This window comes from Mucilaginibacter mali (assembly GCF_013283875.1).
GTDB classification, from domain to species: Bacteria; Bacteroidota; Bacteroidia; order Sphingobacteriales; family Sphingobacteriaceae; genus Mucilaginibacter; species Mucilaginibacter mali.
Window position 1 is genome coordinate 5,298,036 of record NZ_CP054139.1, and the last position, 115,343, is coordinate 5,413,378.

Here is a 115,343-nt window from a genome sequence, read left to right on the forward strand (position 1 = left end):
GATCATTGTCGATCAATATATCGCCAGTTCTGAAACTAAGTGGCAACGCGGTAACGGCCTGGTGCTGTTATTACCGCACGGCTTTGAAGGACAGGGGCCCGAGCACTCATCGGCACGTATAGAACGCTTTATGGAGCTTTGCGCCGATAACAATATCCAGGTAGCTAACGTTACCACCCCGGCCAACTTTTTCCATATGATGCGCCGCCAATTGAAGCGCGATTTCCGTAAACCACTGGTGGTATTCTCGCCAAAGAGTTTGCTGCGCCACCCGGCCTGCGTATCGCCAATGAAAGATTTCACCGAAGGCAAGTTCCAGGAACTGATAGACGATAACTACGTTGATGCTAAAAAGGTAAAACGCGTACTGTTTGTATCGGGCAAGCTTTATTACGAATTATTGGACAAGCAACAACTGGATAAGCGCAAGGATGTAGCCATTGTTCGTGTAGAGCAACTATATCCTACACCTGTTGTACAGATGCAAAAGATCAAGGCCAAATACAGCAACGCTACCGAGTTTTTCTGGGTACAGGAAGAGCCGGAGAACATGGGCGCATGGCCATACATGCTGCGTAAATTCCGCAATAACGATCTGCAACTGGATGTGATATCACGTAAGGAAAGCGCCAGCACAGCTACCGGGTACGCTAAGCAGCATACATCGCAGCAACTGTATATTATCAGCAAAGCGTTTGACGCGCCTGTTGGTAAAACCACTAAAGAGAAAGTAAACGCTACCACGGCTAAAATGGCCCACGTAGCTGCCGACTAAATAATTTGTGAATAGTGAGTGGTTGACTAAGTTGAATACGTTGACTGCTCACTACTCACCACTTAACTTATCAACCCAAAAAATATGAGTTTAGAGATCAAAGTTCCTGCGGTAGGCGAATCTATTACCGAAGTAACACTTTCAAGCTGGAAGAAAAAGACCGGCGATGTGGTGGCGATGGACGAGGTGATAGCCGAGCTGGAATCAGACAAAGCTACTTTTGAATTAACCGCCGAAAAGGCCGGTACGTTAACCACCCTGGTAGCCGAAGGCGACACGATAGCCATTGGTACCCCGGTAGCTAAGATAGACGAAGGCGCTGCGACAACAGTGGCAGCAGAAAGTAGCAGTAGCACTCCTGCCACCGCCCCTGTGATGACCAATAGCGCTCCAGCACCAATTGCCGCTGCCCCTACCGCTGCAACTGCTACTACCATTGAAGTTAAAGTGCCAGCCGTTGGCGAATCGATAACGGAAGTTACCCTGTCGCGCTGGATCAAAAAGGACGGCGACCAGGTAGCGATGGACGAAGCCATTGCCGAATTAGAGTCGGACAAGGCTACTTTTGAATTGACCGCCGAACAAGCCGGTACCCTGAAAACCATTGCCAAAGAAGGTGATACCTTAGCTATTGGCGCTGTAGTTTGCAGCATTACCGGTGGGACTGCAGTAGCAGTAAATAACGGCAATAGCACTCCTGCTGCCACAAGTGCAGCTGCCACTGCAACTACAAATACTGCCACTCAAACAGCTACTACATCTTATGCATCGGGTACACCATCGCCTGCTGCCGGTAAAATATTGGCCGAAAAAGGCGTTGACCCCGCTACTGTAACAGGTACAGGTGTTGGCGGCCGAATCACCAAAGCCGACGCGATCACTGCCGATAAAGTGAACGAGAACCCGCAAACCGCGCCTTCTCCGTCGCCAACCAAGATCCCGGTTCCGCCTGCTACACCAGCTGTTACCGCTCCTGCATCAAAACCTGATGCCCGTGGCGAGAAACGCGAAAAAATGTCGAACCTGCGTAAAACCGTAGCCCGCCGTTTGGTAGCCGTTAAAAATGAGACCGCCATGCTGACCACCTTTAACGAGGTAGATATGCAGCCAATTATGGAACTGCGCGGTAAATACAAAGATAAATTTAAAGAGAAACACGGTGTTGGCTTAGGCTTTATGTCGTTCTTCACCAAGGCCGTTACCGAGGCTTTGAAGGAATGGCCAGCTGTTGGCGCGCGCATAGAGAACGAAGAGATCGTATACAGCAACTTTGCCGATATCTCTATCGCTGTATCGGCTCCTAAAGGCCTGGTGGTTCCGGTTATCCGCAATGCCGATAGCATGAGCCTGGCCGAGATTGAGAAAGCCATTGTTGTTTTGGCCGGCAAAGCCCGCGAGAACAAACTGACCCTTGAAGAAATGACCGGCGGTACGTTCACCATCACCAATGGTGGTGTGTTCGGTTCGATGATGTCGACACCAATCATTAACTCGCCGCAATCGGCCATTTTAGGCATGCACAACATTGTTGAGCGCCCTATAGCCGTAAACGGACAAGTGGTTATCCGCCCGATGATGTACCTGGCCCTGTCGTACGATCACCGCATCATCGACGGCCGCGAATCGGTAAGCTTCCTGGTACGTGTTAAACAATTGCTGGAAGACCCTGCAAGGTTGTTGTTGGGGGTGTAATTTAATGTGCAGATGTGCGCATATGCAGATGTGCAAATGATATAAACAAAAGCCGCTTAACGCGGCTTTTGTTGTTTTATACCTTATTCGTCATCCTGAGCATAGCGAAGGATCCCCGATAAGCAGAGGCGCTCTGTATAGTTTGGGATCCTTCGCTATGCTCAGGATGATGATTTGTGAGGGAAGGGGGGGACTACTCAGCCGGCCCCAACTCCAGCAATACCGGGCAATGGTCTGAATGTTTTGCCTCAGATAATATCGCTACCCGTTTAATGCGCGACTCCAGTGGCAAACTGGCCATGGTATAATCGATACGCCAGCCCAAATTCTTAGCGCGGGAATTGGCGCGGAAGCTCCACCAGGTATAGTTATGCGGTTCCTTATTCAGGTGGCGAAAGGTATCTATAAAGCCCGATTCTACAAATTGCTCCATCCATTCGCGTTCTTCGGGCAAAAAACCTGATGAGTTAGCGTTCGATTTTGGGTTATGGATATCAATAGGGCGGTGGCAAATATTGTAATCGCCACAAACCACCAAATTGGGATGTTCCACTTTTAGTAGCGTAAGGTATTTACCAAATTCATCCAGGAAGCGGTATTTAAACACCTGTCGCTCATCACCGCTTGATCCTGAAGGAAAATATACGCTCATGACAGATACATCATCAAAGTCTACCCGGATATTACGGCCTTCGCGGTCAAAATCGGCAATGCCGCAACCGTATTCCACATGTTTGGGTGTGCGTTTGGTAAGGATAGCCGTGCCGCTATAGCCTTTCTTTTCAGCCGGGAACCAATAGTGCTGGTAGCCCAATTGCTCAACCAGGTGCAGGTCGGTCAGTACATCGGGTGTGGCCTTAATTTCCTGCAGGCAAACCACATCGGCATCGGTAGCCTGTAGCCAGGCCAGCCAGTTTTTATTCATGGCAGAACGTATGCCGTTAACGTTATAGGTAATTATTTTCATATTTAAATAGAACCGTCATCCTGAGCGATAGTGAAGGATCCCCGACATGCAGAGCAGATCTGTATAGTTTGGGATCCTTCACTATCGCTCAGGATGACGAATTGGTTGAATGCTTGTTTATTTCCTTAATCCTGTCAACTTATCCATGCGCCTGCACTCACGTCTTTTCAGCACTTCCACCGTCATAGGCACATCTGCCAGCGGGCGGTCTTTGGCGTCTTTTTTAACAGCCGCAATACGGTCAACCATATCAAGGCCAAAAACTACTTCACCATAAACGGTATAGCCATGGTCTAGCTGGGCTGTGCCGCCAACGCTGCGGTACCATTCGCGCTGCCATTCGGGTACTTTAAAGCCTTTCAGGCGGCCTTGCTCCAGTTTGTCCAGGTCTTCATCGGTATAGCGCTTACCTTCCACAATGTAAAACTGCGATGCGCTTGATGCTTTTTCGGGGTTATTATCCCTCGCAGCAGCCAGCACGCCTTTTTTATGGAATAAGGTATCGTTAAACTCGGCAGGGACACGGTATTTCAAATCGCCCTCGCCCAAAGCCTGGCCGGGTTTAGCGTTTTTTGAATCCGGGTCGCCACCCTGGATCATAAAATTTTGAATGATGCGGTGGAATAGTGTACCGTTATAAAAGCCCTCTTTGGCCAGCTTAATAAAATTATCGCGGTGCTTTGGCGTTTCGTTATACAGGCGGATGATGCACTGCCCATAACTGGTTTTAATGCGCACATATTGATTTTTCGGCGGTTTGGCAAATGCCGTAGCTACGCCTAAAAACAGGACTAAGCAAAGGGTAATTACTTTTTTCATCAACGATCTTTTGGCTGGCTTAAATATGGCATGAATATACAAATGCGATACCCAAATTACAATTATTTGACCATGGGGAATTATTTAAAGCATGCTGTTTGGGGCTAAAGCCCATTAGCATTTTACACTATCCGTCCCATAAATGGTACGGCAATGAAATATAACAATTCATTGCCGTTGGCTTTAGCCAACAGATAAATAAGGAAAGGAGATGGCTTTAGCCTAAAGATATGCAGTTAAATTATAAAAATGGTACCACCTTAAGTTTGGATGCTACTGATCCATCTCCTCAAAATAATTGATGATGAGTGATTTCATATTCATCTCCTGCTCCAGCAAGGTATAGTTAGGGATGGGTTTCACCAGTTTCCAGTGCGGCCAGCCATCCTGGTCAAGGCCCTCCAGTTCGTAAAAGCCCATCAGGCTGAACAGTTTGCAGGTGGCAATATGCATCAGCTCTTCTTTTTGGCGCTTGCTGAATTTACGCGGCCCCTGGCCCAGTTCCTGTACGCCAATCAGGAACAGCATCACTTTTATATCGGGTATATCGGTGTCAAAATCGGCCGCAATGCGTTCCTGCAAGGCTTTCCATTTGGTATTGATCTCGGCTGGTTTCATGGGGGGTAAAGATAGAAGAATAGTCGGAAAGACCGGAAGTCGGAAAAGTCCGAAAGAATAAGTTTATTGACCCGTTTGCCCCTTGCGATTAAAATAAGAAAGCCGCTTAACGCGGCTTTCTTGCTTTATATGTCTTTCGGACTTTTCCGACTTCCGGTCTTTCCGACTATTCCTCCACCACCTCACTATTCAAACTCAGTTCTTCCACCTTCTCGTGTTTGAAGTAACGTTTTTGCCAGATCAGGATGGCGATAACGCCTACCGAGATCGAGGCATCGGCAAAGTTGAATACCGGCTGGAAAAACTCGAAATACTGCCCATGCCAGAACGGAAACCATGATGGATAGGTGCCCCTGATCAACGGGAAGTAAAACATATCAACCACGCGGCCCTGGAAAATGGGGGCATATTTGTATATCACGCCGTAAAATGTCGAATCGATAATGTTACCTACTGCGCCGGCAAATATCAGCGCCACGTTCATAATTAAACCGCGGTGATATTTGTGTTGCACCAGGTAATACACACCGTAACCGATAGCGGCCACAGCGGCTATACGGAAGATGGTGAGCGCAAGTTTACCGGCTATGCCGCCAATTTCCCAGCCAAAGGCCATGCCGTTATTTTCGGTATAGTGCAGCATACCGCGGCTACCCATAAACCGAATTTCTTCGCCAATGTACATATGTTGCCTCACCCAGATCTTGATAACCTGGTCGATAATAATAATGATCAGCGCAACTAAGAAAGGCTTTACGTAAGCTATCTTCATTTAGTACTGTTTCATTTTAGCTTCCATGCTCAGCGTAGTATGCGGCACGGCGCGCAGGCGTTCTTTCTGTATCAGCTTACCGGTTTCGCGGCAAATGCCGTAGGTTTTATTCTGGATACGAACCAAAGCGGCCTCTAACTGCTCGATAAACTTTTTTTGACGGGCAGCCAGCTGGTTGATAGATTCCTTCTCTAAGGTAGCCGAACCGTCTTCCAAAGTTTTATAAGTACCGGCAGTATCGTCGGTACCATTGGCGTTAGGATTGCTTAATGATGAAGCCAGGCTGTTCAGCTCCTCTTTGGCAATACGTAATTTCTCAAGGATGATATCTTTAAATTCCTGCAGTTCTGTGTCAGAATACCTGGTTTTTGCGGTTTCTTCTTTCATTATATTTTATTTATAACAATTACAATTTCAATTCCGTCTATCTCTGTTTTTTCGCCTTCGGTTAAAGTGTTGTTAAACAGGATAGTGTCCGCCAAAATTTCGGCGCAAATATAGGATAAATTATTAGTTACGGCTTCGCGGATATGTTCTGCATTGCCAAGTGTAACATTTATCCTGTCGGTAACTTCAAACCCGCTGTTTTTACGCAGGTTTTGTACCCGGTTAATTAGTTCTCTCGATGTTCCCTCCTGTTTTAATTCGTTGGTTAAGGTAACATCTAAAGCCACGGTTAGTTTGCCTAAATTTGCAACCTGCCAGCCCGGAACGTCCTCGGCAATGATTTCTACATCGGACCTCAAAAGCATAAAATCTGAAAAAAGAGGAATCGGCGATATTTCCTCATCCACTTTGAACTCAATTTTTAATTTCTTTTTATGTTCCAAGATTTCTATTTGTTGTTGACTTAGATTATTAATCACTTCAACAATAGGCTTCATGTTTTTCCCGACTTTAGGGCCCAAAATTTTAAAATTTGCTTTGACCTTCTTTTTAATTAAGCCGGATGTACTGTGTATAAACCAAATATCTTTTATGTTAGTCTCAGATAATATCAGTTCTTTAACCTCATGGATTTGAGCTTCTCTCTTTTTGCTAAGTACGGGAATTAATACTTTAGATAAAGGTTGACGAACGTTAATGCCAACTTTTTTTCTTATCGATAATATAAGGGAAGATATTTCTTGTGCTAATTGCATCTTCTCCTTTATAGCTCCATTTATTAATGGATTTCTTTTTCTATTAGGAATTTCATAAATTGGAAAAGAGGTTAAATGTACCGACTCAAATGCTTCTTTTTTAGTAACCGAATTAAGGTCTTTATATAATTGATCTGCAAAAAAAGGAGCAATCGGAGACATTAGTTTTGATACCGTAATGAGACAAGTATAAAGTGTCTGATATGCCGATAATTTATCACTCGGGATATCTGAGCGCCAGAATCTACGACGGCACAAACGTACATACCAATTACTTAAATGTTCATCTACAAATTCCTGTATTGCTCTTGCCGCTTTGGTGGGTTCAAAATCCTTATAATAGGCATCAACATCTTTACTCAAAGTATTTAGCATTGAAATAATCCATTGATCTATCTGCGGTCGCTTTAATATTTTAATCTCGGCCTCGCTGTAGTTGAACTTATCGATATTGGCATACAGCGCGAAGAACGAGTAAGTATTATACAGCGTACCGAAGAATTTACGGCGCACCTCGTCCAAACCCTCGATGTTGAATTTCAAGTTATCCCATGGCGAGGCGTTGCTGATCATGTACCAGCGGGCCGCATCGGCACCATATTTCTCGATGGTCTCGAAAGGTTCTACAGCATTGCCTAAACGTTTAGACATTTTGTTGCCGTTCTTGTCAAGCACCAAACCGTTTGATACCACGTTCTTAAAGGCCACGCCTTTGTTACCCACCAGGCTGTTAACAGCTTTTACCTCGTCGCTGGCTTCGCTAAGCATTACGGCTATAGCATGCAGGGTAAAGAACCAGCCACGGGTTTGATCCACACCTTCGGCAATAAAATCGGCCGGGTAGGCATCGGTAAATTGTTCCTTATTTTCGAATGGGAAATGCCATTGTGCGTAAGGCATAGCGCCGCTATCGAACCAAACGTCGATCAGGTCGGGTTCGCGGAACATCTTATTGCCATTGGCTGATGTTAACACCACATCATCCACATAAGGGCGGTGCATATCTTCCAGCTTAAAACCGGCAGGCATAAAGCCCGCGGCGATAGACTGTTCTATCTCCTTGTTCAGTTCCTCTATCGAACCGATACATTTTTCTTCCGAACCATTTTCCTCGCGCCAGATAGGCAGCGGGGTACCCCAGTAGCGCGAACGCGACAGGTTCCAGTCAACCAGGTTCTCCAGCCAGTTACCAAAACGGCCAGTACCGGTCGATTCCGGCTTCCAGTTGATGGTTTTGTTTAGTTCTACCAGCTTATCTTTAACGGCGGTTGTTTTGATGAACCAGCTATCCAGCGGATAGTAAAGTATCGGTTCATCCGTACGCCACGAGTGCGGGTAGCTGTGTTCATATTTCTTAACGTCGAACGCTTTGTTATCCGTTTTTAGCTTAATGGATATCAGTACGTCGGTAGCTTTAAAGCCCGGTGCTTCGCGTTCTTCTTTGGTATAGTATTCTTCTTTAACGTAATAACCGGCAAAGTCGGTTACTTCATCTACAAATTTGCCCTGCTTATTTACCAGCGGTACTTCCTTGCCTGTTTCATCCAGTACCATTACCGATGGCACATCGTTCTCTTTACAGGCCCTAAAGTCGTCCGCGCCAAAAACAGATGCGGTGTGCACAATGCCGGTACCATCTTCGGTAGTTACAAAGTCGGCAGGTATCACACGGAATGCTTTGGCTTCTAACTCTGCGTTAGTTACGTAAGGCATCAGTTGGTGATAACGCAGATCCACCAGGGCGCTGCCTTTAAACTCGGCTTTAACGGTCCATGGGATAACTTTGTCGCCTTCTTTATAATCGGCAAACGATGCGTTCTCGCCTTCGGCTTTAAAGTATTTTGGTACCAGTACTTTAGCCAGCACTACGCTAACAGGTTGGAAAGTATAAGGGTTAAAGGTGGCAATTTTAACATAGTCGATGTTCTCGCCAACGGCCAGGGCACAGTTTGATGGAAGCGTCCACGGGGTGGTGGTCCAGGCCAGGATAACGGTATCCTCATCAGCGCTTTCGAACAGGGTCGGCATCAGCGGGTGCTGCTGATCGTTCTTTAAATGGAATTGGGCCACAATGGTAGTATCCTTTACCATTTTATAAGTACCCGGCTGGTTCAGCTCGTGCGAGCTTAAGCCCGTGCCCGATTTAGGCGAGTATGGCTGTACGGTATAACCTTTGTACAGCCAGCCTTTTTTATACAGTTCCTTCAGTATCCACCAAAGGCTTTCGATGTATTCGTTCTTGTAGGTGATGTAGGGGTTTTGCAGGTCGACCCAGTAACCCATCTTTTCGGTGAGGTCGTTCCAAACGTCGGTATAGCGCATTACCTCTTTGCGGCAGGCATCGTTATAATCTTCTATCGAGATCTTTTTGCCGATATCATCCTTAGTGATGCCCAGCGATTTTTCAACCGCCAGCTCAATTGGCAAGCCGTGCGTATCCCAGCCGCCTTTGCGTTTTACCTGGTAACCTTTAAGGGTTTTGTAACGGCAAAAAATATCCTTTATGGCACGTGCCATCACGTGGTGAATGCCCGGCATGCCATTGGCAGAGGGCGGCCCTTCGTAAAAAGTATAAGGGTTGGTGGCCGGCCTGCTGCTGATGCTTTTTTCGAAGATGTTATTCTGCTGCCAGAATTCCAGTACGTCTTTACCTGTTTGCGATAAGTTTAATTGCTTATATTCCTTGTACATCAGTGTATTCGCCTCAATTTTTGAGGTGCAAAAATACGGAATTTTAACTTTAAAAAAGCATATATTGCCGCGATGGATAATAAAGTTAAGCGAACACTGGTATTATTGGCCATTTCGGCGGTGCTATTCGTCATATCCGAATTTTTCCATACTTCGTGGACACCCTGGATCCGTGGCGCATCCGCCGGCCTGGCGCTTGGTGGGGTATTTAGTGTGGTGTTGATATTTGCTGATGAGTTGAAGCGGAAGAAATAGCAATCGTTGCGATGAGTTTCAGCCCCCTGGAAAGAGCGTAGGGGATGTGCGATTCCCTCCCATAGGGAGGGTGGAGGGAGGGGTTTCATCAAGCGCAATAAACCCCTCCCTGCCACAACACAACCAACCGCACCCCTCCCGGGAGAGGGAACTGGAAAAGGTTTCGAACACTCAAGGTTTCACCCCCCATGGCATAGGTCAAAAGGCCTACTTCTCCTTTTTCAACTTCACCGGCTTCGGCGGCGCGCTCATCAGGTTAACAAATAGCCGGTATGCGCCCGGCACACCGGCCGGCAGTTCACGGAAGAAATCTAACGAAGTGTATACAAACCTGCCGCGGCCATATTCGGTAGTGATGAGCGAACCGTTTTTGGGCGCTTCGCCGGGGTCGTTCATTTCCAGCGGGGCCTCATATTTAGCGTCGATGCCGCTGACGAAGTAAAGGCCACGTTCCTGGATCCAGCCATCAAAATCGGCCGGGGTGATCTTGTTGGGGAAGTTCAGTACCGGGCTATTGGGTTTGGTGAAGGTAACTTTGGCGGTTTCGTCGGTTACGCGTTCATTCACCACGCGGAACGGATACGGGCCAATTTGGTTGGTTACCAAAGTATTGAAGGTGTTGTACTGCACTACCAGGTTGCCGCCTTTATTCACATATTCCAGCAGTTTGGGTTGCTCTACTACCAGGCGCGGGTTCACGTTATAAGCGCGTACGCCGGTAATGATGGCATCGTAGCCCGAAAGGTCGGTGTTCATGATCTCGTTCTCGGTGAGCATGTGCACATCGTAGCCTACCTGTTTAAGGGCTTCGGGTACCAGGTCGCCGGCACCGGCTATGTAACCGATCTTGTTGCTGCCGCCTTTTATCTTCAGGTCGATGCTTACCAGCTTAGCCTGCGCGGGCGGGAACAGGGTGATATTCGGTACATGGTCGTAATGGATACGCTGTATACCCAGCGACGATGTTTTGCCGTTGATCTCGGCCACAGCCACCAGTTCGGCGCTTTTTTGCTGGTTATCGGTCGGGCTAACTACAAATTCGGCGGTCCACTCGTCGTTTTTATTTTTATTGGTAAACGGCACCTGTAGCGGGCTGATATTCCAGCTGGGGATGGCCTGCATACGAATGCTGCCGCTGCCCGCCACAAAGCTTTTCAGTTTTACCTGCACCACCTTGGGCTGTTTGCCATTGAACACATAAACCGGGCTGGCCAGGTTGGCAATGATGGGTGGGGTGATCTCTACAGGCTGGTAGATCTCGCCTTTGGCGGGGTCTACGTATTTGTATTTAATAGGCCGATCAACCGTAATTTCTTTTTCGAATATTTTAAAGGAGATCCTGTTTAGATACGGGTTATTTTCTGGTCGTGTTTTTTGATCCGTATAACCGCTATCGTCTAATGAATCTATAAAATAGGTACCGATAGGATGCGACTTTTTTAACCAATAGGGTTGCGTTATTGCAGTTGTAGCTAATAAGGTTTGATCATATGACTTTACGCTATTTAATGGCAGATCGGCATTTTCGCCAACTGGCATCATTGTATTGACTGTGAAGTTATAATTCTTGTCATCTGTGGATGCCGGAAAATAATTAATAACATACACTTTTGCCGGGACATCGTTTCGCTTAATAATTTGTGTCCTTACAGACATTTTTTCTCCAAGAGCATAAGTAGGAGCCGCTGCATAACTCTCCACCCACAACCCAGAACAAGAAAGTATCAATTCACTCAACTCTGCAGTTTTCTGGTCTTGCCAATAGCGGTCTTTTATTTTTTTAACCTTTTCAAGAATTTGAACCAAGCCTTGCACCGACTTCTCCGGGTGCTCATCATCAAACCCTTTTTTTATATCTGCCATTTCGGCGGCTATCGCGTCGCCGCCATCAACCCTGCCCCAGGTGGTGTTCACGCCATCCATCAGATCAGTTTTGGGGGCATCGCCTAAAATGGTGCGGAAATATTCATACGATGTTCCCCTCTGCGCGGCCGAGCCGAAGCCCTGTGTTTTGTGGTTACTGCGGCTTTCGGCGGCTATCTCGCCGTAGCTTTTGCCCAGCAGCGGGTTGTAGCCACCAACGTCAAATTTAAACTGGTTCTCGGCTGTGGTAACCGCGCTGCCAAAATTAAAGGTGTTCCACATTAACCTTTTGGCCTGCCATACCTGTACGTATTTCAGTTGTTCGGGAAAACGTTTCGGATCGGCTGCCGCGGTGAAAGCTTCCTGCGCTAAAATGGCCGAACTGGTATGGTGCCCATGACCGCCTTCGCCGGTCGTCGGGAAACGGCAGATCATCACATCGGGACGGAACTTGCGGATCACCCAAACCACATCGCTCAATATCTTTTCGCGGTCCCAGATCTTCAGGGTCTCTTCCGGCCCTTTACTAAAGCCAAAATCGTTAGCGCGGGTAAAAAATTGCTCGGCGCCGTCTACACGGCGGGCGGCTAATAACTCCTGCGTGCGTATCAATCCCAGCAGTTCGCTTTGCTCGTTCCCGATCAGGTTTTGGCCGCCATCGCCACGGGTAAGGGCCAGGTAGCCGGTGCGGTAATGCTTCTCCTGCGCCAGGTAGCCCAACAGGCGGGTGTTCTCGTCGTCAGGGTGGGCGGCTATGTATAGTACGCTGCCCAGTACCTGCATCTTATTCAGATTTTGGCGAATGGTGCCGATATCGGACTTAGGCGCTGTTTGCGCGAAGCAAACGTTAGCAGACAGTATGGTTAAGCTAATTAAGGCTCTTATTTTCATAAAGCGCGGTTTTGTGATGGTGGTATTCAAGGAATCAGATCACGTAAAAATTTTTATAAAAATAGGGAATGCGGTTTACTGTGCAATAGCCCTTACCTGCCAAACAATGTAATAAATATGTTGAAATGCTGGCCGGATAAGACGCGCCATTGACGTTAACCCCCGGGTATTTAATAAATTTTAGCTAAAGCCCCTTTCGCTCCTGCCCAATCTGACCGTTGGCTAAAGCCAAACGGCAATGAAAATCGCCGCTGCTTTATCTTCATTGCCGTCCCCTTTAGGGGGCGGATAATGTAGCAATGCAAGTGGCTTCAGGCAAAATTATTGCACTTGGTAGTGGTCATTTAACCCCGGGTATTTAATAAATTTTGGCTAAAGCCCCCTTCATTCCTGCTCAATCTGACCGTTGGCTAAAGCCAAACGGCAATGAAAATCGCCGCTGTTTTATCTTCATTGCCGCCCCCTTTAGGGGGCGGATAATGTAGCAATGCAAGTGGCTTCAGCCAAAATTATTGCACTTGGTAGTGATCATTTAACTGGCGCTGCATTTCACGTATTCCAGGTATGTGGTTGATCCTGGGGTAACGGTAATTAATAAATTTTAAAAAAGTTTAAAATTAAAAACAAATATAAACGTCATACCATTATATCATTAATTAATCGTTTGATTAAAAATTTAACATTGATAATCAATTAGTTAATATAGAATGACAAAAGGATGATACGGTTAATCAATCGCTTGATTAATTTTGACCCATCAAAAGAAAATGGACAAGGATAAAATAGACAAAAAGGACCATATACTGGACGTAGCCGAGCGGGTATTTTCAGATCACGGGTTCGACGGCGCTTCCACCCGGATGATATCGGGCGAGGCCGGGGTTAATATGGCCATGCTGAATTACTACTTCGGTTCGAAGGAAGGTTTGTTTTTGGCAGTGATTGGCCGCAAGATCAGCAGTTTTAAAGACCTGCTGGTTACCATCAGCGGCGACAACACCATGACCCAGTGGCAAAAAGTGGTAAAGTATATCGATCTGTATAGCGAGAAGATCGTATCGAATAACTGCTTTCAAAAATTGATCTACCATGAAATGACGATGAACCGCCGGTCGGAGCTGGCCGATAGCGTTCGCGAGATCCTGATGCAGAACGTAAACGAGTTTCGCAAGATCATACAGGATGGTATTGATAACGGTGAGTTTAAAAAAGATATAGATACCCACATGGTTACCGCCACCATTTACGGTACCAAAAACTACGTGGTAAATATGCCGCTAATGACATCGGCCCTTTTTGGGTACGATATACAGGACGATAAGATACTGGAAGAACAGTTTAAGCCCAGGATGAAATCGTACATGACAAACTTATTAAAATGTTACCTACTCAATTGAAACATATGAATACACTAAATAATCACCCCGTTAAACGCTACCTGTTTAAAATACCGGGTAAGGCTTTGGCCGCCACCCTGTTGTTTGCAGCTACCGTTATTACAGCCGCTACGGCCCAGGAGCGCACCATTACTATTGATGAGGCGATAAAGCTGGGTATCGAAAACAGCAAAACGCTGAAAATGTCGCAATCGAAGATCGATCAGGCCGTTTCAGAATATAACCAGGCTAAAGATAAAGCCCTGCCCACCGGCAGCGCCAGCTTTGCCTATAACCGCGCGCAGATCCCGGCGCACACGCTTGACCTGGGCGGCGGCGACCCGATCCACCTGCCATCATCGGCCAATGCCTACTTAGGCATCGCGTCGGTAAGCGAAACTATTTTTGCCGGCAACCGCCTGCGCTACGCCCGCGAAAGCACCGACCTGCTGGTTAAAGTTGCCCGTTTGGATGTGGATAAGGATAAAGAAGAGATCAGCTACGATGTGATCAACGCTTACTATGGCCTTTACAAAGTGCTGCAAAGCAAAAAAGTTGTTGAGCAAAACCTGAAAACAATCGACGCGCAGATCAAACAATCGCAGCGCTTTTTTGAGCAGGGTTTAGTAACCAAGAACGATGTGTTGCGTTTCCAACTGCAACGCGCCAATATCGAACTGAACGGCATCGACCTGGAAAGCAACCGCAAGATCATTAACTATAACCTGGATATCCTTTTAGGCTTGCCTGAAAGCACCCAGCTGAACATAGCGCAGATCAACGAAGCAGACAGGAAGATGGGCATGCTATCAAACTACATTGATACCGCAATAGCTAACCGCCAGGAACTGAAACAATCTGACCTGCGCACACAGGCCGCCGAGGTTAATATCAAATCTATCATGGCTAACAAGGCACCTACTTTGGCTGCCAGTGTTGGTGGTTACTATGTTGATGTATCTGGCAACCCAATACCGCAAAGCGGCAAATTTATTACACCGATAACCGCTGGCCTGACCCTGTCGTGGAATTTCGGTACGCTATGGACCAACAAGAACAAGGAGGCCGAGGCCCGCATACAGCGCGACCAGACCGTGATTGGTAAAGACATACAACTGGATGCCATTAAACGCGAAGTGAACGGCAACTACCAGAATTATCAAACCGCTGTTAACAAAATTAAACTGCTGCAAACCAGTATTGAACAGGCAGGCGAGAACAACAAGATACTGGAAAACAAATATCAAAGCAATATCGCATCGGCAACAGACCGCGCGGATGCCGAGACCTTGCTTTACCAGGCGCAAATAAACCTTGAACTGGCTAAGGCCGATGCGGGTTTAGCGTATTATACCCTACTAAAATCAACCGGAAAACTTACAAAATAACGAAAACTCAAACACATTAATACAATGGCAAAGGAACAAACAACTCCGCAGGAACCTAAAAAGAAGAACAAAGTGATCCCGATCATTTTGGGCGTGTTACTGGTAGGAGGCATGATATTCGGGGCTAAGGAATATATCTATTATAGCAAACACGAGGATACTGACGATGCGCAGATCGATGGCGATATCAGCCCGGTAGTGGCCCGCGTTGGCGGCTATGTAGATAGCATTTTCTTTGAAGAGAACCAGCACGTAACTAAAGACCAGGTACTGGTTAAAATTGACGACCGCGATTACAAAGTAAAACTGGAGCAGGCCATCGCCGCCAAACAAGGCGCAGGATCGGGCACGGGTGTTAACGAAGCGCAGGTATTATCGCAAACTGCAAATTCGGCCAGCGCTAAAGCGCAGGCGGTATCGGCAGGCGCGCGTTTAGAGAAAGCAGAAAAGGATTACGCACGCTATGCTAACCTGGTGAAAGACGGTAGCGTTACCCAGCAACAATTTGACCAGGCCAAAGCCGACCGCGATGTAGCCGCCGCTACTTACAAAGCCGCGCAGGACCAGTACAAAGCATCGGTTGAACAAATTGGCGCTACCCGCAGCCAAATGACGGTAATTAACACCGGCGTTACCCAAAAGCAGGTAGATATTGATTACGCTAAACTGCAACTGAGCTATACTACGGTAAAATCGCCGGCAGGTGGTATCACTTCTAAAAAGAGCATACAAGTTGGTCAGCTGGTACAGGCAGGACAAACCCTGTTCTCGGTAGTGAACGATAATAGCATCTTCATCACCGCTAACTTTAAAGAAACCCAGCTTGATAAACTGCGTAACGGCCAAAAAGTAAACATAGAGGTTGATGCTTACCCTGAACTGAAGGTAGAAGGTACGGTGTACAACTTCTCGCCAGCTACAGGTGCTAAGTTCTCGTTACTGCCACCAGATAACGCTACAGGTAACTTTGTGAAAGTAGTACAGCGTGTACCTGTAAAAATTAAAATTAACGCTGCTAAAGATGTGATGGAGAAGTTGCGTCCGGGTATGAGCGTTAATGTTTCGGTAATAACTAAAGACTAATAACCATGGCTGAAACCGGCTTTAAAAAGTGGATCATCACCATTACGGTGATCGTGGCTTCGTTACTGGAGCTTATCGATACCACTATCGTTAACGTTTCGCTTCCGCAGATACAGGGTAACCTGGGCGCAACCTTAGAGGATGTGGCCTGGGTAGTAACCGGCTACGCGGTAGCAAACGTAATAGTGCTGCCCATGTCGGGCTGGCTGGGCAGCCGTTTCGGGCGGAAGAATTACTTTCTTGCATCCATTATTATATTTACCATCGTATCGTTTTTGTGCGGTAACGCGCATACCATGGGCGAGTTGGTTACCTTCCGTATCATCCAGGGGCTTGCCGGTGGTGGTTTAATATCTACAGCGCAGGCCATCCTGTTGGAGACCTGGCCACGCGAGCAGATCGGTACTGCTACGGCCCTGTTTGGTTTAGGCGCGGTAGTAGGCCCAACTGTGGGGCCTACCATTGGCGGCTGGATAACCGACCACTATGCCTGGCCATGGATATTTTACGTAAACATCCCGGTTGGCGCGCTGGCGGCTTTCTGTACGTACACTTTTATAAAGGAAACGCCCAAGGATGCCAAGGGTAAACCGGTTGACTGGTGGGGGATCCTGCTGCTGGCTATAGCCGTAGGCAGTTTGCAAACCGTGTTGGAAAAAGGCGAAAGCGAAGATTGGTTTGCCAAAACCTATATCCTGGTGCTGACTATCGCAGCCGTATTGGGCTTCATCCTGTTTATCTGGCGCGAGTTAAGTACCGACCACCCGATCGTGAACTTCAGCATCCTCCGGCACCGGAGTTTCGCAGTGGGGATGTTTACATCCTTTGTGCTGGGTTTCGGGTTGTACGGATCGGTGTTTGTGTTCCCGGTATTTTGCCAAAACCTGCTGGGCTTTTCGGCACAGCAAACAGGCGAACTATTGTTCCCCGGCGGTTTGTGTACCATTATGATGATGCCTTTCATCGGTAAAATGTTGAATAAAGGGATCCCGGCGCAGTTTATGGCTACCGCAGGCATGTTTCTGTTCTTTGTGTTTACCAATATGCTGAGCCACAGCACGCTGGCCACCGGCGAAAAGGATGTACTGGTACCGCTGCTGATCCGTGGTGTGGGTATGGCTTTATTATTCGTGCCATTAACCACCCTGGCCATGGCCGATCTGAAAGGCCCTGAACTGGGACAAGGATCTGGCCTGAACAACATGATGCGCCAGTTAGGCGGCTCGTTCGGTATCGCCATCCTGACTACGGTTATCCACAACCGCCAGGGCTTTCACCGCAGCAACCTGTTAAATAACATCAACCAGTACAACCCACTGTTCAACGATCGCTTTAACCAGTTGTTGCACGGCTTTATGGCAAAAGGCAAATCACTAACCGATGCCACTACCATGGCCTACAAAGCCATCGAGGGTATGGTTACCCGCCAGGCCATGCTGTTAACCTACGACGACGCGTACTGGATCTCGGGCATGGTAATGCTGTTCTCGATACCGTTGCTTTATTTGCAGCCATTTAAGAAGTTGAAGGCAGTGGCGGATTCGCATTAAAAGAATAGGCCCCACCCAAACCCTCCCCAGTAGGGAGGGCTTAAAAATACTAAGCCCCTCTCCTTTGGAGAGGGGGTGGGGTGAGGCTCCAAAAAAAGAAAGCCGTTCTGCTGTTAAGCGGAACGGCTTTTTCCCAAAAATCAACAATTAAATCTTCTCCTCCACGGGAAAAATACATTTTAACACTAACGTTTAAACATGTAGCCGCGAGTGTATTTAATCATACCACTAAAATAAAAAAATTTAATTAATAATCTAAAATTTATTTCAGGGATATTTTGGGGACAAATGCGTGGACAAACATAAAGGGCTTTGCGGTATCGCAAAGCCCTTTATGTTTGTTTCTAATTCCCTGCGCTGGGAGGGAATTGCGCAGAGTTCCAGCGCTATTTACTCACCCCGACTACGCTCCGCTGGTCGGCCCTCTCTTCGCTGCGCGGAAAGAGGGGATCGGGTTATCCGATATTGCTCCGGCCCTCTTTCCGCGCAGCGAAGAGAGGGTGGTCGGCGAAGCAACGACCGGGTGAGTCTCGCCGCCTTACTTCTTCAACCCTATTTCCCGCAACCTTTCATCCAAATATTCGCCCGCCGTCATATCGCTGAACTGTTTCGGGTGCTCGGCATCAATGGTTGATGGCAGGCTGGTCAGATCCATGTCCGACTTAGGGTGCAGGAAGAACGGCACCGAGAAGCGCGAGTTCTTCATCAATTCGCGCGGTGGGTTCACCACCCGGTGTGTGGTCGATTTTAATTTGCCGTTGGTGAGGCGCTGCAGCATATCGCCAACGTTCACCACCACATCCTCGCCATGGGCACTCACCGGGAACCAGGTGTTCTCGCGGGTAAGCAGTTCCAGGCCGTCGGCGCTGGCACCGATCAGCAGGGTGATCAGGTTAATATCTTCGTGGGCGCCGGCACGTACCGCGTCGGCAGGCAGCGAATCTGGATCTTCAATACCGAAGTAGTGCAGTGTGCGCAGTATCGAGTTGCCGTTGTGCACATGCTTGTCAAAATAGTTTTCGTCCAAACCCAAATAAATAGCGATGGCTTTCAGGATAGATTTACCGGCCGTTTCCAGCTTTTGGTAAACCTCTAAAGTTACCTGGTTAAACTCGGGCAGTTCCTCTACCATCACGTTGGCCGGGTACTCATCTTTCACAGGGTCGCCATCTGTAACGGTCTGGCCTATCTGCCAAAACTCCTTCAGGTCGGGTACCTTGAAGCCTTTGGCGGTCTCCTTACCCTTGCCGGTATAACCACGCTGACCGGCCAGTCCCGGGATCTCGTATTTAGACTTTACATCGTCGGGCAGGGCGAAAAGGGTTTTCACCTGCTTATATAAATTATCTATCAGTTCTTTACTTAAGCCATGGTTGGTGATGGTGACGAAACCGGTCTCGTTAAAAGCCTTGCCAATGTCGTCCGAAAACTGTTTCCGCTGGGCCGCGTCGCCGTTAACATAGGTGTCCAGGTCTAAGCGGGGAATGTTTACTGTACTCATATTTTAAAGTTTAAAAAGTAAAATTATCCAATTAATATTTGATAAAGCACAGGTGTGAAAAAATATTTAAGCGGTTGCAGGGCGTAAATGTTTTAAATAAAGCGGCGACCGGTACAGCGAATGCGTTGGGCCCCGTGCGATTCCCCTTTCGAAAGGGGCGGAGGGGTATGTCCTTTATTCGGTGTGCATGGCCATAACCTGCGGCGTGTGCTTTTCACTATTTCCCCGCGTTAGGGATTGCAGCGGATACCGGCCCTGTGGCTAAGGCCTTGTGTAGAATGAGCGGAAAGCCCGGGCCGGAGGCAACGCCATAATGTGCAGCCGAAGGAACAGAGAAGCAAACAATCGTATTACGCTATTGGAACGGTAAAGGTAAAGGTACTGCCTTTACCAACTGTGCTTTCTACCCCAATACTGCCACCGTTAAGGGTTGCAAAATACCGGCACAGGTTAAGGCCTAAGCCGGTGCCTTTCTCGTTGGCGGTACCAAACGAGGTATAATACTCGTCTGGTTTAAAAAGCTTTTGCTGTACTTCATCGCTCATACCTATGCCGGTATCAGTTACCGATAAATGCAATAGCTGATCTACCACCACAGCCGAAATGATGATGCTATCGCCTGCGCGGCTAAATTTTATGGCGTTTGCTATTAAATTCCGCAATACAATATCAATGGTTGATATATCGGCCATCACCAAAATAGCCTGATCGTATTGGTTTACCAGTTTAATATGCTTGTTGGCGGCCTGTTTGCTAAAACTGTGCAGGTTTGAGCTGATGAGGGCCTGGATATCGAAGGCCACCTTGTTAAGGCTAATGCCCTCCATCTGGCTTTTGGCCCAGTACAACACATTATCCAGCAGCGCCGACGTACCAGTTACGTTTGCCAGTAATTCTGCCGATATGGAGGTGATCTCCTCGCGCGTTAGCAGTTCGCTGTTAAACAGGGTGAGCGTATCCTGCAGGGTAAGCACCGGCGACCGCAGATCGTGCGAGATGATCGAGAACAGCTTGTCTTTAGTGGCGTTTATTTGTTCCAGCTGTTCGTTCTGGCTAATAATTTCCTCGTGTTGCTCGGTAATTTCCAGGTTTTGCTGCAAGACCTCCTGCCGGCTGGCAATAAGCAATTCGTTATCTTTCTTTTTTATCTGTAGGTTGCGATAATAAAACACCATTAAAATAACCGCCGACAGCAAGGCTACCCCAATTAAACAACCCATGGCATACTGCCGCTGGATGGTGGTTTTTTGAAGCAGGATCTGCACTTGGTTCAGCTTTTTATCTTTAAGCAGGGCAACGTTTACATCTTCTTTTTTCTGCAATTTGTAATTGTATTGCAGCTTTTCAACAGCCTTTACGTTATCGGCATTAACAATACTGTCCTTTAATTGGGTGTACAGGGTTTGGTAATTGTATGCGCTGCTGTAATTGCCAATTGCAGCATACACTTTTGCCATTTGCAAATAGTTATCGGGCAGTAAGGCTTTATAATTATACTTTTTGCCAATGCTAAGGCCCTTTTGCGCAGCAGTTAACGCGGCGTTGTATTGTTTTTGGGCGATGTTTAGTTTGCTAAGCAGCAGGTACATTTCTGAAAGGTGCGGGAACTCTGCTTCATCAGCATTCGATACGATGTTTATAGCCTGCGTTAACCATTTCCGGGTATCGGCATATTGTTTACGGTAAAAGTAAATGCCGCTAACGTGGTAAAGCGAGTTGGATTTAAACGTAAGCTGGTTTTGTTTAAGGGTTTCGCTAACCGCCAGCGATTGCATATAAAACTTTAAGGCCAGCGTATCCTGTTTTTGCTTTTCGTATATGCGCCCTATATTCATATTGCCCCGCCACACGTTTTCTTCGTGGTGCTTCATTTTGCCGTAAATATCAAGGGCCTTTTTAAAATAATCCAGCGCCTGGGCAGTTTGGTTTTCATCAAGGTAAACTACACCAATATTGTTATACGAGCCGGCAACGCCAGCCTCATCGCCCATCTTTTCAAATATTTTAAGAGACTTTAACGCGCTTTCAATACCATTTTGCATATCGCCGCTGGCTTCGTACGCCACGCCCATTAAACGCCAGGCTATGGCCTGGCCCTTATCGTAATGTAGTTTTTTTGCCAGCGCCAGTTGTTTTGCAGCAAGGGCAATTGCTTCATCGTTCCGTTTATCAATGTACTCAATAATCAGCTGCTTCATGGCGTTTACCTTAACCGTATCGTTGGGCATTTGGCCAATCACCTGTTTTAAGCTGTCGGCTTTTTTAAACTGCGCTTTTAAGGGAGAGCAATACAACAGGCAAAAGGCAAGCGCAGCTAACGGGATTGATTTTACAGTCATTAGATATCCGGTAAATTAGGGAGAAAATAAACGGGTGTATTCTCAACGTATAATTAGCAATATAAAGTTGAAGTTTAAAACAAATTTTGTTAATCTTTTTCCCGGAAACCTTGCACACCAGTTATCAGCATTTTTAGGTTAAAAGGCTTGCGGTAGCCATAAGCGGTTGTTACCCCGGGCTTGTTGAAGGGTGCATTGGCCGGATGGGGTTTCGCCATCATAAGCATTCGCGGTCAACAATTCATTAATATTAACCATTGTGGCGTTGCCTGCGGCCGGGCTTTCCGCTCATACGCCTGCAGGCCTTAAGCGCGGGGCCGGTATCCGCTGCAATCCCTACCACTACACAAGCCCGGCACACCCCTCCTCAAGGAGGGAACTGTCTAATCTGGGCTATTACTTTCGAAAGGAGCGGAGGGGTATGTCATTTATGCGGTGTGTATATCACAATCCTCCAATGACTAATGCCAGTGCAGCGAAATGACCAACGCCATAAATGGCCATCATTACAAATTACCGGTACCCTGCCGCATCCATGGCGGTATGGGCGGTTGGTAGCCGGGTTTTATCATATCGTTTATTCTTGGCTGTAGCATCCATACGCCAATAAAGTGGAACCATACCATAAAAAATTCCGCGGCAAATTCGCCAAAGCCTACCGGCCTTTGCAGCTCTACTGTTTTAATGGTTTTGGCAACCATATACATGCAGTAAAAAAGGGCAAACGTAGCCAGGAAATGAAAAGGCATCATCAGGAAAAACAATCCGCCTATGCCAAAGGGTACCTGTGCCGGGTGTGTAAAAAAATCGAGCATCATTATACATATAAACCCGCAGAACACGGGCATATACACTACGCCATACCAAAAGCAGATCCTGAACCATTTGAGGTTAAGTTTAGCGCCGTCGGGAATTTTGCTTTGCAAGCCTACACCAATGGCCCAAAACCAGCCAAACATAACGGCCATGATGAGCAGCCCGATAAGCGGGTAATACCTAAGATAGCTAAACATGCCGGTGGGGTTGCCCCCGGCTATCATACTGCCAAACACGCTGGCCATTAACATCATTTGAAACAAAAACGGGACAGCCGTTGTGAGCAGAAACAATTGCCAGTGTTTGGCCTTTAAAAATACTTGCATGGTTTACAGAATTGCGACAGGTGAAAATCATCACTAATATAAAAAATCATCACCGAAAATGAAATCGCCCGGGGCCACCGTTTTTTACGGTCGTTACGCTTGAGTGTTTGAAATAGTAGTTTGTCACCCTGAGCGATAGCAAATGGGTCTCTCGCGTGCAGATCCAATAACCAATCCGTAAGCACTGGCGGTAGATTTTTCGCTATCGCTCAAGAGATAGTTCTTCACTACGTTACCCATGACATGTTTGTTTTTCCGCTGAAGCCTCACCCTGCCCTCTCCAGCGGAGAGGGTTCCAAAGTCTCCCCCTTTGGGGGAGATTTAGAGGGGGCTTTCATCGGCATGTCATAAAAACCATTAGAGGCCACCGGGATTATATTACTCATAATGACAAGTACATTTTTTAACTATTCCGAACACTCAAGGTTTTTACCCAAACAAAAACGGGTACACATGGCCCTTATTAAGCCGGCGTACCCGCATAGGTTAAGCGCAAATACGATCTCTTAAATAGCAGCCGAAGAAATTACGCCCCTGATAATTTCAGTGATCTCGTTCTCGTCTACTTTTAAATAGGTATTGGTTTCTTCTATCAATATCTTGCCTCTTTTTCCCTTAGCACCCGGGGCACCGATATTGCCATGTTTACCCACATTGCCTGCCTGTCCCGGAGGGCCGCCATCGCCACGGCCGGCCACACCTGTAAAAGGTGCACCGCTGCCGCCACGTCCGCCCGCGCCTGGCTGGCCGCCTTTACCGGCTTGCCCGCCATCTGCGCCCAGGCCGGGTTCGCCTTCCTGGCCACCCAAATTGTTTACCACGTATAACAGTGGGGTAGCATTTGCCCTTAACGACCATAGCTTCACCAGTCCGCCGTTACCGCCGTCGCCGCCATTGCCACCATCGCCGCCGTTACCGCCATCACCACCGTTGCCGCCGCGCCCGCCATTACCGCCGTCTTTAGGGTTGCCGAGGCCGGTTTTGCCTTCTCCACCCCGTCCGCCGTTACCGCCAATACCGCCCTGCTGCCCGTTGCCGCCAACCTGCCCAAGCCCGCCATTGCCGCCTTTGCCGCCTATGGCGTTCAGGTAAACCTCGGTAGTTTCGCCAAATGCTTTGCAAATAAAGCTTACCGAGCCTGCATCCCTGCCGTTTTCGCCGTTCGCGCCTTTATTGCCATTATTGCCTTTGCTGCCATCGGCCCCGTTTCCCCCGTTACCGCCAGCATCGGCCGACCATTTCTTAACACCTTTTATTGAAACTTTCATACCGGCACTGCGCCCGTTACTGCCATTTTTGCCATTGCCGGCGGCCTGGGTTATGGCCTGCGCGGCTTCGTTCCAGTCGGTTGCCGCTTTGCCTTCCCGGCCGCCGGTGTTCTCGATATCGATAATGCCGGTACCCTTATTGGCAATAACCACTATATTACTTGCCGAGCGTATTTTTGATTTTTTAGCGGCGATGATCTCATCGCACACAATGATCACGGCAAAATCCTCGCCACGGGGGTTAACAATTTCGGTTTGATTTTTTACGATCAGCGTTTTGGTACGCAATACCGCGAAGGTGCGTTTCTCGTTACCGTGTTCGCCAAAAATGGTGGTTTCCGTATCGTATACGGTAGATGCCAGCGAATTAAGGATCTTTTGTTTTTCATCCTGTGCGAAGGCAGATACACACATTGTCAGCACGACTACTAATAATTTTAATTTTTTCATGATAATGATGGTGATTAAGTTTTACGATTTTTTTATGCTAAGCTACAGCCACCAAAGCGCGCGGATACAGGTGTTTTTACCCTTTTTACTTGCGTATCTGCCGAAGTTTTGCTTAGCTGCCGGAGAAGCGGCGGCGTATTTAATTACCTCAATGACGAGAAGCAAATAACAGCGCGGCAGATGACCTAATGACGCGCCCCCCTCTTGCATATCCCACCAAATTTTTGTATATTGTATCAGCCTGTCGCCACAATTTAGCTTTCTATTGTACTATCCTGCAAACGAAAATTTCGTACAGCGCTGGAAAATCGATGAAAAATCAAACGAAATCCAAAGGAAAAACAGCCTTTTATTATCGGTTTTTGATACCTTTTTTTATCTGCATGGAGCCGGTACCCTGTTCTTTTATGTATTAAACCTGCATATTCAAAGCAAAACTATCATGAAGCAGCCGGCTCTGTGCCCTCTGTGCAAACCTCTGTGTCCTCTGTGGTTAAAATCTAAAACCGGAAATTTTTTTATGATAAGATTTGCAAATCCGGACAAGTGCAGGGCATATCCGCCGGTCATAAAAACAATTTGATTAAACATTTTGTCGTATCATAAGTCAAACCTTTAACAATAGAGGAAACGACACAGAGAAACAAAATCATGAAAACACTAAATAAAATATGGGGAGCGGCCGTGTTGGCCTTATTCTTCATGCTGGCCTCGCCCCAAAAGTCGAGTGCGCAGTACGGGGGCGAGATCTCGTTCCAAACTTTTTACGATGAGCTTTCGCCCTACGGTATCTGGATAGACGACCCCGAATACGGAAACGTATGGGTGCCAGATGTTCAGGAGGATTTTCGCCCCTACGCCACCAATGGGCACTGGGCAATGACCACCTACGGCAACACCTGGGTATCCGACTACGAGTGGGGCTGGGCGCCGTTTCACTACGGCCGCTGGCGCTATGATGATTATTATGGCTGGGAATGGATCCCTGATTACGAGTGGGGACCGGCCTGGGTAAGCTGGCGCAGTGGTGGCGGTTATTACGGCTGGGCACCGCTAAGGCCGGGCATCAGTATCGACCTGTCCTTCGGTAGTGGCTATTACGTGCCCGATTTTTACTGGAGTTTTGCGCCATACGCTTATATCAATAGTCCGCGCATATATAATTACTATGTGCCCCGTACCCGCGTGGTGAACATTATACATAACACCACCATTATTAACAATACGTATGTTAACCGGGGCAACCGTTACGTATCGGGCCCGCGCCCTGCCGATATACAACGCTACACCCACAACAGGGTACCGGTTTATAATATCAATAACGACAGGCGCCCCGGCGTAACCCGTGTGCAAAATAATACGGTTAATATTTACCGCCCAGCCGTACAGCGTGTACCCGATGCCCGCCCGGCAAGGGTGGTGGATGCTAATGCCTATCGCCAGGCTAACCCTAACGATCGTATTGCCGGTCAGCGTGGTTCGGCACGTATTAACCACGAGAACGCTTCGCGCTTAGCTAACTTTGCCCGCACCGCCCCGGCCGATAACAGGATAGTACGCGAGAACAACAACCGCCCCGGCAACCCCGCCCGCGATAATCGCGGCAACAGGGGGGATAACCGTCCCGGCAATCCCGGCGTTGTGCCTCCGGGCCAGCCTAACGATAACCGCCAGGGCCGTCCCGATCAGCCACGTACCGACAGGCAGCCTACGCCGGTTAACCGCCCCGGCCAGCCGACCATGAACGATCAGCAACGTCAGCAGCAAAACGATCAGCAGCAGCGTCGCCATCAGGATGATCAGCAACGCCGTCGTCCACCGGTAACGCCCGACGATCAGCAGCGCCGGCAACAAATGATGGAGCAGCAACAACGTACACAGCAGGCCCAACAAGCCGAGCAGCAGCGCCAGCAACAGGCGCAGCAAAGGCAACAGCAGGATCAGCAGCAACGCCAGCAGCAAATGGAGCAACAACGCCAGCAGCAGGAGCAAAACCAACAGCGCCGTCAGCAGGATGACCAGCAACGCCGTCAACGCCCGCCTGTAGATCAGCAACAACAGCAAGCCGACCAGGCCCGTCAGCAACAGGCAGAGCAACAACGCCAGCAGCAAGCGCAACAGCAACAGGCCGATCAGCAGCGCCATCAGCAATATGAGCAGCAACGCCAGGCCCGTCAGCAACAGATGGAGCAGCAAAGGCAGCAGCAAGCGCAGCAACGCCAGCAGCAGGACGATCAGCAACGCCGTCAACAGCAAGACCAGGCGCGCCAACAGCAGATGGAGCAACAACGCCAACAGCAGCAGCAAGCCCGCCAGCAACAAATGGATCAGCAAAGGCAGCAACAAGCGCAACAGCAGGCACAACAACAGCAACAGCAAGCCCGTCAGCAACAGATGGAGCAGCAAAGGCAGCAGCAAGAACAGCAACGCCGTCAGCAGGACGATCAGCAGCGTCGCCAACAGCAAGATCAACAGCGTCAGCAACAAGAGCAGCAACGCCGCCAACAGGCCGAGCAGCAACGCCAGCAGGAGCAGCAAAAACAACAACAGGAACAACAACGCCAAACAAGGCCACCGAGAGATTAAGTATTATGGATAAACAGAAAGAGGCACCTATTGAGTGCCTCTTTTTGTTATTGTGTAAATATGGCTAAACCCCTCCCTACACCCTCCCCGTGGGAGGGAATCGCTCAAGGCCGGGCTTTTCATGTGCATATCTGCACATCCGCACACTTGCACACCTGCTCCCCCTTAGGGGGCTGGGGGGCTTCGGCTTAATGCGCTTCCAGCCAGTTTACGCCGGTACCTATTTCTACCATTATCGGTACTTCGGTTTTGATAGCGTTTTTCATGTGGTGTTCGATGATCGGCTTTATTTTTTCCACCTCGTGGTGCGGCACGTCGAACACCAACTCGTCATGCACCTGCATGGTCATGCGGGCATCCATGTTCTGGGCTTTCAGTTCGCGGTGAATATTGATCATGGCTATTTTGATCATATCTGCCGCCGAACCTTGTATGGGGGCATTGATGGCGTTTCGTTCGGCAAAGCCACGCACCGTCATATTAGCCGAATTGATATCGCGCAGGTAACGACGGCGGCCCATCAGGGTACATACGTAGCCGTTCTCGCGGGCAAAGTTCATGGTATCGGCCATGTAGTTCTTAATACCGGGGAATTGCACAAAATATTGTTCGATGATATCGGCAGCTTCCTTACGTGGGATACCCAGGCTTTGCGAAAGCCCAAAGGCCGATTGCCCGTAAATGATACCGAAGTTAACGGCCTTGGCGTTGCGGCGCATGGTGCTATCCACCTGGTCTAATGCTACGCCGTATACGTTGGCAGCGGTAGCGGTGTGGATATCCAGGTTATCGATAAAAGCCTTGCGCATATTCTCGTCCTTACTGATCTCGGCAATAATGCGCAGTTCTATCTGCGAGTAATCCGCCGATACCAGGATGTGGTTCTCGTCCCTTGGGATAAAAGCCTTGCGCACCTCGCGGCCGCGTTCGGTACGGATGGGGATATTTTGCAGGTTGGGATTGTTGGAGCTTAATCGCCCGGTGGCCGCCACGGCCTGATTGTAGCTGGTATGCACGCGGCCTGTCTTATGGTTTATCATCAGCGGCAGGGCATCAACATAAGTCGATTTTAGCTTTTGCAGCTGCCTGAAATCCAGGATATCGCGCACAATGTCGCTCTTATTGGCCAGGGCCAATAGTACGTCCTCGCCGGTTTGGTATTGGCCGGTCTTGGTTTTTTTGGCTTTTGGATCAAGCAGTAATTTCTCGAATAACACCTCGCCCAATTGCTTTGGCGATGCGATGTTGAAGCGGACCCCCGCTTTTTCGTAAACCGTTTTTTCCAGTTTAACAATATCGGTCTCCAGTTCTTTCGAGAAATCTTTCAGCGCTTCGCGGTCAATGCGCACGCCCTCGTATTCCATATCGGCCAAAACGTAGATCAGCGGATGCTCTACCTCGTTGATCAGTTTTTCCGATTCTACCTCTTTTATCTTCTTCTCAAATACATCCTTCAGTTGCAGGGTGATGTCGGCATCTTCGGCGGCGTACTCTTTTATCTTCTCCAGTTCCACATCGCGCATGGTGCCCTGGTTTTTGCCTTTGGGGCCAATGAGTTCGGTAATGGAAACCGGCGAATAACCCAGGTAATTTTCCGAAAGGATATCCATATTATGGCGGGTATCCGGGTCGATGATGTAGTGCGCCATCATGGTATCAAACAACTGCCCCAGCACATCTACATTATACCATTTCAGTATCATGATATCGTACTTGATGTTTTGCCCGGTTTTGGCGATAGCCGGGTTTTCCAGCAGGGCCTTAAACTCATCAACAATGCTTTGGGTAAGCACCTGATCTGCGGGAACAGGCACATACCAGCCTTCCCCTGGCTTAATGGCGAATGACAGGCCCACCAGTTCGCAATTGTTGGCATCGGTACCGGTGGTCTCGGTATCAAAACAGATATGTGTTTGCTTACTAAGCAAGGCCACCAGGTCGGCGCGTTTTTCGGCAGTATCTGCCAAATGATATTCGTGCGGGGTGTTGTTGATATTCTTAGCCGCTAAGGTTGGCACTTCGGCTATGTCGGTCAGTTCAACCGTCATGGTAGTGCGGCCTTCGGCAACCGGGGCGCCGAACAGGTCGGTTTGTATGCCTACCGATTTAATTTCGGTTACGCTGAAATCATCGCCAAACACGCGGCGACCCAGTGTACGGAATTCGAGTTCGGCAAAAAGCGGCTCCAGCAGGTCTTTGCTTGGGGCGCACATTTCAAGGCCGGCCTCGTCCAGTTCAACGGGGGCGTTCAGGTTAATGGTAGCCAGTTTTTTCGATAGCAAGCCCTGCTCGGCAAAGTTCTCCACGTTTTCGCGCTGTTTACCTTTCAGTTCATGACTGTTGGCAATGATGTTCTCCATCGAACCATATTGCTTAATGAGCGCCTTAGCTGTTTTCTCGCCGATGCCGGGGATGCCGGGGATATTGTCCACCGCGTCGCCCCAAAGGCCAAGGATATCTATCACTTGTTCAACCTTTTCAATCTCCCATTTCTCCAGCACTTCTTTCACGCCCAGTATCTCCATATCGTTACCCATACGGGCCGGTTTGTAAATGAAGATATTTTCGGACACCAACTGCGCGAAATCTTTATCGGGGGTCATGCAATAAACCTGGTAGCCTTGCTTTTCGGCTTTTTTGGCCAGGGTACCGATGATGTCGTCGGCCTCATAACCGTCGGAAGTGATCAGCGGGATATTGAAGCCCAGCACCACTTTAAAAATATAAGGCAGCGCTTTGGCCAGGTCTTCGGGCATCGATTCCCGTTGGGCTTTATAGTTTTCGAATTCTATATGGCGTTCGGTTGGCGCATCGGTATCAAAAACCACTGCCATATGGGTAGGGTTTTCCTTCTTCAACACATCAAGCAGCGTATTGGTAAAGCCCATTACGGCCGATGTATTTAAGCCGTTCGACGTAAAACGCGGGGTTTTACTTAAAGCGAAATGCGCCCGGTAGATCAGGGCCATACCATCCAACAGGAATAATTTTTTCATAACTGGTTACAGTATTTTCAAACTGTTTAATTTTTATGTGTACAGGCATAACGTGTATACTCACCCCCGACTACGCTTCGCTGGTCAGCCCGCTCTTCGCTTCGCGAAAAGAGGGCTGAAGCAATAATTCGTTAATCTGTTCCCTCTTTCGCCAAAGGCGAGAGAGGGTGGTCGGGCGGAGCCACGACCGGGTGAGTAAATACCCGTACCGGACCTGTTACAAGTATAAAGCAAAGATTTGTTAAAAATATTTAAATATGGCAGTACTATTTGCTTAGTTAAAGATTTATGCTAATCTTCATCGATTATTTTTTTATGAAGATTGTGAAACTATTGATCCCCATGCTATTGCTGGCCGCTGTGGCCGGCGCGCAAACTAAACCTGCACCCAAAGGAAAGCAACCGGCAGCTAAACCTGCTGTTGTACCGGCACAAACGGTGGCCCCTGCTGCCGGCACGCCTACCGATGATTTTTACGAATATATGATCCTAAAGCATACCGATACGCCTGCGCCTGAGGGCTACGGTTTAAAATCGGATATGCTGATACCTGTAGGCGCCTACGTAGGTAATATCGGCGACGAAAAAAAGATAGGGCAGCAGCTAAACCGTTTTTTTAAGTCGCTGCTGTGGGCCGATGGGAGCCAGATCACCTGGATATCGCGCAATACATCCATGATAAACGGTGTAAACGTAGAGCAATTTAGGGTGACTAAAACGGGCACAAAAGATACCGTTACGCTGTATGTTGACGAGTATAAAGCCGAACCTATACAACTACCCAAAGGCTTTAAATTTTACGAAAAGCAGCAAATGCTTACCGATTTTGCCCCTGTGCTTGATGATATACATAAATACAACGCCACTCCCGATAAATTTGGCGATGCCGCCGCCAAGGCACAAAGTTTTAAAATATTAGGATACCTGCAAGGCGATGTTGGCCTGGATTATTTGCTGGATAAGGATATGCTCGACCCGATGATCAACGAGGTATCTATCGATCTGGACCTGAAAGCATTCCTTATCAGGGCATACTTGTTCTATAAGTTTGAATATGAAATAACCGGGCAGCAGAACCCGAAAGTAGCCGCGTTTAACGCGATGGTTGATGATTACCAGGTAGTGATGAAAACCCACAATATCCTGTTGAAAGGTAACCTGGCTACCTATATGGTGAAGAAATAGGGCGGCAGTAGTTTGCTTAAGCCATAGCGATAGGATTCAAACGCATCGCTATGGCAATATACAGTGTTATGCCTCTGGCGTAAATTGGGGCGGCACAGGTTTGGGGAAAACGATCTTGCCCTTTAACTCGGGAAACTTTTTGTAGATCGCCTCTTCGTTAATACTGCCCGAGCCTACAAAATACCAGTTTTTGCCATTATCAGTACTTAAAGCCAGCAGTGTTGACTGAGCGGTATATACCCCCTTTGGCATCATGCTGCTTTGAGGTACTGCCATTCCTACAATTTCGGGCACTAAGCAAAATAGCTTGCCGTTTACGGTTACAATGGCGCCGGGTTCTCCGGCTGTGGCGCTTTTTACGTACGCCCCCTGCTTTTTCATTTGGGTGAAAACCCGTTCCATTACTTTAACCATCGCATCCCGGCCGCCGGCCGCTTTAACCGTTTCGGGGTCGGTATGGTCTATCACGGTTTTAAAATCGCCCTTTAGGGTGGCCGTGGCCACTAATTGGGCCAGCGCTTTAACTTTGGCCTGGTGCTGGGCAAGTGCGCAGATGTTTAACATCAGTAAAACCACAAGGGAAATGAATAGCTTTTTCATAGCGGTAATATCTATCTAAAATCGCAATCTTCCAAATGGTCGTTCACCATGCCGGTGGCCTGCATGTGGGCGTAGCAAATGGTGGTACCAAAAAACTTAAAACCCCGCCTTTTCATATCCTTGCTAATGGCGTCGGATATTGCGGTAGCGGCCGGTATGCCGCCGGGTTTGGGTTTGTTATCTATGGGTACGCCATCGGGCATAAAGCTGTACAGGTATTTATCAAACGAGCCAAATTCCTTTTGTACGCCGATAAATAGTTTGGCGTTGTTTATTGCGGCAAGCACTTTCAGGCGGTTGCGGATAATGCCCTCATCCTGCATCAGTCGTTCTACGTCGGCTTCGGTAAAGGCGGCTACCTTATGCACATCAAAACCAGCAAAAGCCTTGTGGTAACCATCGCGGCGGCGCAGGATGGTGATCCAGCTCAGGCCGGCTTGCGCCGATTCCAGGATCAAAAACTCGAACAGTATTTTATCATCATGCACGGGCTTACCCCACTCTTCATCATGGTATTTCATGTAAAGCGGATCGGTACCGCACCAGGCGCAGCGTTTTTTTGTATCTGTAGACATTAAATAGGTTTCATTTAGTAATAATTGTTGGCCGTTCGTGTATTATGCACCAACGAGAATTTATTTATACCGATGCTTCGCAAATCATCCATAATTAATTTAACAACCGGGTATGGCTCATCCTTATCGCAAACAATGGCAAACTTCAGTTCCCTTTCTTTATGTTTCATCTCAATGTTCCGGGCGGCAATTACCCATTGCATTAACTCGTTAGCTTTAGTACTGTCAACAGGGATGCCATCCTGTTCAAAAATATCATCGGGGGTATGGTAATTGTGTACAAATGATCTTAATTGTTCAATGGGCGTGCAAATGGCATCCATCCTGCTAAATTTATTACTTTCCTGTTCAGAAAACATCAGGCCATAATCCCTCCCTACTTTTGTCAATAACTCTTTTTTAAAAATGTCGCCCTCAACACTAAAATAGCATTTCCCTTTATTAATAATAATTTCGGCAATACCTCCATCCGGATCTGAGGTTTCTAAAGATGCTGCAGGTAAGTTTATACGGTCTGAAAAGATGGATCTTGGCTTAGCCGTTAATACCAGAAACACAACCAGGATAAAAGCGACATCGCACATGGCGGTCATATCAATACCCAGTTTCGTTTTTTTAAATTTGTGTATTGCCATGGCATAACTGATTAATAATGCAATGTACTAAAAATCTAGTTTCAAAACATGCGCTATCATTTATTCATGCTCAGCAAAGGTTAGCACATAGTTGTTATTGTCTAATATGGAAAACTCCGTCGCGCCATAAAAGGTTTTTTCCAGGCCTTTTAACACTGTTACCTTATCTTTTATCTTATCAAAAAAAACAGTGATGTCTTTCACATTAATATACAGCAACAGCGAACCACCATTATTGCGCGATATTTCCGGCAATTCTTCGGCCAGGCTTTCAAACGTTTGGAACATCATGGTTACGCTGCCGGTTACCATCATGGCCCAAACCAGTTCGTCGCCTTCTTCGGGTACCGACATTGTTTTTTTGAAGCCCAGTATTTCATAAAAGGCAATGGTGCCCTTCATATCGTTTGTAAAAATGTTTGGCGACAGCGTTTCCATAGTAATTTGATCTTGATTTGTTGACAGGTTAAATTGCTAATATTTTTCGCAATTTAATAACAGATAATGAATTTACATAATTTTTAACGAAAATTGTGCTTAAGATAAACAGACACCCATGGGAGAACTGATAGACAATTTTGAGAGCTACCGCACGCGGATGAACGACCGCATTATGGAGACGGCCAATACCAATATCAAGCGCTTCTTCGCGCTGGATACCACCACTTATGCCGATGGCGCGCTTGATGTAAAAACCAAAGAAATGCTGGGCCTGGTAGCATCAATGGTGCTGCGCTGCGACGATTGCATTAAATACCACCTGGGCAAATGCCACGAGGCCGGAGTTAACCACGATGAAATGAACGAGGTGTTTATGATAGCCAACCTGGTGGGCGGCTCCATCGTTATCCCACATTACCGCCGCGCGGTGGAGTATTGGGATGAGTTGAACTCCTAATGTGCAAATGTGCGTATATGCAGATGTGCAAATGGATTTGCGCGTCGGCTATATTCTCATCATTTGCACATGTGCACATTTGCATATCTGCACATTAAAAAACCATGATCGACTTTAAAAGAATAGACCACATACACGTTTGCGTACCCGAAGAGCGGCTGGATGAAGCGCGGGCTTTTTATGCTGATATCATCGGCTTGCCCGAAACTTACCGGCCGGATGTTTTTGGAAGGCCCGGGCATTGGTTTAATGTATGCGGGATTGAACTGCACATTGGCGTGGAGGAAGCCCGCCCACGCACCATTCGCCACAGCGCCTTTGAGGTTACCGATGTAAAGGCCGCCAAAGCTTATTTGGAAAGCAAAGGTGTAGAGCTAATTTGGGAGCCGGTGATTCCCGGTCGCCAACGTTTCGCCTTTATCGATCCTTTCGGCAACCGGATGGAGTTGCTGCAGTTTGAGGTTGAGGGGGAGATGTAGAAAACAGCCCCCGAACATAAAACACATTGTCATTGCGAGCGATAGCGTGGCAATCTCAGAGGACAAGCAACGTGGACCTGCCTATGAGATTGCCGCGTCGCTACGCTCCTCGCAATGACAAGCTGATCATCAATTCTTCGCCAGCGTTGTCCGGTTCATTGATCTGGCGCTTTGCATCAGCCGCACAAATTCAGACCGGTAGCCTTCTTCGTCATTTCCCTTAGCGGCTTTGGCAATTTTTATAGCCTGATCAAATGTAGCGTTGGCTTTATAGTCCGATTCGCGCAGCAGCATGCCGGCTTCGGCAACTGCGGCGGCAAAGCGGTAATCGGCGCTCAGGTTGTCAAATTCCTTCGGGGTATCCATAACGGTGGCCTGGCTCAGTTTACTTACCGATCCCTGCGGTTGTTTGTAGCGGAATTTAATGGTCGCCATCTCATCCGAAGCAGAAGCCACTGCTGGTTTTTCCACCTTTTGATACTTTAACGGATCGACACTGCCCGAATAATCGTCCTTAACCCCTGCCGGGATGATCTCGTAAAAAGCAGTAACAGCATGGCCCGATCCCATATCGCCGGCATCCTTTTTATCGTTGTTAAAATCCTCTTTAGCCAGCAGGCGGTTCTCGTAGCCAATCAGGCGGTAGGCCTGCACTTTGGCCGGGTTAAATTCAATCTGCAGCTTCACATCCTTGGCTACGGTAAACATGGTGCCGCCAAACTCGCTCACCAGGGCCTTGTGGGCCTCGGTCAGGTTATCAATATAGGCGTAGTTACCATTGCCCTTATCGGCCAGGGTTTCCATTTTGCTATCTTTATAATTGCCCATGCCAAAACCCATGATGGATAGGTCTACGCCGCTATCTCGCTCTTTGGTGATCAATTGCTCCATGCTTTCGTCGCTGCTGGCGCCAACGTTAAAATCGCCATCGGTGGCCATTACAATGCGGTTGTTGCCGCCCTTCCTGAAATTCTCCCGGGCAATTTTATAGGCCAGCTTAATGCCCTCGCCACCCGCGGTTGATCCGCCCGCGCTCAGGTTATCAATGGCATCGTTTATGGTTTCCTTTTCATCGCCGCTGGTAGCGGGCAGCACCAGCCCGGCATTACCGGCATATACCACAATAGCTACCTTATCCTGTCTGCGCAACTGATCTACCAGCATTTTCATCGACTGCTTTACCAGCGGCAGTTTGTTCGGTTCGTTCATCGATCCGGAAACATCTATCAAAAAAACCAGGTTAGATGCCGGCAGTTTATCGGCCTTTATGGTACGGGCCTGGAGACCGATGCGCAGCAGACGGTGCTTCGGGTTCCAGGGTGCGGCGGCAAGCTCGGTGGCTATGGCCACCGGCTCGTCGCCTTTCGGTTCAGGTAATTGATATTTAAAATAGTTGATCATTTCCTCGATGCGCACGGCATCCTTAGGCGGTAATTGCCCTCCGTTAATAAAGCGGCGGATATTACTGTACGATGCCGCATCCACATCAACAGAAAAGGTCGACAATGGGTTATCAAGTGGGTTTTGGTATTTATTTTCGATGAATTTCCCGTACGATTCGTTAGCTACATCGGCCCGGGTAGTAATGTTTAATACGCTGGTCTTTATGCCATTTTTAGCGGCCTGGTCGCCATAGTCATCTATCATCTGCACCTTTTCTATAATATCGGCAGGCAGGTTTTGGATAGCTTTAGCTACATCACCACCGGCGTAATCTTTTCCGTTCAGCTTTATTTTAGTTACCGCCTGGCCTTTTGATGAGAGGTTGCCTTTATCATCTACCGATAAGCCCTCCATTTTTTTCAGCAGGTCTTCAAGCGATGTTTTTGCGCCGTTATCCCGTTTGGGTTTTTCGATGGCAATAGCTGCATTTCTTTTTGCATAGGTGTTGTTAGCAGGTGCAGAATTTCCGTACAGCTGCGAAAATACGGATGAGCCATCTGATGTCGACGTGCCGTACCCTGTTACAACTACCTCGCTTAACTCCCGCGAACTCGGTTCCATCTTAACATCCAGCTTATCCTTTTTGCCAACCTTTATAGTTTGCGGTTCGAAGCCAACAAAGGCAAACGTCAGCTTATCCTTGCCCGCGGGTAATGTAATGCTGTATTTTCCGCTTTGGTTGGTTTGTGTGCCGGTGTTGGTACCGGTTACTTTAACCGTTACGCCGGGCAAAGGCAGGCCATCGTCCTTAGCATAAACTGTTCCGCTGATTGTGCGGCCGCTATCCTGGCTGTATCCTGTCAGCCCGGCTAATAGCATTATCATAAGTAGCGCTATCTTTTTCATGATCCTTGTGATTTTTTTAATCATGATGCTATCGAAACCATATTTCCATAAACCAGTTAAAAAATTTATTTTGACGACGATAAAATGAGCGTATTCGGCCCGGCAAAAAAGCATGATGAAGCAGATGAACTGAAACTGCTGGACAGCTACCGCAAAAGCGGTGACATAGCTGTGCTTGGCCGTTTATATAAGCCCTATATGGGTTTGGTTTATGGTGTTTGCCTTAAATATTTAAAAGATGAGGAAGCCTGCAAGGATGCCGTGATGCAAATATTTGAGGAACTGGTAGATAAGGCCGCCCGGCACGAAATAAAACAGTTTAGGGGTTGGCTCTATGTACTTGCCCGCAACTATTGCCTGATGCAATTACGGTCGGCAAAAAAGATGGATGTAATTAGTATGGATGATGTTATGGAAAACAGCATCATTATGCATCCTGAAGAAGAAAACAAGGAAGAAGCGATGAAAGCGCTGGAGCGATGCATGGAAAAGCTGCCCGCAGCGCAAAAACAAAGTGTAAATTTGTTTTATTACAATGATAAGTGTTACAAGGAGATAGCCGACGAAACCGGCTTCACCCTTAACGAAGTAAAAAGCTATATACAAAACGGAAAACGCAATTTGAAAATTTGCCTGGAGAAAAACGGTGGCCTATAAAAAGCACTACATATCGCAAATACGGAAGTACCTGAACGGGGAGCTTGATGCCCGTGCCATGCACCAACTGGAGCGCGAGGCACAGGACGATCCGTTTTTGATGGATGCGATGGAGGGCTATGAACAAACCACCGGCCCGCAGCAAGGCCAGCTGAACGATTTGGATGCCCTACTGGAAAAACGCATCGGCCCAAGCAAGGTGCGCCGCATTATTCCGTGGAAGTATTACGCCGCCGCGGCATCGGTATTGTTGTTTTTAACCATTGGATATTTGCGATACGGCAGGCAGGAAGCCCCTGTTGACAAAAAAACGGCCGCGCTGGAAAAAGCGCCGGCACCTGCCGATCATCCACTGGTAAACGCTGATACGGTTGCTAAAACGGTTGCCGATAATAAAATGCTTGCGGCTACAGTTCCGCCTGCCCCCGCCAATAAACCGCAGGCGCAATTAAGGCAGGCCACAGTAAAGGCTGATGCGGAAATTCGTATTGATGAGCCGGTTGGCAATAGTGATGTTAAAGCAGTTACAGCGTATGGCTACGCTAAGAATGATGTGAAAGTAAAGCCAAATGCTACGCTTGCAGAATTATTGAAAAAAATGGAAGGTATAGAGGTTGACAGTAACGGCAACCTGACAGCTAAAGGGCGGGCGGTAACTAAAGTAAGGCTAAATGGAAAGGATTATACAGGCGCCGATGTACAGCAGGCCGTTAAAAACCTCCCAGCCGATATTATAGAAAAGGCCCAGGTGATAGACGACTATGGCGACCAGGCGGCAAAGACAGGAATAAAAACAGGCGACCCGGCAAAAGTATTAAGTATAGCCACACGTAAGCAATCTAAAGACAGCGTGGCGCTTAAAGAAGTAGTTATCCCGGGGCTGGCCAAACTATCGCAAAAAGATATTGATAAAAAAGCTTCAGCTCCGCAAACTTTAAAAGCTAAGGTGGAAGGAGCGGAGGTTACCACACCTAAAAAAATAAGCGGTACCATACTTAGCGATCTGGGCCTTCCTTTGCCCGGCGCTACTGTATTTATAGATGGTACAAAAAAGGGCACCCAAACCGATGCGCAGGGGCATTTCTCTATCCCCGCCGAGGGGCAGGCTACGCTGAATGTGCGATCGTTAGGGTTCCAAAGCAAACAGGTTAAAGCCCGGGCCGATGATAGCGTAAAAGTAGCCCTGCAAAGCGAAGGCGCCTCGCTGGCCGAAGTGGTAATTGTAAACCCTAATAAGGCGGCCGTAAAGGAAGCCCACCCCCAAATGGGCTGGGATAATTATAATAAGTATTTACAGCGCCAGGCCATAGGCGATAAAACCGGAACGGTGCGCTTATCGTTCACGGTAAGCAGCAAAGGCGAACTGAGCGATTTCAAAGTGTTGAACAGCTTTGATACCGATGAAGATAAACGGGCGATAGATATTGTTAAAACCGGCCCCCGCTGGAACGGCGCTGCCGGTGGCAAAACAAAGACCGTGAAGCTGAATATCGAATTTAGTAAGCGGAATGAGGAGTAATGAAATTGAATATATAAAAAGCGTAAAGAGGCTGTATCATAAATCATGGTATGGCCTCTTTTTTATTTGTGCATAATTTATTGGAATAAAGAGGGGTATTTAGTTGATATAATAATCTGATTTTCATATATTTATGTATCGAAAGTAGCGTAGTATGTCCTCTAAAAGACCTGTATTCAAGCCCTACCAGCAACGGCAGTTGATGGCTATTCCTCCGACACTTGACGAATTAGTTCCGGCATCGCACCCGGTGCGTGTAGTTAACGATGTGATCGACAGGCTCTATCTGGAACCATTGCTGAAAGCTTATCATATCCGCGGGAGTTCAAGCTATCACCCGCAAATGTTGTTAAAGGTGCTGGTATATGGGTATGTAACCAACACCTACTCCAGCCGAAAGCTGGCAGCAGCCTGCCGGGAAAGCGTTTACCTGATGTGGCTGAGTTCGATGAACTATCCTGATCATAATACGATCAACCGTTTCCGGGGCGTACGTTTGAAGCATGCGCTGCGTGATGTGTTCGAAGATGTGGTGAAACTTTTGGCAGAGGAAGGCCTGCTCAGTATTGAAGAAGTGAATACGGACGGGACAAAGATAGAGGCGAATGCAAACCGGTATACCTTTGTCTGGAAGAAAGCGATTCAGACCAATAAGGAAAAGATGAAAAAGCAGCTGTCAGAGATATGGGACTATGCCCAAAGCGTAGCAAAAGAAGAAGACAGGCTGCCTGATCCGCCTGACTTTACTGTTATTGACAGTGAAAAGGTCAATGCCGCAGTAGATAAACTCAATGAGAAGCTTTCCTCGCGTGAGGATGTTTCCAAACAGGTCAAAAGCAAGCTGCGGTATATCAGCAAACATTACCCGCAGGCCATTGCCCGCTATGAGCAGCAGGAAGCTCTGCTGGGTGAACGCAACAGCTATTCCAAGACCGATACGGATGCCACATTCATGCGGATGAAGGAAGACCACATGAAAAACGGCCAGTTAAAACCGGGGTATAATGTTCAGATATCCACATCCAACCAGTTCATTGTCAATTACACCATTCACTCCAACACCACAGACACCAATACATTAAGTGCTCATTTAGCGCAGCATGAAGTCAGCTTTGGCAAAGCACCGCAAGTGCTTACAGCCGATGCCGGATATGGCTCCGAGGAGAACTACACGCGGTTGGAACAAAAAGGAACAATCGCCTTTGTAAAGTATGGGATGTTCGATAAGGAACAAAATGAGAATCACAACAACAAGCACCCTTTTGCAGCAAATAAGCTTTTTTACAACCAGGTTACAATACAAGTTTAAAATAGACTCGACTGAAAATTAGTGCAAATTTTTATTGAAAAATTTCGAACTCTTTTTGATGGGAAGTAACGACCTGTTTGTCATTTTGTTAAAGCCGATAAACAAGAAACGCGCCGTAAAGCGCGTTTCGTTAAGTAGGGGGAACGGGCGAAAAGTCGAACCTTTTGGATGATTTAAATTCGATTGCTAACGCCAATAACCTTTTAAAAAATGATAAATTATACTTTTAATTCTATCTGATCGAACTTTAACGCGCCGCTTTGGGGCTCCGCGTTATCGGCATAAAGTGTCCAGCTTAATACGTCTCCCTGCCAGATATTATCAATGTCAACAGGAAAAGATTGCAGGGTCACATGCATACCGGGCAATAGCGGCTCACGCCTTGCTGGCCCGTATTGTTTGGGCTTGTTCATGTCCCCTATGGAAAGCGTCCGGCGGTTATCGTCGGGCGGTTCAATCAAATCTCTAACCTTATTGTCAAGTGGAATTTTTACGGTTGTGTTATCGTGTTCATCACACATTGCATCAAGTAAACGCTGCGGCAGGGTTAGCACTATGTTGATATACCTGGCGTACATCTTGCCTACATTTTCAATATGCACATTTAAAAAATAAAGGTATGGCCTTTGCTTGTGGAGTATGGTTCTATCATTAGGCGCAATCCAAATATTGGCCTTTTTCCCAACGTCAAAATGAATTTTGATTTGAGGCGCTTTTTGCCTTGCCATGACATCGCGTATCTCGTAATCAAACATAGATTCAACGCTGAAATTGTGCCGCCTGTAATATAGTTTATCGTTAGCCTGATGGGCTGTTTCGCCTTTTGGTATCTCTAAAACGTACACTACTTTGTCATCAGCAATTGTTATTACATGAATTTTTAAGCCATGTATACGTGGCCTTATCCTGGCGTTTAAGATTTGTTCCAGCCATTCTTTAGTAATGGCTTTTCGGTCTACCGGGTCGATGTTACCGGGCAAATGCTTACTGGCTTGATTTTCACTGATGCCGTAGATTAATATGCCGCCATTAGAGTTGGCAAATGCGGAAACGTCCTTTGTGGCTTCGGTTATTTTCTTGTCCTCCCGCTGCAATGCCGCAGCGGCCTTGTATTCTAACTCTGTATTTTCTTCTATGCCATTGGCAATTAACTGGCTTAGGTAATCAATGTCAAACATGGTAGCCGCACGGTTTTATAATATTAAATCTACGAAAAGCCCGCTTTCGCGGACTTGCAGGTGTGTAATAAGCGTATTGCTGTGCAATGTCCAGTACCTAATAAATGGCGGAAGGGCAACTGTGTTGATTTTCGATTTTACCATTTAATATCGGGAAAGTCCTGAAATTCTAAATCAGTAATCTCACAATTCTGCTCTTTGGCAGACTGCTCAAACGACGCGATGAGAGATTTGTATTCAGGAGCCCATGTATTAAAGTAATTGTTCAGTAACTTAGGGATTTTCTTAAAACGCGCCTTGCCCGACTTGCCTGAAACATATTCTATATGAATGGCCTGATATATAATGAAAGAGTATTCATTACTTACAGGAATACCATAAGTAATAAAATTTTTAATCTCGGAAGCGGCTGCCCTATCATAATCATCCAGTGCTTTTTCTATAACGTATTCCAACAAATACAGGGTTGCCTGTTGCAACCTATCTGTTTGAATATAACCGGCATTATGACGAAGTGTAGAAATAAATATCAAAATATCCGTCCATACCAGTTGAAAACCATAATAATGAAGGGTATGCTGCTCTCCCGGAAAACGCATTTCCTCTGTCAGCCGAAGGCCGCTATATCCTTTTCTTATTTCATAAGCGAAGTTCATCAGCAACTGATGCTGACCCTTCTGAAATTTATTATCCCCATTAAGTGTATTTGCAATGTGGTCGACTGCTTCATAAAGACTTTTTAAATCCCCATAATCGCCATAAATTGATACTCCAGTGCCGTTTTTTGTTGGTATAGCTTGTAGCATTGTGTTATAAGGTTTATTAATTCTTCAAAATTACAAAATAACTAAATGTCTTCCTGTCATTCCTTTTTTAATATCTGGTATTTTGCTATCCGTATAAGCGCGGCTAAGAGCAGGTGCATTTTGTCAAGTGAGTAGTCGGTAACGTTATATAGGCAGTGAGCTATATTATTACGTAAATTGATCCCTCCTTCATTGGCAAACAAAAATTTAAAAAACTGCACATCTTCCTGATCAAAATAAGTCTGTATTCGTTCATCCTCCAATATATTATGTATATACGCCTCCTGAGTACCATTCTTTCCGAGAACAGTTGTAGAAATGTTTAGACGCTCTGCAAAGTTTCTAAGCAGGCCCTCCATTTTCAAAGTCAAACTTTCTATAGGAAGCATAAAACTTGGCGTGTAACCGGCGCTCCATACCCAGCTTTGCACCTGGACGAAATATTCAACAATGGCAGGAGCTAACATCGAAATCCAGTTAAATGACAAGACATTGCCCGATAAATCGGTTTCCAAATAAGGTTCGCCCAGCCAGGTGCGTTCTTTGAGAAAAGCCAGGAAATTACGATAAGTCAGATGTCCGGATTTGATGCCCGGAACAAATACATAGTGCAAATACTGCAAAGTATAATGTTCAAGATACCTGCTGTAAGCCTCATTGAACCGCTTATTTTTTCCGGCATCGGCCTGCTCAGTCCGAATGTTCTTGTTATTGTCAAACTGAACGACCGTGAATAGGTCAAAAGTTGATTTTATCGTCTTTACTTTTTCGCCTATCGCAGCGGCATTGGGAAAAAACCAACCCTCAATCAAGCTTGCATAAATTTGCTCCGGTGGTTCAAGCAACAGATTTTTACACTCGTTCTTAATATACTTTTGCAGTGTCTCATATTGCTTAATTTCATCGTCATTGGCCGGTATTCGAACACTTGTTAACTTGATATGCGGCTTTAACTCAAACAGCAACTGTTCTGCGTTTTTCTTTTTTTCCGCATGCCCAGCATTCCGGTAAGCCTCTATGGCAGAACTTATTGCCTTTCCTTTAAGCCAGTTGCGCTCAGGCTTATTTTCAAGTTCTGCAATGTGCGTGTGCATATCGCCCAAGCGCTCGTGCCATATTTTTACGTCTACCCCAAGCCTTGTCGCCAAATTTATTGCATTGTCGAAATACCCGTGTGTCCAAAGAAATCTATCTTTTTTATGAGTCTCTTTTAACAACTCAGCTTCATATATGTCCAGTGCTCCCTTGAAGTCGGCAGGCCTAAATAAAACCTTGGTTTCCAACATCAGCTCCAGTACGGAATCTTTAATAAAAAAGGGGACGGTGGGTGTGTTGTAAAAAATATCTGAAAGTAGCTTTTTAAGTTCGTCTACTTTAAATTTGGTTTCCGCACATAGTCGAATAAGCTTTTTGAGCAACTGGCTTATTTCAGAAAGGCTATGATCGTCGCCATCAATATCGAACTGTTTTAAATACAGTGGGACTTGAGCCATGTATCCATCAATTGCGCGGGTTGCAAAAGCTTTATTTTTTATTCCTTTCGGCCCCCGCCAAACAAGGTGGTGATAACGCGCTACCAAAACAGGATTATTTGCCTGTACACATCGTTGCCGCAGGTAATTAAAAGCCTTGGCTTGAAAATCATCCATGTCTGGGAACTCGTTGTAGGTGCCTGGTTCCGCGCCGGTTGAGGTGCTGTAGGCGAACGGATCAATACCGTGAAAGCCAAATAAGAACGCTTCTAATTCCCATTGGGCCAACTGTTTCTCATCGGTATTTTCCGTTTGATTTCTATAGTCAACTAAAACGTCAAGTAACCTGTGATCTCTGGTCAGCAGCAATGCATCCTTTTCGAGAAGTTCGTAAAGCTGCGACATCACTTTAATTTCTTTTAAATCGACTTTATCCTTTTTCATTCAAACCGCACTTCTATGGATGCGAAAGGTTTATCCAAATCTAACATTAGATTTCTAAATTTTATTATAACAGTTACAGACAAAGCCGTTTGGGAGAAAATTATGAACTGTCAAACGAAGGCAGCGTAACCGCGCTGAACCCCTTGCTCTCCGAACCATCTATCAGTAGTTTTATATAGATATGATATAGAGGAAGGTTAACAAAGTCTTCATAACCAAATGTAGGATAGAACTCCTTTTCCATTACTTTGGCGTCGGAAAACCCAATGCGAAAACAAATTATGCTACCAACTGAATTTAAAACAGATGTGCGAATGTCGGGAGCAAGCTGGTCGAGGTACTGGTGCGCCAGGAATATCCCCACGCCGAACTTACGCACCTCGGGCAGCATGCTGGCGAACGAGGCCGACAGGAAGTTGTGGCACTCGTCTATGAACAGATAAAAAGGTTTTAACTCCCCCGCGGGAACGTTCACCCGGCGCATGGCAGCATTCTGGATGCCGGAGATGAGGAAACTGCCCAGCACGCCTGCAACGTCCTGCCCGATGACGCCCTTGGGCAGGTTGCACAGCACTATCTTCCCCTCGTTCATGCACCGCTCCAGCGAGATGCCGCCCTGTCGGCCGAAGATGCCCCGCAGCGTCCTGTTCGACAGCAGCACGCCCACCTTGTTCAGTATGGGCAGAATGGCCGCCGCCTGCGCGCCGGCCGCAGGCAGCCCGAACTCCCTGTTCCAGAAGGCCAGGACGTGCGGGTCGGAAACGGCTTGCAGCACTTCCGCGCGGAACGCGCTGTCGGTCAGCAGCGGGTGTATGTCGAGCAGGGTCGAGTTGGGGTACTGGAGCAGCGTCAGGCAGGACATGCGCAGGGTCCGCTCCATCTTGCTCCCCCACGCGTCGTCGAACAGCTTTTTGAACGTCGCAACCATTTCCGAGGCCACCAGTTCGCGCTGGTGCTCCGGCACGCCGTGCAGGGGGTTGAACGCGGGAAGGGCGTCGGCGTTGGCCGCGTCAAAGTCGATTACGTCCTTGAGCCGCTCCCTGGGAATGCGGCGCTTTATCATCTCGCTTACCTGGCCGTGAGGGTCCAGCACGCAGATCCCGTTGCCCTTCACAATGTCGTCAAGCGCCATGTTGACCAATAATTGGGATTTTCCCATACCTGATTTTCCGATAACCAGCATGCCGTGCAGTCGGTCCTTCGGCTTAATTCCAAACAGCCTGTTGTCGTTGCGCCAGTTGGTGCGGGCGATGGGGGTGAAGGGTTTCAGTTCGTACATGCGGCTATCGTATGCGATAACCGATACCAGTGGTAGCGGGGGATTCTTAAACAGTCCTTTAATCTTCCCCCGCTGTTTCGCACGCCTAAAACGTGCGACTATAGGCCCATGCAAATAAACGACCAGCAGTTACAGGCATTCGTTCAGCTCTATTACGAGGAATGCGGCGTCATGCTGTCCGACAAGGACGCATACGAGAAGGCCTCGTTGCTGCTGCAATACGTCCTGATGTGCCTGAAGCCCTTTCCAAACGCTGATCGGGATGAGATAATGGATGTGCAGGATTAATGTAATACACGATCATTTTTTTATGCCCAGCGAGGGGCGGCTTAACATTAGTCCTGCAATGACAACGTGTGAGCCGTCCCTCTTTGCGTTTAACATGGATAAGGAACAGATTGCCTATTTTGAATACGCCCGCAAGTCGACCGAGGGAGAAGACCGGCAGGCTTTGTCGATTCCCGGCCAGCTGGAAGACACCGCGAAGCTCGTCGAGCGCGAGCGATTGCGCGTGCTGGCTACCTTTACCGACAGCGGCAGCGCGAAGGTCCCCTTCAACCGCCCCAACTATTCCGAAATGATCCGCCGCATCAAGAAGGGCGAGGCCGCGGGCGTTATCGTGTGGAAGGTCGACCGCCTGGTGCGCAACCACCTGGAAGGCGGCGAACTGGTGCACCTGCTGCAGACGGGCGTCATCAGGTCGATCTGGACGCCAAACCGGGAATACCTGAGCAAGGACAGCGCCATCCTGATATCGCTGGAAACGAGCATGGCCGCGCAGTACAGCGTCGACCTGTCCGAGCGCGTGGCGAAGGGGCTGGCAAAGAAGGCCGAGATGGGCCAGCCGCCCTGTATGGCCCGTCTAGGGTACCTGAACACGAAAAACACCCTGCACGGCTCCAACAAGATCATTGCCGATCCCAAGCGGTGGCACCTGGTGCGCAAGCTTCACGACCTGATACTGACCGGCCGGTACACGATGAGAGAGGCGGCGGCTGTCCTTAACGAGCAGTTTCACTTCCGCACCCGCGGCAGCAGGCACCGCAGCAGCCGCCCCCTGTCGCTGTCGATGGCACACAAGATACTCAGCGACCCGTTCTATACCGGCAACTTCTACTACAAGGGCAGGCTGTACAAGGGCGCCTACAAGCCGATGATCACCATGGAAGAGCACAAAAGGATAAAGGACATCCTCGCCCGACGGAACAAGCCCAAGGTGCACAAGCATGACTTCGCGTTTACCGGCTTCATAAAGTGCGGCAGCTGCGGCTGCTCCATCACGGCATCCAAAAAGCTGAAGAAGCTGAGCACGGGAGAGTACAGGGCCTACATCTTTTACCACTGCACCAAGCGCAAGAGCGGCACCCCCTGCGCCGAAAAGCACTACACCACGGAGCGGGACATCCTGGAGATGATCGGCACGGAAATCTCGAGGATAACGGTAACGCAAAGATGGAAGGAGTGGGCGCTAAACACCGTTCGCGGCAACTACCAGCCGAAACTGGACGAGCAATCGGCACTTCTGCAAACCGCAAGGTCGCATGAGCGTTCCCTTTTGGCCGAACTCGACACCCTGCTTGACCTCCGAATCGCCAATACCATCAATGAGGAAAAATACCATCAAAAGAAAGCCGAGCGCGAGATGCAGGTATTGGCCGCGCGGGAAAAGACCAGGCGGCTTGAAGAAAACGTAAACGATTGGGAAAACCGGTTGTCGCCAAGGCTTGACTTCGCCGTTTCCGCAGCCGACCTGCTCAAAAGCGACAATCCCAAGGCCCAAAAATCGGTGTGCGGCTACTTAGGTTGGAACTGGGTGCTATCGGGCAAAAAACTAACGTTTACAAGGTTTCCGTGGTTTGATTACCTGGAAAAAATCCATTTTACCCTCAGCCCCGAAATCACACGGTTGGAACCAGAAAAACCCTTACAGGGATTGACGGAATCACTTTTTTTGGAAACTGTTCCATACTTGTCCGCCCTCGTTGAGCACATTGGAACTTTGGACGAGTCGAAGGAGCCGGCAAACCCCTGCGGCGCGGCGCGCACCACCGGATAGTTAAGGGGCGCTTTAACTTTGCCCCACTACACGCCCGGCGGAAGCCGGCGTACACTCGCCGCATGAACAAGCCAAAGCACCCCAACAGCATACGCGAGCACCGCCTCGCCCGCGGCCTCACACAGCGGGAACTCTCCGACACGATCGGGCTGCGCTGCGAGTCGCGCCTGTCGCGCTGGGAGAACGGGCTGTCGCTACCCTCCGCTACGAACCTTCTCCTGATCGCCTCATCTCTTCGAGCAGCCCCGGAGGAAATTCTTGCGCCGTTCCCTCGGCGGCCTCGCGGCGGACGCACTCCGCAAGGCCCGCGAGCGCTTCCCTGATGCCCGGCGGGAGGACGTGGTCGACGAGGTAGTCCCTGTAGGCGAAGTCCGACACGTAATAGCCGCGCCCGATCCTGATTGCCGCGAGCTTTCCCGCCTTCACGTACCTGAAGGCGCTCACGCGGCTGACGCCGAGCGCGGCCGCAACCGCGCTGAGCGGGTAGTATTCGGTTTCGCTTTCCTGCGGCATAGACAGGAATCGTACCACAAAATCCCCTTATTTTTATGTTACAGGCGGGCGGTTTTCGCGCCGGCCCGAAGGCGGCACCTGCGGCGGAATAAGGATATTTTCGGGAGGAGGGGTGTAACGGAAACCGGCTTTCCGCACCCCTTCGTTGCAGTTTGGCGGCCGGGGCACGCGGCGCGGCTCCCGTTCGCCCTTTGTTCCCTTGATAAACGGGGTTGCTACAAGTAGCAAGTGGTCCGCCCTCGTTGAGCACATTGGAACTTTGGACGAGTCGAAGGAGCCGGCAAACCCCTGCGGCGCGGCGCGCACCACCGGATAGTTAAGGGGCGCTTTAACTTTGCCCCACTACACGCCCGGCGGAAGCCGGCGTACACTCGCCGCATGAACAAGCCAAAGCACCCCAACAGCATACGCGAGCGCCGCCTCGCCCGCGGCCTCACACAGCGGGAGCTTTCGGACTTGCTCGGCCTGCGCTGCGAGTCGCGGCTGTCGCGGTGGGAGAACGGCCTCTCGCTGCCCTCTACCACTAACCTGATTGAGATTGCCCGATCACTTCGGGCAAGACCGGAGGAACTTATCGAAGCAGATAAATCCTGCAAAGGAATAAATATTTCATAGCCTCCTAAAAGGCGTCGGCAGTTCTCAACTGAAGCGCAAAAACAACGTAGCCCTAAATTTCTTTAGGGACTACGCTGAAAAAAAATATATACAAATATGAAACAACAACAACGCTAATTCGGTGCCTCTGGATCCAACGGAGCATCCCTGCTGCGTTTTTTCTTGGGCTTACCCTCTGCGTCCTTGGACTGCCGGAGAGATTCCCGAGAAACCTTTTGGCGAAACCCATATACCTTTTTGAGGTATTTGAGTTCTTGGGTCTTCAAGTCAATCTCTTTTGATCGGAAATAATATACTGCATTTACTACGCCTATAGCGTAGACAACCCAGACCATACATCCCGACCCCTCCGAAAATGCTTTCAACCCATCCGAACCGAACTTCCAAAGAATGCCTACGAAAACTGGAGCTAAAGACAGAAGCTTCCTACCTCTTTTAATAGGCTCTGTGAGCCGCTTTTTTTCTGGGCTCATAGTTTTTCAATTTTTAGTTGGTTTGTTGAAGAACAAATTTTCTCGTTTCGGATCCGGAAGCAGCAAGTATCCCCCTTTGCTGGTCTATTGCCAAATTTTGGCTCTCATGTTAGGATATGTCAAGGAATTGAAGGTTCTTTTGCCGAAAACTAAGACGGGCGACATCCCTTTAACGTTCAGTAAATCACCCGACTAAAAGTAAGAAATTCCTGAAATCTTTCCAAGCCGCTTGGGGAGATTTTTTCATTTCACCGATTACCCCCGGCCTCTGCGCCACTATAAACGGGGTTGCTACAAGTAGCAAGTGGTCCGCCTTAGTGGAACACATTGGAACTTTGGATCCTTTAAATGAGCCTGTAAATCCGTTGACCATTGTAGAAACGATAAAAGATGAATTAAGTATTCATAAATTAAATATCAAGAAACCTTCCCGAGGCGAATTCGATGAGGAACCGTAAATTATGAAAGTACACTTAAAGTCCCTTTTTAGTTTACCCCTCTATAAATCAGACATCCCCGCTGCTACGCTCAAGCAATGGGAAAAACACAAGATGAAAAAAATAAATTAACATTATCAGACAGCGGGACCGGTACGGCCGCCGCGATCCCGGACAGCGAAAAGGTCATCCTCGACCTCTGCGGCGGCACCGGCGCGTGGAGCAAGCCGTACAGGGACGCGGGGTACGACGTGCGGGTAATCACCCTGCCCGGTTACGACGTCGAGCGGTGGCGGGATTATCCCGAGCTGGTCGAGCTGGTCCGGAACAACAGGGTATATGGCATCCTGGCCGCCCCGCCCTGCACCATGTTCTCCCTGCTGCGCTTCGACGGCAGGGCGGGCACGCCGCGAGACTTCCGCAAGGGCATGCGCACCGTCAACGCCTGCCTGGAGATCGTGCACGAGTGCCTGTACAACCCCGTGTACAAGTACCAAAACCGCCTGAAGTTCTGGGCGCTGGAAAACCCCCGCGGGCACCTCCTGCGCTTCCTCGGCAAGCCGGCCTTCGTCTTCGACCCGTACGAGTACGGCGACCCCTACACCAAGCGCACCTGCCTGTGGGGAACGTTCAACCCGCCGCGGGCCAAAAGCGTCGTGGCGCCGCTGCCGGGCAGCTTCGGCCGCAAGACGCCCAGGTTCCGGCACCTGAAGCTGCACCAGATACCGCAGGGGTACCGGGCGGCGACCAAAATACCGCTCGACACGATCATACGGAGCATCACGCCCGAGGGCTTCGCCAAAGCGTTCTTCAAGGCCAACCGATAGCCGGTTGGCCTTTCTAATGGAAAGCCGAAAAACATCTAAACGTTTGCTAAAGGTACTGTCCACATTCCCGCACTTAAAGTTTAGTTTAAGTTTACCCCCGTTACGATATACTCGCGCCGCCTATATCCTATGCACGTGGGTCATTCAAGCCGACAATATCCGAATAGTTTGCGAATGGCCCGCCAGGACGCGGGGTACGAACAGAAGCGCATCGCCGAGCTGCTCGGCCTGACCGCCATTTCCCTGTGCAACTGGGAAAACGAGAGGGCCATGCCCAGCGGCACCAACCTCATAAAGCTCTGCGTCCTCTACGGGCGCAGCCCGCGGGAACTGTATCCCGAATACTATCAGCAGATAGAAGGCGAGATCGCCTCCCTCTGGCAGCCCGACGGGGCCTGCCAATACAATCCAATACCTCCCCAATGCCTGTAGCAACAGGCACCAGGCTTTCTGCGCCCCGCATCCTGACCGCCGCAACGATCGTACGAACGTCTTTTAAAAAATAATCGTACGTACGAACGCTGCCGATTACCAGTTAAGGCATTCCCATCATGAACCCAATAAGAAGCAACATATACACCCCCAACGAGATCACCCTCGCGCAGTCGCTGGCCGAAAGCCTCGACGACCAGAAGTCGCTGGCGTTCTACCTCAGCTGCGCCAAGAAGTACCCAAGGGAGTACCTGCTGTCCACGCTCGCCCACGTGATGACGCTTCCCGACCATTCCGTGCGCACGACGCGCGCCCGCCTGTTCACCAACATCGTTACCAGGTCCGTCTTCAACACCAATGACCGTACTTGGGATTAGCGTCGGGACGAAGGAGTCCGGCGTCTGCGTGCTGCGGGACGGAAAGCTGCTGCGCCGCGAGGTGCACTTCTACAAGCGGGCCTGGTCGGACTACAAGATGCAGATCATTATCAACACGTACCGGCGCTACCTGAAGCGCTTTGACATCGACGCGGTCGTGGTGAAGGCGCCGCCGGCAAGGTCCCTCAGCGCCGCCCTGCGCCGGCTGCTCGACCGCACGGAACAGATGGCGCGAAAGCGCGGCTGCGCGTTCTACGTTATTACCAAGACGGAACTAAAGGGCCGCACGGGCACGCACTCCACGGCCGAACTGATCGCCTGCGCCTGCAGGCTGTACCCGCAGCTGTCCGAACAGCGCGGAAAAGGCTCGCTGCACGGCAACCTATATGACAAAAAAATGTACGAGGCCGTCCTCGCCGCGCACGTTGTACAGCAATGGCCGAACAAACCCGCCTATACGTAAAATTAAATATTGCAAGATCAAACGGGGCGAAAGGCCCTGTTTCTGTTGAGTGCACCGGATGAGCCCTGCCCGCCATGGGGCGAACATGACCAGCTGGACTATTGTCCCGCATCTTCCAAAAGCTGGCTGGCCGACACCCCCAAGGCCTCGGCAATGTCGAACACCATCGAGACGTGCGCGTTCACCACGCCCCGCTCCATGCGGCTGATCTGCGAGTAGTCGACCTCAAGCAGGTTGGCCAGCTGCTCTATGGTCAGCCCCCTCGCCCCGCGGTACTTCCGTATGTTGCCGCCGAGGACGGATATCCCCTTCTCGTTGCGCCGCTGCCTTTCCTTAGCCATACGCAATAATTGGCAAAGATTTCATTTTGAAATAGGGATTATAATCCCTATTATTGCTCTGATTTATAACCCTCTTGTCCTCTAACCCTTAAACCCAAGGCAACATGAAAAGAAACCCTACCTGTTCCGCGCGCCTGCTCGCAGCCCTGTGCGCGGCAATCCTGCTGTTATCTTCCTGCTCGGTCATGCTTCCCGTGAGCGCGACCAGCGCGAACATCGCCAAGGCCCCCAAGTCCGGAACCTCGATCGCCATAGGCGTGCTCGGCTTCTGGCCGAGTCCCGACGCCAGCATCGAGACCGCCGCGAAGAACGGCGGCATCACGGCCGTTTCCACCGTCAACGTCGAGGTGTCGAACTACCTGTGGCTGGTTAAGGTGTACAGGACCAAAGTAACCGGCAACTAAATTCAACTCACATGCATTACGAAAGAACATTACAAATCCCGCCGAAGCCGCGCCGCGGCCTTTGGAAAGTCGCGCTGCTGCTTGCAGCGCTTTCAATCGGCGCCTGCAAGAAGGACGGCGACGGCTCGAAGGCCAAGCTCCTGACTTCAGGCAAGTGGACGCTCCGGAAGACCGAGCAGCGGCAGAAGGACGGCACCTGGATAGAGGTCGCGCACTACGACCCCACCACCCTCGAGTTCCGCGACGACGGGACCGTTACGATGATCGTGGGAAGCGCGAGCGGCGTCAGGGGGTGGCGTCTCTCCGGCGACCAGTCGCAGCTTACCTTCGTGAGCGCGAGCGGCGGCGGCGACACCTACGACATCGCGCAGCTGACCTCCTCGGTGCTGCAGTACTCCCCGACCGGATACGCGCCCGACGACTACGCCCACAGGCGCGACACCTACACGCACTGACGGCCTCGGCGGGCTCAACGCACCCGCGCATGGTGGCACGATCGTGCCACCATTTTTGTTTCCGGTTGTCCGGATATTTGTAGCGTACCGTTACGAATCCCGTTTTTACACCGTCCGGAAGCCGTGTTTTGGCTATCATTATATCATTTTATAGGCAACACGCTGCACGAAGAATACATTATTGTTTTTAATAATATCCTAAAGTGTTTGCAATGTTAAAAACAACCACTACATTAGTGTCACTTAAATGTTACTTAGACAACCTATCACTATGAAAATATTTTTTCAGTTGCACTACCCGATATCACGTGCGCAAAAAGTATCCCGATCCGCAAAAACTGCATCAAGCTAGCGATTACTGAAACTTATTAAACACAAACCGCAAAAACCTTCACAATCTTATTACATGAAATCCAATCACCGCACCGCTCAACCACAGTCGCATACCGTTTTCTTTGTCCAAATCCCAGATTCACGGTAACAAACCTGAGCCGGAAATTCTTTTCTATAAGATTACGTCTGCGGAAATGGGCGGCGACCTGCTGTGTACCGGATTTGCAACCCACCAATAACACCTGCTTGAAAATTAAACAACTATTCACTTATCCTAATATGAAACACCTATCAGGGTTAAGAGCCCTCATGAGATCCCCGTTGCGAATGCTATTGCTGACGCTGCTGCTGGATATCGGCCTGGTCCGTGCGCAGAGCACGACCAGCCCATCGGTAACAAAAGTAATCCCGCCGTCTCCCGAAGCGCAGTCGTTCATGCGGTACGGCGAGATACCGGTCGACCCGAGCACCGGGGTGCCGGACATCCAGGTGCCCCTCTATCAGGTCAACAGTGGCAAACTGAGCCTGCCGGTATCCATTACTTACCACGCTTCTGGAATACGGGTAAGCGACGTCGCCAGTGTTGTTGGCCTTGGCTGGCGGCTCTCTGCTGGCGGCGTGCTGACCAAAACTGTTGTAGGCAAGCCGGACAACGATGCTTCTTATGGCATGTTCAATTACCCTTACCTCACAAAGGCGCAGATAGACGCCCTGCCGCAAAACGGCAGCGAATGGCAGCACCTGAAAATGATAGCGGAGGGAACTATGGACGGACAGTCGGACAAGTACTTTTATTCCGCCGGAGGAAAACTTTCCGGCGATTTCTTCTATGACAATGCCTTCAATATCGTAAAGACGACCTATTCCGACAGCAAGATTATCGCTGTAAGCGCAACTTCCTACAAAGTTATTGCCGACGACGGCACGCAGTACTTCTTCGAAAAACCGGAATACTCCCATACCGATATGGACCCTCCGTATGTCTCTTCCTGGTGGCTGACCAAGATCGCATCTGCGGACAATGTCGACGTGATAACGTTCGAATACCAAACCTTGAGTACGCCGAACGTGTCTTTCGTACAGTCGCAGTCGATAACCACGACTTCAAACCCTACGGTCAACTACAGCGGGAGCCAGACCAATACGAACCCGGTACTGCTAAAGAAGATCGTTTTCAACAACGGATACTTGAGCTTCGACTATGCGGCCGACCGCAAGGACATGCAGGACAACCGCCTGACGGCCGTCAGCGTGTACGCGACTGGCATGACCGCTCCGCTGAGAAAATTCCAGTTTACGCACTCATACTTCTACTCGGGAACCGCAGACGACAAGTACAACTATCGCATGAAGCTGGACCAACTGGCCGTGTACGACGCGGGGTCGAGCAACATACAAAACTATTCCTTCGAGTACGACCAGTCGCAGACAATGCCGCCGTACACGCAGGACCTTGGCCCCAATAACAACCCCTTCTGCTACGCGCAAGACTACTGGGGCTACAACAACGGCATAACGACCAACCAGCACCTGATCACGACCGTGCCCGGCTACCCTTTCAGCCCGGCAAACAGGACGCCCGACCTGACCTATGCGAAAACCTGCGCCCTCACCAAGATCACCTATCCGACCGGCGGCTCGACCTCGTTCGAGTACCAGCTCAACGACGGACCGGCGATCGCACCGTCTACCGGCTCGGGGCTGCGCATCCACCGCATCATTTCCAAAACGGACGCGACCACTACCGCAACGGTGAAGCGGTACGAGTACGCCAACAATCTGCTACAGATGGACTTTGACCTGTTTAGCATAAATTCCTACGACTGGGAACCCATCGTCTATAATCTAGCGTGCACATGGTCCATCGCCAATTGGAGCACGTGGGTGTCGAACACGCTGCTGCCATACGCTACCTTTAACGGCAGCCCGGCGCTCTACCAATACGTAGACGAGTACACCGACGGCATTGCCTCGGGGGTCAACCTGAAACGGAGCTACATGTACGCCGCAGACAACGACTTTATCATCAGCGTACCGTCTTCGCGCTACGGGAACCAATATTACAAGGAATGCCCCTGGAGAAAGGGACAGTTGCAAATCCTTACTGACTACAAATACGACCCAGTTGCCGGATACATCACTAAGCGGACGCAGAACTATTCTTACACCGATTTCAGGGTGAACACCGTAATCTCCGGCACGAAGCTAGAACGGATACATCCCCTTGTCAACCCATGCAGCTACGAGAACTACACGCCGGGCGCGACCTATCAGCAGTACTTCACCTACTTTGACGTACCGATAGAGGTCGGCTCAAGGAGCCTGACGGGCATATCAACCACCGAAACCGATGACGACAACAATTCCATAACCACTACGGAAAGCACTGCGTTCGCATCCTCCTCGCACCTTTTTCCCACGTCGAAATCTGTATCAGGCAGCGCCGGCGAAACGTGGCGGACGGATATCACGTATCCCCACGATTACGCTGGCACGTCTGTATACGACCAGCTGATCGCCAAAAACCAGATTAGCACCCCGATCGAGCAGAAAAAATATAAAATCAAAAGCAGCGCCACGACATACCTGGAAAGTTCAAAGACCTATTATAACTTTTGGGGCGGAAATTCATGGAGTAGCACCCCGACGAGCATCATAGTGCCGCAATACGTTGAAACACAAAGAGCAGGGTTCGGCGCCGAGCCGCGCATACAGTACCTCGCCTATGACGACCAGGCGAATATTGCGAGCGTCAGCAAAGCGAACGGTCCCAAAACGAGTTACTTCTACAGCTACGGCGGCGCGTACCCCATCGCGCAGGTAACCAACGCCGATTACAGCGCCATCGTAACGGCGGTAGGCGGGCAAACGGTCATCGATAATTTAAAAAACAACCCCACACCCACCGACGCGCAGGTCAATGGCTTTGTTGCCTTGTTACGCAACACCGCCAACCTGCCGAATGCGCAGGTGATGTCCTATACATACAAGCCTTTAGTGGGGATGACAAGCGCGACAGACGCCAAGGGGACCGCAACCTACTACGAATACGACGACTTCCAACGCCTGCGCTTCATCAGGGACAAGGACAACAACATCGTAAAAGCCTTTTGCTATAACTACAAGGGCCAGCAAACCAATTGCTACACGCCGGGATCATCGGGCTCGGGGCCGACACAGATTTATGCACGCATCGAGATCGCTAATACATACAGCACGTTTTCAGGCGATTACGAGTATTCTTATACTTCCGGCTACGGCGATGTGTACATCCGCTTTTACAGCGACGCGGCTTGTTTGAACCCGGTTAACCTCAGTTCAGCGATGACGGTATCGGTAACCATGACGACCCAATACAATGTCAATTACAGCAGCGGCAGCTATTCCAGCACCACGGACTACAATGCCCCGGACAGCAATTGGTCTTATTACCTGGGCACGCTTAGCCTGTATGACTATACGGATTTCGATAACGGGTCTTATTACAGCTACAGCTATTACGATTATTCATACGACGTCGTTGTGCATTCCGGCAGCAGCTACATTCCGGTAACCTTTGTTTACATTTAAACCTATACCCATGAGAACAAACCTATTCAATCCATATAAAATAACAGCGGCAATATGCCTTATGCTATCGTGCTTAACGGCGGCCGCGCAGCAGGGGCAGCAAAAAAACATTAAAGACACCTCTTCAGCGAAGCTGGCGGCAGCGATGTCGGTAAGCAAAGGCCGGGCGGAACAGATCAGGGCGGCTCTCAACTACAAGCACGACGAAGTGCGCCGGCTGATGCGGGACAGCAGCATGAGCGTTTCAGAGAAGCGCCTGCGCCTTCAACACCTGGTAATGGAGCGGCAGCGCAGAGTAGATTCCCTGATTACCCCGGCAGAGAAGACTAAGTTCAAGCAAGCCATCGGCGACCTGTCGCCGAAGCAAAAGGCGCATTTGGCGGAAGTGGCGAAGCGCCAGGAGACGCAGCTGAACCGCGTTCCTCACCGGCAGGCGATCAAAGCCTCGGCAAAAGATAGTGTTAAACGTATCCCAAAAGTCAACTAACCTGCCTTATGAAAACCAATAATCTTATCAAATACGGGATGTCTTTAGTTCTGTTGATCTTCAGCACCCGCCAGGCATCCGCGCAGGTACCCACTATTTCCTACGCAGGGTCGCAATCTTATACCATCGGAGCGGCGATCTCGCCGTTAAGCCCTACGGTTAGCGGTACGGTATTTACCATGGGCCAAACCAGCACTTTTGCAGGCAGCGGCTCTGTTGGCTCATCCAACGGCACGGGTACGGGCGCGACGTTTAATCACCCCATCGGGGTGGTGGCCGACGCCTCGGGTAACGTATACGTGGCCGACCGCCTGAACTATAACATCCGCAAGATCACGCCATCCGGCGTAGTAACATTGCTGGCGGGCAGCACCAGCTCAACCTTTGCCAATGGCACGGGAACAAGCGCCAGCTTCGCTTTGCCGAACGACATAGCGCTCGACGGATCGGGTAACCTGTACGTAGCCGATGAGTGGAACAATATGGTGCGCAAGGTTACCCCGTCCGGCGTGGTTACCACCTTCGCCGGCAGCACCACTTCGGGCTTTACGAATGCCAACGGCGCATCGGCGCGCTTCAGTTATCCCTTCGGAATATGCTCGGACGCGGCGGGCAACCTGTACGTGGCCGACCTGAACAACGGGGCGGTAAGGAAGATCACGCCATCGGGCGATGTAACTACCCTGGCTTCGGGCTTCGGTACGGTGCTGGACGTAGCCTGCGACGCGGCAGGATATGTTTACGTGGCCGACGCGAACTATCATACAATCTATAAGATCACGCCATCAGGCACCACCAGCATATTCGCGGGCGCGGGTTATGCCGGATCCTCGAACGGCACGGGTAACGGCGCCACCTTCAACCACCCCGCCGGCATCGCGGTGGATGGCAGCGGCAACGTATATGTGGGCGACGAGAACAATCAGCAAATCCGCAAGATCACGCCGGCCGGCGTGGTTACCACTGTGGCCGGTACAGGTTCCAGCGGCTCATCCAACGGCAGTGGCTCTTCATCCAGCTTTTACCTGCCCTGCGGCGTGGCTTACGACCAGACCACCGGCAGCCTGTTCGTGGCGGATTATAACAACAACATGATCCGGAAAGTGGTGGTAACACCCTATAGCATAAGTCCCGCTTTGCCGGCCGGCCTGGTCTTCGACAATGCCACGGGCATCATTAGCGGTACGCCGACGGCCATGACCACCCCGACCGTCTATACCGTTACCGCCTACAACAGTTCGGGCGGGGGTACTACCACTGTAACCATTAGCACTGGCACGGGCATTTCCAGCCCCAGCAACGAGAACTTCATCCTAACCTATACGCCCAGGACGGAGATCAGCGACAATACCCTGCTGGCCAGCAGCAGCGTGGGCAACGTGAACCAGTCCATCACTTACTTCGACGGCCTGGGCAGGCCGATGCAAAGTGTGGAGCTGAAAGGCAACGGCGATGGCACAAAGGATCTGATACAACCAATAGCCTACGACGAGTATGGCCGGGAGGTAAAGAAATACCTGCCCTATACGACAGCCGCGGGCGACGCGCTATCGTACCGCTCAAACGCATTGACAAGCGGATATGGCGTAGACCATTTTTACAACCCGACAGGTGCGACCAGCGGCACCCAGCAACTGGACGGGAGCGGCACCCCCATCGGCGTGGTGAATATCCCCTATCCTTATGCCCAAACAAGATTTGAGGCTTCGCCGCTAAGCAGGGCCGTGGAACAGGGGGCGCCGGGCGATGCGTGGCAGTTAAGCACCAGCGGCGTTACTGGCAGCGGACATACGGTTAGAATGCAATACGGTCTCAATACTGACGCCGACGAGTTGAACAAGGTCCTGCTATGGGCAATTAACACGAGTGGAGGCGCTACGACCAACAGTAGTTCAAGATACGTAGCAGGTCAACTACATAAAACGATCACCACAGATGAGAACGGTAACAATACGATTGCTTTTACAGACAAGATTGGGAATGTTGTCTGCAAAAAGGTGCAATTGGGTATCGGCGTTTATTTGAGCACCTACTATGTCTATGACGACTATAACAACCTGACTTATGTGATACCGCCAATCCCCGACCGAGAAACATATCCTACCAGCTTTACTGAAGCCTCTACCGACGCCATCTTTAACAATTATATCTACGCATACCATTATGACAATCGAAGCAGGCTAACTGAGAGGAAAATGCCCAACAAAGGATGGGAACATTTGGTCTATAACAATACAGATCAGGTGGTTGCGACACAGGATGCTGTGCAGCGGGGTAGTAATAAATATACTTTTACGAAGTATGACGCCCAAGGACGTGTAATCATGACCGGCGAATTGACGGACACCCGCGGTCATCAGCAAATTACCAACGATATTATTACGCAAGCAGTCAATTGGGAAACCCCGAATAGTGGTTATACAGATGGCTATACGACCGGAGGCAGCTGGCCAACCAGTTGGAACATGCTGTATACGGTCAATTACTATGACAACTACGATTTTCCGGGGAGTTCAACAACAGGGTATGGACCCACAGTCAGTCCTGGAGCCAAAGCAACAGGGCTTTTGACCGGGAAAAAAGTGCGGAACCTTGTTTCAGGCAGCATGCTTTTGACCGTTAACTATTACGACGATAAGGGGCGCCCACTAGAGGTAATTGCGCAAAACAACATTGGTGGAACCGACCGCATTGTGAGCGTATACAACTTTACCGGCCAACCAACTCAAATTGTGCGCACGCACAACAGCGTCAGGAGCGGCAGCAGTCTAACTAACTTTGCGATCACCAATCAATATCTTTATGACCATTTGGGCCGTAAGACCCAAACCAAGCAGCAAACAGGCAGCGGCGCAGACATGATCGTACTTAACCAACTGGACTATAACGAAACTGGCCAACTGTTTACCAAGCATCTATATAAACCATTTGGCGGGACCTCATTTTTTCAGGACGTGAAATACTCTTACAATGAGCGCGGCTGGTTACAGGGCAGCAACGCCGGGCTGTTTGCGATGCGGTTAAAGTATAACGACGCGGACGACGGTGCCGCAGCCCAATTTAACGGCAACATTGGCAATCAATACTGGGGTTTGCCGGGCAACCTCGACAAGCACTACTCTTACAATTACGATGCGCTGAATCGCATTATTTCGGGCATTACCAATACGGGGTTCAGCGAACAGGGCCCTACCACGCAGGGCATAGAATACGACTACCTTGGCAACATAATCAAGTTAAAGAGAGTAGACCCCGTCGCGTCTACCACGGGTAACTATGTTTACAGCTATCTCGGCAACCAGTTGCAAACCGTTACAGGCCTTACCGGAAGCGCGTACCATTATGACGAAAACGGCAACCCCGACCACGATGGACGTACCGGACGGAATATCACGTACAATTACCTCAACCTGCCGCAAACTGCCAATATGCCCTACAATACCCAAACCATAACTTACACCTATGACGCAACGGGCAAGAAACTAAAAAGGGAAAGTTCAACGCCTGGCGTGGGCACGACAGACTACGATAACGGTATTGTTTACGAGAATTCAACCATTTTTGCCCAGACCGAGGACGGCAGGGTCATTAACCTAGGCGGCTCCGTCAACTATGAGTACAATCTATCAGATAATTTACGGAACACCCGGGTAACATTCGATACGTCCTTGGGATACGCCCGGATAGTGCAACGAGACGATTATTTTCCTTTTGGTATGCAACATGCCAGCCCTACCGGCCCAGGTTCTCCGCCCAATAACTATCTTTACAACGAAAAGGAGCTACAGGTTGAATCTGGCCAATACGATTACGGGGCAAGGTTCTACGATCCGGTGATCGCGAGGTGGACCACCATCGATCCTTTAGCAGAACAGGGGAGAAGGTGGAGCCCATATAGTTATGTATCGGACAATCCAATACGATATATTGATCCCGATGGAATGTCACAACGGGACTATGCTTTAAATTCATTGGGCCCAACAGCTAGCGATGATAGTGAAGACCCTATTGCTGCGCATTATGAGGGAGCGGAAGCGCAGGAAATCGCAAGGCAGCTTCAAGTGGGACAGAGCCAAAATGACGGAGGAAAGGGAACGGGAAAAAGCAAACCTCCAGTTCCCTCAAAGATAAAGCCTGCGCCGCGAGACGGCACCAAGCCCGTAAATTTCAAAATAAAACCAATCGAAGATGAGCCTGACTTCACTGTTTTGGATGGAATTGGAACGGTGTATGGCTTAGGAAGCGAAATAAAGCCATCAATATTTAAGCATGGGGATGCAATGGATTGGTTAATTTTGGGGGCCAAGATTTCCAAAACGAGGAATAAGGCGCAAGCAATTTCCGTCATTCAAGAGTTTCTCATTGAAAAAGGGATTACAGCTGCTTTTGGAGGCGCGACCCCCTATGCCGTAGCGAGCATGGTCTACAGTTATTATGAAAACACGTCATCGGGAACGGCACAAATGGCCTTAAATTACTATGACGAAATAAATTACGACCTTGCCCAGTATGATGCTACCAAGGATTTCGGCTGGAAGCTGAAAGCAGAGCGGGACAATGAATTATACCATGAATATGTCGATAAGTTCCTTAAATCCTTAGAGAAGAAAAAATGAAAGTAAAACGCGTTTATTGGGCGCTTGCCGTGATATTGGGAGTCCAGGCGAATCTTGCGTACTCGCAAAAAAGCAAAGGCATAGAAGCTACCCCTCCGATGGAGTTAAGAATAAACAACCTTATCAAGGAGAGGCTGTATACCAGCGCTGAAGGAATATTAGATAGTCTAATTTCAAAAAATACGACCAGCGGCTTCGCATATTATGAAAAGGGTGTCATACGCACGTATAAGAAGAATTTCCCTATGGCCATTCTTTACTTTTCTAAGGCCTCAAAATTGAACTATAAAAAAGCCAATTGCGAAAAGTTAATTAGATTTAACAAATTAATGATGAATGGAAAAAGAAAATTTGTTTATCCGTGTTGTGCTGTTCTTTAACGTAGCCTCCTATGCCATGGTAAAGAACTCGCCGTTTAACTACTTGGTTAGCTACCAGCAGAAATCCGTCGGCATGGCCTTTGTGTTTTTGTTTGAGTTTGTCGTGGCGTATTTTTGTGTGATTGTAAGGCTTCAATCGACCTTTTTCATCTTTAAACTGCTTTTTTTGTCATTAATCGCCTATCACGCCTTGGCTTCTTTTATTTTTAGCAGACAAATAGAACGAATGGCTTCAAATTATCCGATGTATTACAATAAAGCAGCCAGCTTTATTTTTGCCATTCTTATGCTGTTCGGCTTGGTTGGATTTGTTTTTATTTGGTTTTGAGAAGTAGTAATAATCCACCACTTTATGTAGAGATCATTCAAGCAAGGGAGTAAACTAAAGCGAGCCTCCTATGCCGGCACGTACGTTCCGGAACTCATCAAACCGCAACGCCCGTAACTCAAATAGTTACGGGCTTTTTGCGTTTAAGGGGTCAGGGGCTCCCTGCAAGTCAGGCGTGTCGCCGGAGGGACACGCGATCTTGCACCTTTCTTTTCTCTGCTTTATACTGCGCCAAAAAACCATGCGCTACATCATCCCTGAACTCTACGGCGGCCCCGAGTACGCGGCCATCGTAACTGACACCGACGGTCGCATCCTCGTATTCGAAGACCGGCCATCCGCCGAAGTAGAGGCGGCCGATTGCCAAAGCCGTCTAATAATCGAGGTTGACTAATGCAATCAAATTAACGCCATCAACATAGTGATGGCGTTTTACTTTAAGAGTTACTGTTCCTGCAAACTCCGTGATGACCCGTCCGCCAGATATGCTTCCGGGGCTATCCGAGAACCCGAAAACATGGAGATGGAAATTGTTCATTGTCGTTTGCATTTTCCGCAGTATTACTTCCCTTCCCTAAAAAAGTAACCAATTTTGAACTCTGCTATATTTTCGCTATATTTCCGTTATGTGTGAGAAGTTTATACCTCTACTGGCTGAGCATTTTGAAGATGTTAAAGCCCTCAAAAAAGATGGCAAGGCTGTTGCTGGCGGCAATAGTAAAATTTATCTTACTACCATAGACGGAGCACCCGCTGTAATCAAGGTATTCAGCAAACTGAAAGAGGAGGGCCGATACAAACGGTTTGTTGAAGAATTGCGGATAATTCCAATGATTAAGCATATTAGTGGCGTTGTACCCGTTATTGCATATACTGAAAGTCCGCCTGAAAGAATGAAGGAGTGCGAGGGCATGACTTCCATTGATGACATTGCGTATATCGTGATGCCATTTTATCCCGCTACCCTCAGCCACAAGTTAAGTCAATTTGCAGGTGATGACGGCACCAAGGCAGTTGCCGCCATTCTGTCCATAGCGAGCATTATAAAAAGACTTCATGACGAGGGATTTATGCACAGGGATTTGAAACCCGACAACATTCTCATTGATGCCGAAAATAACTTTTTAGTTTCCGACTATGGATTATGTATAGATCTGGATCGAGAAATAAAACGCCACACGGCCAACTCGGAGTTAGTAGGCGCTGTTAATTATCGTGCCCCTGAATATCTGCGAGGCCGGTTGGACGAGGCCGACCATCGCCCTGGTGATATATTCTCATTAGGGAGAATGCTCGTTGCATTGCTCATGGGCAAAGAATTGTTCAATGTTACAGATTGGGAGTTTGAACAATCTCTTGCGGATATTACCGCGCCGCTTCGCAAGTCGATTATATTGCAAGATATTATTAGAGCATCAACCAACGTTGACCCTAAAAGAAGACCTTCAATTGACGAATTTATTACCTATTTAGAGAGTTGGCTCATGGAACACTCTCCGCAATCAGCAGACGCAGCCGTAGCGAAAATTTTGGGATCGGATACTATTAGGGCGCGCATTCGCGCAACTACAATGGTCAATGAAATAAAGCAACAACATAACGAAACGGTGAACTTTATTACTGCGCAGTTGTCGCAATTAACATTGCGTTGGCAAGCTATTTTGGAGCAACTGGCGGCACACGGTATCGGTAGTCGACTTAACGAGGTCTCTATTCGATCCGACTTCGATAGGTTTGGTATTCAAGCCTTAAACGATTTAGTTGTCCCGACAGGTGAAGTAAGTGGACTTTTTATTGGCCTCAATCCTGGCGATTTAGACAGTGCACCTTTCTTATATTGCGCGCTATATGTCTTTTATGATTTGAACAACATTGATAATCAGCATTACGCTGTTGTTGCAATTCATAAATTGCCCGGTCAAGAGCCGCAATTAACACTGTCTGTACAGATAAAACCGTTCTCCTACACCGATACTGGTATTCGGCAAAAAATACTCACAGATTTAACGGTAGCAACAACTGCGCTTGATGAAATATTAACGGATTGGACGGCTTAAATACTGCGTTTGTTGCTAAGAATACATGGGATATCGCCTTGTTGCTATTCCGTCCGTAGGCCCTTCCTTAAGACAGATCGCTATCTTACCTCTTCTTTTCAGACATTGTCCTTAATTGGTTAGTTCACTGTAAATTGGAAGGTACTGGATGTTGAAGTATTCCCTTTCGAATCCCGCGTTAGTACTTTCCAAAAATAGGTTGTGCCTGAGGACACATTTATTCCGCTTAATGTGTTAACGGATACATTGCTTTGGTATAGTGATGGCTGACTATTTATTCCAAAGTACACGTCATACGTCGAAATATCATTATCAACGTCTCCACCCGTCCAGCTAAGGCCTATTTTTCCTGATACAGCAGAAATGCTTTGTCCAAACGTGGGCGTTAGTAAATCCGCTGGAAATGGGGGATGTGAGATTACCCCTGCCCCCGAGTTGTAAAACTTCCAAACATCACTTTGAGTAGTTGCAGTTGTCTTGGAAGATTTCGAGATAACGTACCAGGAGTATGGCGTGTTTTTTGACAAGGTAACCTGCTTTTGCGTGCCCAAAACATCGATGGCGGCCGCTGTTATTCCCGTTTCAAGATTCTTAACATATAAAACATAGCTTTCTGCATTTATTGTGTTGTTCCAACTAAATACAACGCTGCTCTGCATGTCGGAGACCGATACGCCCGTAATACATGCTTCGTCCTTTGCGGGGAATACCAATACCGTTTTTGACGGAGTATAGTCGGGCTCCACAGCGGGGGCAGGCGGAGCCGGCTTGCTCTTTTTACATGCAGCAATTGCGATAGCAACCGCAAATATCACAACTACTCTTTTCATTGCCTTAGTATTTTGTACTCCGATTCGGATGTGTTTAATTTAAGTTTAAGTACGTATACGCCTAACGGAAGCTCAGGAAGATCGTTTATTAGGACAATCCCGGCATTGTTGGGTATATCTTTCTTGTACACCACACCCCCATTAATATTACGTATTTCCACTCCCGCAGTAGGTGATTTGTCTAAGCCTACATTTATGGCCAGATTGCGCTCAAATGGGTTAGGATAAATTCGTATGCCGTCCGATACCGTGAAGGTTTGCTGAAAGACTCCCTGACATGGCTTTTCGGTTGTAACTTTCAATTGGTTAACCCCTTTAACTACTGGCAAAGTAATCGTTTCTTTCGACGTTGCGTACTTTGTTCCATTCAATTCGATCTGATACAAATCTCCGCCGCCCAGGGTAACGGTAACGGTTTTAAGCGGACTATTAACCGCAGTATAGACCGCCAAGTCCTTTGGCTCGTCAACAGCAACGTCGAAGCACTGCTTGAATTCAGGATGCCCGGCGACTGTTATGCAGATAGCGTACAATCCTGCGGGGAGGTTCGCTATGGTCGTTGTGGAAGTGAAGGGATACTGCGTACTTTGGCCGCCTCTTGTAACGGTTGCGACGTAATTCTCGCTCCTTGTCGCCATAATGTTAACGGATCCGCTAGAGCTTCCTCTGCATGCTGCGCCTGTAGCCGTCAGTTTGAAATTAGTTGGTGGAAGCGTGTACACATACGTGAAACCGGGAAGGCTGACCGTCGCTAAGGGCGCGGATAAAGCGACATTACCGCTCGTGCCGGAGCCGACGGTCGCTGTTACGGTCGTCGGGGAAACGATAGAATAGGATGCCGCAGGGGTTCCGCCGAAAGTTACCGAGGAGGTGTTTGACAGGTTTGCGCCTGTTATCGTAACCACCGTCCCCTCTATCCCGCTCGTAGGAGTGAACGCGGTAATTCTCGGGTCGCTATTGAGCACGTTAACGGTTACCTGAGCGCACGTGGTTGTGTTGCAGGCTCCGACTGCCTGGACGAAATAGGTTGTAGTTGCGGTCGGCGTTACTGAAAAAGAGCCCCCTCGGCCGGAGCCGGCTGGCGTGCCGCCGCAAGTGCCCGAGCACAGGTACCATGACGCGTTTGTTCCCAGGGAGCCGCCGCTTACAGCCAGTGTGATCGGGGTACCAGGCGGTATGTTATTTGCTGAACTAGTAAGCGCCGTGGGCGCTACCGAGAGCACGCAACCGCCGGAGCAATCTGGTGCGACGGCCGATGTCGTATTTGATGCGGTGGAACCCGAGTTATTTACAGCTTTTACGTAGTAGGAATACGAGGTTCCGGCGGTTACCACCTCATTCGCGTACTGAGTTCCCGAAATGCCCGACGCGTACAGTATCCCATTGCGGTATATGTCGTAGGAGGCCGCATTGCTTGACTGCGTCCAGTTAAGCCGTATGCGGCTGGTCGTTCCGTTACACTCCGGGGTCGCCGTCAGAGTTGTTGCACCTGGCACGGCTGCTGAACAGTTCGAAGCTGTGGCAGAGGGCGAATTGGAAGCGGTACTGCCTGAACTGTTCTTTGCTAAGACGTAATACGTGTACGACTGTCCCGCCGCCACACTCGTATTGAGAAACTGGGTGCCGGTAATTCCAGACGTGTAGAGTGCGCCATCGCGGTAAATGTCATAGCTGGTAGCATTCGTTGAAGCTGTCCAGTTCAGCGCAATTTGGCTTGACGTCCCGTTGCATCCAGGGGTAATGGTAAGCACCGGCGCTGATGGATATCCCGAACTGCCACTAAAAGTAACCGGAACAAAAAGTTGGTTGTTCGATTCATCGCTTTCACTTACAGCCCCTCCGCCATCCGCGCCAAACATTATGTACCAAGTGCCGGCATAAGGACCGATGGGGATGGTGATTTGTTTCGAAACCGTACTGCTTGTTTGCCCAGAGTTTATGGCAGGCAAAGGAATCTCGCCCAAATACGTGTCTGTTGGAGCGCCGTCGTATTTTTGGTCTGCGGAAAGCCACACTGACGTTACAGAAGCTCCTGCATTAGCACTGCCTTGATTTTTGTTTACGCAGGACACGGTTATCTGTAGTCCAGGGGAAACTGGCGATGGAGTTACTTGCCCATTTTGTGGTATTAGATCTGGAAGTGCGGATTGGCCAGCAGTAATAGAAAGTGTTCGTGATGCGAAATTATTTCCTTCATTGCTTTCGGCAACAACTTGATTTCCATCCGCCCAAAAAAATACATAATAATTCCCAGATGCGATATTTGCAGGAATTTGTAGAGTACTTGTGTAATAAAGACTATTAGAATTTGCAGGTAAAGCAGGGAAAGGTATTTTCCCTAAATATATATCATTGTTGGTATTTAAGACTGCGTCATTAGATAGCCAAATAGTAACGTCGTTAGGTCCAATTGGAACTGTACCTGAATTATCTTCAGAGCAACCAACAGTAATGCTACTTCCAGAATTTACGCTTGCCGGGATTACTGTTTGGGTATTTGCAGTTATGGTTAAATCTGAAAGGATTTGACTGCCAATATTGTGCAATGCTGATAGATTGCCATTGAAAAAATCCATATCAACGGCACCGGACAAACCAGGCACTGTTCCACTGTCAGAATATTGCTGAAATATCCATGGCCAATTCGGAAAACTGGAGATATCTGGCTGACCTGCAGTTTTATAATCCGCAATCCATAATTTATTAGTTATCAGCCCGCTTTGATAATATGGATAAAGAGCCGCCGCATACGATTTATTACAATAAATTACAGGCATTACACTTTGGCCGGTCTGATTGAAAACTTGTGTACTCCAATCATGAATCCATTGTGCCAACTTAGCAGCAGTCATAAAAACAGGTACCTTTGTCAATGATATTTTTTGGTTGGTTTGAGTCGCCGAATCATATTTATAATAGTACCGTTCCCCAGTTAAAATATTCACGAGTATGTTGCCAGAATACCCATTTGATGGTGAGAAGCTGACGATCTGATCTTCAACATCCAGAGCTGGAGGAAGAAAGTCGTTTCCAACATATCGATATGACACGTACGCTGCGTTTACGAAGTTTGTTGCTTCCTGCTCAACTGTATTTTGGTGTTCATAACTCGACTGGTAATACTCGGGCGAAAAAAGAGGTGTAGCAAAATGATAAGCCCCTACAACAATTTTTTGATCAGTAGCAAGCTGTGCATTTTCATTAAAGTTATCGTATGGCATATAAGTACTTTCGGTAGCTTTAATATAAGCAAATCTTATTTGACCGGTATTTGCAGCGTTTGCCCAAGATGTAACTTTATTATTGTGAATGTCGATTCCATATACAGCGGAGGAACTACATTCGGTAGTTTTGAAAGAGGGTGAAGTCGTATAACCAGAACTCGTGTCATTGCAACTCGTTTTCGCATAGACTCTTAGATAATATGTAGTACCACAGGTCAATTTAGACGTCGAAAATGACAAAGACTGAGTAGTTCCCTGATCTACTCCATTACCATAAGTAACAGAAGGACTCGTTCCGACAACCCAGTAATATGTTACAATGGTACTGCCTGGAGGATTCCCGGCGCTCCAAGATAAGTTTGCTGACGTTTGCCCTGTTGATAAACCTAAAGCACTCGATGGCGCCGCCGGTGTAGTGCATGCCTCCGTTGTTTTTTGCCGATAAACCAATTTGTTGTATGATGCGGCACCGACATTACTCTTACATCCTGTTCCATCAGAATAAAGCGTGGTTAGCAACCGCACGGTTCCTGTAAATGAAGCCGTCCAACTAATATAAGGGGCATTTCCATTAGTACCGCAAGCATCGGTAGAGAAACATATCGGAGTAGTGAGATTCGTGTTGCTAAACAGCGTTAGCTGAGCGTCCCAGGATGTCGATACCCCGCCATATGCCTCGCAATATGTCCACTCATAGGTATTTCCGGCCACCACATTAAACAAAGTATAGTTGCCTGCGTTCATAAGTGCAGGACTGCCAGTGGACGGATTTACTAAGACTTGCCAAGTAGACGTTGCTGAATAAGGTGCCCCTTGAGATGGGTATTGACTGGTAAAATTGGTACAGCCACCTGTAGATAGACATTGTTGAGCATTTGAATTATCTAATGATAGTAATATAAACAATGCATTAGCAATTAAAGCAAAGAGCAAATTCCTTTTCATCAACTAATATTTTACATAATTTAGAATGTAGATAACTATTTTTTAATTGCCGAACCTAAAAGTTGATAATAAGTACGACAAATTTGTTACTTCTCTTTTATCATTAAACAGCGGAGTCTGAAATTGAAATTCAAATGATCCTGTCTGTGGTTTATCAGGAAAATCAATAAGTATTTCTCGCAATCGGGGAGTTATCAAATCACCTTTGCCGTTTTTATCTATTGCCGTAAAGGCTTCTATTGCTGTTACTCCCGCTATTTTGATTTGTTTAGCCCCACTTGCGTACCATCCTTGCGACGAATTGAATTGACTTAACGCATAGTCATACAAATCGCGTGTTAAGCGATACTGGACCAGAAACGTGGTGTGAGAGACTGTATCAATAAAACTGATATTCATACCCATTATATTTCCTGACGAATCTCCTACATTTATATCATTTTGTGATTTAGACCAGGTATTCGGGTAGCTAAAACTAAACCCATACTTCTTATTTGAATATGTATTCCAACCAATTGGACCAGTGTCCTTTTGATGAACAGCATTAAGATTACTGCTCAATACATTTTGACTATTAGCTTTGGACGATGCTGGATTTACAATCACAACATCATCACGCATCTGGGAATTGCTTATAGCATGTTCGTTCTTCCGGAACTGAGGGTTATTCTTCCATATTCCCTGCCAAATAAAATACCCAATAAACGCTACAAGAACAAATATTAAAAATCCGATAAGAATATTTTTATTCATATTTAAATGGTCGATAGTGTGCTTTGCCTGTTACTATGTGAGTGCGGATTGTTAATTAATCATATTTTATCATAAAAACATGTAAACAAGCCAATTGGAGTTTTAAAACGACGAGAAGAAAAAAGAGGGTCGTTTGCAATTATTTTAGATATGAAGAACGCATTGTAATAAGATAGGCACGTTTATAATATTTAAATTTAGCAAAATATTTGGATTATCAATAGATTAATTTATTATTTATATTATTATTTGCATTTTGATATTAAGAAAAGTATTCAAAATCTGCTACTTTTTTAAAACATCAAAAAAGATATGCGCCTATGTACTTGATATGACTATACCCATAGAGATAGTTAATTCGCCTTAGTATGCGAAGCAGGGATTTAAATATCCTGCACCTTCCTAACCGCGCCTGTATACTGCGCCAAAAACCATACACTATCTCATACTTGAACTCCACGGCGGCCCCGAGTGCGCGACCGTCGTAACCGACGCCGACGGCAGCAACCTCGTCTTCGACGACCGCACAGCGGCGGAAGCCGAGGCGGCCGACTGCCAGGAACCGCTGATCGTCGAGGTCGACTAAGAAATAACGCCATCACATGCTGATGGCGTTTTGATTCAAGTGCCTTTCTCTCCCGCTTCGCCGTCCCCGCCTATCGCCCGCCACACGCGACTTTCGGACCTGTCGGAGAACTCGGAGACCCGGGGGTGGTGGAACCCGCCGCGCAGGACGGTGCCGACCCTGTAGCCGCAGAAGAACTCCCCGTTCAGCGGGTCCATGTGCGCGATCTCGCCCGTGAGGGACTGCAGCAGGAGGTTCGCGACGGCCATCTTGCAGCAGGTAAGGTCCGGGTCGGCGCCGTACAGCGTAAGTGTGCGGTCGGCCTTGGCCGCCGCCAGCAGCAGCCGTCCTGAGCCGCAGGCGGGGTCGAAGACCTTCCGCCGGACCGGGTCGCCTGCAAGGGCTATCCCGACCATCAGGTCGGCGACCGGCTCGGGCGCAAGGTGCCGGCCGTCTTTTTCCCCGGAAACCAGCGTCGTGTAGATTTCGCCGAACGGGTCCCCGAAGCCCATCGCGTAACTGCCGACGGCGCCGAGCAGCGCGATCAGGCGGGCCGGGTTTTCGCCCGCCATGTCAGGCAGACCGTTTGCACTGAAGGCGGCGATGAAGTGGTCGAGCAGCGCCGTAAGCGCCTCGTGGTGGCTCCTTCCGCGCGCGTACGCCTCGAATGAGCGGATCAGGATGTTTGGTCGTGTCATAATGTGCAATGAGTTTCGCGCAGTATGACACGGATACCTGGTTATGTAAACCGGCAAGCTTGGAAATGCTTTCATTTGTAACGGGATCACCGTTCCCTGTCCTCCGTGTCGCGGTCCCGCCCGTCCCGTTCAATTTGCCGCTCGCGCACCGCCCGTATCGCCTCCAGCGCCCGGTCCTCCTCGCTTCGCTCGATGGGCAGGTCGGCTAGCTGCATTCCGTCTTCCAGCAGCCGAGAAAAGCGGAACTTCTGCCCCTGGTACTCAACACCGGTCGCTACACCGTCCCCGTTGCGCTCGTAATGATGAAGCCCCGCATCCCGCAGCAGTGCCAAAAAGTCCTGCTGGGAGGCTGCCCGCGCGTAGCACTGCCGCACCTGCTCAACAACCTGCTCCCTCCGCAGCGCGTGCCACCGTTCCGGCCTCGCGTAACTTTCGCCCCTGCCATGCTCCGGCAGGCTGCTGGCAAGCTCGGGGTATTTTAAGCGATGGTATTCCTGGAACCTTTCCTTCAGTTCCCTCATCTGCGCGTTTGACATGCCGAACGACCAGCCCGTCCTGTAGTGCAGCGCCGACACGCAGAAGTGCAGGTGCACGTGGTCCTGGTCGTAGTGCGCCATGCCCAGCATGACGCCAGTCTCCCCGCGCAGGCGCATGTACTCGCGGGCCAGGTCGTCCACTACCTCCTCGGTCAAATATTTCCGGTCTTCGTCCCCGAACCCTACGATCTCGTGATAGATCCGCACGGCATCGGAGCGGTCGACCCTCCTGAACGACTCGTTTTCGACAAATTCAGACACGTACCCGGCAATGCTGTCGGAGCGCAGGTTGCTGGTATAAACCCGCACCTGCCCCGTCTTCTGATCGTTGGCTATATACCGCAGGATGTAGCCGGCAAGCGAGGCGTAGCTGGGCGAGTGGCGGGAAAGTACCTTTACGATGGCCATGATTAAAGTTACGCATTGGGCTGGCAATAAAAAAGCACCGTGCGTTTGCGCGGTGCTTGAGTGCTTTTACTTTTTTAAGAGTGGTAGTAATTCTTCCGGGAACTCCTCCATCGGCCAGCCCTTTTTAAGCGTCTCGATAAGGAGTAGGTACGCCTCCTTCCACGAACCCTTGAAGTTGTAAAGTTCAGGCCAACTTTTAGCATCCTCCAATGTACAAAGGTAGAACTCAGCTGTGCCATCGTCTTTTAGCCAAACCTCATACCCCTCTTTAGTGGTATCAAGGTTGTAGGATATTGACGGAGCAAACTGAGCTATCGCTATGACATTCCTGCCGAGCATGCCCTTGTCCTCTTGGTCAACAAAATAGCAATGCGCCGCATAATCCCACCCTGGCAAGCTCTCAAAGAGGTTCCGCCACTTTTCAAGCTCCATCTCAATGTGCCCAGTTGCCAATAATCCCACCGATATAGTTTCATCGAAAGGGGCTTTCTCCAAAAGCAGTTGATTAACGGCAGGAAGTTGAGCAAGAAAATCGGCAAGGTATTCTTTATCTAATTTAGAAATGGGCTTATTATCGACTAAGCGATGTTGAATAGCTTCTAAGCGAGAAATGTCTGAAATTGTTAATGTTGCTGTTTTCATAATCATTTGGTGATTAAAAACAATGACCATTACAATTTCGGATCACGGTCTTTTAACACCAAATGTTTTTATAATGATAGCACAAACGGTTATTTTTGTCAATATCTATTTAGTTCGATCATTCATCATCTCCATACTTATGGGCTTGTACCGGAACGGAATGGTCATGTTCACCAGATTATCCACTTATGGGCAACCAATGGGGATATTCTTCTATACTCTTTCCACAAATAGTCAACGAAGGCATCTATTGTGTGTTTTTTCTTCATTTGAAAAAGCTTTTTGACAAAAGGTGATCTACAGCCCTCGTCAACAAGTCGCTCTGCTATTCTGCTTACCACTTCGTATACGAATTTGTCGTCATCAGCAGGCGGTACAGAAAGAAACAAAGGAATGTAGGTAATCTCATCGATCAATTCAGTCTCTGTCAGGTTTTTCCAACTACTATAAATGTTGTAAATAACGTAATTCAATTTGCAATACCACTCGAAGTTATGGTTTTCGCGGACCAATTGCATCGGATGATCGCTCTTAGAGGAGCCGATGTCTATATCTTGGCTTTTCATGAGCAAATCCAACGCAAACGACTGATCGCCTGCAGCTATCAGTTGTTCAATTATTTTTCCCTTTACTTTTTCGTTGTAATACCACCCATTTACAACTGGTATGGTCAATGCATCCAGCAATATATCGTGATGGCAAAAAAACCTATGCTGATTTTCATAATGGGGCAAGTACAGAACTTCAAAATATATGTAGTTCAGCAATGTCTTAAAAATAGGGTGGTCATCGTCGTGATGAGCCAAATCGTAACTAACCTCATCGCCGCCGTTGTACTTATCTGCCATCCGTAAAAGCGCCGACCATGTTAAGGTAAGTCCATATTCTTTATAAATACAGCTCCAATAATAAATAGCTTTTGCTAAACCCTTATATGTCGAGTAAATTAACTTCAGATCATTTCTGACAATCTTATTAAATTGAGAAACAAAATCATCATCATCTAACTTTTCTTTCCCGCATTCTTGAGAATATGTGCGGGCAAGTATAAATAGAGTTATAAACAAAGGAGCGTGTGCAATCGCGTTGGAGTGAAGTATCGCGCTGTCTTTTAAGTTTTGCCATTCAGGTGTGTTTTCAATGATTTTGGGAATTATATTCACATTTTCTTCCGCCTTTAAGTAAAACGCGTTTTTACCATATAGCAGATCTTCATAGTCATTCCTCAATTCATAGTCCGCTATTACAACCCGAACATTTCCGAAGTCTTTTAGGCAATCTAAAAAATAGGATTTTTCTTTTCCATTTCTTTCGACCGTATTCCAGTCTTCAATTATAATAAGATATCTCTTGTCATAATTCCTTCCAATCCCATTAAATTGTTCATTGAAATCGGTAATGTTGGTGATCCAAAGAGTAATAAAATTGGTATTGGATATACAGTGGAGAGACAATTGCCTAAGAAAAGTACTCTTTCCGCTTCCACTTTTTCCGATGATTACGGCACAAATCTTGCTATTTTTCTTTTTAAAGGACTGAAAAACCTCGTTCTTAACCTCGTCGAATATTGCACGCTTAACATCAAGCTTACTTATTACACCTCGCCACTGTGTGTCGTTATCAAGTTTTGAAGTATAAAATCTCAACGGATCAATTCGAACGCTTTTTCTTATCTTGCTAAGTTTGAAATTTTCGTCAATTATGTAGCAGCCTTTTATTTCCGTACTCAACTGCACAATACTATTGCTATTTAATTCCCTTTTCGCGCTTTTCTTATTGGCCAAACGAATATAATCTTCTATTTTTTTGATGTTAGTTGCCGACAGTTTTGCACCGTCTTTGCCGAACAACAACTTAAACAAACTGCCATTACCGATGACTTCACCTTCAGGAGTTAAGTAGCCCTTTCTTTTAAACGCTGACGTAACCTTAAGAATTTCCCTCATATGAGCGAGAAAACTCATTATATAAGGGTTTTTAGGATACTGACCTATGTGTTCAAGGTTTGGTAATTTCTCACCTGTGGCGTTTTCATAAGCGATCAGGAACCTCCCTCTTAGCTCCACTAATGACACATTGCTTTTTACAGTCATAAAATATTTTTAAAATATGCTTTCTGAAGCTATTCTTGATCCATTCTTGATCTATTGTTGATTCGTTCTTGATCGGATAAGTCGTTGATTGGCTGCACCTTCGAACTACCAAAATACAAAGAATATGAAAAAAGACATCAACAACTGTACAAAAACAAGAGCAATCAAAAGCCTTCTATATTTCTTAGAAAATCCAAGAACAGTACAAGCACGAAACTCTTAAAACTTAGCCACGATGAAAAGCTGATAAAATAAACACACACCGATAATTGATGCAACTAAGATTATGAAAGCAATTAAGAAACCTAACATTTCCCCTTTAGAAACAGAAATAGACAGCAAGGTGTCATTAGCATGCCTGTTCATGGCCGCAGCAAAGTGCGGCCAGCTTAAAGCGGGCCACCCTAACCAGTTGACGCCCTCATCCCGCGAGGGTGATCCATTCACCATAAAAAACAAGTAACATGCAAAAGAAGCCACAGGCGAGAACGCGCGGCAGGCGGCCGCGCTACCTCACCCCCGAGCAGGCCAAGGCGATCCTCGACTTTTTGGAACGCCCGGAACTGCCCGAGCACGATTCCCCATTCAAGCTTTATTTCAACGGCAGGCTCATCGCCTCCGCTGGAACGACCAACCCCAAACCCGACCGCAATGAAAACGATTGAAACCACAGCCGGAAGACCGTCCGGCAGCGCCCAGCACGAGGCGCTGCTGCGATCCCAATGCGCGGCCATCCTCCTGAACGTCAGGATCAGCGCGAAGCAGCTCGGCAAGAGGGGCCTGCCGATGGCCCGGGGCGACAGCATGAAGCCGTACTTCGAGCCGTTCTTCTTCGAATACCAGCGGCTGCTGGATCTCAACAATGCGGAGCTTGCCTGCGAGGTGGCGCGGTTCGAGGTCATGGAGCACGATGCCCAGGCCGACCGGGACATCGCTGGCCTGGAACAGGACCTTGCCGACGCCGAGCGCGAGTTCGGGCAGGCCGAGCATGAGGTACAGAACACCCCCGCGCCCGCCGGGCGGCATGCCGCGCTCAGGAGGCGGCTGTGCCTGTTCGTTGTGGCGGTGTTCGACACGCTGCTGAACGCCCAGTACTTCCAGATGCTGGGCTACAGCTACCTCGAAGCCGCCGGCCTCGGGTCCTGCTTCGCGGGCGTGCTGCTGATATTCTCGGGCTTCGTTCCCCGCCTCGTCCGCCTGGGCGGGACGGCCCGGCAGCGGCGCCTGATCGCCGCCGGCATCCTTGTTTTCATGGCGGCGATATTCTCGTACCTGGCTCAACTCCGTGCAGACTTTGCCAACGCCGCACATGGCACTCATTTCAGCCCGTGGTTCTTCACCCTGCTTTCCCTGTTCCTGTTCGCCACCGCGGTATGCGCCCACTGCTTCCTAACCCCCTCGCGGGCGGACCGCGAGGCCGCGGAGCGCTATGACGCCCTGCTTGGCCGCGAGCGCAAGGCGAAGGCGGCCAAGGAGGACATAGCCCGGCAGCTTGCCGCCACGCGCCTGGCGAAAAGCGGGCTGCGGGTGGCCAACAGCGCTGTCATACACGGCGGCGCCATGCTCGAGGCGCAGCTCATCTCGGCCGCCAGGCACGCCTTCGCCGTCCTCAGGGAGGAGGCGCTGCGGTACCGGACCGGTCCCGGCAGGCCCGACTGCTGCGACGCTGACTTTGATTCCTGCTTTGCCTTCCACCGCTATTTCCCAAAAATCGACTGACATGAAAAGAACCACGCAACTTATCGCCCTGCTGCCGGCCGTCTGCCTGTTGCAGGCATGCGGGATAGTCCCGCAAACGCCAGCCTCTTCGGATATGACCGTCGTATTCGACCGCACCGACAGCATCCGCAACTGCCCAGACGCTCAGACGCTGCTCTCGCCCTTTGACCTTGAACGCGACAGGTTTCAGGGCCTGCATATCGTGCTTACCACCGCCTCGGACGTCGACGTGAACGGGCGCACGGTGATTGACCTGAAGCCGCAGAACGAACTGACCAGCAATATCGTCGACCGGGAGAAAGACATCAGCCGATTTGCCACGCAAATACAACAGGCGCTTGACAGCATCCGCAGGGAGCCACCCTGCGGCCACTCGATCGTCTACCGCGCCGTTGCCCGCGAGGCGAACGCGCTGGCTTCATCAAGCTCAACCAATAAGTATTTATTGGTGTATTCAGACCTCCTTGAAGCCAACGGAGAAGTCAGCTTCTACCGTGCCGGGCAGCTGAGGGAGATACGGCGGCACCCCGACACGGTCAGCCAGCTCCTGGAAAGCGGCCTGCCGCTGCAACCGTTGGCGGGAATGCAGGTATTCCTGCTGTACGAACCAAGATCGTTTGCCGACAACGGCGCCTTCATGCCGGTGGCGGCCATGTACAGGCGGATGCTTGAGAGGCACGGCGCGACCGTTCACGTTGCCGCCCAGTTTTCAAGGCCATGAGGATCGCCGTGCAATTCCTCAAGTTCGTATTCTACTGCCTGATAGTGGCGGTGGAGTACGCGCTCAAGCTCGCGCTGGAGATCACCCTTCAGGCCAAGAAACCCTTTCAGTAACCATGAAATATGAAAGCAATACAGTTTATCATCGGCCTGATCGCCGACTTCTTCGGCGCGCTGGCAGACGCATTCCATCAGCAGGACGGGTTCAATGCCGCGTTCGGAAGCGAGCGCCTTATCGGCAGCCGTCTTAACAAGGGCTTTGTGTATTCGAAGTCGCGCAAGCTGAGCAGGAAGGCAAGCCATTCCAACTTTCTGATAACGGGCATCACTGGAAAGGGCAAGTCGACCAGGCTGATCGCCAAGTCCATTTTCACGCTCCGCAACTGCTCCATGATCATCCATGATCCGAGCATGGAGCTTTACAGCCTGGCATCGGGATTCCTCTCAAAGTTTTTTGTGGTGAAGACGCTGAACTTTTCTAACGACGCGGTCAGTTCCGGCTACAACCCGCTGTCCCGCATCAGGAAGCCCGGCGACGTAAGCAAGCTTGCGCACATGCTGGTGGCGATCCTTGAAAAGGGCAGCGGCGACCCGTACTGGAGCCTGGCGAGCAAGAAGCTGTGCCAGATCATTATCAGGATAGTGCTGCTTCAGCCGGAGGAACACCACCACATTTGCAACTGCGTCCGCGTGCTCAAGTACTTCCAGACCGAGCCGTCGAAGACCGATACCTGGGTGGCACGATCGGGGGACGAAAAGCTCATCCTGGACTACAAGGCCCTGATAGCGACGCCCGAGCGCACCCTTCAAAACGTGGTCGCTTCCCTTTCCGCCGCCTTGGAGATATACGACACCCCTTCCATAGCGAAGGTCTGCTCAAGCGACACGATCGACTTTGAAGCCATTAGGAAGACTCCCCATGTTATTTTTCTGCACAACAGCATCGCCGACCAGGCCTTTCTCTCGACGCTGACCAGCGTTTATTTCGAGCAGTTCTTCAACTTCATCCTGGAGCGGCTGCCGGGCAGGGGCGACCTGGACGTGTTCTGCATACTGGACGAGGCCAGCAGCCTGAAAATCCCCCTCCTGCCGCTTTTCCTGGCCAATTGCAGGAAGTTTCGCTGCGGCAACCTTCTGGCGATACAGGGAAAAAGCCAGCTCCAGTCGTTCTACGGGCAGGACGCCACAAGCATCGTCAGCAACTGCTCGACCCGCCTGTACCTGCCCGGAATCTCGGACGTGGACGAGCTGCGTGAGATCGAAACGCTGTCCGGGAAATGCACCTACAGGGGCAGGGACGGCAAACAAGTTACCAGGCAGCTCGTTACCGCGGACGAGATACGGCAGCTGCATGACGACCGGACGCTGATTTTGTCCGGAAACCACCCGATCATACGCGGCAGGTCATCATTTTACTTCCGCTCTCCGCTGTACAGGCGGTATGCGGCCATTCCGCCGCTGCCGATGGGGAGCGACATACCCGGCGGGCCGATAGCGTTCTTATAGCCATGAGGGTCAGGAGCAAGCCACTATATGAGTACCTGCTCCGGGAGGGCGTCCTCGGCGGAACGCCCGAGGCCATCGCCGCGGCAAGGCTGCGCTACCGGCAGGAATACAAGCGGGACTGGAAGCGGCGAAGGGGGCGGAAAAAGGAGATCAGGTTCGCGGTTACGGCCAGCCAGTTCGAGGCCGTCAGGCTTCGCGCCGAAACACGGGGGCTGAAGCTCGCCGCGTACGTCAGGTCGCTGGCTCTTGAAGGCACCGGCGAGCGCGTGCCGGACGACCGCCTGCTTCGGGCGCTGCAGTTGGTCGGCATGGCCCTTACCGCCGCTACCCGCGGCACCGACACGGCGCGCATGCGCGCATGGCTGGCGGAAGCCGAGGCCCTGCTGCTGGGCATGGTGCGGCCGGCCACACAAAATTGAAACACTAAAAGAATAGAAATGAAAACAAATGACGAAAGAAGCAAGGAAGACAACAAGGCGCTGGACGGGATAGAAGGCGCCAGGAACGGCCGCCAAGCGGAAAGGGACAGGCTGATGGGATTCGACTTCCTCATGGCGGAAATGCATCGCGACCTGTCGCTGCTGGCGGACGAGATGTCCGGCCTCATCGCCCAGCAGGACCGGGAAACGCTTGCCCGCTACGTGGAGCGGCACCCCGAGGAGCGTGAGCTGATATTCGGCGACGAGCCCGCCGCCGGGCCCGCAACGCCGGACCGCGGGGAAGGCGGCAGGCAGGCGGAGGAACGCGAGCCGGAACGCTGAACACACCAAAAGCACACGCACGGATGGACATAGGCGGAAATGGCAAGTGCAGGCGCGGCGACAAATCGCCCGAGCCGACGCCCGAGCAGCTTCGGGAGCACCGGCGGCTGGCCGAGCAGGTCAACTACAGGATAGCCCTCAACGAGCTGGCCTTCTACGCGAGGGGCTCCACGCGGCAGGAGGGCGTCCTCACGGATGCCCAGAAGGGGCGGGCGTGGACCGACCACCTGGGGCAGGGATGGGTTGCCAGGACGCCCATCAGTTCCCCCGCCCGGAACGAGCTGGCGGCGATACTGGAGGTGATACGGGAATACGAGGCCACGCACGGCAATGGCGACAAGGAGCAGCAGGCCCTGGACGGCATCGCGGAGGTCAGGGCCGCAAGGGGCGAACCAAGTCCCGACAGGCTGGCGAACTTTGAAAGGAATACGGCCGGCACCGATGCGGCAATGTCCCCTGCGGATATTGAACCGCCATCCCCCCAGGAACATGTGATTGAAATCGAACGATAATTTACACGTTATGGCAGACAATACGCACACCGACTGGCAGCGGAGCAACGACATTACCGCAGAGGAAGTGAAGGCCTGTCCCGCCTTCGCGCACTTCACGGACGAGGAGGCGCAGCAGGTGATTGAAACACTCATTACATTTGCCAAAATCGTCTACGATTGTTGCAAAAATCAGCGAAAAACACTTTGATATTGAGCATTTTATTCGTATCTTATAGGATATTAACGCTTCAAAAAAACTGTCAGCCATGAATGATTTCGCCGCATTTACCCCCTTCGCGAAGGGTCAAAAGGCCAAGACCGCAAAAGGCTCCAATTGCGTCATCTACAGCAGGGTATCCACCCCCGACCAAATGAACAACCTGAGCCTTGAAACGCAGCAGAAGGCGTGCAGGGAGTACGCCGTCAAAAACAATTACTCGGTGCTTCAGGAGTTCGGCTCGACCCATGAGTCCGCCAAGACCGACGAGCGCAAGGAGTTCAAGCGGATGCTGGCCTTCGTGAAAAAGTCGCAGCCCAAGGTGTCGTTCGTGATCGTCTACAGTCTGGACAGGTTCTCCCGCAACGAGCACGCCATCCTCCTGACCTCCGAGTTAAGGGGCAAGTACAACGTGGAGGTCGTGTCGGTTACGCAACCAATGGATACGTCCAATGCCGCTGGACAGATGCAGCAGCGGCTGGTATGCGTCTTTAACCAGTTCGAAAACGAGCTTCGGCGCGGTAAGGTCGTTGCCGGCATGACGGAAATGCTCCTTCGCGGCGACTGGCCCATGCGGCCGCCGCTGGGCTACGACAGCGTCAACCTCAACGGCAGGCGCGCCATCGTCGTCAACGAGAAAGGCAGGATACTGCGCAACGCCTTTTTCTGGAAACTGGAAGGGTGGTCGTACGAGAGCATCAAGCACAGGCTGGCGGCAAGCGGCATCAGTCTCTGCCACCAGCGGGTGGCGGCCATACTACGAAACCCCTTCTACGCGGGAGTGCTTTCGCACGGCTTGCTGGAGGGACAGTTAATAAAGGGCAACCACGAGCCGCTTGTGCCGAAGGAAATCTTCCTGCGGGTGAACGGCCTGCTTCAGCAGAATACCCACGGCTTTTCCGTGCAGGAGGAAAACGACCACATTCCCCTCAAGCGCTTCCTGATCTGCGGAAAGTGCGGCAAGCCCCTGCGCGGCTACATCGTCCAAAAGAAGCAAATCCACTACTACAAGTGCTGCACCCGCGGCTGCGGCACCAACAGGAGCGCAAGGCATCTCAACCAGTGGTTTGCAGAACTGCTGGAGTCTTTTACTCTAAATCACGGCAGGGAGTTGATACAGCTTATCAGGCAGCAGGCAATCGCCACCTTCAACCAGTTCACCAAGACCTACGATGACGCCTATCAGCTGCTATGCGACCGGTACACCGACATCAAGAAAAAGATAGCCCGCCTGGAGGAGCGTTTTATAGAGGAAGAAATCAACGCGGACCTGTACAACCGCTACAGCCAAAAATTCGCGGACGAACGAACCGAAATCGAGCGGCAGCTTAGCGCGTCCGGCAGGGTGTCGAACCTTGAGGAATGCGTGCAACTCGCCGTCGATTTCGCTGTAAATCTGCCCAAAAGATGGCTTTTGGCAGATTACGCGACTCGCCAGCGGCTGCAATTTCTCATCTTCCCGGAGGGCATTCACTATGACCGGGAAACGGACAAGTGTCGAACCGGCAGGATAAACTTCGTGTTCTTGTATCTCGCTTATTTACAGCAGATTGCGATCAAAAAAGAAAGCGGCGTACCAGCCTTACAGCTTGATTACGCCGCTTTCGCGCTTTCGGTAGCCCGTAGGGGAATCGAACCCCTGTTACCAGAATGAAAATCTGGTGTCCTAACCCCTAGACGAACGGGCCAAATTTTTGGAGCAGAACTCCTTTGTTTTGGGACTGCAAAGATAAACGTTAAAACATATTTTTAAAACATTTTTTGAAAATTTTTTTACACTGGTTTTTATCGCCCTGATAATCTGACAAATCAAAAACAAATCCACTGCTTCATTTCTTTAAAATCCAGTTAACTTTAACACATCAATCTACCCATAAGCTATGAAACAGTACGACGCGATCATTATCGGTGCCGGGCAGGCAGGCGTGCCTTTAGCCAAAAAGCTGGCCCTCTCCGGTAAAAAAACCGCTATTATAGAGAAGCGTTACATTGGCGGCACCTGCGTTAACGATGGCTGTACGCCTACCAAAACCATGGTCGCTTCGGCCAAGATGGCTTATATGGCCCGAGTTAGCGCGCCGCTGGGAGTCACCATTAAAAAGTTCTCGGTGGATATGCCTACCATTAAAAAGCGGAAGGACGATGTGGTGAACATGTTTCGCAATGGCAGCCAAAAGGGACTGGAAAAAACCAAAGGACTGGATATCCTGATGGGCGAGGCCACCTTTACCGGTCCAAAAGCGCTTTCGGTAAAAATGAATGACGGCGGCGTACAGGAACTACAGGCCGATCTGATCTTCATAAACACCGGCACTAAAACAACCATCCCAGCTATTGATGGGTTAAGCGATATCGGTTATTTAACATCCACTACCATACTTGATCTGGACGAAGTGCCCGAACACCTGCTGATCATCGGCGGTAATTATATCGGGCTGGAGTTTGGGCAGATGTTCCGCCGCTTTGGGAGTAAGGTGTCTGTGATTGAGCGCTCGGCCCGCATCATTTCGCGCGAGGAAGCTGATGTATCTGCCGAGATGACCAAACATCTGGAGGCCGAGAAGATCAGTATCCTAACCAATTCAGCAGTCACTGCGTTTAAGCAAAAGAAGAACGGTAAAATAACAGCCATTATTAAAACAAGGGATACGGAGCAAAAAGTAAAATGTACGCATGTGCTGATCGCCGCGGGCCGTAGTCCACAAACGGAGACACTTGGTTTAGATAAGGCGGGTGTTAAAATAGACGAGCATGGTTATATTATCGTCAACAAAAAGCTGGAGACCAATGTGGCCGGTATTTACGCGTTGGGCGATGTAAAGGGAGGGCCTGCGTTTACCCACATTGCTTATAACGATTATACCATCGTTTACCGTAATTTAATAGAGGGCACTAAATATACTATAGATGACCGCCCGGTGCCTTACTGTATGTTCACCGATCCGCAGTTGGGACGCGTTGGTATAGATGAGGCCGAGGCTAAAAAGTTAAAGCTAAAGGTAAAAGTGGCCAAACTACCCATGGCACATGTAGCGAGGGCCATCGAGACGGGCGACACACGCGGCTTTATGAAGGCCGTGGTTGATGCTAAAACCAAAAAGATACTGGGCGCAACTGTAATTGGCGAGCAGGGCGGCGAAATTATGACCGTGCTGCAAATGGCCATGGAGGGCGGTATCACGTACGACCGGATCCGCTATTGCGTGTTCGCGCACCCGCTGTTTTCCGAGTCGTTGAACAACCTGTTTATGGGTATTGCAGATTGATAGGATGATCAGCGTAAAACAATTAAGCAAGGACTTTTGCGGATTTAAGGCGGTTGATCACATCAGCTTTGAGGTAGCCGAAGGCGAGAACCTGGTACTGTTGGGCACCAGCGGCTGCGGCAAAACAACCACGCTTAAAATGCTGAACCGGCTAATAGAACCCACCAGTGGCGAAATTGCTATCGACGGCAAAAACATTATGCAACAACAACCCGAAACGCTGCGCCGCGGCATTGGCTATGTGTTGCAAAACACCGGATTGTTCCCGCATTACACCATTTACGATAACATTGCCGTTGTACCCAAACTGTTGGGATGGGATGATGCCAAAATAAAAGCACGCGTTAATGAGCTGATGGATAAGCTGCACCTGGATGCATCGGTGCTGCAAAGCTATCCCGGTCAGTTAAGCGGCGGGCAGCAGCAACGTGTGGGGCTTGCCCGTGCATTAATGGCCGACCCTCCGGTATTATTAATGGACGAACCCTTCGGCGCGCTGGATAATGTTACCCGCACCAAAATACAGGCCGAGTTTAAGCAATTGGACGAATTGACCCGCAAAACCATCATCATGGTAACCCACGATGTGCAGGAAGCTTTTGAACTGGGCGACCGCATTTGCCTGATGGATAAAGGAAATATTATGCAGATAGGCACCCCGGCCGAATTATTGTTTAGTCCGGCTAATGATTTTGTGCGCGATTTTTTACAAGGCCAGCGCCTGCAACTGGAACTGAAAGCCATCACCCTGAACGATATTTGGGAGCAACTGCCCGATACCTATGCCGAACAGGCTACCACCCAACCGCCGGATATGAGCGTATGGTCGGCTATGGAAGCGCTGAAAATTAAAGGTTCGGTCATTACCATTCAGCAATCAAATAGCAATGCGTTCAAGTCGGTGAATTTTGCGCAGTTGATGGAAGCTTTTAACCAGTATCAAAATGTGCAGAAATGAATAAGATGATCTATATTTTACTGAGTGCTGTTGGTGCGTTATTGGTTAGTATCAATAGTTACGGTCAATCGGATAGTCTGGTTAGCGTGAAAGTGGTAATTGCTGGTTTTGACACCGAGACATTTGCAGATGTCAGCTGCGATATGTTTGATCATACTTTTAAAAATGAAAAAAAGTACAATGCATTTTCTAAAAAAAGTGAATTACAACATTTTATATCATTGCTCAAAGAATTTAAATCCGTTAAAGCACTTCGGTCATTTGATGTGCGGGGATCTGTCAGTTACAATTATAGCAAAGTCAGTAACAAATATTGCTTTGACACTTTTGGATATTTTTTTAAAGACGGAAAGTACTATTTCAACAGGAACCTTGTGATCTATATACAAGATAAAGTGTATGGCAACCATCCTAAATATTTAGACACATTGACACATCATGAATAACCAGCAACAGTCACTTTGGGCGTTCATGGCCATCGAATCGGATAAGTTGCTTACGCAAACGCTGCAGCATATCGGGCTAACGTTTATCTCGTTGATAATCGCGGTGCTGATCGGTTTGCCGCTGGGTATTTTTATCGCCCGTAAAAAACAATTCTCGGGCGCGGTGCTGGGTGTGGCGGGCGTTATGCAAACCATTCCAAGTATCGCCCTGCTGGGTTTTATGATACCATTATTGGGTATCGGCGCAAAGCCGGCTATTGTGGCTTTGTTCATCTACGCGTTGCTACCCATCATCCGTAATACCTATACCGGCATTTTAGGGGTTGATGCTTATGTTACCGAAGCCGCTACGGCTATGGGCATGAGTAAACGGCAAATCCTGCTTAAAGTGGAGCTACCGCTGGCTATGCCGGTGATATTGGCCGGTATCCGTACCGCTACGGTCATCAACGTGGGCGTGGCTACGCTGGCATCATTTATTGCCGCAGGTGGCCTGGGCGAGTTTATTTTCGGCGGGATATCGCTTAACAATACCAATATGATACTGGCCGGGGCCATCCCTGCTGCCTTGCTGGCCATTATTTTCGATTTCCTGCTATCGCGATTGCAAAACATCAAACTGAAAAAGCTGAGGCCTGCTACTGCCGCTATCCCCGTGCTACTGCTACTCCTTGCTTCTTTATACTTCATCCCATCAGCCTATGGTGGCAAACTGACCGCCGGTTTCACACCCGAGTTTATGGGCCGGCAGGATGGCGATCTGGGCCTGCGCCAAAAGTATGGGTTAAAGATCCACACCATCGTCATCAGTGATGCGGTGATGTATAAGGCAGCCTTCGAAAAGGAATTGGATGTCATCAGCGGCTACTCTACCGATGGGCGTTTAAAGGCGTTCGGTTTGATGGTGCTGCGCGATGATAAAGGCATTTTCCCGCCTTATTATGCCGCACCGATAGTTAGGGATGAGTCGCTGAAGAAATTTCCTGACCTGGAGAAGACACTGAATTTATTATCGGGCCGTATAAATGATTCTATCATGACCGAATTAAATTATCGCACCGACTATCTTCACCAAAGCCCCGAAAAAGTGGCTAAGGATTTTTTGGTAGCGCAGCGCCTGTACAAGCCATCGCGCAACGGCACCGATGGTATGGTGCGCATCGGTTCCAAAATATTTGGCGAGCAATACATCCTGGCGCAAATGTATACCATGCTGATAAAAGGTTATACCGATTACGATGTGGCTACCAAAACCGGCCTGGGCGGTACCAAGATCTGCTTCGATGCATTGACCAATAACCAGATTGATCTATATCCCGAATACACCGGCACCGGCCTGCTGGTGTTGCTGCAACCCGATCAAAAAACTATCGATAATTTAACACACGATAAAGATAAGACCTACACTTTTGTGAAACAGGAGTTTGAAAAGCGCTACCATATCAGTTGGCTACAACCTATTGGGTTTAACAATGCCTACGCTTTAATGATGCGCCAAAAACAGTCGGACGATTTAGGTGTTAAAACTATATCCGATCTTAAACTTTATCTCGACAAGAAATAAAACATGGGGCAGGTATATTATATCATTGCCCCGTCCTTTAGGGCGGGGTAAATAGCGAAAAAGGGGCTGGCTTTAGCCGAACCTTATTTCGTTTGGCTAAAGCCAGTGCTATTAACTATTATACCCCCGGGCTAAAGCCCAGGCAATTAACGGAAAACTAATACCTATCCTGACAAACGATAAACATGGAACTAAAAGACCGCTACTACAACATCCGCCAGCATACCGAAGCCATCTGTAGCCCCCTGCAAACGGAAGATTATGTGGTGCAGCCTGTTGTAGATGTTAGTCCGCCCAAGTGGCATTTGGGGCATACCACCTGGTTTTTCGAAACTTTTATACTGAAGCCTTACTTTATGGGCTACCAGGAGTTTGATCCTGATTATAACTTTGTTTTTAACAGCTATTATGAAACCGTTGGCGCGCGCGTTATCCGCACCGACCGCGGCAACCTGAGCCGGCCATCGGTGATAGATATTTACCGCTACCGGGCTTATGTTGATAAAGCCATGTACGATTTCCTTTGCACCGAACCATCTGCCGAGGTAAAGGAACTGCTGATCTTAGGCTTCAACCACGAGCAGCAACACCAGGAACTGCTGTATTACGATATCAAGTACATTTTGGGAAATAACCCGTTGATGCCGGTTTATTCGAAAGACTACGTATCGCTGAAAGTAGAACACATAGATGCGCCATGGATCAGCATCCCCGAGGGCGTTTATGAGGTTGGCCATACCGGCGATGGCTTTTGTTTTGATAACGAACTGAACCGCCACAAGGTATACCTGAATGCTTATGAGATAAGCCCGAACCAGGTTACCAACGGCGAGTATTTGGAATTTATTGAGGCTAATGGTTACCACGATTTTCGCCACTGGCATATGGAAGGCTGGGGCTGGGTGAACGAGAACAAAATAGAAGCGCCTATGTACTGGCACCTGGTTGATGGCGAGTGGCATAACTATACCTTCCACGGTCTGCAAAAGTTGAACCTGCACGATCCGGTTACGCATATCAGCTATTTCGAGGCTTATGCTTACGCATCGTGGCGGGGCATGCGCCTGCCTACCGAATTTGAGTGGGAGATAGCCGCGCCGCAGTTTAAATGGGGCAAAAGCTGGGAGTGGACAGAAAGCGCCTACCTGCCCTATCCCGGTTTCAATAAAGCACCTGGCGCCATTGGCGAATACAATGGCAAATTTATGGTGAACCAAAAGGTGCTGCGCGGCGCATCGGAAGCTACGCCGCCGGGGCACGAGCGTATTACGTACCGCAACTTTTTCCCAACTAATTTACGCTGGCTTTTCAACGGTATCCGTTTAGCCAGATAATATACATCTACCTATATATGAGAAACATGATGGAAGCATTAATGAGGATGAAACCCGCGCTGCGCCCCGGCTTTAACAACCGTTTTTACGATGACGTGGTGAACGGCCTGCAGGCTACCCCTAAGCACCTGGACGCTAAATATTTTTATGATGCCGAGGGCGACAAGCTGTTCCAGCAAATTATGGCTTGCGGCGAATATTATCTCACCAATTGCGAGATGGAGATTTTTACTAAGCAAACCGCGGATATAGCCAAAGCGGCCATGCAGGGTGGCCAACCGTTAGATCTGATAGAACTGGGGGCCGGGGATGCTACCAAATCAAGCCACCTGCTAAGAGAATTATTGGCGCAAAAGGCCGATTTCACCTATTTGCCTATCGATATTTCGGGCCATGTAATATCGTCCCTTAATGCAACGCTGCCATTATCCCTACCGGGATTAAAAATAAAAGGCCTGCAGGGCGAATACTTCGAGATGTTGAACAAGGCTGCTGCCATATCGCCCAATCGTAAGGTGGTGTTGTTTATGGGAGCTAATATTGGCAATATGCCGCTGCCCGATGCGGAAGCTTTTTGTGCTGAACTGCGTGATAACCTGAACCCCGGCGATATGGTGATCATCGGCTTCGACCTGAAGAAGAATCCTGAAACTATTCTTGCTGCTTACAATGATAGGGAAGGCATCACCAAGCAGTTTAACCTTAACCTGCTTAAACGCATTAACCGTGAGTTAGGTGCCGATTTTGATGTCGATCAGTTTCATCATTATGCGATGTACGATCCCGAGACCGGATCCTGCAAAAGTTATTTGGTAAGCCTGAAGGAACAGCAGGTGCACATTCCCGATACCGAAGTGATCCACTTTGCCAAGGATGAGTATATCTACATGGAGATCTCCCAAAAATACACGTTAAATCAAACCGAGCAGTTCGCCATCAGATCGGGCTTTAAACCGGTAATTAGTTTTTTTGATAGTAAGGAGTGGTTTGTTGATACGGTTTGGGTGGCGGAGTAATTTAGGGCATTGAATCTTCGCTGCGCTGTCATTATGCTTCGCTGTAATTGGTTAGGTCGATGAATAAAGCGGAGGCGTGTGCAATTCCCTCCCTTAAAGTCTCCGCTTATAACCAACTTGTCATACGAAAGAGCAGGGCTGGAAAAGGTGCGGCGGAGCGAAAGAGAAATCTCATACGCGCCACAACCATTTCGTATAAGATTTCTCACTCTCATCCAGCTTTTCTCCACCCTCCAAGGGTTCGAAATGTCAAATTTATACTTAAAAAAGATGTGTCCACACGGTAGCCCATAGGAAGGGTGTAGGGAGAGGTTTAGTCAGTACCACATAGTGGCTAAACCCCTCCCTGCCTGCACACACCCGTCGGACCCCATCCCAAGGGAGTGAACTTTATTTATACACCTGCAAAATGCTAAAAATAATAGCTTTTACTTATATTTGTTCCTGATATGACAACTACAACCGGCGGGATGGACATAGAGTTATTGGGGCAAAACCTTTTATTATTACCACAAAAAGCGATTTACTGGCAGCAGGAAAAAGCCCTGGTAGCCGCTGACGTTCATTTGGGTAAGGTTGGGCACTTCCGCAAGGCCGGTATTGCCGTTCCACGGGATATGGAGCAGGACGATCTGGCTGTACTATCGGACCTGATACACGAGCACAGGCCCGAAAAGATCTATTTTTTAGGCGACTTGTTTCATAGCGATATGAATAACGACTGGGACTGGTTCGCGCTTTGGCGCAGGAATTTTCCGAAGATCAAGGTCATCCTGATCAAGGGCAACCACGATATTATTCACGATAAGCATTACCTTGATTTGGATGTGGAGTTGCACCAGCAACTGCTCGTCGGGCCTTTCCTGATGCTGCACCATCCGTTAAGCGATACCAAATTGGAGCAGGCCGCCGGCTATGTGTTTTGCGGGCACATACACCCGGGAGTAAGTTTGGTTGGTAAGGCCCGTCAGCATATCACATTGCCCTGCTTCGCTTTTGGCGAGCGGCAGGTTATCCTCCCGTCGTTCGGTAAGTTCACCGGTAAAGTGGCGCTGCGCCACGGTACTGACGACAAGATATACGGTGTGCTGAAGGATAAAGTGATCTGTATATAAACTACAGTTATCTTAATGATGCTGCAGGTATTGGTTAACCGCCACCGGGATCTCCTGCCATATTAAATCCTTATCCACAATATTCCAGTTACTATCTACCAGGTAATAAGTTGGCAAATGCGTAATGCCCCAATTGGTAACATTTATAGATTCATTGCCCTTCATATCGCTGTATTGGGACCATGTCATATGATCGTCGGTTATGGCGCTTAGCCACCAATCCATTTTATGATCGAGCGATATACTGATCATCCCGAACTGGTTTTTATCGTTTATGGCATGCATCAGATTTTCGATACTGGCAGGGGCATGCTGCTCGCGGCTTTGCTGGTTGGCCGATTTCCATAACTCTACAAGGAATATCTTTTTACCTTTTAATGTTTTAGGATCGAAAGATTTGCCATCAGGGTCAACGCCAGAAATATCAGGCGCCTTATGCCCCGGCGCTAATTTAACCAGCGCGCTGAGTTTATCGCCAACAACCTGGCCATCGTAGGTTTTTTGAACAGAAACAGGCAACTGCTGAAAAATGCCGTAATAAAACGCCGGATCACCCTCGTAAGGCATACCGACCATGATATGCGCACCGGTTATATTTTTCGGATATTGCTTCACAAATTGAGCTAAGGCCTCCTTTTCGACATTGCTTAGTTTTTCGCGGGTATCATTCTCGGTTTGCAGCAGCTTGTTAAATGCATCCTTGGGCAACAATGCCGATTCTTTGCTGTTCATTCGCGCGTTGGCCTGGCGGTATTGCTTCTGCCTGTCGCCCTTCAGCTTTGCGGCCATGGTATAATAGGCCGATAACTCTTGTTGCGTAGCCGATGGGGATTTAATATTGGGATACATCGCCGGATCTGCACTGTTCAGTTCGATATCATATTGACCGGGTTCCAAATAAACATCAAACTTCAGGTCCATCATTGTTTTATCGCTGTTGCTGATGTTAAGCGCATAATAGCCACTCTGCTCAATCACCCTGTGCGTAAGCTTAACCGAATGATTTTTGATATTCTCGCTGTAGGCTGTCCCGCCGGTATCGTTACGAATGATCAGTACACCGCTGGCAATGCCGGGCGATTTTAAGTTAATGTCGATATATTGAAGTTGTGTACAGCCGCTAAAAAGGGCCATAAACAAGATAAAACAGTAGATTTTAGGCATGAGTGATTGTAGTATATCCCCAAATTAACACATCTTTTATCTCATATCTCAAATCTATCATCCCAAATCTATCTTAGAATGTTTCTAAATAGACAATAATCTGACAATCGGAACAAACCCTTTCTATCTTTCGGTATATTATAAATAATTTTGCGCCAATAAATCTGATTATTCAATGAGTGAATTTAAACAAACCTTTAACTCATCGCTGGGCAAAAAGCTGATCATGGCTTTAACAGGCTTGTTTCTGTGTACATTTTTAATTGTGCACCTGGCAGGTAACCTGCAACTGTTCCAAAACGATGAAGGGTACGCGTTTAATGTGTATGCCAACTTCCTTACGCATTTCCCGCCAATCGAGGTGATCGCCTATCTGTTGTACGCGTCTATCCTTGTGCATGCGCTGTACGCGTTAATACTAACGCTTAAAAACCAGAAGGCACGCCCGGTAAAGTACGCTACGGTAAACAAGTCGCCAACATCATGGTCATCAAAAAACATGGGGCTGCTGGGTTCTATCCTGTTCCTGTTCATCGTTATCCACATGGGCGATTTCTGGCGTAAATACAAATACACCGATACCGTAGGCTTTAAAGAATACCGCACCAATGTAATAACCGGGCAGCGTACCGTAACCGATTTTGTGCCACCGGCCGATGCGAAATTCGAGCACTCGTTCACTACCGAAAACGATGTGGAGATCGTTCGTGTGAAAGACCTGCACAAAACTGTATCCGACAGCTTTAGCCAGATCTGGTATGTGGTATTGTACGTGATCGCGATGGGCGCACTGTCGTTCCACCTGCTGCACGGTTTCCAGAGCGCGTTCCGCAGCCTGGGTTGGGTGCATCGCAAATACACCCCAGTAGTAGAATTTATCGGTACATGGTTCTTCGCGGTAATTATACCATTACTTTTTGCCTTGATGCCGGTTTATTATTGCTATTTGATGCATAAATAGTTTTTAGTTGATTATGTTGGATTAAGTTGATTAAGTTGAATTGAGCGGGAACTACTCACCCAATCAACCTAATCAACCACTCACTAAATAAAGAAAGAAAATGAGTTTAGATGGTAAAGTGCCCCAGGGCCCGTTAGCCGACAAATGGAGCAAGTATAAGTTCGATCTTAAACTGGTTAACCCCGCCAATAAGCGTAAGTACGATATTATTGTGGTAGGTACAGGTTTAGCGGGCGCTTCGGCAGCCGCTTCGCTGGCCGAACTGGGTTATAATGTTAAGGCTTTCTGTTTCCAGGATAGCCCGCGCCGCGCACACTCAATAGCGGCACAGGGTGGTATCAACGCTGCCAAGAACTATCAGAATGATGGCGACAGCGTGTTCCGCTTATTTTACGATACAATTAAAGGTGGCGACTACCGTGCCCGCGAAGGTAACGTGCACCGCCTGGCCGAGGTTTCGGTAAATATCATTGATCAGTGCGTAGCACAAGGCGTACCTTTTGCCCGCGAATACGGCGGCTTGCTGGATAACCGCTCGTTCGGTGGTTCGCAGGTATCGCGTACGTTCTACGCCCGCGGCCAAACGGGACAGCAGTTACTGTTAGGCGCTTATTCGGCTCTTAACCGCCAGATCAACGCCGGCAAGGTAAAAATGTACACCCGCCACGAAATGCTTGACGTGGTTGTGGTTGACGGCCATGCCAAAGGTATTGTTACCCGTAACATGATCACCGGCGAAATTGATACCCATGCAGGCCATGCGGTATTGCTGTGCACCGGCGGATACGGTAACGTGTTCTACCTGTCAACCAACGCTATCGGTTCTAACGTAACGGCGGCATGGCGCGCGCACAAACGCGGCGCTTATTTTGCCAACCCTTGCTATACCCAAATTCACCCTACCTGTATCCCGGTAACCGGCGACCATCAGAGTAAGCTTACCCTGATGTCGGAATCGTTACGTAACGATGGCCGTGTTTGGGCGCCAAAAACGGTAGAGATAGCCGAGAAATTACAGAAAAAACAAATAACTGCCGCGCAGGTAGCTGAAGAAGACCGAGATTACTTCCTTGAACGCAAATACCCGGCATTCGGTAACCTTGTTCCGCGCGACGTGGCTTCACGTAACGCTAAAGAAATGGCCGACGAAGGCCGTGGCGTAGGTGCATCGGGCTTAGCCGTATACCTTGACTTCGCCGACGCTATTAAACGTTTGGGCGAAGATACCGTAAGGGCAAAATATGGTAACCTGTTTGATATGTATATCCAGATTACCGACGAAAACCCATACAAAGAACCAATGCGTATTTACCCGGCGGTACACTATACCATGGGCGGCCTTTGGGTTGATTATAACCTGATGACCAGCATACCGGGCTTATACGCTTTGGGCGAATGTAACTTTAGCGATCACGGTGCTAACCGCTTAGGTGCTTCGGCGCTGATGCAAGGTTTATCGGATGGTTATTTTGTGATCCCTTATACCCTGGGCGATTACCTGGCCAAGATCGGTCCGAAAAAAGTAGATACATCGCACCCTGCTTTTGCTAAAACCAAACAGGATGTGCTTGATCATGTGAACAAGCTGATATCGCTTAAAGGCACCAAGACCACTAACGAATACCACCGCGAGTTAGGCCACATTATGTGGGAATACTGCGGCATGGCCCGTACCGAAGAAGGCCTGAAAAAAGCCAAAGGGATGATCCAAGCCCTGAAAGCCGACTTCTGGAAGAATGCCATTATACTGGGCAAGAACGAAGAAGTGAACGCATCGTTAGAGCGTGGCGGCCGTGTAGCCGACTTTATTGAACTTGGCGAACTGATGGTAGACGATGCGCTGATGCGCCGTGAATCATGTGGTGGCCACTTCAGGTTAGAATCGCAAACACCTGATGGCGAAGCACTGCGCGATGACGAAAACTTCGCGTTCGTGGCCGCCTGGGAGTTTATGGGCGAGAACCAGCCGGAAAAATTAAATAAAGAAGAATTAGTGTTCGAGGCAGTACACCTGTCGCAACGTAATTATGCGTAGTGAATAGTTTATTAGGTTGATTAAGTGAGTAGTTCAAACCTTAATCAACTTAATAAACCTAATCAACTTAATCAACATAAAACATAACTCAAATAACATGAGTGGAAATATGAACCTGACGCTTAAAGTATGGCGTCAAAAAGATGCTAACAGTCAAGGTAAAATGGTGACCTATCCGGCTAAGGATATATCGCCTGATATGTCGTTCCTGGAAATGCTTGACGTGGTTAACGAAGGCCTGATCCATAAAGGGGAAGATCCGATCCATTTTGATCACGATTGCCGCGAAGGTATCTGCGGTATGTGCTCGTTATATATCAATGGCCACCCGCACGGCCCGAAACGCGCTATCACCACCTGTCAGCTGCACATGCGCAGTTTTAAAGATGGCGAGACCATTACTATCGAACCATGGCGCGCGGCCGCTTTCCCGGTTATTAAGGACTTAGCGGTTGATCGCTCAGCATTCGACCGTATCCAGCAGGCCGGTGGCTACATCTCGGTTAATACCGGCGGTGTGCCCGATGCCAACGCTACCCTGATACCAAAAGTAGTTGCCGACGAGGCTTTCAACTCGGCTACCTGTATTGGTTGCGGTGCCTGCGTGGCCGCTTGTAAAAATGCATCGGCTATGCTGTTCGTTTCGGCTAAGATCACCCAGTTGGGCTTATTACCGCAAGGCCAGCCAGAGCGCTACCGCCGTGCCCAAAGCATGGTAGCCCAAATGGATGCCGAAGGTTTTGGCAGTTGTACAAATACCGGTGCCTGCGAAGCAGAATGCCCTAAAGAGATCAGCCTGACCAACATCAGCCGCATGAACAACGATTACCTGAGCGCTAAACTGTTCAGGGAAGAAGAACTTCACCACAGCAGCGGCGAATAATTATTTGTCGCGCTTATAATAAAACAGTAACGGCCCCCGGTAACTATCGGGGGCCGTTACTGTTTAGTGCCCATATCGTCAATGCGAGGAGCGATAGCGACGTGGCAATCCCCGGCTTTACAGAGACGCCCTGCTTATCGGGGATTGCCACGCTACGCTCGCAATGACGATGTAGTGTAAATGACGCGATGATTATCAAAAAAATAGCCGCCCTACCATCCCGGTAAAGCGGCCTCTACACCCTACCTGTTTTCCCTTTCGGGAGAGGCGGGAGGCAGATTGATATAAAATTTAGGTTGGGAAGTGTTTATTTATGCTTATACTTTAGCTAACTGGAAGCTGATGGGAACGGTGTATTCCGAGCGTACGATTTTGCCGTTCTGCTTGCCGGGTATCCATTTCGGGCCGTTTTTTAAGGCGCGTATAGCCTCTTCGTCACAGCCCGATCCAATGCCTCTAAGCACCTTCATATTAGCCAATGAACCGTCTTTTTCCACCACAAACTGAACAAATACTTTACCCTGAACATTGTTTTTTCGGGCCTTAGCCGGATATTTAATAGTTTTGGCCAGGTAGGGGCCAAATTTTTCAAGCCCACCCGGGAAAGAAGCCGCTTGTTCTACAGCAGTGAACACAGCATTGCTATTGGCACTTTTAGGAGGGGTTGGTTTAGCTGGTTTGTTTTGTGCATTTACTGTTAAAGTAGTGGTTGCTAATAAAAAAGCAACTACAACAAACGTGGTTTTTAATAATACTTTCATTTTTGATTGGTTTCTAATAGTTAAACAACTAATTGATTAGTTAAACCAAAACTAAAGTATTAGTTTTTAAAAAGCAAAAGAAAAACAAATTTATTTTATCAGAATGTTGGAAGGATAAAGCAGAAGGCCGGGAGAGCGGATACAAAAAAGGCCCCGAAAATATCGGAGCCTTTTAAAAATGCAGATCAAAGCTTTCTGCTTTGGTCTTTTAGCTATTATCTGCCACCACGTGCACCACCCTGAGCGCCAGCTGGCGGAGGCGTTGGCAATGGTTTGCGTGGGATCATATCCTTACGCTCTGCGGTATGATATACAAACGAAGCAACGATAGTTGCTGCTTGTTTCAGGTCGTTTTCAACCAGGCGATCATAAGTATCCTCGTTACTGTGGTGGGTACGGGTGTTATAGTCCATACCATCCTGTATGTACTGGAAGCCCGGGATGCCTACCGCGTCGAACGATTGGTGGTCGGTACCGCCGGTGTTGCTGATGGTTACGTAACCAGCGCCCAGGTCTTTAAACGGATCTAACCAGGCCTGGAAGATAGGACGTGCTTCCTCATTACCCTGCAGGTATATACCACGGATCTTACCGGTACCATTGTCTAAGTTATAGTAAGCAGATATTTTAGCCTGATCTGGTAATAACTTCATGGTAGTACGGTCGCCAAAATGCTTGTCAACATAATAGTGCGAACCAAATAAGCCCTGCTCCTCGCCGCTCCATAAGGCAATGCGGATGGTGCGTTTCGGTTTGTAACCAACAGCTTTCAGGATGCGCATCGCTTCCATCATTACCGCGCTGCCAGCAGCGTTATCGGTAGCGCCGGTACCACCATGCCACGAATCGAAGTGACCGCCGATCATTACCAACTGGTCTTTCAGGTTTTTATCAGTACCCGGTATTTCGGCTACTACGTTATAACCTTCCATGTCATCGGTATCAAATTTGGTCTTGATCTCAGCTTCCATTTCAACCTTGTGGCCTGCACGTACCAAACGCAGGATACGCTGATAGTCTTCGGCGCTGGTTTCCAGCTCGGGGCCTGCAATAGCGGCCGTATCACGGTATGATGCGCCGTTGGTAGTAAATACCGTACCATCGGTACCGCGGGCCTGGCTTAATACTAAACCGGCATGCTCATTCTTAATAAAGTTGGTGATAGCGCCACGCATAGCCATCTGGCGGCGCAGCGCAGCAAATTGCGGGTTACCGGCACCAAACGCGCCCGCACCACCGCGACGGCCCTGGCCAGCGCCACCGGCAGGGGCCATAACGGCTTTCGCCATTTCGGCTAATTGCTCGTCGGTATAGCGGGCCATATCGGCACGGATAGCGCGCTCCGGCAGCGAAGCCGCGTCGAAGATCACGATCTTGCCGGCCAGTTTGCCTTTGTATTTATCCAGATCGGTAGTGGTATCGGCTTTAACCAGTACTACATCGCCTTTAATAAGGCCGTTTGTGCTGGCTGTCCATGCTTTAGGCACGGCAATAATAGCGTGGTAGTAAGGTGTTGTAATGGCAGCATAGTTCTTCTGAACTTCCCAGCCTTTACCAAACTTTACACCCCATGGCTCGCGCTTGGCGTTAGACATGCCGTAGGCGGTTAATTGTTTAACTGCCCATTCCTGTGCGCGTTTTAAACCTGGCGAACCGGTTAAGCGTGGCCCGGCCACATCCGTCATGTTAAAGGCTATTTCCATTACCTTCGAATGGTTTAAGCCCTCTTCGCGTAGTTTTGCGTTCATGGCAGCATCAACAGGCTCCTGCGCAAAGGCAGAACCGGTGATACCAGCCGCAAGCAAAAGCGAAGAAAAAAGTAAAGATTTTTTCATTTTGTTTGTCAGTTTTTAGTTAGCGATACAACAAACTTAAAAAATTGGCCCGCATTATCAGGGGAATTGCATTAACAAAGTTGTTACAGGCCTGCCTAAAAATGCATTTATTTGTTGTATCAACCTTTTTTAACTTTTGTTAAAAATAATTGCCGATATTTAGTCAAACAACCCCCATCTCATGCTCAAATACGCCGTGCCCATTTTAGCTTCGCTGAACACAGACGAGACCATTAAATTCTACACAGAAAAACTGGGTTTTACCTTTCACAGTAACTGGGATGGCTATTTAATTTTCAGTCGCGATGGATTAAATATTCACCTCGCGCCTTGCGATGATGCTAAGATTGCCCAAAACAGTGGCTGCTACGTAAATATGACGCAGGTGGACGATCTTTATGCCGAATATCAGCCGCATGGCATCATCCACCCCGATGGCGCTTTGGAAGATAAGCCCTGGGGTATGCGCCAGTTTAGCATTGTTGACAATAACGGCAACCTCATTCACTTCGGGCAGGACCTGGAAGAAGAGGACTAAACACAATAAAAAGGCATTCTCCGAGTTTTAAATGGCACCGAAACCCCAATTATGCCTTTTGATACCGACCAGCAAACCTTACTTGATCTTTCCCTTACGGGGATAAACGGACAACCGGCTATTTACCAGGTTTTTAAACCGGTAACCCTGGGTGGCGTAGCCTTATTGAAAGATCTGTTCGACAGGCCGCTGAATGATATCGCCGCTATAAAGCAACGGCTGGATGCCATTCGTTTTTTAGAGACCAGGCAAACACAGATCCATCTTGATAAAGAGGAGACCGACTTTATTGAGTACTATCTGAAAACCTATAACCGGCCCGAAATAACATCAAAGTTCAGCGCTATTCGCAATGCGCTTAAAAACCGCCTGCGCCCGGATAATCCGTATTATATTACTACCCGCGGTGTGCGCCTGCTCACCAAACTGGTCATTAATATCACGGAAGCGTTTGAGCCGTTTGCCGATGAATTGCCTCTATTATTACAGGAATATCGAGAACAGATATTGGCCCTCGCGGGTTATATCCGGCTGCATCTTATCCAAAAATCAAAAACAGGGAAGGCTTTTTCAGCTATTGAACAGGAGGAACTGGATTTTATTTATCGCTATAAAAGGGCTGATGTAGTAATGCATTTCATGAATGGACTTTACCAGTTAGATGTTTTTATGGCGGCGGGTAAAACCGTACATGAGTTAAATTTCGCTTACCCTGAATTGATATCGCAAGGGACCGAATTAAGCATCCTGGGCTTTTTTCATCCATTTATACCTAATCCAGTTCCTAACGATATCGCTTTCGATGCGCAACAAAACCTGTGCTTTGTTACCGGGGCTAACATGGCGGGTAAATCTACCGTGTTAAAAGCTATCGGCATTTGTGTTTACCTGGCGCACATTGGTTTCCCGGTGCCGGCCGCGCAAATGCGCACAACTGTTTTTAACGGCATGTTCACTACCATCAACTTGTCGGATAATATCATGGCCGGGCACAGCCATTTTTACCGCGAGGTGCTGCGCATAAAAGAAGTAGCCCACAAAACCGGCTCGGTACAAAATATCCTGGTGATATTTGACGAATTGTTTCGCGGCACTAACGTAAAAGACGCGCACGATGCATCGCTGGCTATTATTAAAGCTTTTTCGGGCGTGCGTAATTCTGTGTTCATCGTATCAACCCATATTGTAGAAGTGGCCGATGAACTGCAGGGTGTAGAGAACATCTTTTTCCGCTGCCTTACCACGGGCATAAAAGATCAGAAAGCAGTGTACAATTATAAACTGCAACCCGGCATATCGCACGAGAAATTGGGCATGCGCATTATTGAGGACGAGGGTTTGGTAGCGATGATACGGGCGCAGCAATAGTGTGTATGATACGTCAGTATAAACCCACCCGATACGCTAAGCTGGTCAACCCTCTCTCCGCAGCGCGGGGCAGCGGGCATAAGCAGTAACTGTATCCATGTAGCGATGGGTTTGAAACCCATCGCTACTGTAATATCCCTCTTTCCACGCAGCGGAGAGAGGGTGGTCGAGCGAAGCAAAGACCGGGTGAGTTGATCGCCACAATGCGAAGCCACTACACCGGCCGTTTATCAATAAATTTCACCGCCTTACGCCCAGCCTCAGGAAACTGGAGCTTCACCATCTCCTCAGCAGCTACATATTTAATATGCGGACTAACCCTTAACCGGGCTTGTAAATAGGCCCGGATGCGATGGTCGCACTCTTCACTGGTATCGGCAGGCACCAGGTAAAGCTGCACCTGGTCAAGCCCTATTTCGTTGGCATATATTTCTACCACAAAATCCAGTATCTCTTCGCGTTCGTTCAGTAAGTCGAATAAGGCCGGCGGGTATAACGTGGTACCCTTAAACTTGATCATCTGCTTTTTGCGGCCAATCAGCGGCGACAGGCGCAGGCTGGTGCGGCCACAGCTGCATGGTTCATCAGTATAGGTACAAATATCGCCGGTTTTATAACGCAGCAGGGGCATAGCCTCTACGCCTAAAGTGGTGATGGTTACTTCGCCGGGAGTGTTTGGCGGCACGGGCTGATCCTCCTCATCCAGCAGTTCAACTATCACCAGTTGAGGCTGATGGTGCCCGCCCTGCCCGGCCGAACATTCGGTAAAAGCCGTTTGCATTTCGGTAGAGGCGTAGGTACTGTAAAGCTGGATGTGCCACTCTTCGGTTATTTTTTTGCCCAGCATATTGAGCGAGAAATCGGTATTGCGGATATTCTCGCCAATGCATATCGCTTTTTTAACCGATGTGCTGTTCATGTCTATCCCGTTGGCTTTGGCAAAGCCTATCAGCTTTAAAATGAACGATGGTACCGCCACAATGGCTGTAGGTTTCAGCCGCTGTATGGTTTCCCACTGCAGCGATGGAACGCCCGGCCCCAGGCGAATGATACCCGCGCCCATTTTACGGATGCCCGAATAGTAAGCTATCCCCGCCATAAACTGGCGGTCAAGGGTCAGCATCAACTGGTAAATATCGCTTGCCGAACCATCGGCGCAGGTGAACGAGTTATACTCGTTCTCGGCCAGCCGCAGCAGATCTTTCTCGGTAAGTGGTATGGTAACCGGGCTGCCCAAAGTACCCGATGTAGAGGTGTACTCGATGATCTGGCTGGCCGGGACGCATAAAAAATCGTTATTGCGTTGTTGCAGGTCGTCTTTTTGGGTGGTGGGTAAACGGGTAAGGTCCTGCAGGGTTTGTACCTTGTTAATATCAACCCTGTGTTTGGCAAAAAGCTCCCGGTAAAAGGGCGAACGTGCAGATAAGTATTGCAGCAGCTCCTGTAATTTTTGCTCCTGCATGGCAGTATTTTGTGCTTTAGATACGCTTTGCGATATGGCCATTTATTTTTCTATAACAACCATTGCCGAAGCCATGGCTTTAATATGTGTAAGCGAGACCTGGATGTTTTTTAGCTTCAGCTTTTTAATGGTCTCGGCAGTTAAACCTAAAAAGTTGATCTGCGGTTTGCCGTTGGGTAAATTAATTATCTCTACCTCGTTAAAGGCCGTGCCATCCAGCCAGCCTGTGCCCAGCGCTTTAAAAAAAGCTTCTTTAGCGGCATAGCGCGCGGCATAATGCTCAAAGCGGTTAGCCTTTGGCTGGCAATAAGCTATCTCGGCTTCCGAAAAAACCAACTCGCGAAAACCGCTTTCTTTTTTCATGCTATCGCGCACACGGTCTGTTTCAATAAGATCAATTCCTACACCTGTTACCATATTGTATGTTTTGTCTGGAAGTTCAAATGTAGTAATTGGTTATTGTCTTTCTCCGTTTTGGTAATGAAAGTGCTGGTTATTGGCATTAGCAAATCGCTGTATAAACTCAGGCGTCGATTGATTTTCTTTTTTTACTTCAAAATATTCATGGGCTATTGCCCAGTCATAAGCGCTGGTATCTAAAATATAATTTGTTAATAAACCTGTCAATTTATGCTTGCTTATCCATTCTTCAGCTTTCTCTACGGTAGTAAACACGCCGCTTGCAAATTGAGCACCTGCTCCATGAAAAACCCAAACGTTATTCATTTTAATGTTGTCGTTTTTCAAATCTACAAAAACAAACATTAAATTATGGCGTTGCCTACGGCCAGGGCTGTACGCTCATACTACACAAGGCCTTAGCCACAGGCCGGTATCCGCTCCCATCCATTAACGCGGTTTTGTGCCTATGCCCATTTTAAATTCAAACAACCCATCCGGCCAATTGTAACGTATATCAGTTATGTGGAAACAAAAATTGATATGGATTTGCGCGGCGCTTACGCTACAAATAGCTGTAGCACAAAACAAAGCGCCGCGACGCTATAAGGACGAGGTGTTTAAAGAGGTTACAGTAGAAAGCAATCAAAGCTATAAACCCGATGCCGGCAAAGACGAGCAGAAATCGTACCTGTTTGACCTGTACCAACCAAAAGCAGACGATGCAACAGGCCGCCCGCTGATTATCTGGATGCATGGCGGAGGTTTTAAATTGGGAACCAAAAGAGCTAAAGCAGTTAGGTTTTTGAGCGAAAACTTCGCGCAGCGAGGGTACGTTTGCGCATCCATCAATTATCGCTTAAGTAAAGAGAACCCGTTGCTGCATTTCGACGCCTTGCTACGTGCATCGTACTACGCTACGCAGGATGCTAAACGCGCAGTGGCTTACTTTCGCAAAAATGCCGCGAAATATCATATCGATCCTGATAAAATTATCCTGGCGGGAAATTCGGCCGGGGGCTTTATGGCGCTGGATGCGGTTTACGCTAAAAACGAAGACTTTGGCCGTATGGCTAGCATCCCCGATGCCGAGATTAGCAAAAATGGCTTGCCTAACCAGCCGGTGTTTGCGGTTATTAACTACTGGGGTGGCATCTATAATTTAGAATGGCTGAAGAATGCGCGTACCCCCATCATCAGCGTACACGGCAGCGAGGATGGCCTGGTGCCTATCACCCATAAAGATGCCCCGCTGCATGGTAGCCTGGATATACAACAGAAGGCCGATGAACTGCATATCCCCAACACTCTGAAGATATTTGAAGGTTACTCGCACGAGTTACAGCGGCACTTTAACCCGTTTTATGAAGGTGCCGCCGCTAAAAGCCGCTGGCGGGAAGCGGCCCGGTTTACGGCTGATTATTTGTATGGGTTAATGAATGGGCGACGGTAAAGGCGACTTTACTATAACCCCCTGTTAAAAAGTGATTGTCATATCCTTTGGTCTAAAAGAAGTCTTCGAACGAACAGCCCGGGGGGCTATGGGAAGCGAGAGAAGAAATCTTATACGCGAAACCGGTCGCACGTATAAGGAGATTTCTCTTTCGCTCCTATCCTCTACTCACATCCTCTATCGAAATAACAAATGGTGAAGATGGTGCTACATGGTAGCTCATTTAAGGGGGGGGTACCTTTCTGCGCGTTTTTAATGCGGCAATGACACACCCCAGCCACAGCACATTCCAACGCCCCTCTCAAGAAGAGAGGTAGAATTTCTCCTCAAAAAAAACAATTAATTAAAACTTTTTTCCTCAATCGGCGATTGATATAAATAGAAAAACATTTTATTAATTAAAACTATCTGCCATGAGATCACTATTGTATATCATCGCCGTAATCCTGATCATCGGTTGGTTATTAGGCGTATTCATGTATTCGGCCGGGGGCTTAATTCATGTTTTATTAGTTATTGCTGTTATAGCATTATTGCTCGGCCTGATCAGGGGCTCGACAGCCATATAAGCTAATCTTATAAAAAGCGTAAAGAGGCCGTATCATAAATCAAATGATGCGGTCTTTATTTTTTTAGCCTAATAGCTGAATTTGGTATTGAGTTTCTATGGAATTTTTTGAGGGGGAGGGGGTAGCTTTCTTGGGCGAACCTGAGTGGTAAAACGACTCATTTAAGCCGCTTTTTTCCTTAGATTTTGTGCGATTGCAACTAAACCCCATTCTATTTCTACTTTTTCCTTGCCGCGGAGCATAAACCGTTTAAAGCCATGGTTCTGCTTAATATTACCAAATACAGGTTCTACATCAAAGCAGCGTTTCTTTCGCCGTTGTATGCCTTCTTCACTGTTTAACAGCTCGTGCGCCTTTTGTTTCAGGCGGTTCAGGTTTTCATTGATTTCAATGATCCGATTCCCTTTTGATTTATGGCAAATACCGTTCAGCGGACAGTTAGCGCAGTTAACTGCCTGGTATCTTTTTACCGTTTGTTCAAACTCCGTGCTTGTTTTTCTTTTACTTGTTCCGATGAAATTCATTTGCTGGCCCATCGGGCAGATGTAACAATCTTTCTCCTGGTTGTAAAAAAGCTTATTTGCTGCAAAAGGGTGCTTGTTGTTGTGATTCTCATTTTGTTCCTTATCGAACATCCCATACTTTACAAAGGCGATTGTTCCTTTTTGTTCCAACCGCGTGTAGTTCTCCTCGGAGCCATATCCGGCATCGGCTGTAAGCACTTGCGGTGCTTTGCCAAAGCTGACTTCATGCTGCGCTAAATGAGCACTTAATGTATTGGTGTCTGTGGTGTTGGAGTGAATGGTGTAATTGACAATGAACTGGTTGGATGTGGATATCTGAACATTATACCCCGGTTTTAACTGGCCGTTTTTCATGTGGTCTTCCTTCATCCGCATGAATGTGGCATCCGTATCGGTCTTGGAATAGCTGTTGCGTTCACCCAGCAGAGCTTCCTGCTGCTCATAGCGGGCAATGGCCTGCGGGTAATGTTTGCTGATATACCGCAGCTTGCTTTTGACCTGTTTGGAAACATCCTCACGCGAGGAAAGCTTCTCATTGAGTTTATCTACTGCGGCATTGACCTTTTCACTGTCAATAACAGTAAAGTCAGGCGGATCAGGCAGCCTGTCTTCTTCTTTTGCTACGCTTTGGGCATAGTCCCATATCTCTGACAGCTGCTTTTTCATCTTTTCCTTATTGGTCTGAATCGCTTTCTTCCAGACAAAGGTATACCGATTTGCATTCGCCTCTATCTTTGTCCCGTCCGTATTCACTTCTTCAATACTGAGCAGGCCTTCCTCTGCCAAAAGTTTCACCACATCTTCGAACACATCACGCAGCGCATGCTTCAAACGTACGCCCCGGAAACGGTTGATCGTATTATGATCAGGATAGTTCATCGAACTCAGCCACATCAGGTAAACGCTTTCCCGGCAGGCTGCTGCCAGCTTTCGGCTGGAGTAGGTGTTGGTTACATACCCATATACCAGCACCTTTAACAACATTTGCGGGTGATAGCTTGAACTCCCGCGGATATGATAAGCTTTCAGCAATGGTTCCAGATAGAGCCTGTCGATCACATCGTTAACTACACGCACCGGGTGCGATGCCGGAACTAATTCGTCAAGTGTCGGAGGAATAGCCATCAACTGCCGTTGCTGGTAGGGCTTGAATACAGGTCTTTTAGAGGACATACTACGCTACTTTCGATACATAAATATATGAAAATCAGATTATTATATCAACTAAATACCCCTCTTTATTCCAATAAATTATGCACAAATAAAAAAGAGGCCATACCATGATTTATGATACAGCCTCTTTTTGTTTCCAACCACACAAAACCCGCTAAATAATCTTACATAAGTCCTACTTTTATTTTACGATGCATACCCGGTTTTTAACTAATTTTACACTAAACGTAAAACCAAAATCGAACATGAAAAAATTAACTCTTTTATTCGGATTACTGGCACTGGCCTGTACTACAGCCTTTGCACAGATCACTAAAGAACAAAACATTGCCGAGTGGACCCGCGCCAAGGCTTACACCAAAGCTTATCTGGATGCCATGCCGGCAGATGGCTACACCTTTAAGGTTACGCCCGAGGTGCGCACATTCGCGCAGCAGATGCTGCACCTGGCCAGCGCGAATTACATGTTTACGGCAAGCGTTGCCGGCAAAACTCCGCCAGCCGAAGCCAATGCCGAAAAAAGCGTAGCGCCTACTAAGGAAGCTGTAACCAAAGCGGTTATGGATAGCTACGATTACGCCATCAATATTATCCAAAGCATCCCTGCCGACCAGATGACCCAGGAAATAACGTTCTTTAACATGAAGATGACCAAAGGACTTGTACTGGCAAAAGCTTTTGAACACCAAACGCATCACCGCGGGCAAACTACGCCTTACCTGCGTATAAAAGGCATTACGCCGCCTAATGAAATGTTATTTTAACAAATATTTGGATATCAAAAAGCCGCTCTCTTTTAAAGGGGAGCGGCTTTTTGCTTTTGTTGATATCAGCCCAAGTGCGCGGCCATTGCCGGGTCGCTTACGGTAGGTTTGCCGGTTTCCACCCGGCCTGCAAATCGGTGCGAAAAGCCTTGCGCGGTGCTAACCGTTAGATCGTACCAGTTGGCGCTTTTCTTCAGATCGATATGGATGGTTTGTTTTTTACCGGGGGCGAGATGCACCGGGGCAAGCTTGGGATGGTTGTATGCGTTGGCCTTTATCTCGGCCGTTAATGCGGTTTTGGTATCATTAGTCAGGAGGATGGAAATGCCGCCGTTAACATGGTCGTATTGCGGTTGCACCCCCGGCTCGGCATGCCCGGTATTACCGGCAAACTTATGGAAGTAACCGTTGGGGCCGTAAACTTCCAAATCGTATGCGCCATTGTTGGCAACGGTATCCCATTCATCCTTTAGCGATTTGCCGCCCTCCACCGTATACCTGCGCGGGATCTTATCCAGGTGCTTCATATCGTACACATGGTATACGGCGCCCTTTTTACCCTGGTTATCAAAAACCAACTGAACCTGGTCTTTATTGCGATGCAATGTGCAGTGCAGGTGATAAGGCAAGGCCTTTGATGGGCGACTGCCCTTCTCCTGGTAGAGTTTGGATGGCTGCGCCGGGGCTACGGCCTTGGGCAGTTTTTTAGATGCCGCGTCTTTTTGTTCATAGCCCGAGGTATCGGGCATTGACGGCATTTTGGGATCGTTGGGGTTAACAAAGTCGAAAGCCGAGGTAAGGTCGCTGCTTACAGCGCGGTGCCATGGCGAAATGGCCGGGATAGTTACCTTAAACCGCTTCTCGATAAATTGCCCAACGGATGTATGGTCGGCCACTTCCGAATGTACCCAGCCGCCCTTGCTCCAGGGCGACATGATATACATAGGCACCCGCGGCCCCATACCCCAGGGTCGCAATTTGCCCGAAATGGTATCCCGTCTGTCGGTGTATTTGCGCGGACTTGTGCTGCTGCCCAAATCGTCCTTATCATTGTCAAAATACATCCCGGCAACGTTTATGGTCGATTTCCCGGCCAGCGTACCATCATTGTTATACGATGGAACGGCAGGGGCAGGCAGGTGATCAAAAAAGCCGTCGTTCTCATCAAAGGTGAGGAAGAAGACGGTCTTGCTCCACACCTCCGGATTGGCCGTAATAGCCGTCAGCACCTCGTGCGTAAAGTTTGATGCGCGGTATGGACTGGATGGCGCGCCCGGATGTTCCGAATTGCTTTGCGAGGGTAGCACCCAACTCACCTGCGGCAGCCGTTTGTTTTTTACATCGTTAGCCAGATCCTCCAGCGACCAATGCTTCATCCCGTTCTCATAAATCGGTGAACCGGGCTTGGCGGTACGGAAGCTTTCAAAGGCCAGGCAGCCGTTCATGGCGCCGGTCCAGTTGTCGTTCGGGTCCTGATATATGCGCCAGCTGATGCCAGCCTTTTGCAACACGTCGGGGATGGTAGGCCATTTAAAGGCATTGCCTGCGTAGGTATAACCCGGTTCGGGAAAATGGCCCTTTATCCAGCAACGCAGGTTTACCGGTTCCGAATCGGCATCGGTGCAGTTGATGCCCGCCGCGCGCTTTTCAGGGTCGTGTACCGAACCCGACCAAAACACAACCCGGTTAGGGTCGGTACCGGTAGCTACCGAACAATGGTAGGCATCGCAAATGGTAAAAGCTTCGGCCATGGCGTATTGAAAAGGGGCCTCCTCCCGTGTATAGTAAGCCATGGAATAAGGCGTTTTAAACAACGGCCAAAACCCATACTTGCCCTGGTTCCAGGCGGCCTGCATATCGGGGAAGTTATGTGGTGTACCGTTAACAAAGGCAGCGTTGCTTACCTTGCCGTCTGCACGGTAGGGTGGGATGATGTTCTTACCGTCCGACTGGTGAAACGCACGCTCGCCACTCTCCAGCGGTATCGGGAAGCGGTCGCCGAAGCCGCGTACGCCCCGCATGGCGCCAAAGTAATGATCGAACGAGCGGTTCTCCTGCATCAGGATCACAATATGCTCCACATCATTTATAGATCGGGTAACGTTATGGGCATCCACCGCCAGTGCCTTTTGTAACAGCGGTTCCCAAAAGGCAGCCACAAGGCCGGCCTTTGCCGAGAGTTTAATAAAATCCCTTCTTTTCAGATCAGACATGCTTGATTAGATTTCGTAATACAATATTTAGCACATCTGCCCGGATAATCAAGTAAAAGTGATTAACAAATTGTTAAACCACATTTTCTTTACATGCAATATTGTTTGCGGGGGTTTTTAATAAGTGCATGATAAAAATTTCCCGAACTTGCATTTGAAAATATTTTAAATGGACGAGATTCTGTTAACGAACCCCATCAATCCAACCGAACTGCTGTGGTTCCTGTCCCGCGGGTTTGATGATCCTGTTTATCGCGTCGGCACCGATTGTGTATACCGTGCTTTTAAGGTTGATGATGAAAAACTACTGGTGAAGATCATCCCCAATACATCATCGGTAAAAATAGAATGGCTTTACGGCAACCGTACCGAAGAGACAGCCGCATTTGTTAAAAATTTCATTAGCGAATGGTTCGACCTAAATACAGACGTCACCCCGTTTTATGACCTGTTGAAGGCTGACGACAAATTATCGTACATGGCCGATGATTTCACTAACCTGAAATTGGTAGGCATGCCCGATCTGTTTGAAGCGCTGGCCTGGGCAATTATGAGCCAGCAGATCAACCTTACCTTCGCATACAAGCTTAAGCGCCGGCTGATTGAAAAGTATGGCGATTTTATCGAGCATGAAGATACCAGGCATTATATATTCCCATCGCCCGCCGCAATTGCAAACGCTAACGATGAAGAATTAAGAGCAATGCAGCTATCGGGCAGTAAAATAAACTATCTTAAAAGTATTGCCGCCGCATTTGCTGGTAGGAAAATTGATAAGACGATATTAATGGCTTTGCCCGATACCAGTACCCGCCGCGAACTGCTTACCGCACAAAAGGGAATAGGGATCTGGACAGCTAATTATGTGCTGATGAAATACCTGCGCGATCAATCGGCTATACCGTACGGCGATGCAGGTTTGCTTAACGCATTGTTAAAGCATGAGATTATAGCTGATAAAAAGGACCTGTCCGGCATGCCTGCCTTGTTCAAGAAATTTAAAGGATGGGAGGCCTACCTCGTATTTTATCTTTGGCGAAGCCTTGCACTAATGCCGGGGGTATCATAAAAACCATGGCAACGGCTTTTACTCAAGTCGGCAGCCCCAATTTTTGTCAAAAAAAAGAGAGCTCTTGCGAAGCTCCCTTTCCCCTAATTAATTTAAACTATTGATTAAACCCAAAACAAAGAACAAAAAAACCTCAGCTTGGGCGTCTGAGAATTCAAAATAAAGTTTTTCACTGGTAGATGTATTCCTTTATTATCTTTTACCTTTCACAGATATGGTAGTGCCGTGTAATTAATAACAAATGTAAAGCCATAAAATTCAGTAAACAACTACTTATACGTCAGAATTTGGAAATATGTTCCATATTTGGGGCAGGATATATAACGAGTATTTAATTTTTTTAATTTTATACAATTCAATACTCATTAAAATAGATTGATATATATGTTACTCACTGATTTTGAATATCTTAATAATTCTGAAGATGCTTTTAAAAAGAAGGTATCGCTGCAAATAAAACGCTTGCGACGCCAAAATCAGGTTACCCAGGAGAAGTTTTACAGCGAAACCAACATCAATATCGCCCGCCTCGAGTCGGGTAAGATTGATGTGCGATTAGACACTTTACGTAAGGTTTGCTATTATTTTGATGTTTCGCTCTCGGGCTTTTTCCAGGGGATATATTAAAATGTATTTAACCGGCTCCGGTGGGGCTGTATATATAAAAGTCCGTTTTTCTGTCATACTATACACTGTTGTATTTTTATACAGACAAAAATGTGCGAAAATGGTGAATTGAGCACATCGGTATATATTGTTACATGCGCGGCAAAGCAAGTACAGGCATTTTATTTAGGTTTGATCATTAACCGATCTCATTTTTATTATAGATATGAATTTCAATAAACATTATTTGGCCGGCCTTGCTATGGTATCGGCTGTAGCACTTTGTGCCTTTACCGGGCCAAAACCCAAAACCGACCCGGTTTATGATAACCTGGATAAATCGGTAAAACCCGGCGACAACTTTTTCCTGTATGCCAATGGCGGCTGGATCAAGCGCAATCCTATCCCCAATGCTTATTCAAGCTGGGGCATTGGCAACGTGGTGGGCGAGGATATCCGCGAGCGCCTGCGCAATATTAACGAAGCCGCGCTGAAAGCCAATGCGCCCAAAGGCAGCACCACACAAAAAATCGGCGATTTCTACTTCAGCGGGCTGGATACCATAGGTATCGAGCGTGCGGGGCTGAACCCCATCAAAGCACAGCTGGACATGATAGACCGCGCGCAGGATGTAAAAGGCATTTTAGCCGCGACAGCCTATGTTGGCGCTTATGGCGTGCGCACCATGCTGGGCGCGCGTGTTGGGCAGGACGATAAGAACAGCGTAAAAATGTTGGTGCAGATGAGCCAGGGCGGCCTGGGCCTACCCAACCGCGATTATTATTTTAAAACCGATGCCCGCACCACTAAGATCCGTACGGATTATACCACCAATCACTTGCCCACCATGTTGAAGCTATCGGGCTGGGACGAGGCGAAAGCCACTAAGGGTGCGGAAAGCATTTATAAAATAGAGAAGTTTTTGGCCGACAGTAACCGCAAGCTGGAGGATATGCGCGACCCGTATCGCAACTATAATAAAATGCCGCTGGCCAAATTGAACGCCCTTACCCCGGCCATCAACTGGAGCGAGCAATTCAGGCTGATGGAATATAAACCGGTGGATACCGTGATCGTCGGTCAACCGGAATACCTGCGCGCGGTTAACAAGGCGCTGACCACTTTTTCTGTTGATGACTGGAAGGCTTACCTGCGCTGGAAGGTGTTATCGGCCTATGCTCCGTACCTGAACAAGGCATTTGATGATGAAAGCTTCCGCTTTAGCGGCAAGGTGCTGGCTGGTCGTAAAGAGCAGTTGCCCCGCATTAAACGGGTGACCGATACCGAGAACCAACTGATGGGCGAACTGCTGGGCCAGTTGTTTGTGAAGGAATACTTCCCCCAAACATCAAAAGTACGTTATAACCAAATGGTAGAGGCCATGCGCCAATCATACCGCGAGCATATTGCCAAACTAGACTGGATGAGCGCCGCCACCAAGCAAAAGGCGTTGACCAAACTGAACGCCATCCACCCGAAAGTTGGTTACCCGGACAAATGGAAGGATTACTCAACATTGGATATCGACCGTGTATCGTACGCAGGCAATGTAATGCGCGCCAGGCATTGGGCTTATCTTAACAATGTTAACAAACTGGGCAAACCGGTAGATCATAGCGAGTGGGGCATGACACCGCAAACCTATAACGCCAGTTATAGCCCAACCAATAACGAGATCACCCTGCCCGCCGCCCAGTTTATGATACCGGGTGTTAAGGATGCCGATGTGGACGATGCCGTAGTTTATGGTTATGCCGCCGCATCAACGATTGGCCACGAAATTACCCACGGCTTTGACGATGAAGGCCGCCAGTATGATGCCAAAGGCAACCTGAAAAGCTGGTGGACCAAGCAGGATTCGGCAAAGTTTACCCAACGTGCTGAAATGCTGGTGCAACAGTTTAACGGTTATGTAGTGCTGGATAGCCTGCACATAAACGGTAAAGCCACCTTAGGCGAAAACATTGCCGACCTGGGCGGTATTGTTTTGGGTATCGACGCTTTTAAAAAGACCAAACAATATAAAGAAGGCAAAAAAATAAACGGCTTAACACCCATGCAGCGTTTCTTTTTAGGCTACGCGCTGGGCTGGCTGGGCCATACCCGCGATGAATCGTTGGCTAACCAGATCCTGACGGATGTACACTCTCCCGGCTTCTTACGTGTGAACGGGCCGTTTACCGATGTACCGGAGTTTTATACGGCCTTCGGTATTAAGAAAGGTGATAAAATGTGGCTGGACCCAAGCCAAAGGGTGAAAATTTGGTAGTCTGAACCAGGATTAAACAGATTTTTAGGATGACAGGATTTTTCCTGTCATCCTTTTTTATTTTCGGCCATCTCGCATAAATCCTGTAATCTTGTATAACTGTTTAATCAAGGTTCAGACTATATGCAACACCTGATCCAATCATTGTCCACATGGTGGCACGAATTAAGCTGGCTGGAGGTCATCGCTGTCATCACAGGGTTGATCTGCGTTTATTTGGCGGCTATTAATAATATCTGGAACTGGCCTGTCGCCATCATCAGCACTGTAATTACAGTTTATGTAATGGCCGGCAAGGCATTGTATGCCGATATGTTGCAGTACACCTATCTTACCATTATTAATATTTACGGCTGGTATGTGTGGAGCAAGCGCAAAAGCGGCGACGACAAGCGGCCTGTTGTGCTGATATCGCGCCAGCAAATACTGGTAACGTTACTATGCGTTGTTTTAATAACCCCGGCACTGGGTTATACGCTGATCACCTTTGCAGCCAAGCTACATTACCAGCCCCCCGCTTTCCCCTATCTTGATAGTTTTTGTACCGTAGTAAGCCTGGCCGCGCAGGTACTGATGGCCCGTAAAGTTTTAGAGAACTGGCTGATATGGGTTTTTGTAGATATCATCTACGTAGTAATTTACAGCATTAAAGATCTACAGGCTTATGCTTTTATGTTTGGGGTGTATATTGCGATAGCTGTTATTGGTTATTTCGATTGGCGGAAGGTATGGCGCGGACAATCTGTCTGATCATTCATTACTATCAGATTGCTCCATTAAATGAGCGATCCATCTGTTTGCAGTAAAATTAAACTCTTTTGTTAGCGATTGGCTTTTGTCGTTCAACAAATACTGTTCGTACAATCTTACTTTGGTTGGCGAAATTTGTTCGGCATGTATACTGGCAATCGTTTTCCCAATTCTACAGGTATCCCATAAACTTTCGGGATATTCGCCCTTAAACTTATATTTTAACACCGTATCCATTATCGCCTCATATTCTTTCATAGTTACGATGGTCTGGTTTGTAACCTTAAATAATTGCGCACGATAAATGGTGCTATCTATTTTTAAATCGAATATAACAGGGATCTCTTCTGGTTTACTGTTACCGCAAAAACCCCATTCATCGTCAACAATTAAAGTATCTGTTTTTAAAAATGGGCTCTTGAGGCTTTTAATGATAGCGGTACGAAGATCGCCTGGTGCAATAACCGGCGTGTTTTTTGAATTTATTCTGTTATTACAGGCAATTGTTAATAAGACGAGTATAACAAACATCACCGATCTTATATACAAGTATCTCATCACTGTAATTTTAGGCTTTCTCCTCCCAAACCATACATAAATGCAATATCGTTTGCACCGCCTTTTGCATATCCTGTACCGATACCCACTCCTGCCGGCCATGAAAGGCGTGTTCGCCCGCGAAGATATTAGGGCAAGGCAAGCCCATAAACGATAGCCGCGAACCATCTGTACCGCCGCGGATACTTTGTAAATGCGGGGTCATACCCGCGCGCCTGATAGCCTCGATACCGTATTCGGTTATTTGCGGGTGCTTATCCAGCACCTGTTTCATGTTGCGGTATTGGGGTTTTGTAGTTAGCTGATAGCTTGAGCCCGGGAACTGCTGCAAAACCTTTTCGGTTATAGTTCGGATCACATCTGCATGCTCTTTTAACTTATCATCCTCAAAATCGCGGATGATAAATTCTATTTCCGCCTGTTCTACGTGGCCTTTTATACCAACCGGGTGTACAAAACCTTGCTTATCTGATGTGCCCTCGGGCGATAGTTCAAATGGCAGTGCGGCCACAATTTGCCCGGCAATTTTTATGGCGCTTTCCATATTGCCCTTGGCAAAGCCCGGGTGTGCGCTCACGCCATTAATTATTAGTTTAGCGCCATCGGCACTGAAGGTCTCGTTTTCGATATGTCCGGCGCTTTCACCATCCATGGTATAACCGGCATAAGCGCCCAGTTTAGCAATGTTTACTTTATCCACACCGCGGCCAATTTCCTCATCGGGCGTAAACAATATCCTGATCTTTCCGTGTTTTATCTTCGGGTGGTTTATCAGTTGATAACAGGCATCCATTATTTCGGCTACACCCGCCTTATTATCTGCGCCAAGCAGGGTAGTGCCACTGGCGGTGATGATATCGTTGCCTATTTGATTTTTCAGGTCGGGGTGTTCGCTCATGCGTAATACCTGTGTGTTGTCATCGGGTAATACCAGATCCTGCCCCTGGTAATTGCGATGCACAATGGGTTTTACGCCGGTCCCGCTGCAATCGGGCGCGGTATCCATGTGCGAACAAAAGCAGATCACCGGCACATCCTTATCGGTATTTGATGGGATAGTGGCATAAACGTATCCCTGTTCGTCCAGGTGCGCGTCGGTTACACCCATTTCCAGCAGTTCCTTAACCAGCAGGTGCCCCAGGTCCTTTTGCTTTTCGGTAGATGGACAGGTTGGCGATTCAGGATCCGACTGCGTATCGATCTGTACATAGCGCAAAAAGCGCTCTTTTAAACTATAGGTTAAATTATCTGTATTCATCATAAAACACTACAAGATTAACGATGTTATTTTATTTTTGGGAATATTTAAATGATTCGCTTTAAATTTATTAGCTGCTACTAAACATTGAAAAAATATCTCTTCATTATCGCCTTTTTTATTGGCACTGTTTCGGCAAAAGCACAGTATAATTATTCTGAATGGGGCATTGGCGGTGGCTACGGCACAACACGGCCATATTCGGACCTGCGCCAAAATGATACAAACAAAGGCATGTATTTCGACCTGTTTTACAATTACAGTCCTT

Annotated in this window: 102 protein-coding genes, 1 tRNA gene and 2 pseudogenes (2 of these 105 cut by a window edge); 60 read left to right on the forward strand and 45 right to left on the reverse strand. The window is 48.6% G+C overall.

The features are described 5' to 3' along the window. Positions 1 to 775, forward strand: the final stretch of a protein-coding gene (locus HQ865_RS22470) for a 2-oxoglutarate dehydrogenase E1 component (protein WP_173417058.1). 2,030 nt of this gene lie to the left of the window's left edge; the window shows 775 of its 2,805 coding nt (coding positions 2,031-2,805); the start codon falls outside the window, past its left edge; it ends in the stop codon at positions 773 to 775. An 84-nt stretch (positions 776 to 859) separates the two neighbouring features. Then, the gene (odhB, locus tag HQ865_RS22475) at positions 860 to 2,467 is read left to right on the forward strand and encodes a 2-oxoglutarate dehydrogenase complex dihydrolipoyllysine-residue succinyltransferase (RefSeq protein WP_173417059.1); all 1,608 of its coding nucleotides are present in this window, start codon (positions 860 to 862) and stop codon (positions 2,465 to 2,467) included. 193 nt (positions 2,468 to 2,660) lie between these two features. On the opposite strand, the gene HQ865_RS22480 is transcribed toward odhB, so the two are convergent. The 6 genes from HQ865_RS22480 to ileS form a co-directional block, all read right to left on the reverse strand. Next, positions 2,661 to 3,434 carry an exodeoxyribonuclease III gene (locus HQ865_RS22480; RefSeq protein WP_173417060.1) on the reverse strand — a complete coding sequence of 258 codons (774 nt, stop codon included), beginning with the start codon at positions 3,432 to 3,434 and terminating at the stop codon, positions 2,661 to 2,663. Positions 3,435 to 3,551: 117 nt separating this feature from the next. Continuing rightward, positions 3,552 to 4,253 carry a peptidylprolyl isomerase gene (locus HQ865_RS22485; RefSeq protein WP_173417061.1) on the reverse strand — a complete coding sequence of 234 codons (702 nt, stop codon included), beginning with the start codon at positions 4,251 to 4,253 and terminating at the stop codon, positions 3,552 to 3,554. Positions 4,254 to 4,526: 273 nt separating this feature from the next. Continuing rightward, a complete protein-coding gene (locus HQ865_RS22490) occupies positions 4,527 to 4,871 on the reverse strand; it encodes a hypothetical protein (protein WP_173417062.1) in 345 nt (114 codons plus the stop codon). 166 nt (positions 4,872 to 5,037) lie between these two features. Then, positions 5,038 to 5,643, reverse strand: a complete 606-nt coding sequence (locus HQ865_RS22495; protein WP_173417063.1) for a lipoprotein signal peptidase — start codon at positions 5,641 to 5,643, stop codon at positions 5,038 to 5,040. Beyond that, positions 5,644 to 6,030 carry a TraR/DksA family transcriptional regulator gene (locus HQ865_RS22500; RefSeq protein WP_173417064.1) on the reverse strand — a complete coding sequence of 129 codons (387 nt, stop codon included), beginning with the start codon at positions 6,028 to 6,030 and terminating at the stop codon, positions 5,644 to 5,646. Continuing rightward, positions 6,030 to 9,476: an isoleucine--tRNA ligase gene (ileS, locus tag HQ865_RS22505; protein ID WP_173417065.1), complete on the reverse strand. Its 3,447-nt coding sequence runs from the start codon at positions 9,474 to 9,476 to the stop codon at positions 6,030 to 6,032. The genes HQ865_RS22500 and ileS overlap by 1 nt, the downstream gene beginning before the upstream one ends. Positions 9,477 to 9,548: 72 nt before the next feature. Between ileS and HQ865_RS22510 the strand changes: the two genes are divergently transcribed. Next, a complete protein-coding gene (locus HQ865_RS22510; RefSeq protein WP_173417066.1) occupies positions 9,549 to 9,731 on the forward strand; it encodes a hypothetical protein in 183 nt (60 codons plus the stop codon). Positions 9,732 to 9,938: 207 nt separating this feature from the next. Here HQ865_RS22510 and HQ865_RS22515 read toward each other — a convergent pair whose 3' ends face one another. Continuing rightward, positions 9,939 to 12,485: a PIG-L family deacetylase gene (locus HQ865_RS22515; RefSeq protein WP_173417067.1), complete on the reverse strand. Its 2,547-nt coding sequence runs from the start codon at positions 12,483 to 12,485 to the stop codon at positions 9,939 to 9,941. Positions 12,486 to 13,252: 767 nt separating this feature from the next. Here HQ865_RS22515 and HQ865_RS22520 point away from each other — a divergent pair. The 4 genes from HQ865_RS22520 to HQ865_RS22535 are packed head-to-tail and all read left to right on the forward strand — an operon-like array spanning position 13,253 to position 17,882. Further along, positions 13,253 to 13,882 (forward strand): TetR/AcrR family transcriptional regulator, encoded by a 630-nt coding sequence (locus HQ865_RS22520; protein ID WP_173417068.1) that lies wholly within the window; start codon positions 13,253 to 13,255, stop codon positions 13,880 to 13,882. 5 nt (positions 13,883 to 13,887) lie between these two features. Next, on the forward strand, positions 13,888 to 15,249 hold the full coding sequence (locus HQ865_RS22525) for a TolC family protein (protein WP_173417069.1): 1,362 nt from the start codon (positions 13,888 to 13,890) through the stop codon (positions 15,247 to 15,249). A 24-nt stretch (positions 15,250 to 15,273) separates the two neighbouring features. After that, a complete protein-coding gene (locus HQ865_RS22530; protein WP_173417070.1) occupies positions 15,274 to 16,332 on the forward strand; it encodes an HlyD family secretion protein in 1,059 nt (352 codons plus the stop codon). A 5-nt stretch (positions 16,333 to 16,337) separates the two neighbouring features. Then, positions 16,338 to 17,882, forward strand: a complete 1,545-nt coding sequence (locus HQ865_RS22535; RefSeq protein ID WP_173417071.1) for a DHA2 family efflux MFS transporter permease subunit — start codon at positions 16,338 to 16,340, stop codon at positions 17,880 to 17,882. 538 nt (positions 17,883 to 18,420) lie between these two features. On the opposite strand, the gene HQ865_RS22540 is transcribed toward HQ865_RS22535, so the two are convergent. The 5 genes from HQ865_RS22540 to HQ865_RS22555 all read right to left on the reverse strand — a co-directional run bounded on the left by HQ865_RS22540 (position 18,421) and on the right by HQ865_RS22555 (position 24,582). Then, positions 18,421 to 19,383 (reverse strand): isopenicillin N synthase family dioxygenase, encoded by a 963-nt coding sequence (locus HQ865_RS22540; protein ID WP_173417072.1) that lies wholly within the window; start codon positions 19,381 to 19,383, stop codon positions 18,421 to 18,423. A gap of 350 nt (positions 19,384 to 19,733) precedes the next feature. Beyond that, a complete protein-coding gene (locus HQ865_RS22545; RefSeq protein WP_173417073.1) occupies positions 19,734 to 21,722 on the reverse strand; it encodes a tetratricopeptide repeat-containing sensor histidine kinase in 1,989 nt (662 codons plus the stop codon). An 89-nt stretch (positions 21,723 to 21,811) separates the two neighbouring features. After that, on the reverse strand, positions 21,812 to 21,943 hold the full coding sequence (locus HQ865_RS26075) for a hypothetical protein (protein ID WP_262889705.1): 132 nt from the start codon (positions 21,941 to 21,943) through the stop codon (positions 21,812 to 21,814). Positions 21,944 to 22,228: 285 nt separating this feature from the next. Continuing rightward, entirely contained in the window at positions 22,229 to 22,864 is a 636-nt protein-coding gene (locus HQ865_RS22550; RefSeq protein WP_173417074.1) for a hypothetical protein, read from the reverse strand. A gap of 506 nt (positions 22,865 to 23,370) precedes the next feature. After that, complete coding sequence (locus tag HQ865_RS22555; protein WP_173417075.1) at positions 23,371 to 24,582, reverse strand: collagen-like triple helix repeat-containing protein; 1,212 nt, start codon at positions 24,580 to 24,582, stop codon at positions 23,371 to 23,373. A 651-nt stretch (positions 24,583 to 25,233) separates the two neighbouring features. Between HQ865_RS22555 and HQ865_RS22560 the strand changes: the two genes are divergently transcribed. Continuing rightward, positions 25,234 to 27,168 carry a DUF6600 domain-containing protein gene (locus tag HQ865_RS22560; RefSeq protein ID WP_173417076.1) on the forward strand — a complete coding sequence of 645 codons (1,935 nt, stop codon included), beginning with the start codon at positions 25,234 to 25,236 and terminating at the stop codon, positions 27,166 to 27,168. Positions 27,169 to 27,356: 188 nt separating this feature from the next. On the opposite strand, the gene polA is transcribed toward HQ865_RS22560, so the two are convergent. Continuing rightward, on the reverse strand, positions 27,357 to 30,164 hold the full coding sequence (gene polA, locus HQ865_RS22565) for a DNA polymerase I (protein ID WP_173417077.1): 2,808 nt from the start codon (positions 30,162 to 30,164) through the stop codon (positions 27,357 to 27,359). A gap of 315 nt (positions 30,165 to 30,479) precedes the next feature. On the opposite strand from polA, the gene HQ865_RS22570 reads away from it, so the two are divergent. Then, complete coding sequence (locus HQ865_RS22570) at positions 30,480 to 31,349, forward strand: hypothetical protein (RefSeq protein WP_173417078.1); 870 nt, start codon at positions 30,480 to 30,482, stop codon at positions 31,347 to 31,349. Between the two features lie 66 nt (positions 31,350 to 31,415). Here the strand turns inward: HQ865_RS22570 and HQ865_RS22575 are convergent, their stop codons facing one another. Genes HQ865_RS22575 through HQ865_RS22590 form a run of 4 tightly spaced genes read right to left on the reverse strand, consistent with a single transcriptional unit; the run spans position 31,416 to position 33,597 of the window. Next, the gene (locus HQ865_RS22575) at positions 31,416 to 31,949 is read right to left on the reverse strand and encodes a hypothetical protein (RefSeq protein WP_173417079.1); all 534 of its coding nucleotides are present in this window, start codon (positions 31,947 to 31,949) and stop codon (positions 31,416 to 31,418) included. Positions 31,950 to 31,960: 11 nt separating this feature from the next. After that, positions 31,961 to 32,524 carry a DNA-3-methyladenine glycosylase I gene (locus tag HQ865_RS22580; protein WP_173417080.1) on the reverse strand — a complete coding sequence of 188 codons (564 nt, stop codon included), beginning with the start codon at positions 32,522 to 32,524 and terminating at the stop codon, positions 31,961 to 31,963. 14 nt (positions 32,525 to 32,538) lie between these two features. Then, positions 32,539 to 33,159, reverse strand: a complete 621-nt coding sequence (locus HQ865_RS22585) for an ExbD/TolR family protein (RefSeq protein WP_173417081.1) — start codon at positions 33,157 to 33,159, stop codon at positions 32,539 to 32,541. A 60-nt stretch (positions 33,160 to 33,219) separates the two neighbouring features. Further along, positions 33,220 to 33,597 (reverse strand): VOC family protein, encoded by a 378-nt coding sequence (locus tag HQ865_RS22590; protein ID WP_173417082.1) that lies wholly within the window; start codon positions 33,595 to 33,597, stop codon positions 33,220 to 33,222. Between the two features lie 118 nt (positions 33,598 to 33,715). Between HQ865_RS22590 and HQ865_RS22595 the strand changes: the two genes are divergently transcribed. Together HQ865_RS22595 and HQ865_RS22600 are read left to right on the forward strand one after the other, a co-directional pair. Further along, positions 33,716 to 34,057, forward strand: a complete 342-nt coding sequence (locus tag HQ865_RS22595) for a carboxymuconolactone decarboxylase family protein (RefSeq protein WP_173417083.1) — start codon at positions 33,716 to 33,718, stop codon at positions 34,055 to 34,057. 104 nt (positions 34,058 to 34,161) lie between these two features. Continuing rightward, positions 34,162 to 34,536, forward strand: coding sequence for a VOC family protein (locus HQ865_RS22600; RefSeq protein WP_173417084.1), 375 nt, complete (start codon positions 34,162 to 34,164; stop codon positions 34,534 to 34,536). 129 nt (positions 34,537 to 34,665) lie between these two features. On the opposite strand, the gene HQ865_RS22605 is transcribed toward HQ865_RS22600, so the two are convergent. After that, positions 34,666 to 36,825 (reverse strand): vWA domain-containing protein, encoded by a 2,160-nt coding sequence (locus HQ865_RS22605; protein WP_173417085.1) that lies wholly within the window; start codon positions 36,823 to 36,825, stop codon positions 34,666 to 34,668. Between the two features lie 84 nt (positions 36,826 to 36,909). Between HQ865_RS22605 and HQ865_RS22610 the strand changes: the two genes are divergently transcribed. The 3 genes and pseudogenes from HQ865_RS22610 to HQ865_RS22620 all read left to right on the forward strand — a co-directional run. Next, positions 36,910 to 37,482, forward strand: a complete 573-nt coding sequence (locus tag HQ865_RS22610) for an RNA polymerase sigma factor (protein ID WP_173417086.1) — start codon at positions 36,910 to 36,912, stop codon at positions 37,480 to 37,482. After that, positions 37,472 to 39,001: a carboxypeptidase-like regulatory domain-containing protein gene (locus HQ865_RS22615; protein ID WP_173417087.1), complete on the forward strand. Its 1,530-nt coding sequence runs from the start codon at positions 37,472 to 37,474 to the stop codon at positions 38,999 to 39,001. The genes HQ865_RS22610 and HQ865_RS22615 overlap by 11 nt, the downstream gene beginning before the upstream one ends. A gap of 154 nt (positions 39,002 to 39,155) precedes the next feature. After that, a pseudogene (locus HQ865_RS22620) lies at positions 39,156 to 40,289 on the forward strand (IS1182 family transposase); the annotation flags it as partial. A 239-nt stretch (positions 40,290 to 40,528) separates the two neighbouring features. Here HQ865_RS22620 and HQ865_RS22625 read toward each other — a convergent pair. The 4 genes from HQ865_RS22625 to HQ865_RS22640 form a co-directional block, all read right to left on the reverse strand. Further along, positions 40,529 to 41,488, reverse strand: coding sequence for an AlbA family DNA-binding domain-containing protein (locus tag HQ865_RS22625; protein WP_173417088.1), 960 nt, complete (start codon positions 41,486 to 41,488; stop codon positions 40,529 to 40,531). A 137-nt stretch (positions 41,489 to 41,625) separates the two neighbouring features. Beyond that, a complete protein-coding gene (locus HQ865_RS22630) occupies positions 41,626 to 42,294 on the reverse strand; it encodes a DUF6904 family protein (RefSeq protein WP_173417089.1) in 669 nt (222 codons plus the stop codon). A gap of 56 nt (positions 42,295 to 42,350) precedes the next feature. Then, positions 42,351 to 44,210, reverse strand: coding sequence for a DUF4209 domain-containing protein (locus tag HQ865_RS22635; RefSeq protein WP_173417090.1), 1,860 nt, complete (start codon positions 44,208 to 44,210; stop codon positions 42,351 to 42,353). Positions 44,211 to 44,310: 100 nt separating this feature from the next. Further along, a complete protein-coding gene (locus HQ865_RS22640; RefSeq protein WP_173417091.1) occupies positions 44,311 to 45,489 on the reverse strand; it encodes a type IV secretory system conjugative DNA transfer family protein in 1,179 nt (392 codons plus the stop codon). Positions 45,490 to 45,597: 108 nt separating this feature from the next. On the opposite strand from HQ865_RS22640, the gene HQ865_RS22645 reads away from it, so the two are divergent. The 3 genes from HQ865_RS22645 to HQ865_RS26150 all read left to right on the forward strand — a co-directional run bounded on the left by HQ865_RS22645 (position 45,598) and on the right by HQ865_RS26150 (position 47,868). Continuing rightward, positions 45,598 to 45,777 carry a hypothetical protein gene (locus HQ865_RS22645; protein ID WP_173417092.1) on the forward strand — a complete coding sequence of 60 codons (180 nt, stop codon included), beginning with the start codon at positions 45,598 to 45,600 and terminating at the stop codon, positions 45,775 to 45,777. A 94-nt stretch (positions 45,778 to 45,871) separates the two neighbouring features. Further along, positions 45,872 to 47,545 (forward strand): recombinase family protein, encoded by a 1,674-nt coding sequence (locus tag HQ865_RS22650; protein WP_173417093.1) that lies wholly within the window; start codon positions 45,872 to 45,874, stop codon positions 47,543 to 47,545. A 62-nt stretch (positions 47,546 to 47,607) separates the two neighbouring features. After that, positions 47,608 to 47,868: a helix-turn-helix transcriptional regulator gene (locus tag HQ865_RS26150; protein WP_173417094.1), complete on the forward strand. Its 261-nt coding sequence runs from the start codon at positions 47,608 to 47,610 to the stop codon at positions 47,866 to 47,868. Here the strand turns inward: HQ865_RS26150 and HQ865_RS22660 are convergent. Continuing rightward, positions 47,750 to 48,058, reverse strand: coding sequence for a MerR family transcriptional regulator (locus HQ865_RS22660; RefSeq protein WP_173412910.1), 309 nt, complete (start codon positions 48,056 to 48,058; stop codon positions 47,750 to 47,752). The two genes, HQ865_RS26150 and HQ865_RS22660, sit on opposite strands and share 119 nt — an antisense overlap. A gap of 378 nt (positions 48,059 to 48,436) precedes the next feature. Here HQ865_RS22660 and HQ865_RS26155 point away from each other — a divergent pair, with 378 nt between their 5' ends. After that, positions 48,437 to 48,673 carry a helix-turn-helix domain-containing protein gene (locus tag HQ865_RS26155; protein WP_173417095.1) on the forward strand — a complete coding sequence of 79 codons (237 nt, stop codon included), beginning with the start codon at positions 48,437 to 48,439 and terminating at the stop codon, positions 48,671 to 48,673. Between the two features lie 113 nt (positions 48,674 to 48,786). Here HQ865_RS26155 and HQ865_RS22670 read toward each other — a convergent pair whose 3' ends face one another. After that, positions 48,787 to 49,146 (reverse strand): hypothetical protein, encoded by a 360-nt coding sequence (locus HQ865_RS22670; RefSeq protein WP_173417096.1) that lies wholly within the window; start codon positions 49,144 to 49,146, stop codon positions 48,787 to 48,789. A gap of 535 nt (positions 49,147 to 49,681) precedes the next feature. Between HQ865_RS22670 and HQ865_RS22675 the strand changes: the two genes are divergently transcribed. The 4 genes from HQ865_RS22675 to HQ865_RS22690 all read left to right on the forward strand — a co-directional run bounded on the left by HQ865_RS22675 (position 49,682) and on the right by HQ865_RS22690 (position 51,682). Beyond that, positions 49,682 to 50,410: a class I SAM-dependent methyltransferase gene (locus tag HQ865_RS22675; protein WP_173417097.1), complete on the forward strand. Its 729-nt coding sequence runs from the start codon at positions 49,682 to 49,684 to the stop codon at positions 50,408 to 50,410. A 174-nt stretch (positions 50,411 to 50,584) separates the two neighbouring features. Continuing rightward, the gene (locus HQ865_RS22680; RefSeq protein WP_173417098.1) at positions 50,585 to 50,842 is read left to right on the forward strand and encodes a helix-turn-helix domain-containing protein; all 258 of its coding nucleotides are present in this window, start codon (positions 50,585 to 50,587) and stop codon (positions 50,840 to 50,842) included. Between the two features lie 119 nt (positions 50,843 to 50,961). Continuing rightward, positions 50,962 to 51,219, forward strand: coding sequence for a hypothetical protein (locus tag HQ865_RS22685; RefSeq protein ID WP_173417099.1), 258 nt, complete (start codon positions 50,962 to 50,964; stop codon positions 51,217 to 51,219). Beyond that, complete coding sequence (locus tag HQ865_RS22690; RefSeq protein WP_173417100.1) at positions 51,200 to 51,682, forward strand: hypothetical protein; 483 nt, start codon at positions 51,200 to 51,202, stop codon at positions 51,680 to 51,682. Before HQ865_RS22685 ends, HQ865_RS22690 begins: the two co-directional genes overlap by 20 nt. 98 nt (positions 51,683 to 51,780) lie before the next feature. Here HQ865_RS22690 and HQ865_RS22695 read toward each other — a convergent pair whose 3' ends face one another. Beyond that, positions 51,781 to 52,023, reverse strand: coding sequence for a helix-turn-helix domain-containing protein (locus HQ865_RS22695; RefSeq protein ID WP_173417101.1), 243 nt, complete (start codon positions 52,021 to 52,023; stop codon positions 51,781 to 51,783). Positions 52,024 to 52,127: 104 nt separating this feature from the next. Here HQ865_RS22695 and HQ865_RS22700 point away from each other — a divergent pair, with 104 nt between their 5' ends. The 8 genes from HQ865_RS22700 (at position 52,128) to HQ865_RS22735 (ending at position 64,653) form a co-directional block, all read left to right on the forward strand. Beyond that, complete coding sequence (locus HQ865_RS22700; RefSeq protein WP_173417102.1) at positions 52,128 to 52,427, forward strand: TRL domain-containing protein; 300 nt, start codon at positions 52,128 to 52,130, stop codon at positions 52,425 to 52,427. A gap of 11 nt (positions 52,428 to 52,438) precedes the next feature. Continuing rightward, positions 52,439 to 52,882, forward strand: a complete 444-nt coding sequence (locus HQ865_RS22705) for a hypothetical protein (protein WP_173417103.1) — start codon at positions 52,439 to 52,441, stop codon at positions 52,880 to 52,882. Between the two features lie 612 nt (positions 52,883 to 53,494). Further along, complete coding sequence (locus HQ865_RS22710; RefSeq protein WP_173417104.1) at positions 53,495 to 56,785, forward strand: RHS repeat domain-containing protein; 3,291 nt, start codon at positions 53,495 to 53,497, stop codon at positions 56,783 to 56,785. A 10-nt stretch (positions 56,786 to 56,795) separates the two neighbouring features. Then, positions 56,796 to 57,272, forward strand: coding sequence for a hypothetical protein (locus tag HQ865_RS22715; protein WP_173417105.1), 477 nt, complete (start codon positions 56,796 to 56,798; stop codon positions 57,270 to 57,272). An 8-nt stretch (positions 57,273 to 57,280) separates the two neighbouring features. Continuing rightward, a complete protein-coding gene (locus HQ865_RS22720) occupies positions 57,281 to 61,888 on the forward strand; it encodes a DUF6443 domain-containing protein (RefSeq protein WP_173417106.1) in 4,608 nt (1,535 codons plus the stop codon). A 336-nt stretch (positions 61,889 to 62,224) separates the two neighbouring features. Further along, positions 62,225 to 62,596, forward strand: a complete 372-nt coding sequence (locus HQ865_RS22725; RefSeq protein ID WP_173417107.1) for a hypothetical protein — start codon at positions 62,225 to 62,227, stop codon at positions 62,594 to 62,596. 241 nt (positions 62,597 to 62,837) lie between these two features. Beyond that, positions 62,838 to 62,990: a hypothetical protein gene (locus HQ865_RS22730; RefSeq protein ID WP_173417108.1), complete on the forward strand. Its 153-nt coding sequence runs from the start codon at positions 62,838 to 62,840 to the stop codon at positions 62,988 to 62,990. A 232-nt stretch (positions 62,991 to 63,222) separates the two neighbouring features. Then, a complete protein-coding gene (locus HQ865_RS22735; RefSeq protein WP_173417109.1) occupies positions 63,223 to 64,653 on the forward strand; it encodes a serine/threonine protein kinase in 1,431 nt (476 codons plus the stop codon). Between the two features lie 119 nt (positions 64,654 to 64,772). Here the strand turns inward: HQ865_RS22735 and HQ865_RS22740 are convergent, their stop codons facing one another. The 7 genes from HQ865_RS22740 to HQ865_RS22770 all read right to left on the reverse strand — a co-directional run bounded on the left by HQ865_RS22740 (position 64,773) and on the right by HQ865_RS22770 (position 75,347). Further along, positions 64,773 to 65,483 (reverse strand): hypothetical protein, encoded by a 711-nt coding sequence (locus HQ865_RS22740; protein WP_173417110.1) that lies wholly within the window; start codon positions 65,481 to 65,483, stop codon positions 64,773 to 64,775. Continuing rightward, positions 65,480 to 69,652, reverse strand: a complete 4,173-nt coding sequence (locus tag HQ865_RS22745) for a GH25 family lysozyme (protein WP_173417111.1) — start codon at positions 69,650 to 69,652, stop codon at positions 65,480 to 65,482. The genes HQ865_RS22740 and HQ865_RS22745 overlap by 4 nt, the downstream gene beginning before the upstream one ends. Positions 69,653 to 69,694: 42 nt before the next feature. Beyond that, positions 69,695 to 70,405: a PsbP-related protein gene (locus HQ865_RS22750; RefSeq protein ID WP_173417112.1), complete on the reverse strand. Its 711-nt coding sequence runs from the start codon at positions 70,403 to 70,405 to the stop codon at positions 69,695 to 69,697. A 621-nt stretch (positions 70,406 to 71,026) separates the two neighbouring features. After that, positions 71,027 to 71,668: an N-6 DNA methylase gene (locus HQ865_RS22755; protein ID WP_173417113.1), complete on the reverse strand. Its 642-nt coding sequence runs from the start codon at positions 71,666 to 71,668 to the stop codon at positions 71,027 to 71,029. 86 nt (positions 71,669 to 71,754) lie between these two features. Next, the gene (locus HQ865_RS22760) at positions 71,755 to 72,612 is read right to left on the reverse strand and encodes a relaxase/mobilization nuclease domain-containing protein (RefSeq protein ID WP_173417114.1); all 858 of its coding nucleotides are present in this window, start codon (positions 72,610 to 72,612) and stop codon (positions 71,755 to 71,757) included. A 66-nt stretch (positions 72,613 to 72,678) separates the two neighbouring features. Further along, on the reverse strand, positions 72,679 to 73,254 hold the full coding sequence (locus tag HQ865_RS22765; RefSeq protein ID WP_173417115.1) for a hypothetical protein: 576 nt from the start codon (positions 73,252 to 73,254) through the stop codon (positions 72,679 to 72,681). Between the two features lie 170 nt (positions 73,255 to 73,424). Beyond that, positions 73,425 to 75,347, reverse strand: coding sequence for a P-loop NTPase (locus HQ865_RS22770; protein WP_173417116.1), 1,923 nt, complete (start codon positions 75,345 to 75,347; stop codon positions 73,425 to 73,427). Between the two features lie 286 nt (positions 75,348 to 75,633). Here HQ865_RS22770 and HQ865_RS22775 point away from each other — a divergent pair, with 286 nt between their 5' ends. The 10 genes and pseudogenes from HQ865_RS22775 to HQ865_RS26160 form a co-directional block, all read left to right on the forward strand. Then, positions 75,634 to 75,810: a hypothetical protein gene (locus HQ865_RS22775; protein WP_173417117.1), complete on the forward strand. Its 177-nt coding sequence runs from the start codon at positions 75,634 to 75,636 to the stop codon at positions 75,808 to 75,810. 1 nt (position 75,811) lies between these two features. Continuing rightward, positions 75,812 to 76,012 carry a hypothetical protein gene (locus HQ865_RS22780; protein ID WP_173417118.1) on the forward strand — a complete coding sequence of 67 codons (201 nt, stop codon included), beginning with the start codon at positions 75,812 to 75,814 and terminating at the stop codon, positions 76,010 to 76,012. After that, positions 75,999 to 77,066 (forward strand): hypothetical protein, encoded by a 1,068-nt coding sequence (locus HQ865_RS22785; protein ID WP_173417119.1) that lies wholly within the window; start codon positions 75,999 to 76,001, stop codon positions 77,064 to 77,066. The genes HQ865_RS22780 and HQ865_RS22785 overlap by 14 nt, the downstream gene beginning before the upstream one ends. A gap of 1 nt (position 77,067) precedes the next feature. Then, positions 77,068 to 77,787, forward strand: coding sequence for a hypothetical protein (locus HQ865_RS22790; protein WP_173417120.1), 720 nt, complete (start codon positions 77,068 to 77,070; stop codon positions 77,785 to 77,787). Positions 77,788 to 77,909: 122 nt separating this feature from the next. Next, entirely contained in the window at positions 77,910 to 79,292 is a 1,383-nt protein-coding gene (locus HQ865_RS22795) for a type IV secretory system conjugative DNA transfer family protein (RefSeq protein ID WP_173417121.1), read from the forward strand. A gap of 2 nt (positions 79,293 to 79,294) precedes the next feature. Further along, on the forward strand, positions 79,295 to 79,711 hold the full coding sequence (locus HQ865_RS22800) for a plasmid mobilization protein (protein WP_173417122.1): 417 nt from the start codon (positions 79,295 to 79,297) through the stop codon (positions 79,709 to 79,711). A gap of 18 nt (positions 79,712 to 79,729) precedes the next feature. After that, positions 79,730 to 80,053: a hypothetical protein gene (locus HQ865_RS22805; protein ID WP_173417123.1), complete on the forward strand. Its 324-nt coding sequence runs from the start codon at positions 79,730 to 79,732 to the stop codon at positions 80,051 to 80,053. Between the two features lie 23 nt (positions 80,054 to 80,076). Then, on the forward strand, positions 80,077 to 80,565 hold the full coding sequence (locus HQ865_RS22810; RefSeq protein ID WP_173417124.1) for a hypothetical protein: 489 nt from the start codon (positions 80,077 to 80,079) through the stop codon (positions 80,563 to 80,565). A 10-nt stretch (positions 80,566 to 80,575) separates the two neighbouring features. Further along, positions 80,576 to 80,755 (forward strand): hypothetical protein, encoded by a 180-nt coding sequence (locus HQ865_RS22815; protein ID WP_173417125.1) that lies wholly within the window; start codon positions 80,576 to 80,578, stop codon positions 80,753 to 80,755. A gap of 163 nt (positions 80,756 to 80,918) precedes the next feature. Further along, positions 80,919 to 81,590, forward strand: a pseudogene (locus HQ865_RS26160) (recombinase family protein); the annotation flags it as partial. On the opposite strand, the gene HQ865_RS25880 reads toward HQ865_RS26160, so the two are convergent. The 3 genes from HQ865_RS25880 to HQ865_RS22825 all read right to left on the reverse strand — a co-directional run bounded on the left by HQ865_RS25880 (position 81,576) and on the right by HQ865_RS22825 (position 82,452). Then, a complete protein-coding gene (locus tag HQ865_RS25880) occupies positions 81,576 to 81,752 on the reverse strand; it encodes a hypothetical protein (RefSeq protein WP_202020418.1) in 177 nt (58 codons plus the stop codon). The pseudogene HQ865_RS26160 and the gene HQ865_RS25880 overlap by 15 nt on opposite strands. 201 nt (positions 81,753 to 81,953) lie before the next feature. After that, positions 81,954 to 82,238 (reverse strand): hypothetical protein, encoded by a 285-nt coding sequence (locus tag HQ865_RS25885; RefSeq protein WP_202020419.1) that lies wholly within the window; start codon positions 82,236 to 82,238, stop codon positions 81,954 to 81,956. Positions 82,239 to 82,380: 142 nt separating this feature from the next. After that, positions 82,381 to 82,452, reverse strand: a tRNA-Glu gene (locus HQ865_RS22825). Between the two features lie 192 nt (positions 82,453 to 82,644). Between HQ865_RS22825 and HQ865_RS22830 the strand changes: the two genes are divergently transcribed. From HQ865_RS22830 to pdeM, 7 genes are all read left to right on the forward strand, one after another. Beyond that, the gene (locus HQ865_RS22830; RefSeq protein WP_173417126.1) at positions 82,645 to 84,030 is read left to right on the forward strand and encodes a mercuric reductase; all 1,386 of its coding nucleotides are present in this window, start codon (positions 82,645 to 82,647) and stop codon (positions 84,028 to 84,030) included. A 4-nt stretch (positions 84,031 to 84,034) separates the two neighbouring features. After that, positions 84,035 to 84,988, forward strand: a complete 954-nt coding sequence (locus tag HQ865_RS22835; protein ID WP_173417127.1) for an ABC transporter ATP-binding protein — start codon at positions 84,035 to 84,037, stop codon at positions 84,986 to 84,988. Next, entirely contained in the window at positions 84,985 to 85,434 is a 450-nt protein-coding gene (locus HQ865_RS22840) for a hypothetical protein (RefSeq protein ID WP_173417128.1), read from the forward strand. Before HQ865_RS22835 ends, HQ865_RS22840 begins: the two co-directional genes overlap by 4 nt. After that, the gene (locus HQ865_RS22845; protein ID WP_173417129.1) at positions 85,427 to 86,998 is read left to right on the forward strand and encodes an ABC transporter permease/substrate-binding protein; all 1,572 of its coding nucleotides are present in this window, start codon (positions 85,427 to 85,429) and stop codon (positions 86,996 to 86,998) included. The genes HQ865_RS22840 and HQ865_RS22845 overlap by 8 nt, the downstream gene beginning before the upstream one ends. A gap of 185 nt (positions 86,999 to 87,183) precedes the next feature. Further along, positions 87,184 to 88,332 (forward strand): ergothioneine biosynthesis protein EgtB, encoded by a 1,149-nt coding sequence (gene egtB, locus HQ865_RS22850; RefSeq protein WP_173417130.1) that lies wholly within the window; start codon positions 87,184 to 87,186, stop codon positions 88,330 to 88,332. A 26-nt stretch (positions 88,333 to 88,358) separates the two neighbouring features. Then, positions 88,359 to 89,348 carry an L-histidine N(alpha)-methyltransferase gene (locus HQ865_RS22855; RefSeq protein ID WP_237073553.1) on the forward strand — a complete coding sequence of 330 codons (990 nt, stop codon included), beginning with the start codon at positions 88,359 to 88,361 and terminating at the stop codon, positions 89,346 to 89,348. 449 nt (positions 89,349 to 89,797) lie between these two features. After that, on the forward strand, positions 89,798 to 90,463 hold the full coding sequence (gene pdeM, locus HQ865_RS22860) for a ligase-associated DNA damage response endonuclease PdeM (RefSeq protein ID WP_237073555.1): 666 nt from the start codon (positions 89,798 to 89,800) through the stop codon (positions 90,461 to 90,463). A 12-nt stretch (positions 90,464 to 90,475) separates the two neighbouring features. On the opposite strand, the gene HQ865_RS22865 is transcribed toward pdeM, so the two are convergent. After that, positions 90,476 to 91,627, reverse strand: a complete 1,152-nt coding sequence (locus HQ865_RS22865) for a TlpA family protein disulfide reductase (protein ID WP_173417131.1) — start codon at positions 91,625 to 91,627, stop codon at positions 90,476 to 90,478. A gap of 175 nt (positions 91,628 to 91,802) precedes the next feature. Here HQ865_RS22865 and HQ865_RS22870 point away from each other — a divergent pair, with 175 nt between their 5' ends. The 3 genes from HQ865_RS22870 (at position 91,803) to HQ865_RS22880 (ending at position 95,506) form a co-directional block, all read left to right on the forward strand. After that, on the forward strand, positions 91,803 to 92,588 hold the full coding sequence (locus tag HQ865_RS22870) for a succinate dehydrogenase cytochrome b subunit (RefSeq protein ID WP_173417132.1): 786 nt from the start codon (positions 91,803 to 91,805) through the stop codon (positions 92,586 to 92,588). A gap of 100 nt (positions 92,589 to 92,688) precedes the next feature. Then, positions 92,689 to 94,623, forward strand: a complete 1,935-nt coding sequence (locus tag HQ865_RS22875) for a fumarate reductase/succinate dehydrogenase flavoprotein subunit (RefSeq protein ID WP_173417133.1) — start codon at positions 92,689 to 92,691, stop codon at positions 94,621 to 94,623. Between the two features lie 97 nt (positions 94,624 to 94,720). Next, positions 94,721 to 95,506: a succinate dehydrogenase/fumarate reductase iron-sulfur subunit gene (locus HQ865_RS22880; RefSeq protein WP_173417134.1), complete on the forward strand. Its 786-nt coding sequence runs from the start codon at positions 94,721 to 94,723 to the stop codon at positions 95,504 to 95,506. 317 nt (positions 95,507 to 95,823) lie between these two features. Here the strand turns inward: HQ865_RS22880 and HQ865_RS22885 are convergent, their stop codons facing one another. Next, positions 95,824 to 96,267 (reverse strand): energy transducer TonB, encoded by a 444-nt coding sequence (locus tag HQ865_RS22885; RefSeq protein WP_173417135.1) that lies wholly within the window; start codon positions 96,265 to 96,267, stop codon positions 95,824 to 95,826. Positions 96,268 to 96,482: 215 nt separating this feature from the next. Further along, positions 96,483 to 98,102 carry a M28 family metallopeptidase gene (locus tag HQ865_RS22890; protein WP_173417136.1) on the reverse strand — a complete coding sequence of 540 codons (1,620 nt, stop codon included), beginning with the start codon at positions 98,100 to 98,102 and terminating at the stop codon, positions 96,483 to 96,485. 181 nt (positions 98,103 to 98,283) lie between these two features. Between HQ865_RS22890 and HQ865_RS22895 the strand changes: the two genes are divergently transcribed. Together HQ865_RS22895 and HQ865_RS22900 are read left to right on the forward strand one after the other, a co-directional pair. After that, positions 98,284 to 98,640, forward strand: a complete 357-nt coding sequence (locus HQ865_RS22895; RefSeq protein WP_173417137.1) for a bleomycin resistance protein — start codon at positions 98,284 to 98,286, stop codon at positions 98,638 to 98,640. 51 nt (positions 98,641 to 98,691) lie between these two features. Next, on the forward strand, positions 98,692 to 100,008 hold the full coding sequence (locus HQ865_RS22900; protein WP_173417138.1) for a MutS-related protein: 1,317 nt from the start codon (positions 98,692 to 98,694) through the stop codon (positions 100,006 to 100,008). Positions 100,009 to 100,222: 214 nt separating this feature from the next. On the opposite strand, the gene HQ865_RS22905 is transcribed toward HQ865_RS22900, so the two are convergent. Genes HQ865_RS22905 through HQ865_RS22915 form a run of 3 tightly spaced genes read right to left on the reverse strand, consistent with a single transcriptional unit; the run spans position 100,223 to position 102,235 of the window. Beyond that, positions 100,223 to 101,512: a phenylacetate--CoA ligase family protein gene (locus HQ865_RS22905; RefSeq protein ID WP_173417139.1), complete on the reverse strand. Its 1,290-nt coding sequence runs from the start codon at positions 101,510 to 101,512 to the stop codon at positions 100,223 to 100,225. Next, positions 101,513 to 101,887, reverse strand: a complete 375-nt coding sequence (acpS, locus tag HQ865_RS22910) for a holo-ACP synthase (RefSeq protein ID WP_173417140.1) — start codon at positions 101,885 to 101,887, stop codon at positions 101,513 to 101,515. A 39-nt stretch (positions 101,888 to 101,926) separates the two neighbouring features. Further along, the gene (locus HQ865_RS22915; protein WP_202020420.1) at positions 101,927 to 102,235 is read right to left on the reverse strand and encodes a DUF7710 domain-containing protein; all 309 of its coding nucleotides are present in this window, start codon (positions 102,233 to 102,235) and stop codon (positions 101,927 to 101,929) included. Positions 102,236 to 102,392: 157 nt separating this feature from the next. On the opposite strand from HQ865_RS22915, the gene HQ865_RS22920 reads away from it, so the two are divergent. Continuing rightward, a complete protein-coding gene (locus HQ865_RS22920) occupies positions 102,393 to 103,322 on the forward strand; it encodes an alpha/beta hydrolase (RefSeq protein WP_173417141.1) in 930 nt (309 codons plus the stop codon). Positions 103,323 to 103,735: 413 nt separating this feature from the next. After that, positions 103,736 to 103,891, forward strand: coding sequence for a lmo0937 family membrane protein (locus HQ865_RS22925; protein ID WP_173417142.1), 156 nt, complete (start codon positions 103,736 to 103,738; stop codon positions 103,889 to 103,891). A 161-nt stretch (positions 103,892 to 104,052) separates the two neighbouring features. Here the strand turns inward: HQ865_RS22925 and HQ865_RS22930 are convergent, their stop codons facing one another. Then, positions 104,053 to 105,588, reverse strand: a complete 1,536-nt coding sequence (locus HQ865_RS22930) for an IS1182 family transposase (RefSeq protein ID WP_173412997.1) — start codon at positions 105,586 to 105,588, stop codon at positions 104,053 to 104,055. Positions 105,589 to 105,833: 245 nt separating this feature from the next. On the opposite strand from HQ865_RS22930, the gene HQ865_RS22935 reads away from it, so the two are divergent. After that, positions 105,834 to 106,352 carry a DinB family protein gene (locus tag HQ865_RS22935; protein WP_173417143.1) on the forward strand — a complete coding sequence of 173 codons (519 nt, stop codon included), beginning with the start codon at positions 105,834 to 105,836 and terminating at the stop codon, positions 106,350 to 106,352. A 65-nt stretch (positions 106,353 to 106,417) separates the two neighbouring features. On the opposite strand, the gene HQ865_RS22940 is transcribed toward HQ865_RS22935, so the two are convergent. Next, complete coding sequence (locus HQ865_RS22940) at positions 106,418 to 108,565, reverse strand: phosphocholine-specific phospholipase C (RefSeq protein ID WP_173417144.1); 2,148 nt, start codon at positions 108,563 to 108,565, stop codon at positions 106,418 to 106,420. Between the two features lie 169 nt (positions 108,566 to 108,734). On the opposite strand from HQ865_RS22940, the gene HQ865_RS22945 reads away from it, so the two are divergent. The 4 genes from HQ865_RS22945 (at position 108,735) to pnuC (ending at position 113,259) form a co-directional block, all read left to right on the forward strand. Then, positions 108,735 to 109,634 carry a DNA-3-methyladenine glycosylase family protein gene (locus HQ865_RS22945; protein WP_173417145.1) on the forward strand — a complete coding sequence of 300 codons (900 nt, stop codon included), beginning with the start codon at positions 108,735 to 108,737 and terminating at the stop codon, positions 109,632 to 109,634. A 384-nt stretch (positions 109,635 to 110,018) separates the two neighbouring features. Then, the gene (locus HQ865_RS22950) at positions 110,019 to 110,261 is read left to right on the forward strand and encodes a helix-turn-helix domain-containing protein (RefSeq protein WP_173417146.1); all 243 of its coding nucleotides are present in this window, start codon (positions 110,019 to 110,021) and stop codon (positions 110,259 to 110,261) included. Positions 110,262 to 110,466: 205 nt separating this feature from the next. After that, positions 110,467 to 112,509 carry a M13 family metallopeptidase gene (locus HQ865_RS22955; RefSeq protein ID WP_173417147.1) on the forward strand — a complete coding sequence of 681 codons (2,043 nt, stop codon included), beginning with the start codon at positions 110,467 to 110,469 and terminating at the stop codon, positions 112,507 to 112,509. A 123-nt stretch (positions 112,510 to 112,632) separates the two neighbouring features. Continuing rightward, the gene (pnuC, locus tag HQ865_RS22960; RefSeq protein ID WP_173417148.1) at positions 112,633 to 113,259 is read left to right on the forward strand and encodes a nicotinamide riboside transporter PnuC; all 627 of its coding nucleotides are present in this window, start codon (positions 112,633 to 112,635) and stop codon (positions 113,257 to 113,259) included. Here pnuC and HQ865_RS22965 read toward each other — a convergent pair whose 3' ends face one another. Together HQ865_RS22965 and pepT are read right to left on the reverse strand one after the other, a co-directional pair. Next, complete coding sequence (locus HQ865_RS22965) at positions 113,260 to 113,817, reverse strand: hypothetical protein (RefSeq protein WP_173417149.1); 558 nt, start codon at positions 113,815 to 113,817, stop codon at positions 113,260 to 113,262. It abuts the gene before it with no gap. Positions 113,818 to 113,827: 10 nt separating this feature from the next. Further along, positions 113,828 to 115,078, reverse strand: coding sequence for a peptidase T (gene pepT / locus HQ865_RS22970; protein ID WP_394353356.1), 1,251 nt, complete (start codon positions 115,076 to 115,078; stop codon positions 113,828 to 113,830). 84 nt (positions 115,079 to 115,162) lie between these two features. Between pepT and HQ865_RS22975 the strand changes: the two genes are divergently transcribed. Then, positions 115,163 to 115,343: the beginning of a hypothetical protein gene (locus tag HQ865_RS22975; RefSeq protein WP_173417150.1), read on the forward strand. 524 nt of this gene lie beyond the right edge of the window; the window shows 181 of its 705 coding nt (coding positions 1-181); it begins with the start codon at positions 115,163 to 115,165; its stop codon lies beyond the right edge, outside the window.

Bases quoted from the DNA above. Each gene is read 5' to 3' on its own strand.
- odhB (WP_173417059.1), top strand. From the start codon at position 860: ATGAGTTTAGAGATCAAAGTTCCTGCGGTAGGCGAATCTATTACCGAA.
- HQ865_RS22480 (WP_173417060.1), bottom strand. From the start codon at position 3,434: ATGAAAATAATTACCTATAACGTTAACGGCATACGTTCTGCCATGAAT.
- HQ865_RS22485 (WP_173417061.1), bottom strand. From the start codon at position 4,253: ATGAAAAAAGTAATTACCCTTTGCTTAGTCCTGTTTTTAGGCGTAGCT.
- HQ865_RS22490 (WP_173417062.1), bottom strand. From the start codon at position 4,871: ATGAAACCAGCCGAGATCAATACCAAATGGAAAGCCTTGCAGGAACGC.
- HQ865_RS22495 (WP_173417063.1), bottom strand. From the start codon at position 5,643: ATGAAGATAGCTTACGTAAAGCCTTTCTTAGTTGCGCTGATCATTATT.
- HQ865_RS22500 (WP_173417064.1), bottom strand. From the start codon at position 6,030: ATGAAAGAAGAAACCGCAAAAACCAGGTATTCTGACACAGAACTGCAG.
- ileS (WP_173417065.1), bottom strand. From the start codon at position 9,476: ATGTACAAGGAATATAAGCAATTAAACTTATCGCAAACAGGTAAAGAC.
- HQ865_RS22510 (WP_173417066.1), top strand. From the start codon at position 9,549: ATGGATAATAAAGTTAAGCGAACACTGGTATTATTGGCCATTTCGGCG.
- HQ865_RS22515 (WP_173417067.1), bottom strand. From the start codon at position 12,485: ATGAAAATAAGAGCCTTAATTAGCTTAACCATACTGTCTGCTAACGTT.
- HQ865_RS22520 (WP_173417068.1), top strand. From the start codon at position 13,253: ATGGACAAGGATAAAATAGACAAAAAGGACCATATACTGGACGTAGCC.
- HQ865_RS22525 (WP_173417069.1), top strand. From the start codon at position 13,888: ATGAATACACTAAATAATCACCCCGTTAAACGCTACCTGTTTAAAATA.
- HQ865_RS22530 (WP_173417070.1), top strand. From the start codon at position 15,274: ATGGCAAAGGAACAAACAACTCCGCAGGAACCTAAAAAGAAGAACAAA.
- HQ865_RS22535 (WP_173417071.1), top strand. From the start codon at position 16,338: ATGGCTGAAACCGGCTTTAAAAAGTGGATCATCACCATTACGGTGATC.
- HQ865_RS22540 (WP_173417072.1), bottom strand. From the start codon at position 19,383: ATGAGTACAGTAAACATTCCCCGCTTAGACCTGGACACCTATGTTAAC.
- HQ865_RS22545 (WP_173417073.1), bottom strand. From the start codon at position 21,722: ATGACTGTAAAATCAATCCCGTTAGCTGCGCTTGCCTTTTGCCTGTTG.
- HQ865_RS26075 (WP_262889705.1), bottom strand. From the start codon at position 21,943: ATGATGGCGAAACCCCATCCGGCCAATGCACCCTTCAACAAGCCCGGG.
- HQ865_RS22550 (WP_173417074.1), bottom strand. From the start codon at position 22,864: ATGCAAGTATTTTTAAAGGCCAAACACTGGCAATTGTTTCTGCTCACA.
- HQ865_RS22555 (WP_173417075.1), bottom strand. From the start codon at position 24,582: ATGAAAAAATTAAAATTATTAGTAGTCGTGCTGACAATGTGTGTATCT.
- HQ865_RS22560 (WP_173417076.1), top strand. From the start codon at position 25,234: ATGAAAACACTAAATAAAATATGGGGAGCGGCCGTGTTGGCCTTATTC.
- polA (WP_173417077.1), bottom strand. From the start codon at position 30,164: ATGAAAAAATTATTCCTGTTGGATGGTATGGCCCTGATCTACCGGGCG.
- HQ865_RS22570 (WP_173417078.1), top strand. From the start codon at position 30,480: ATGAAGATTGTGAAACTATTGATCCCCATGCTATTGCTGGCCGCTGTG.
- HQ865_RS22575 (WP_173417079.1), bottom strand. From the start codon at position 31,949: ATGAAAAAGCTATTCATTTCCCTTGTGGTTTTACTGATGTTAAACATC.
- HQ865_RS22580 (WP_173417080.1), bottom strand. From the start codon at position 32,524: ATGTCTACAGATACAAAAAAACGCTGCGCCTGGTGCGGTACCGATCCG.
- HQ865_RS22585 (WP_173417081.1), bottom strand. From the start codon at position 33,159: ATGGCAATACACAAATTTAAAAAAACGAAACTGGGTATTGATATGACC.
- HQ865_RS22590 (WP_173417082.1), bottom strand. From the start codon at position 33,597: ATGGAAACGCTGTCGCCAAACATTTTTACAAACGATATGAAGGGCACC.
- HQ865_RS22595 (WP_173417083.1), top strand. From the start codon at position 33,716: ATGGGAGAACTGATAGACAATTTTGAGAGCTACCGCACGCGGATGAAC.
- HQ865_RS22600 (WP_173417084.1), top strand. From the start codon at position 34,162: ATGATCGACTTTAAAAGAATAGACCACATACACGTTTGCGTACCCGAA.
- HQ865_RS22605 (WP_173417085.1), bottom strand. From the start codon at position 36,825: ATGAAAAAGATAGCGCTACTTATGATAATGCTATTAGCCGGGCTGACA.
- HQ865_RS22610 (WP_173417086.1), top strand. From the start codon at position 36,910: ATGAGCGTATTCGGCCCGGCAAAAAAGCATGATGAAGCAGATGAACTG.
- HQ865_RS22625 (WP_173417088.1), bottom strand. From the start codon at position 41,488: ATGTTTGACATTGATTACCTAAGCCAGTTAATTGCCAATGGCATAGAA.
- HQ865_RS22630 (WP_173417089.1), bottom strand. From the start codon at position 42,294: ATGCTACAAGCTATACCAACAAAAAACGGCACTGGAGTATCAATTTAT.
- HQ865_RS22635 (WP_173417090.1), bottom strand. From the start codon at position 44,210: ATGAAAAAGGATAAAGTCGATTTAAAAGAAATTAAAGTGATGTCGCAG.
- HQ865_RS22640 (WP_173417091.1), bottom strand. From the start codon at position 45,489: ATGTACGAACTGAAACCCTTCACCCCCATCGCCCGCACCAACTGGCGC.
- HQ865_RS22645 (WP_173417092.1), top strand. From the start codon at position 45,598: ATGCAAATAAACGACCAGCAGTTACAGGCATTCGTTCAGCTCTATTAC.
- HQ865_RS22650 (WP_173417093.1), top strand. From the start codon at position 45,872: ATGGATAAGGAACAGATTGCCTATTTTGAATACGCCCGCAAGTCGACC.
- HQ865_RS26150 (WP_173417094.1), top strand. From the start codon at position 47,608: ATGAACAAGCCAAAGCACCCCAACAGCATACGCGAGCACCGCCTCGCC.
- HQ865_RS22660 (WP_173412910.1), bottom strand. From the start codon at position 48,058: ATGCCGCAGGAAAGCGAAACCGAATACTACCCGCTCAGCGCGGTTGCG.
- HQ865_RS26155 (WP_173417095.1), top strand. From the start codon at position 48,437: ATGAACAAGCCAAAGCACCCCAACAGCATACGCGAGCGCCGCCTCGCC.
- HQ865_RS22670 (WP_173417096.1), bottom strand. From the start codon at position 49,146: ATGAGCCCAGAAAAAAAGCGGCTCACAGAGCCTATTAAAAGAGGTAGG.
- HQ865_RS22675 (WP_173417097.1), top strand. From the start codon at position 49,682: ATGGGAAAAACACAAGATGAAAAAAATAAATTAACATTATCAGACAGC.
- HQ865_RS22680 (WP_173417098.1), top strand. From the start codon at position 50,585: ATGGCCCGCCAGGACGCGGGGTACGAACAGAAGCGCATCGCCGAGCTG.
- HQ865_RS22685 (WP_173417099.1), top strand. From the start codon at position 50,962: ATGAACCCAATAAGAAGCAACATATACACCCCCAACGAGATCACCCTC.
- HQ865_RS22690 (WP_173417100.1), top strand. From the start codon at position 51,200: ATGACCGTACTTGGGATTAGCGTCGGGACGAAGGAGTCCGGCGTCTGC.
- HQ865_RS22695 (WP_173417101.1), bottom strand. From the start codon at position 52,023: ATGGCTAAGGAAAGGCAGCGGCGCAACGAGAAGGGGATATCCGTCCTC.
- HQ865_RS22700 (WP_173417102.1), top strand. From the start codon at position 52,128: ATGAAAAGAAACCCTACCTGTTCCGCGCGCCTGCTCGCAGCCCTGTGC.
- HQ865_RS22705 (WP_173417103.1), top strand. From the start codon at position 52,439: ATGCATTACGAAAGAACATTACAAATCCCGCCGAAGCCGCGCCGCGGC.
- HQ865_RS22710 (WP_173417104.1), top strand. From the start codon at position 53,495: ATGAAACACCTATCAGGGTTAAGAGCCCTCATGAGATCCCCGTTGCGA.
- HQ865_RS22715 (WP_173417105.1), top strand. From the start codon at position 56,796: ATGAGAACAAACCTATTCAATCCATATAAAATAACAGCGGCAATATGC.
- HQ865_RS22720 (WP_173417106.1), top strand. From the start codon at position 57,281: ATGAAAACCAATAATCTTATCAAATACGGGATGTCTTTAGTTCTGTTG.
- HQ865_RS22725 (WP_173417107.1), top strand. From the start codon at position 62,225: ATGGAAAAAGAAAATTTGTTTATCCGTGTTGTGCTGTTCTTTAACGTA.
- HQ865_RS22730 (WP_173417108.1), top strand. From the start codon at position 62,838: ATGCGCTACATCATCCCTGAACTCTACGGCGGCCCCGAGTACGCGGCC.
- HQ865_RS22735 (WP_173417109.1), top strand. From the start codon at position 63,223: ATGTGTGAGAAGTTTATACCTCTACTGGCTGAGCATTTTGAAGATGTT.
- HQ865_RS22740 (WP_173417110.1), bottom strand. From the start codon at position 65,483: ATGAAAAGAGTAGTTGTGATATTTGCGGTTGCTATCGCAATTGCTGCA.
- HQ865_RS22745 (WP_173417111.1), bottom strand. From the start codon at position 69,652: ATGAAAAGGAATTTGCTCTTTGCTTTAATTGCTAATGCATTGTTTATA.
- HQ865_RS22750 (WP_173417112.1), bottom strand. From the start codon at position 70,405: ATGAATAAAAATATTCTTATCGGATTTTTAATATTTGTTCTTGTAGCG.
- HQ865_RS22755 (WP_173417113.1), bottom strand. From the start codon at position 71,668: ATGACACGACCAAACATCCTGATCCGCTCATTCGAGGCGTACGCGCGC.
- HQ865_RS22760 (WP_173417114.1), bottom strand. From the start codon at position 72,612: ATGGCCATCGTAAAGGTACTTTCCCGCCACTCGCCCAGCTACGCCTCG.
- HQ865_RS22765 (WP_173417115.1), bottom strand. From the start codon at position 73,254: ATGAAAACAGCAACATTAACAATTTCAGACATTTCTCGCTTAGAAGCT.
- HQ865_RS22770 (WP_173417116.1), bottom strand. From the start codon at position 75,347: ATGACTGTAAAAAGCAATGTGTCATTAGTGGAGCTAAGAGGGAGGTTC.
- HQ865_RS22775 (WP_173417117.1), top strand. From the start codon at position 75,634: ATGAAAGCAATTAAGAAACCTAACATTTCCCCTTTAGAAACAGAAATA.
- HQ865_RS22780 (WP_173417118.1), top strand. From the start codon at position 75,812: ATGCAAAAGAAGCCACAGGCGAGAACGCGCGGCAGGCGGCCGCGCTAC.
- HQ865_RS22785 (WP_173417119.1), top strand. From the start codon at position 75,999: ATGAAAACGATTGAAACCACAGCCGGAAGACCGTCCGGCAGCGCCCAG.
- HQ865_RS22790 (WP_173417120.1), top strand. From the start codon at position 77,068: ATGAAAAGAACCACGCAACTTATCGCCCTGCTGCCGGCCGTCTGCCTG.
- HQ865_RS22795 (WP_173417121.1), top strand. From the start codon at position 77,910: ATGAAAGCAATACAGTTTATCATCGGCCTGATCGCCGACTTCTTCGGC.
- HQ865_RS22800 (WP_173417122.1), top strand. From the start codon at position 79,295: ATGAGGGTCAGGAGCAAGCCACTATATGAGTACCTGCTCCGGGAGGGC.
- HQ865_RS22805 (WP_173417123.1), top strand. From the start codon at position 79,730: ATGAAAACAAATGACGAAAGAAGCAAGGAAGACAACAAGGCGCTGGAC.
- HQ865_RS22810 (WP_173417124.1), top strand. From the start codon at position 80,077: ATGGACATAGGCGGAAATGGCAAGTGCAGGCGCGGCGACAAATCGCCC.
- HQ865_RS22815 (WP_173417125.1), top strand. From the start codon at position 80,576: ATGGCAGACAATACGCACACCGACTGGCAGCGGAGCAACGACATTACC.
- HQ865_RS22830 (WP_173417126.1), top strand. From the start codon at position 82,645: ATGAAACAGTACGACGCGATCATTATCGGTGCCGGGCAGGCAGGCGTG.
- HQ865_RS22835 (WP_173417127.1), top strand. From the start codon at position 84,035: ATGATCAGCGTAAAACAATTAAGCAAGGACTTTTGCGGATTTAAGGCG.
- HQ865_RS22840 (WP_173417128.1), top strand. From the start codon at position 84,985: ATGAATAAGATGATCTATATTTTACTGAGTGCTGTTGGTGCGTTATTG.
- HQ865_RS22845 (WP_173417129.1), top strand. From the start codon at position 85,427: ATGAATAACCAGCAACAGTCACTTTGGGCGTTCATGGCCATCGAATCG.
- egtB (WP_173417130.1), top strand. From the start codon at position 87,184: ATGGAACTAAAAGACCGCTACTACAACATCCGCCAGCATACCGAAGCC.
- HQ865_RS22855 (WP_237073553.1), top strand. From the start codon at position 88,359: ATGATGGAAGCATTAATGAGGATGAAACCCGCGCTGCGCCCCGGCTTT.
- pdeM (WP_237073555.1), top strand. From the start codon at position 89,798: ATGACAACTACAACCGGCGGGATGGACATAGAGTTATTGGGGCAAAAC.
- HQ865_RS22865 (WP_173417131.1), bottom strand. From the start codon at position 91,627: ATGCCTAAAATCTACTGTTTTATCTTGTTTATGGCCCTTTTTAGCGGC.
- HQ865_RS22870 (WP_173417132.1), top strand. From the start codon at position 91,803: ATGAGTGAATTTAAACAAACCTTTAACTCATCGCTGGGCAAAAAGCTG.
- HQ865_RS22875 (WP_173417133.1), top strand. From the start codon at position 92,689: ATGAGTTTAGATGGTAAAGTGCCCCAGGGCCCGTTAGCCGACAAATGG.
- HQ865_RS22880 (WP_173417134.1), top strand. From the start codon at position 94,721: ATGAGTGGAAATATGAACCTGACGCTTAAAGTATGGCGTCAAAAAGAT.
- HQ865_RS22885 (WP_173417135.1), bottom strand. From the start codon at position 96,267: ATGAAAGTATTATTAAAAACCACGTTTGTTGTAGTTGCTTTTTTATTA.
- HQ865_RS22890 (WP_173417136.1), bottom strand. From the start codon at position 98,102: ATGAAAAAATCTTTACTTTTTTCTTCGCTTTTGCTTGCGGCTGGTATC.
- HQ865_RS22895 (WP_173417137.1), top strand. From the start codon at position 98,284: ATGCTCAAATACGCCGTGCCCATTTTAGCTTCGCTGAACACAGACGAG.
- HQ865_RS22900 (WP_173417138.1), top strand. From the start codon at position 98,692: ATGCCTTTTGATACCGACCAGCAAACCTTACTTGATCTTTCCCTTACG.
- HQ865_RS22905 (WP_173417139.1), bottom strand. From the start codon at position 101,512: ATGGCCATATCGCAAAGCGTATCTAAAGCACAAAATACTGCCATGCAG.
- acpS (WP_173417140.1), bottom strand. From the start codon at position 101,887: ATGGTAACAGGTGTAGGAATTGATCTTATTGAAACAGACCGTGTGCGC.
- HQ865_RS22915 (WP_202020420.1), bottom strand. From the start codon at position 102,235: ATGTTTGTTTTTGTAGATTTGAAAAACGACAACATTAAAATGAATAAC.
- HQ865_RS22920 (WP_173417141.1), top strand. From the start codon at position 102,393: ATGTGGAAACAAAAATTGATATGGATTTGCGCGGCGCTTACGCTACAA.
- HQ865_RS22925 (WP_173417142.1), top strand. From the start codon at position 103,736: ATGAGATCACTATTGTATATCATCGCCGTAATCCTGATCATCGGTTGG.
- HQ865_RS22930 (WP_173412997.1), bottom strand. From the start codon at position 105,588: ATGTCCTCTAAAAGACCTGTATTCAAGCCCTACCAGCAACGGCAGTTG.
- HQ865_RS22935 (WP_173417143.1), top strand. From the start codon at position 105,834: ATGAAAAAATTAACTCTTTTATTCGGATTACTGGCACTGGCCTGTACT.
- HQ865_RS22940 (WP_173417144.1), bottom strand. From the start codon at position 108,565: ATGTCTGATCTGAAAAGAAGGGATTTTATTAAACTCTCGGCAAAGGCC.
- HQ865_RS22945 (WP_173417145.1), top strand. From the start codon at position 108,735: ATGGACGAGATTCTGTTAACGAACCCCATCAATCCAACCGAACTGCTG.
- HQ865_RS22950 (WP_173417146.1), top strand. From the start codon at position 110,019: ATGTTACTCACTGATTTTGAATATCTTAATAATTCTGAAGATGCTTTT.
- HQ865_RS22955 (WP_173417147.1), top strand. From the start codon at position 110,467: ATGAATTTCAATAAACATTATTTGGCCGGCCTTGCTATGGTATCGGCT.
- pnuC (WP_173417148.1), top strand. From the start codon at position 112,633: ATGCAACACCTGATCCAATCATTGTCCACATGGTGGCACGAATTAAGC.
- HQ865_RS22965 (WP_173417149.1), bottom strand. From the start codon at position 113,817: ATGAGATACTTGTATATAAGATCGGTGATGTTTGTTATACTCGTCTTA.
- pepT (WP_394353356.1), bottom strand. From the start codon at position 115,078: ATGATGAATACAGATAATTTAACCTATAGTTTAAAAGAGCGCTTTTTG.